Source organism: Kinneretia sp. DJ1R-11 (assembly GCF_025717595.1).
Lineage (GTDB): Bacteria > Pseudomonadota > Gammaproteobacteria > Burkholderiales > Burkholderiaceae_C > Paucibacter_A.
Window position 1 is genome coordinate 626,040 of the sequence record NZ_JAJIRR010000001.1, and the last position, 113,161, is coordinate 739,200.

Below are 113,161 nucleotides of genomic sequence, written 5' to 3' on the forward strand. Positions count from 1 at the left end.
AACCAGTCGGCCATGAATTCGTTGCGCCACATGGCCACGGCCCAGATGGCCATGGTGTAGACAAAGCCGATGGCGCAGCCGCGGATCAGCAGCTCATGGTTCCAGGGCTCATGCATCCACTGCTGAGGTTTGGACGCCATCATGAAACCGAATGCCGCGCCAAGCGGAACGGCGCTGAAGCCGTAGGCCCGATGCAGGCGCCTCTGGGTCGGGCGGCGCCACAGATCGGCACTGACCCACAGAGTCACCAGCCCCAGCAGCAGCGTGCCGCCAAAGACCAGGCGTGCGATGGCCAGGGGCAACTCCACGGCGGCAATCAGGGCGAGAGCCAGCACATTGACCACGGCCGCCACCTTGATGGTGGGCGAGATGCCCGGCAGACGATCCAGGCGCTGCCATTGCTCGGGGGTGAAGCTGTGACGCGGGCCCAAGAGAAAGACCAGGCGCCAATCCACTTCACGAAAGAATCCGCGCAGCTTCGCAAACGAGTTTTTCATGACGAGGCCCCCGTTTCCGAAGACCAAGGCAGCAGCAATTCGGCCACGCAGCCGCCCTGCTCGCTGTTGCGCAAGCTCAGCCGGGCAGCCTCGCCATAGGTCTGTGCCAAACGCAGGCGGGAATTGCTCAGGCCCACGCCGCGGCCGGCGCCGGCGGGTGGCAGCGGCTCGGACAGGCCCGGGCCGTCATCGATGACTTGCAGGCGCAAGACCTGCCCCGCTCCGGCCTCGCCCTCGCGCCGCGCTTCGATGCGCAGCAGTGCGGCGCCCAGCTTGGGCACCACGCCATGCTCGATGGCGTTCTCGACCAGGGTCAGCAGCAGGGCTGGCGGCAGCTGGACAGCGCGCAGCGCCTCGGGCACCTCGATCTCCACCTGCAGGCGTGCACCCAGCCGCGCCTGCATCACCGCCAGGTACTGGCGCACCGCCTCCAGCTCCTCACCCAGGCTGAGCTGGCGGCGGTTGAACAGCGGCAGGGTGGCGCGCAAATAAGCAGTTAGCGCATCCAACAAAGGTGCGGCGCGGGCATCGCCCTGGTGCACCCAGTGCTGCAGCGAAGCCAGCGAGTTGAAAAGGAAGTGGGGCTGAATTTGGGCTTGCGCCAGCTGGGCCTGGGCGGCCAGCGCCAGCTCGCGCTCGGCCAGTTCGCGCTGGCGCGCGCTGATCTGGTGGCGGCGGTACATGGACAAAAAACTGATGCCACCCAGCACCATCAAGCCCAGACCGAGAAACATCAGACGCAGCCATTCGCTCTCGCCGCCCTCGCTGCCATGCTTGATCAGCAGCGCGAACAGCACCATGGCGATGGCGCAGCCCAGGGAACTTCGGACGATGCGCTCGGAGCTGGGCCGCGCCCAGACCCAGCGCGCCAACCAGGCAAAGCCCGCGGCCGATGAGCCCAGCATCAGCAGCAGCAGGCCGCGCGCGGACGCGCTCTGCACCGGCCAGATCGACATCAAGGTCAGCAAGGTCGAGGTGAAACCCAGCGGCCACCACAGGGCCAGCCCACCCAGGGGCTGCAGGCCCAGCCGGCGCATGCCGGCCTCGTCGGGCAGGCGATCGCTGGCGCTCTCGCAAGGCATCAGGCGGCGCCGCGTGGCGCGCCAAAGCGAGGCCACGGCGGCCAGGCTCATGCCGACGCTCCCGAGGCAGGCCAAGGAATCTGCACCTGGGCCAAGGCGCCCGGCGCACGCGGCAGCAGGCGCAGGCTGGCTTGTTCTCCGTGCAGCTGGCGCAGGCGGTCGCGCGAATTGCTCAGACCCAGGCGTTCGACCGGCTCGGCGCTGCTCAGGCCCATGCCGTCGTCTTCCACCTCCAGCACCACCTGCTGATCCTGGCGCCAGGCGCGCACGACTACGCGGCCGCCGCGCAGGGCTGGCTCGATGCCATGCCCGATGGCGTTCTCCGCCAGGGTCAGCAGCAAGCCTGGCGGCACGGCCACAGCCTCCAGGCCCGGTTCGATTTCCAGCTCCCAGCGCAGGCGCTCGCCCAGGCGGGCCTGCATGACCTCCAAATAGCTGCGCACGATTTGCAGCTCCTCGGCCAGACTCAGGCTCTCGCGCTCGAACATGGGCAGGGTGGCGCGCAGGTACTGGGTGAAGGCGCGCAAGGTGCCGCCGGCGCGCGGGTCTTGGGTGTCCACCCAGTGCTGGACCGACGCCAAGGTGTTGAAGAGGAAGTGCGGCTGCATCTGCGCCGTGGCCAGGCGACGGGCCAGCTTGAGAGCATGGGCTTGCTCGTCGAGCTCACGCAGGCGGGCCTCGATCTGCTGCACGCGGATGACAGTCAGGAACAGAAAGGAGGTGTAGACGACGAGAAAGACCGACAGCCCGAACACGGCGAAGAACTTCACGACGCGGCCATACTGGGCGGCCTGCTCAGCAAGTAGGGGCCGGCCAAGCAACGCCACCACCAGTGCCACGGAAAAGGCCATGCCGTAGCTGATCAGGTTCAGCCTGCGCCGGCTCGGGTGGCGCCAGAGGCTGCGCGCCAGGCCGAGCACGCCCAGGGTCACGCCCATGGCCGCGATGCAGATCAACAAGACCCAATGGCGCGACATCTCCCGGTAATTGATGGCCAGCAGCACCAGCACATTGCTGAGCACGTAATAGTCGATCGAAACCGGCCAAGGCTGCTGGCCGGCGCGCGCCAGCTCGTCTTCGCTGAAGACACGGCGCGGGCCGGGCCAGACCCATTGGGTCCAGTCCAGCACCAAGTGGGTGGGATGATCGTGCGACATGGCCGGCAGTCTAGGCCAGCGCAAAGGGCGCGGGCGCGCTCAGGCGGCGAATGGCAGCATGTTGCGGCGAATGGCGGGCCACGCCTCGCGCCCGCTCAGCCGAGCAGCTCGCCACCCACGAAGACCTTCAACTCCCCGGGCTGGAAGGCCACCCAGGGCTCGTCGCGCGTCAGCGGCTGGGTGGCCACCATGGCCACGCGGTCCTGCGCGGTGGTGTCGGGCGCGAAATCGACGCTGAGGTCTTCGTCCTGCAGGTGAACGCGGCCGAAGGGGTGGCGGCGCAGCAGGTAGTGCAGGTGGGTGGAACCATGGGCCCAAAGCGCCTGGCCATTGGACAGCAGCATATTGAAAGTGCCGTAAGCATTCAGCTGGGGCATCAGTTCGGCCAGGGTCAGGCTCAGCTCGGCGATGCTGGGCACGGTGCAATGCGCTTTGGCCAGCTCCTGCATCAGCCAGCAAAAGGCCAGCTCGCTGTCGGTCTGGCCCACCGGCCGGAAGGCGGCATGCAGGCGCGGCTGGAAATCCTTGAGGTTGCCATTGTGGGCAAACACCCAGTAACGACCCCAGAGCTCGCGCACAAAAGGATGTGTGTTCTCCAGCGAGACCTGACCCTGGGTGGCCTTGCGGATGTGGGCAATGACGTTGTCGCTGCGGATCGGGTAGCGCTGAACCAGCTCGGCCAGGGGCGAGACCCGGGCGCTGTGGTGGTCGACGAAATGCCGCAGGCCGCGGCCCTCGAAAAAGGCGATGCCGAAGCCGTCCTTGTGCTCATCGGCGCGATTGGCCAGACCGGTGAAGCTGAACATCACATCGGTGGGCGTGTTGGCGTTCATGCCGAGGAGTTGACACATGGGGCGGGGGTGAATCGTGAATCGTGAATCGTGAGTGGTGAGGTGCTCGAAGAATTGGCGTATTGCGATTCACCATTCACGATTCACCATTCACCAAACTCACTCCAAAAACAGCCGCCTGAAGCCCTTCAGGCTGATCAGATTGCCCGGATTGCTGGTTTCATTCAAGACCCCGCTCATGCGCTGCACCAAGCGCGGGCTGCGCCGAGCGCGCCAGATCAGCAGATCGACCAGCCAGGGGTGAGCGTTGACACGGTTGGCGCGCTCGTACAAGTCGAACTTGGGCTTGAGCGCGCGCAGGCTTTCCTCGTAGGCGGCGCGCACCTGAGCGTCCTGCCAGTTGCGGCTGCGGCCCAGCAGCAAGGCATCGGCCGCCAGCATGCCAGTTTCCATGGCCTTGCCAATGCCTTCGCCGGTGAAGGAGTAGGTGCTGCCGGCGGCTTCACCGGTGACCAACAGTCCGGGGCGGCTCCAGCGCGCCCCGTTCAGGGTGCAACGCAGCGGCGCGCCCTTGAGATCGCCGACCAGCTGGCCTTCACGCATCAGCTCGGCCGCGGGTGGGTAATTGGCAACAAAGGCATCGAAGATGGCGCGCAGATTGAGCTCTTTCTTCTCGCCCTTGCCACCCACAGCCTTGTGACTGTCAGTGACGCCGACGCCGATATTGAAGCAACCATCGGGCGCCGGAAAGATCCAGCCATAACCCGGTCGCACCGATTCATGCCAGACCACGTCCATGGCCTTGATGCGGCCCACCAACGAGGGCGCACGCACATAACCCCGCAGGGCCACGCCACTGGGCGTGTGGCGCTCGCACAGGCCCGCGGCCGTCAGCGCCTTGGGCACGGCACCGGTGGCCAGAATCACCCAGTCGGCGTGAACCTCGTGCTGCTGATCAGCGATCTTGAGCCGCGCGCCACAGACCCGGCCTTGCGCATCCTCCAGCGGCGCTTCAAAACGAGCGGGGGACAGGAAACGCGCACCGGCATCCTGCGCCGCCTGGCACAGCATCTCGTCCAGCTCCCGGCGCGGCAGCACCGCCAGCGTGCCCGGCACCTCGATGCGCCCGCCCCGCGGGCCGACGCAGGCCACATGCTGGACCGGCTGCGCCCGCGCCATCACCTGCTCGAGCAGGCCCAGGCGGGCCAGGGCGGCGTGGCTGTCCGGGATCAGGCCATCACCGCAGATCTTGTCCCGGCCCTGAGGCTGCTGGTCGACCAGCAGCACGTCCAGTCCCGCTTGCGCCAGCACGCGCGCGCAAGCGCTGCCGGCTGGGCCGGCGCCGATGATGAGGACGCCGCAGCGCTCGGGTGGCGCCTCCACAAAACGGGGGGGAGGCTCGTCAGAGAACATCACGGGTACGGTCATGGTCTGGGGCTGGGGCTGGGGTTCGCATTCTATGCAGCACAGCTCTATCAAGTGGGCAGGCTGTAACGCAAAAGGCCCACAACCTTTCGATTGCGGGCCCGACCATACGGGATAGCGCCTTTGAACGCGCTACCTCGGTGCTGTCAACGATCAGAACTTCTTGTTGTACACCGCAGTGAACTGCATACGACGAGGCGCCGTTGTGCTGATGGTCCGGCCATAGTCCGGGCTGACCACTGACTTGTCAGCGCCGTTGTACACCTCAATCACGTTCTGCGTGACCTGCTGGTTGGTCACGTTAAAGATGTCCAAAGACAACTCAAGCCCCTTCAGCATTTCCGGCTTGTGTGTCACACGCAAGTCCAGACGCTGCGTCCAAGGCAAACGACCCACCGAGCCGCGAGGCGACACCTGACCTGCGCAGTAGTGATACGCAGAGCCATAGCCGACTGGATCGGTTTCTGTGGCGCCGTAGAGGCCCAAACAATTGACCGGGCGACCCGATTGGATAGAGGCGGAGCCGCCCACATCCCACTGAGGATTGATACTCACGAAGCCATTGGCGCGGATCATGTGGCGGCGGTCACCTGGCAGGTAGCCAGATGCGTATTCCATCAACTCATAGTGATCCCAAGCTTGTGTCGCAGCAATGTCGGTTTGCGCCACATCTGACAATGTTTGACCTTCCGTGTTGCCCTTGTTCTTGGCCCAGGTGTAAGTCACCTTACCGTACCAGCCGTTGCGGTAAGGATGCTCCAGCGTAAAGTCCAAAGCGGTATAGGTTCGCTTGGCCTTGTCCAGATTGAAGTCCTTTCCAGTCAAGGTGACTTCGGTATACGTCTTGCCAGCGTTCGGGCCGCCATTCTTGAAATCAACCAAGAACTTGTTGGTCAAACCGGGGTTGAAGCTGGCGCAACCAAAGCCATCCCATTCGCTGGTGTCGACCTTGTTGTCAGTCGCCCATTTTTCAAACGGTGCCGCATCGCAGGTATCGTCAATGGTGCTCTTCAACACGCGGTGTGTGAACTTGACACCGGCGCGATAGTCCTGGAACAGAGCCTTCTCGAAGCCCAAGGTCAGCTCATCTTGGAATGAGGGCTTCATGTCCAGCGCCGCCACAACTTTGGCGTCCTTGGCTTGACCGTACTCATTGTTGGCCGAGTAGGGCTTGGCGATGTTGACACGGCCGGTCGGCTGACCATTGGCATCGACGCCTGTGTAAATGAACATCTCACGCGTGAAGGTAGAGCGACTTGCACCGCGCACCGCGATTGCCGTAGGAATCTGGATTGAGTAACGACCAGCACTGCCGTAGACCTTGGTGGAAGAGTCACCCACGGGGTCCCAGACAGCCGCAAAGCGCGGGTTGTACTGGTTCTTCATTTCCAGGAAGGCTTCTTTGTCGCCGTTCAAGTTCTGGTATGTTTCGCGACGCAGACCAGCGGTCAAGGCCAGACCCTTGACCGGCTGATACTTGTCTTCGATGTACTGCGCAGTCTGATCAGAGTAGGCGCTTGTGGTCGTGGTGAAAATCGTTTCACGGCCGTAGAAGCCTTGCTTAGCCAAGGGGCCGTAGGCAGGATTTGCCAACCAGATCTTGTCGCTCGAGCCGCCCAAGGGCCTGAAATTGGGGTTAGCCGCATTGGCTTCGCTGGTCTTCAGGTAAGTGATCGTCGAACCGGCGGCGAGGATAGAGCCGGCATTGGTCGATGCGAGCTTGTTATTGTCCAGACCCGCACGGATTGTGTGCTTGCCCAGGCGATACTCCAAGTCCAAACGGAAGCTGGTGACCTTGTCCTTCGATCCGGGCGCGAGCAAGTTCGAACCGGTGATTGGGTTCTTGACTGGAATCAAAAGGCCTGCTGGTGTGGCGGTGGTCGCATTGGGGCTGAAATTCACACCCTTGATGGCCGGGTCATAGCCCAGGAAGTCGTTCAAATGCTCCGTGGAACTCTTGCCATACAAGGCGGTGACGGTCAGGTCCTCCGTCAACTCACCTGAGTAGCGAAGGATGGCCATGTCCGCACCGACAGCCGTCTGATTGGGCACGTTGGTGTACATCTCAGCCGACTTCTTGACTGAACCAATATCACCCGTAGCGTAGCTATAGCTGTAGTAGGACCGCTCGATTTCAGGCTTGTCTCGGATCAGCGTCAGGTCCAAACGCTGTTGGTCGGTGATGTTGAAGTCGAGCTTACCCAATGCGCGCAGGGTCGACTGCTTATCCTTACGCCAGCCCCCGGACTCCATCGAAGACGCGGATGCAGCTGTGGTTTGGTTGACTTGGTCTGAGCGGAGCTCACGCTTCTCGACAGCAGCGAACACAAAGAGCTTGTCCTTGATGATCGGGCCGCCAACATAGCCACCGTAGGTGTACTCGGTGCGTTCCGTGTCGGAACGACGAAGGCGCAGCTTCCCATCAGTAGCCGGATTCTTGCCTGTGTTGGCGTAGTAAAGATCAACCGGCTTGTCGCGGAAGCTGCTGGGCGTGACCGAGTACTGAGCCCCGGCTTCCCACTCATTGGTACCAGACTTGGTGATGACGTTCAAAACGCCACCAACCGAACGGCCGTACTCAGCGCCGAAGCCACCATTGAGAACTTGTGCTTCAGCAATCGCACCGAACGGCAGTTCGGCCGAGCCCAGTTGATTCAGCGGATTGGTCGCAGGGAACCCGTTGATGTAATACGCATTCTCCGACGGGCCGCCGCCGGCAATGCTGATACCGCCCGAATAACGCGAATCCGCTTCAGTTGTACCCGGGGCCAACAAAATGATGGCGTTCAGGTTGCGCGCCACCGGCAATGCAGCCAGTTGTTGCGCGCTGAAGGTCGATCCCACATCGGCAGAGGACGTGTCGATGACCTTGCGGGAACCGGTCACCGTCACGGTCTCCATACGGGTACCAAACTCAAGGGCTGTGCCTTGACCAATACGAACTTCCACACTGGAAAGAACGCTCACCACCTTACCGTCTTGCAAGAGACTTGCCTTGTAGACACCAGGGGGCAAATTGCCGGCCACGATACGACCATCAGCGCCTGGAGCGATCGTGCGCTTGAAGCCGGTGGCTGTGTTCTCCAGCAGCACAGACGCGCCTTGGGTCTGGGCGAGAACACCATACACCTGGCCGGTCGCGTTCGACTGGGCCTGAACTAGGCCGGTACCCAAGGCCATGCTGGCGGCGATGGCAATGAGGCTGAGGCGCCCCACTGAGCGGATTTGAGATTTCGACATGCTGATCCCTCTTTCAATCAATTGCTCGGAACAGTTAGGGCACTCGACTTTTGATCCAGTGCTGAAAGTCACGCTCTAAAGGGCGCTAGGGCGAATTCTGAGCGCGCCGAGAGTTCGCTCGCATTCGTGACTACCCCCGCTGCGCTGGAGCAACAAGGAAGGGTAAGCACCAAGCAAACTGACAATTAGTTTCAAAAAGTTCTGGCGGTGGGCAGCCTGTTCAAGGATGAATCCACATTCACTACACTGCCCGCCCATGAATCCCCAGGATCCGGCTCGCTTGCTGCATCAGTCCGTCCAGGCCCATCAACAAGGGCGCCTGGATATCGCCGAGGCCGGCTATCGCCAGGTCCTGCAGCAGCTGGCGAACCAGCCCGATGCCTGGCGCCTGCTGGGCCAGTTGCAGCTGGCACAAGCCCGCTGGGCCGAGGCAGCCACCAGCTTGAGCCAGTCCATCCGGGCACGCCCGCAACAGGCCGAGGCCTGGCATGCGCTCGGCGAAGCCCAAGAGGAGCTGCAGCAACTGGCCGAAGCCGAGGCCAGCTACCGACGAGCCGGCGAGTTACGCCCGGGTTGGCCCGAAGCCCATTACAACCAGGCCCGCTTGCTGCGCCTTCTCGAACAAACCGAGCCGGCACGCCAGGCCCTGAAGCGAAGCCTCGAACTGAACCCCAGCGCCGTGGCCGCCTGGCAGCTGCGCGCGCTGCTGGAACAGGACGCGGGGGAGCTGGTGACGGCACTGGACAGCCTGGGGCAGGCCTTGCACTTGGCGCCCGAGCGGGCCGCCTTGCACCACAACCGCGCCGTGCTGCTGCAGCGTTTGCATCGCCACGCCGAGGCCTTGCTGGCCCACGAGCGAGCGCTCGGTCTGGGCCTGCAAGTCGCCGATGCCCATTACAACCATGGCAACACCTTGCAGAGCTTGGGCCGCAGCACCGAGGCAGCCGCCGCCTATCGGCAGGCGCTGAAGCTGGACGGCCAGCATGGCCTGGCGCTCTACGACCTGGCGCGCCTGCGCTACAGCCAAGGTGAGCCGGACTTTCTGGCCGAGCTCGATGCGGCCGAAACCGCGGCGCCGCAGTCAGCGCTGGCTCCAGGGCTGAAAGCCCAGCTCCTGCTCAAGGCCGAACGCCCGAGCGAAGCCGCCGATGCCTACGCACAGGCCTGCCGCCTGGCGCCGCAGAGCTGCGCCTACTTTGACGGCCTCGGTCAAGCGCTCAGCCGCCTGGGTCGGCATGAGGAGGCCCTGCAGGCGCAGCAGCAAGCCCTGCAACTGAACCCGAGCGACGCCAACACGCGCAGCAATCTGGCGCGCAGCCTGCTTGCTGCAGGCCGCGCGGAGGAGGCGGCAGCCATGGCCGAACAAGCGCTGAGGCACCGGCCCGATGACCAGCTGGCGGTCGCCCTGCTTGGCCTGGCCTGGCGCCTCTTGGATGACCCACGCGAGGCCTGGCTCAATGACTACGAACGCCTGGTCCAGGTCTTCGATCTGCCGGCCCCGCCGGGCTGGGCCGGGATGACTGAATTCAACCAGGCCCTCGCCACCGAGCTGAACGCCTTGCACACCGACCGGGAAGCCCCTGTCGACCAGACCTTGCGCCATGGCACGCAGACGCACGACAACTTGCTCGACCAGGGCTGGCCGCGGGTGGCAGAACTCAAGTCCGTTCTGAGCTCAGCCATCCAGCGCTACATCGCCAACCTGCCCGAGGACAGCTCGCACCCGTTCTTGCAACAGCGCCGTGCTGATTGGCACTTCACCGACTCCTGGTCCTCACGCCTGCGCAGCAGCGGCTTTCACACCAACCATGTACATGTCCACGGCTGGATCAGCGCTTGCTACTACGTTGCCCTGCCCGAGGCGACGGTGGACACCGAGGCCCAAGCGGGCTGGATCAAATTCGGCCAGCCGGACCTGGATCTGAACCTGGCCCCACAGCGGCTGGAACAGCCCCGAGTGGGCCGGTTGGTGCTCTTCCCCTCATGTTTCTGGCATGGCACCACACCCTTTGTCGACGAACAGCCGCGGCTGACCATCGCCTTCGACATCAAGCCCGACTGAGGTTCACCACCTCACACAACCGCCTTGTCAACTGCAAGGTCTTGCGGTTTTTGTCTCAAAACGACAACGTCTAGACATGCGCCCGCCCCCTGCTTGCAGGGGCGTTTCATGGGGAAACCGCGCCGTATCGGGGGTGTGCATCGTCATACCCCCCCACTACTAGGGACAACCCCAGAAAGCGCCAGGGGTGCCCATCGTCACACTGCGCCTGCGGAATCTTCGCCCCCAGTCAGGCGGCTGCAAGCATCCGATGTTTATCCGCCTCACCGAGCTTTCAATCAAAACGCCCTCACGAAGGAGTTTTCATGTTCAAACGTAGTGCTATCAGCGCCGCCGCGCTGGTGACGATCGGCGCCATCACCGCCGGCCCCGCCTTTGCCCAAGAAGTCCAGGAAAAGCTGGAACGCGTGGAAGTCACGGGTTCGCGCCTGAAGACCATCGGCAACACGTCCAGCAGCCCCATCACCTCGGTGGGCAAGGAAGACATCAACACCACCCAGCCGGTGGCCGTTGAAGAACTGGTGCGCGGCCTGCCTTCGTCCTACCCGGCCATCGGCCCGGCCATGAACAACGGCTCCACCGGTATTGCTTCGATCGACCTGCGTGGTCTGGGATCGAACCGCACCCTGGTGCTGTTCAACGGCAAGCGCTTCGTGCCTGCCAATCTGGGCGGTGTGGTTGACACCAACAACGTGCCGGTCTCGCTGCTGGAACGCGTCGACCTGGTGACCGGTGGCGCCTCGGCCGTGTACGGTGCTGACGCCGTGTCCGGCGTGGTCAACTTCGTGACCAAGCGCAATTTCACCGGCATTGAAGCCACCACCCTGTACAGCATCTCTGAAAAGGGTGATGCCGGTCGTCGCAAGAACGACATCACCATGGGTGCCAACCTGGCCGACGGCCGTGGCAATGTGGCCTTGCATATCGGCACCACCAAGACCGACCCGCTGCGCTTGGCCGACCGCGACTATTCGCAGGTCGTGATCAGCTCGGCCACCGGCAACCCTGGTGGTTTCTCGGGCACGGCCGCGCCGGCTCAGTTCTCCGGCATGCCCGCACCGATCAACGGTGGCCGCGTGATCGACGCCACCACGGGCCTGCTGCGCGCCGTCGGCGGCACCGAGGATGCCTACAACACCAACCCGCCGAACTACTTCGAAACTCCGCTGACCCGGACGCAAGCGACGGCGCTGGGCCATTTCCGCATCAATGACAACGCGGAAGCCTATGCAGAACTGTTCCACACGCGCAGCAATGTGACGCTGAACCTGGCACCCTCGGGCACCTTTGGCGCTGCTTTCAATGTGCCGATCGGCAACCCCTTCATCACCGACAAGGTTCGCACCCAGCTGTGCGCGGCCTACGCCATTGCCGCAGCCGATTGCGTGGCAGGCGGCACGAAGGAAGTGCGCATGAATATCGCCCGCCGCTTCGTCGAAGCTGGCCCGCGTATTTACAGCTACGACAACACCACCACTCAGTACACCGTCGGCCTGCGCGGCGACATTCCGATGCTGGACAGTTGGAGCTACGACACGTACTACCAGTCGGGCCGTTCGGACCAGACCCAGCGCACCGGCAATGGCTTCTCGTCGACCAAGACCCAGCAAGCCCTGCGCGCCACCAACGCCAACGGCTGCACGGTCACCACCGGCGGCTGCGTGCCCTTGAACGTGTTCGGTGCCGCCGGCAGCATCACACCGGCCATGCTGGCCTTCATCTCAACCCCGACCTTCCAGACCACCCGCGTCGAGCAGCAGGTTACCTCGCTGGCCGCCAATGGTGAAGTCGCCTTCGCCAAGAGCCCCTGGGCGCGTGCGCCGCTGGGCTTGGCGCTCGGTATGGAGAAACGCACCGTGTTCGGCGCCAATGCCTCTGACGCCGTGGTGCAGACCCAGGGCGAACTGCTGGGCAGCGGCGCTCCGACCCCGGATCGCAGCGGCAAGCTGAACTTCACCGAAACCTATATGGAAGCGAACCTGCCCCTGCTGCAGAACCTGCCGCTGGTGCAATCGCTGAATCTGGGTGCCGGCTACCGCGAAACCAAGCTGTCTACGTCGACCGGCGAAAGCCAGAGCTACGGCAGCTGGAAGGGTGGCCTGGACTGGACCCCGATGAAGGGCCTGCGTTTCCGTGGTGAGCGCCAGCGCGCCACCCGCGCGCCCAATATCAACGAGCTCTACGCTCCGGTGACCACGGGTCTGGCCACCTTGGCCGTCGACCCTTGCCAGGGCAACAAGATCGCCGGTGCCGACGCAGGCAAGGCCGGCACCCTGACCAATCTGTGCCAACTGACCGGCGTGCCGGTGGCCCAGATCGGCAGTGTGGCGGCGCCTTCTTCCAGCCAGATCAACAACACCGGCGGCGGCAACCCCAGCCTGGGCCCGGAAAAAGCCAACACCACCACCTTGGGCGTGGTCTGGGAACCGGCTTTCGTCGACAACCTGTCTCTGAACCTGGACTACTGGCGCATCAAGATCAGCGACGGTGTTTCCAGCGCCACCGCCGGCCAAGTGATCAATGGCTGCTACGACGCCACCCTGAACCCCGGTCTGACCAACAATGTGTTCTGCCAGGCCATCCAGCGCGACCCGCTGAACGGCGGCCTGAATGGCACGGGCAGCAAGGGCGTGGTCACACAGTCCTCCAATCTGGGTGCCTATGACTTCTCCGGTGTGGACATCGGCGGCTCCTACCGCCTGAACCTGAAGAGCCTGGGTGCCCCCAAGATGGGCCGCATCGACTTCACGCTGCAACTGAGCCTGTTGAACAAGGCAGACTTCAAGTCCCTGCCTTCGGTGGCCACCCTGGAGCAAGCCGGCTACTACGGCACGGACGTGGGCACGCCTTACGCCAAGACCCGTTTCAGCCAGCGCGCCACCTGGACCTTCGGCGACTACTCGCTGGGCTACAACTGGCGCTATATCGGCGAGTCGGAAATCCAGCAGGACAAGGTTGCCGCCAACAAGGCTGAGTACACCAAGCTCAAGGCCGTCAGCTATATCGACCTGAACGGCTCCTGGCAAGCGATGAAGAACGTCAAGCTCTCGCTGACGGTCAACAATCTCTTCGACAAGCAGCCCCCGTTCACCGCCACCGGTGTGGGCCCTGGTTCCGCCAACTTCGGCAACACCTTCCCGGGCGTGTACGACGTGATCGGTCGTCGCTTCACCTTCAGCGCGCAAGCCGCGTTCTGATCCGGCGGGTCCGCCCCAGCGGGGCGGCGATCCATGCAAAAGGCGGGCCCTCGGGCCCGCCTTCTTTATGGGCGCGACACTCCTCTGCGAGCCTCAGACTTGGCCCGCCTTCACCTTCAAACGCCAGGCATGCAGCAGCGGCTCGGTATAGCCGCTCGGTTGCGCCAGGCCCTTGAACACCAGATCCAGGGCCGCACGGTAGGCCGCCGAACTCTCGAAATGGCCGGCCATGGGCTGGTAGGCAGGGTCGCCCGCGTTCTGGCCGTCCACCACCGCCGCCATGCGCTCAAACGTTTCATGCACCTGGGCGGCATGGGTCACGCCGTGATGCAACCAGTTGGCAATGTGCTGGCTGGAGATGCGCAAGGTGGCGCGGTCTTCCATCAGGCCGATGTTGTGGATGTCGGGCACCTTGGAGCAGCCCACGCCCTGATCAACCCAGCGCACCACATAACCCAGAATGCCCTGGGCGTTGTTGTCCAGCTCCTGCTGCACCTCGGCCGCACTCCAGTTCGCCTGCGCGACGACCGGGATCTGCAAGAGGCGGTCGAGGATGGCGCCGCGTTCGGCGTCGGCATCGATGGCCTCCAACTCCTTTTGCACTGCCTGCACATTCACCTGGTGGTAATGCAGGGCATGCAGGGTGGCGGCCGTCGGCGAGGGGACCCAGGCGGTGTTGGCGCCGGCCTTGGGGTGGGCGATTTTCTGTTCCAGCATGGCGGCCATCAGATCCGGCATGGCCCACATGCCCTTGCCGATCTGGGCCCGGCCGCGCAAGCCGCAGCTCAAGCCGGTCAGCACATTGCTGCGCTCATAGGCCTGGATCCAGGCGCTGGTCTTCATATCGCCCTTGCGGAACATGGGGCCAGCTTGCATGGCGGTGTGCATCTCGTCGCCGGTGCGGTCGAGGAAGCCGGTGTTGATGAAAGCCACGCGGCTGCCGGCCGCAGCAATGCAGGCCTTGAGGTTGACGCTGGTGCGGCGCTCCTCGTCCATGATGCCCAGCTTGACCGTGCTGTCCGGCAAGCCCAGCATCTGCTCGACGCGGGCGAACAGTTCAGCCGCAAAAGCGACCTCGGCGGGGCCATGCATCTTGGGCTTGACGATGTAGATGGAGCCGGCGCGCGAGTTGCGGATGGCCCGTCCGGCCTCGCCCTGCAAGTCATGCAGGGCGATGGCGGTCGTGATGACGGCATCCATGATGCCTTCGGGGATCTCTTGGCCCTCGCCGTAAAGAATGGCCGGGTTGCTCATCAAGTGGCCGACATTGCGCACGAACATCAGCGAACGGCCATGCAGGCTCAAGCTGCCCCCCTCAGGCGCCGTGTAGACCCGATCCGGGTTGAGGCGGCGAGTGATGGTCTTGCCGTTCTTGCTCAGCTCCTCGCTGAGCGTGCCTTGCAGAATGCCCAGCCAGTTGCCATAAGCCAGCACCTTGTCCTCGGCGTCGACCACGGCCACCGAATCTTCCAGGTCGAGGATGGTGGACAGGGCCGCTTCCAGCACCAGATCGCTGATGCCGGCCGCGTCGCTGGCGCCGATGGCGGTGCTGCGGTCGATCTGGAGGTCCAGATGCAGGCCGTTGTGGCGCAGCAGCACCGAACGCGGCGCCGCCGCTTCTCCCTGATATCCGACAAATTGCGCGGGGTCGACCAGGCCGGTGCTGGAACCGTCAATCAAGCCGACGAGCAGGCGGCCACCGTCAATCTGGTAGCTCTTGGCCTGGGTGTGCGAAGCACCGACCAAGGGCGCGGCCTGGTCCAGCAGCTGGCGCGCATAAGCAATCACCTGGGCGCCGCGCACCGGGTTGTAGGCGCCGGCGCGCTCGGCGCCGCCGCTTTCGGAAATCGCATCGGTGCCATAGAGCGCGTCATACAGCGAGCCCCAGCGCGCATTGGCGGCATTGAGGGCATAACGCGCATTGAGGATTGGGACGACCAGCTGAGGGCCGGCCTGCAGCGCCAGCTCCGCATCGACATGGGCGGTGCTCACCTGCACCGCGCCGGGTGCCGGCACCAGATAGCCGATCTGTTCCAGGAAGGTCCGGTAGGCCGGCATGTCCTGGATCGGCCCCGGATGGGCGCGGTGCCAGTCATCCAGCGCTGCCTGCAAGCGGTCGCGCTCGGCCAGCAAGGCCAGGTTCTTGGGGGCGAGGTCCCGGACGATGGCATCGAAGCCCACCCAGAAGCGTTCGCTGCTGATGCCAGTACCGGGCAAGACCCGGTCTTCGATGAAGCGAAACAACTCGGTCGCGACTTGAAGGCTGTGAACTGCCGTGCGTGCAGGGGTGTGGGGGGCGTTCATGAAAGAGCTCCTCGGCAAAACAGTGAATCGGGATGCTCTGCAATTTAGCGCCAAAGCGCGGCGCGATTCGAACCAAAAGAAGACTCAATCACCTGAGAAATCCGCAGGAATACTAGCGATATCAAAATGGAATCGACATAAAAAAACCCGAGCCAGGCTCGGGTTCTGAACGAAGTTCCAAAGCTGCCCGAAGGCAGCCTGGATCAGGCACAGCGTGCTGATTAGAACTTGTAGTCCATGGTGACCTTCACGGCACGCGGACGCAGCACAAAACCATCGCGCAGGTTGATCGGTGCCGGTTCATCGAACAGGTTCAGCACGTTCAAGCCCAGGTTCAGGTTCTTGAAGCCGCTGTAACGCACGCTCAGGTCGGTACGCAGATCACGCTCCTGGAAGCAAGGGTAGGTACCCGTGGGGTTCAGGCGCTTGCGGCAAGCGGCTTCGCTCCAGCTGGCTGCATCGGTCTCGTCGTTGTTGAGTGCACGAGCCGTGGTGTAGTTGAAGCGCAGACCCGCGCCCCAAGGACCATTGCTCCAAGCAGCGCTGAACACGGCGCGGACGCGCGGCTCATTGCGCAGGCCGACACGGTTCGGACGGTACTCGTTGGCTTCGATGTCCCATTCCTTGGCGGTCAGGGCATAGGTGGTGGTCAGACCCAGGTTCAGGTTGCCCAGTTCACCCAAGGCGATGCGGCCCTTGACATCCAGATCGATGCCCGAGCGCTCGGTCTTGCCGAAGTTCTCGTACTGCAGCAAAAGGGTGGTCAGGTCACCAGCAGTCCAGCTGACCTTGGCGGTCGGGTCCAGTTCATTGGCGCGAGCCGCGCGAGCCAGGTCGGTGCCGCTGACCGCAGCGCGAGCGATCAAGTTTTCATAACCGGCTTGGCCTTCACGGGCCAGGACGTAGTCAGGATCACGTGCGCTGATTTCATTGCGACGCTCGATCTTGTAGTAGTCCACAGCGATCGACAGATCCTTGACCGGATCGAACACGAAGCCGAAGGTCATGCTCTTGGACAACTCAGGCTTGATTTCGGGGTTGGCCGAAATCATGGCAGGGATGGACACCAGACAGCCCGAATTGAAAGCGGCGGTCGCGTCGGCCTTGTCATTGGCATTGCCGTTCTTCAGGATGTCGCGGATCTTGGTCGCCGTTTCGCAACGCTTGGGGTCCACCATGCTGTTGTAGAAACCGGTCAGACCGACCTTGCCCATGGCTTCCGGGATGTTGGGCGCGCGGAAACCGCCGGCCACGGTGCCACGCACCTTGAAGTTGTCAGCCACCAGATAGGTCAGACCCACCTTGGGGGAGACACGGCTGCCAGAACCCGAGGCCTTGTCGAAGCGAGCAGCGATATTGGCTTGCAGACCCTTGGCCAACGGGGCTTCCACTTCGGCAAACGCGGAGCCCAGCTTGCGGCTGCCTTCCACCCAGACCGAACCGTTGTTGATGATCTCGGCATTCAGCAGGTTCTGGCCCGACTTGACCAGCACGCTTTCCGAACGGTATTCCACACCGAACGCGCCCATGGCCATACCGGCCGGCAGCTTGTACAGCTCGCCGCTGACTTTGGCGTCGATGAAGTTCTGGTGGTTGCTGCCGTTCAGCTCGGTGGCGCGGAACATCTTGTTCAGCAGCTCTGCGCTGTTGCTGCCGCCGACCTTGTATTCACCGCTGCTGATGGCGTTGATGAAATCGGTGCGGTGCGCGCCAATGCCAGTCTTGGTGCCGTCAGCACCGACGCGGCCGATCGAGGTCTCCCAGTCCCAGCCTGCAATCAAGCCCTTCACGCCGACCAGCACACGGTACTGGCTGGCATCGCCGGGGGTTTCCCAGTTCATGCCGGGATCCATGAAGCGGTATTCCAGACCGGCCACATCACCGGTCGTGTTGGCCGGGTTGTTGGCCGCCAGCACGGGCTTGGGCACGATCTGGATCTTCTTGCCATTGCCGTCGAACCAGCGATAGGGGGTAGCCGGTGCGTTCATGGCGAACGGCAGGGCCAGGTATTCGGTCTTGGTCTTGGAGTAGCTGGCTTCCGCGAAGGCTTCCAGATCGTTGTTCAGAGCCATGCGGCCGCTGACGAAGGCGTTCACGCGCGACGCAGGGTCATAGGTCTGGTTCAGGCCATTGATGTCGGTCACGCAAGCGCCGGCGGCATTCTTGTTCGTGCATCCGGCCATCGGCACACGGGCATTGCCCGACGCTTGGGCGAAGGAACCACCGACCAGCTTGCCCTTGATCAGGTTGCCGGGGTAGGAGTTCAGACTCGGATCGCCAAACGCGGGATTGACGATTTCCTTGTGCCAAGGCGCGAAGGAGGGCAGCACGTCAGCGATGGAGTAACCCTCGCGCTTGTACACCTCGATATTGCCCAGGACATTGAACTTGTCCTTGCTCAGGTCACCGAAACCGGCCACCACCGACGCCGTGGCTTGCTTCTGCAGCTTGGGCTCCACACCGCTTTGGTAGGAAGCGCTGATGCCGACACCGTTGTACTCGTTGCGGGTGATGATGTTGATCACACCGGCCATGGCGTCAGAACCGTAGTTGGCGGAGGCGCCGTCCTTCAAGATTTCGATGCGCTCGATCACGTCAGCGGGGATGGCATCCACGTTGACAAAGTTTTCCTTGGCGCCATCGGCCAGGGCGTAGTACGCCACGCGGCGGCCGTTCAACAGCACCAGGGTCGCGCCCTTGCCCAGGCCACGCAGGGACACGCCCGATGCGCCAGCGGCGAAGCTGGTCGAATTGCCGTTGTCCACCAGCTCGGAGGTCGAGGTGGCGGTGATGGTGTCCAGCACCTGGCGCACGGTGTTGGCGCCGGTCTGCTTGATGTCGGTGCGGCTGTACACCTGCACTGGCGACGCAGTTTCAGCCGACACGCGCTTGATGTTGGAGCCCGTCACTTCGACGCGCTCCAGGCGCTCTGCGGGGGCTGCGGTTTGCGCCTGGGCGGACAGGGCCATCATGGCCAAGACGGCCGCGCTGACCGCGCTGAACTTGCTATTCCTCAACATGTCGTTTCCTATGCTTTATGGCTTTTGAAACAAAACGCCCGACGCGTGCTGGTAAGCATTGCCGTCGGGCGCAACAAAAGTACACATAGTCTAGGAACACCATCTCGGCCAAAAGTAAGGGTTCCCCGCAATATGTGTAACCCTAACAACGACTTGATCGACATATCGCCCACTTGTTTCACCATTTATTCATATATGACTTTTGGCACAGAGTGTCTTTTTAGAGGAAATAGCTGCCAAACTTCATCCATTCATGCTCTCAAAGGTTAGACCCTACGTCCATGGACCGCCTCAAGCAAATCGAATCCTTTGTTTCCGTGGCCAGCAAAGGCAGCTTGACCGCGGCGGCACAGCTGGAAGGGGTGGCGCCAGCGGTGATGGGGCGGCGCATCGACGCGCTCGAGGCCAGATTGGGCGTGAAACTGCTGCTGCGCACGACCCGGCGTATCAGCCTGACACATGAGGGCAGCGCCTTTCTGGAAGACTGCCAACGTCTGCTGACCGAGTTCAACAGTGCAGAAGCCAGCGTCAGCGCCGGCGGCGTCAAGGCCAGCGGGCATTTGCGCATCACCGCGCCGGCGGGCTTCGGCCGCCGCCATGTGGCGCCCTTGCTGCCCGAGTTCCTGGCCGGCCACCCTGAGGTCAGCGTCTCGCTCAATCTCAGCGACCGGGTGGTGGACATCGGCGCCGAGGGCTTCGACTGCGCGGTGCGGGTCGGCGACCTGCCTGATTCCAGCCTGATCAGCGTGCGCCTGGCCGACAACCGCCGCCTGTGCGTGGCCACGCCGGCCTACCTCAAGCGCGCCGGCATTCCCCAGCACCCTTCCGAACTCGCCCGGCATGCCTGCCTGACCCTGAGCTCGGACGCCAGCCAGACTCGCGGCTGGGCCTTTGTCATCGACGGCGACGTCCAGCATCTGCGCCCCAATGGCCGGCTCGACTGCAGCGATGGCCAGGTCTTGCACGACTGGTGCCTGGCCGGGCTGGGCCTGGCCTGGCGCAGCACCTGGGAGGTCGAGGGCGATATCGCGGCCGGGCGCCTGCTCAGCGTGCTCGACCCCTTTGCCGCGCCGCCCAACGGCATCTACGCCCTGTTCCCGCAGGCCAAACACCTGCCCTTGCGCGTGCGCCTGTGGGTGGACTTTCTCAAGCTGCGCTATGCCGACCCGGGCTTCTGGCGCGAGGCCGGCCACGGGATGGCGGGCTGAAACCTCATCCGGCTGGCAGCGCGGCTGTCAGCCAGCTGGCATCCGGGCGCCATTCAGCCATCCAGGCCGGCAAGTCTGAGGCTGGCATCGGCTTGGCAATGCCATAGCCCTGGGCCAAACGACAGCCGAGCTGAATCAGCACGGTGCCATGCGCCACGGTCTCCACGCCCTCGGCGATCACCTCGCAACCGAAAGCCCGGGCCATGCCGATCACGCCCTGCAGGATCGAGATGTCGACCGGGTTGTCCAACATATCGCGCACAAAACTCTGGTCGATCTTGAGCTGGGCCACCGGCAAGCGCTTGAGGTAAGTCAGCGAGGAATAGCCGGTACCAAAGTCGTCGAGGGCGAATCGCACACCCAGGGCCTTGCACTCGGCGATCAGGCGGGTGACGTGGGTGATGTCTTCGATGGCGCTGGTTTCCAGCACCTCCAGCTCCAGCAGCCCCGGCGCCAGCTCGGCGTGGCGGGCCAACAGGCGCTGCAGCCGCTCGACAAAATCGGCCTGCTGCAACTGCCGGGCACCGATGTTGACACTGACCGGCAAGACCTGACCCTCGCTTTGCCAGGCGGCAAGCTGCCGCAAAGCCTGGTCAATCACCCATTCACCGAGCTCGATCGCCAGCGCATGGTCCTCGATCACTGGCAGAAACACCGCCGGAGGCAGCAGGCCGCGCTGTGGGTGCTGCCAGCGGATCAAGGCCTCGGCGCCCACCACATGGCCGGCCACCATGTCCACCTTGGGCTGGAAGTACAGAACGAATTCGCCGGCCGCGAGCGCCTGCGCGATGCGCTGCACACTTTCGTGGTGGCCGCGCAAGCTGCGGTCATGCTGAGCATCAAAGAGATGCATGCGGTTCTTGCCGGCCAGCTTGGCCTGGTACATGGCCTGGTCGGCCTGGCGCAGCAGCTGGTCGGCGTCCATCTCTTCATCCTGAGGAAAGAAGGTCACGCCCAAGCTGGCTGATACCTGCAAGGTCTGCCCGGCAACGATCAGCGGCAGCGCACTGGCCGCCAGCAACTGCTGCAGCAAGGGCTGGGCCTCGGCCACGGTGGCCAAATCGCTCAGCACGGCCACGAACTCATCCCCCCCGAGGCGCGCCAAGGCGTCGCCTTCGCGCAAGGTCAGTTTCATGGCTTCGGCCACGGCGATCAGCAACTGATCGCCGACCTCGTGCCCATGGCTGTCATTCACCGCCTTGAAACCATCGAGATCAAGAAACACCACCGCCAGCAAGCACCCCTGAATCTGGGCCTGCGCCATGGAACGCTGCAGACGCTCGGCCAGCAGGAGGCGATTGGGCAACTGGGTCAAGGGGTCATAGTGAGTCAGGCGCTGCAACCTGACTTCCTGCTCCTGCAGATGGGTGATGTCGGAGAACAAGCCGACATAGTTCTGAATGACGCCGCCGGTGCCGCGCACCGCACTGATGGTCTGCGTCACTGCAAACAATTTGCCCGATTTGTGGCGGTTCCATATCTCCAGCTGCACGGAGCCATCGCGCTGCAGCTGCGACCACATATGGGCAAAGAAGTCCGGGCCATGGCGCCCGCTGCTCAGGAGGCGCGGATTGCGGCCCAGCACCTCGGCGGCTTCGTAGCCGGTGATGCGGGTGAAGGCCTGGTTGACGGCCACGATCTCGCCCTGGGCGGACGTGACCAAGATGCCCTCACCGGCATGGTCGAACATGCTGGCGGCCAGCACGCGGTCGGCTTCGTCCCGCTTGCGCTGGTCAATGTCCATCAAAGCCAGGCGCAGCTGCGGCTGGCCGCGCGCATCAAGCATGGCCACGGCCTGCAGCTGAATCCAGCGCATGGAGCCGTCCTCCAGACGCAAACGCAGCTCACAGCCTTGCTCGGACTCGGGGAGCCCGAGCTCGAGTCGGTAGCGGTGGTAGGTCTCCTGGTCGCCGTCGCAGATGAACTGCTCCAGCTTCTGCCCGCACAGGCTGGCACTGCTGCGCCCGAGCACATGGCCCAGACCTACATTGGCTTCACGGATCAAGCCATGCTCGTCCGTGCTGCACAAGCCCATGGGCGCCAGGTCATAGAGGTCGAAGTAACGGGCCCGCGCCTCGCTCAAGTCCTGCTGGGTGCGGCGCAACTCCTCGTTCTGCAGTTCCAGCTCAATCTGGTGAACCTGCAACTCATGCAAGACGGCCTCGGCACCTTGCAGCTGCAGGGCTCGGGCAGGTGAGTCAAGCACTGGAAGCGCCGCAGCCGCGGCGTGCACAGCGGCCTCGGCACGTTGCCGCAAAGCCGTTGAACCAAGTTCCGTGCCCGATGCGGGCTCAGGCCTTGCAGCTTGTCCGTTCATGAAGCAGACCCTGAAGGGCGATCACTGCGATGTCGCAGCATAGAGCCTACGGCCGCCTTCAGAGCAGACGCGGCAAAAAACTAAGGCAGCAGGCGGCCGAAGGCTCGCGGCTCAGCCCATGGCCCGGCCGCCACTCGTTCGTCTTACTTGCCGGCCGCGTCCGCCACGCACTTCTTGGTGAAGCTGTTCTTGGCCGCGCCGGCCAGCTTTTTCTCGGCCGCCTTAGCGGCGCAGGCCGCTTGCGCATCGCTGGGCGCTGCCGCTTCGGCCGCGCCACCGTCGGCATTGCACTTTTTCAGGAAACTGCTCTTGGCGGCACCGGCCAGCTTTTTCTCAGCCGCTGCGGCATCACAGGACGCATTGCCCGCGGCAGAAGCCGCAGCTGCAGGCATGTCGGCATTGCACTTCTTCAGAAAGCTGGTCTTGGCCGCGCCGGCCAACTTCTTCTCGCTGGCCTGGGCATCGCAAGACGCCATCGGCATCGCCGCTTGGGCCAGGCCAGCAAAGGTCATCAGGCCCAAGGCCAAGAGTTGAATCAGCTTCGTCTTCATATGAGGGAATCCTTCGAGGGCTAAGGGGAAAAGGCGAGCGACGCCGCCGCGCTTGATTCCAGCACGGACATGCGACAGGCTCAAGACGGGTTTACATGATGCGGCGCGGATGCGCCATGGACTCATGCGCGGCATGGAGGCGACGCACCAGCACCTGGATGAAGGCGCGGTCGAAGCGGTGCTGGCATTCCGGGCTCAAGAGGCCCAGGGATTCCGGCGTGAAGGAGATGGTGATGCAGACCTCGCTGACCCGCACGTCGGCGCTGTGGCGCCGAAGATCGGGGTTAGGCGCCAGATAGGCCATTTCGCCGACGGAGGTGCCCTGGCCGAGGCTGGCGACCTTGTTGCCGTCGCGGTACACATCGACCGCGCCCTGGGCCAGGATGTGAAAGGTATTGCCTTCCTGGCCCCGCTTGTAAAGCGCATGGTCGAGCGGAAAGCGCCGCCAGCGCGCGCGGTGCACCACTTCCCAGAGTTCCACATCGCCAAAATCGGCGAAGAACTCGAGTTCACGCAGCATATTGAAGCGCTCGGAATCCTTGACCTCGTAGAGGCGAGCCAGCGGCACCAGCTGCTTGGACACCAGCTCGGACAAGGCCTTGCCGAAGGCTTCCCAGTCGGCATAACGCTCCTGGGGATGCTTGGCCAGGGCCTTCAGGATGACCGCTTCCAGCTCCGGCGTCACGCCGCCACGCAAGCCCTGCAAGGGCGGCGGCGCCTGGTGGTAAATCTGGTGCATCAACGCCATCTGACTGGGCGCATCAAAGGGCGCGCGGCCGGCCACCAGGTGGTAAAGCACGGCACCGAGGGCGTAGATGTCGGCACGGCAATCGACATCGCCACCCTCGATCTGCTCGGGCGGCATATAGGCCAGGGAGCCGACCCGGTGCACCTGGGTCGAGTCGGAGCGCAAATTCAGGGCGCTGCCGAAATCGCTGACCTTCACATCGGTGACCTGGCCTTGGGCATCGAGCACGGCCAGCAGATTGGCCGGTTTGACATCGCGGTGGATCAGCCCCTGGCGGAACACATAGGACAGCGCCATGGCGCACTTGAAACCCAGCTCAACGATCTGGTCCAGGGGCAGCAGGCGGTCGCTGCGGCAGAAATGCTTGAGCGTGACGCCAGGCACGTACTCCATGACCAGGTAGGGCGAGTCTTCCTCAGGCACGGCGTCGAGGATCTGCACCACATTCGGGTGCTGCAGCCGCCCGGCCAGCGCCGCCTCAGCGGCATAGAAGCGCAGACCGAAGTCGCTGCCATGGCCTGCACGGCTGACCGCGGCCCAGGCGCGCATGCGTTTGATGGCCACTTCGTTGCGATGGAACTCGTCCACCGCGAGAAAGACATCGCTGGTGGCACCCTCGCCGAGCCGACGCAGCACCTTGTACTTGCCGATATGGGCAGGCAGATCGGCAGCGCTTTCGAAGGCGAGGTCTGAATCCAAAGACATGCCGAACATCATAAGTTGCCCCAGCCCGCCCCAATTGCAAGCAAATGCACGCACACAAGCCCCAAGCCCCACGATTCACGATTCACGATTCACCATTCACCCGTTCACCCGTTCACCTGTTCACCCCCTCACCCCTTGCCCCGCCCCCGCCCGTAGAATTCCCCCCATGATCCAAGCCAAGCAAGAATTGCTCGCCGCCCTGGCCGAAGCCATTCAAGAACTCAGCCCCGGCACCGACCTGGTTGCCGCCTTCGAATCCCCCAAGCAAGCCGCCCATGGCGACTTCGCTTGCACGGCCGCCATGCAGCTGGCGCGACCGCTGAAAAAGAACCCGCGCGAGCTCGCGCAGGCTTTGATCGAGGCCTTGCAGCGCCGCCCGGCCTTTGCCCGCTGGGTCACGGGCCTGGAGATTGCCGGCCCCGGCTTCATCAACATCCGCCTGAGTGCCGCCGCCAAGCAGGCCGTGGTCAGCGAAGTGCTGTCGGCCACCGCAGCCTTCGGCCAACAGCCAGCCACGGCACAGCATGTGATGGTCGAGTTCGTCTCGGCCAACCCGACCGGCCCGCTCCATGTCGGCCATGCCCGCCAGGCTGCGCTCGGCGATGCCTTGTGCAGCCTGTTCAAGACCCAGGGCGCGCAAGTCACGCGCGAGTTCTATTACAACGACGCGGGCGTGCAGATCGCCACCCTGGCGAACTCCACCCAATGCCGCCTGAAAGGACTCAAGCCCGGTGACACCGGCTGGCCGGAAAGCGCCTACAACGGCGACTACATCCAGGACATCGCCGACGCCTTCCTGGCCAAGCAAACCGTGGTGGCCGACGACCGCCAGTTCACGGCCTCGGGCGATATCGAAGACCTGGACAGCATCCGCCAGTTCGCCGTCGCCTACCTGCGCCACGAACAAGACTTGGACCTGCAGGCCTTCGGCCTCAAGTTCGACAGCTATTTCCTGGAATCCAGCCTCTACAGCAGCGGCCGGGTCGAGGACACCGTGGCCAAGCTGATCGCCAAGGGCAAGACCTTCGAGGAAGGCGGCGCGCTCTGGCTGCGCACGACCGACTACGGCGACGACAAAGACCGCGTGATGCGCAAGAGTGAAGGCGGCTACACCTACTTCGTACCCGATGTGGCCTATCACATCGACAAGTTCCAGCGCGGCTACAGCAAGTGCATCAATGTCCAGGGCAGCGACCACCACGGCACCATCGCCCGGGTGCGCGGCGGCCTGCAGGCGGCCGATGTCGGCATCCCGCAGGGCTTCCCCGATTACATCCTGCACAAGATGGTCACCGTGATGAAGGGCGGCGAGGAGGTCAAGATCTCCAAGCGCGCCGGCTCCTACGTGACCCTGCGTGACCTGATCGACTGGACCAGCCGCGACGCCGTGCGCTTCTTCCTGATCGGACGCAAAGCCGACACCGAATTCATCTTCGATGTCGACCTGGCCCTGAAGCAAAACGACGAGAACCCTGTGTTCTACGTCCAGTATGCGCACGCCCGCATCTGCTCGGTGATCCGCAACTGGGTGGCCCGCGGCGGTGACGAAAGCGCCCTAGCCCAGGCCGACCTCAGCCTGCTGACGGCGCCCACCGAAGCCGCCCTGATGCTCAAGCTGGCCGAGTACCCGGCCATGCTATCTGGCGCCGCAGCCGGCCTGGCCCCGCATGACGTGGCCTTCTACCTGCGCGACTTGGCGGCCAGCTATCACAGCTACTATGCGGCTGAGCGCGTGTTGGACCAGGCGCCCGAGCTGAGTGCGGCGCGGGTGGCCTTGCTGGCCGCCACGCGCCAGGTGTTGCGCAATGCCCTGGCCGTTCTGGGCGTCAGCGCACCCGAGGTGATGTCCCGCGAAGCAATTCCTGAAGCGACGGAGAAGGCATGAGCACGGCTCAATCTGGCAGCAGCAACAAAAACAAAAGCAAGCAACAACGTGGTGGCTTTGTCCTCGGCTTGATCGTCGGCTTGCTGCTGGGTCTGGCCGTGGCGCTGGGCGTGGCGCTCTACATCGCCAAGGTACCCATCCCCTTCATTGACAAGGTGCCGCAGCGCACGGCCGAGCAGGACGCGGCCGAAGCCCAGCGCAACAAGAACTGGGACCCCAACGCCCCTCTGGCCGGCAAGGCCGGCGTGAAGGCCAGCGGTGTGGTCAGCGGCGCGCCGGCTCCTGCCTCACCTGCGCAGGTCACCGCGCCCGCAGCTGCTACCGCCCCGGTCGCCACGGCACCGGCGGTGGCCCCTCCGGCGGCCAGCGCCTCGGCTGCCCCTGCCAAGACCGCAGAGAAAGCACCTGAGAAAGCCGCTGACAAAGCGGCCGACAAGAAGGCCGAAGCCAAGGCTGCCGCCGCCAGCGCCGCCGCGGCTGCCGCCGACCCCAACCTCTACTTCGTGCAGGCGGGCGCCTATGTGAAGAACGAGGACGCTGAGCAGCAGCGCGCGCGTCTGGCCTTGCTGGGCTTCAGCGCCAAGGTCATGGAGAAAGAACAATCGGGCCGCACCGTCTTCCGTGTGCGCATCGGCCCCATCGACAGCCGCGATGAAGCCGAAGGCCTGCAGCGCAAAATCGAAGCGGCCGGCATCGAAGCCAATCTGGTCGGCGTCAAACGCTGAGTTTTCGCCCCAATACTCGGGGCTGCGGCCCCTTTTTGTCCACCGAGATGAACGAGAAGAAGATGATGAAACGTCGCGAGTTTTCTGCCCTGTTGTCGACTCCTCTGGCTTTGGGCGGCCTGAGCCTGGCCCCGCAGCTGGCCTTGGCACAAACCGACCCCTTTGCCGGCAAGTTCCAGACCTTGGCCCAAGCCCTGCCCGTGGCCGTGCCGGGCAAGATCGAAGTGGTGGAGTTCTTCTGGTACGGCTGCCCGCATTGCTACGCCTTCGAGCCGGTGCTGGCACCCTGGATCAAGCAACTGCCGGCCGACGTCGCCTTCCGCCGCGTCCATGTCGGCTTCAACGCCATGATCAAGCTGCACCAACGCCTGTTCTACGCCCTGGAAGCCTTGGGCAAGGCCGCCGAGCTGCAGGACAAGATCTTCAGTGCCTTCCATGTTGAGCGCCTCGAGCTCAACGACGAGAAGAGCCTCACCGAGTTGGTGGTGCGCCTGGGCGTGGACGGTGCCAAGTTCAAAGACGCCTTCAACGCCTTCGGCGTGGTCACCAAGGCCGGCCAGGGCGCCAAGCTGTCCGAGGCCTACCGCATCGACGGCGTGCCGGCGCTGGGCATTGGGGGCCGCTACCTGACCTCGCCCTCGATTGCCGGCGTCCGCGGCGAAGCCGAGGTGTCCAACGGCCGCCGAGCACTGGCCGTGGCCGATCACCTGATCCAGCTGGCCCGCGCCGCCAAGGCCTGAGGCACGGGCGCCCGATCTCAACACCTGCCCCCTGCGAAGCGATGAAACCGATCTCCCGCCGTGATTTCTCCGTCTGCCTGGCCGCTACAGGCCTGCCGGCCCTGAGCCAGGCTCAAGGCGCTGCGCCGGTCGAAGGCAAGCAGTACCTGCGCCTGGCACAGCCCTTGGCAGCCACGCCGGGCAAGATCGAGGTGTATGAGTTCTTTCTCTACACCTGCCCGCATTGCTTTGCCTTCGACCCGCTGGTGTCGGCCTGGGTCAAGCAATTGCCGGCCGATGTCAGCTTCCGTCGGATCCATGTCGGCGTGGGCGCCATGCACAAGCTGCACCAGCGATTGATGGCGACGCTCGAAACCCTGGGCCGGCTGGCCGATCTGCACGAGGCGGTGTTCAAAGCCATCCATGTCCAACACCTGGACCTCAGCGATGAGAAGGCCATCATCAAATTCGCGGCCAGCCTGGGCCTGGATGAAGCCAAGTTCACTTCCGCTTTCAATGACAAGTTCAACACCCAGAGGCGCATCGATCAGGCTGCCAGTCTGGCCAAGTCTTACGGGGTTGAAACCGTTCCTGCAATCGGCATCGGCGGCCGCTATATGACCAGCCCCAGCCTGGCCGGCGGCCCCGGCAAGAATGCGGTGTCCGGTGGCCAAGCGGCCCTGGCCTTGACCAACCAGCTGATCCAACAGCTGCGCAGCGCTAAGTCCTGAAGCCTGCCCTCAAGCGAAGCGACTCTACGAGCCCGCCGCGGCGGGGCACGTACTAGAATGGCCTGCAAGTTTTGTGCCGCCATCCGTCGGCGTCCATGCCTCCGCCTGCCCGACCCTCCCTGCCCATGAAGCTGTACCCGCGCTCCCTCCTCCTGCCCGGCCTGCTGGCGGCCTTGGTCCTGGGCCTGGCCGCCGGCGCAGCCCAGGCCGAGAAGGCCGACCGCGGCAAGCCGCTCAATATTTCCTCCAAGAACGGCGGCAGCGTCGAGATCGCCAAGCAGCGCACCGAGTTCAACGGTGATGTGGTGCTGAGCAAGGGCAGCTTGGTGCTGCGCGCCGAGAAGCTCGATGTGCGAGAGACCGGCGACGGCTACCACCAGGTTTATGCCAATGGCCAGACCGGCAAACAGGTCAGCTTCCGCCAGGCGCGCGACATCCCGGGCGAGGCCATCGAAGGCCTGGCCGACCAGCTCGAATACGACACCCGCAGCGACACCGTGCGCTTCATCGGCAACGCCGTGGTGCGGCGCCTGCAAGGCACGACCGTGGCCGACGAGGTGACCGGCGCGGTCATCCTGTTCGACAACCGCAGCGAGGTGTTCACCTTGGAAGGCGGCCAGAGTTCGCCCCACCCGAGCGGCCGTGTGCGTGTGGTGATGATGCCGCGAGGCGCCGCCTCGGAACCCGCCGCCACGCCGGCCTCGGGCATCCAGCTCAAGCCGAGCACCAGCCTCAGCCCGCGCAAGACGCCATGAGTGCCGGCCCCCACAACGCGCCGGTGTCGGCGCTGGAATCCGGCGTGCGCAGCCGCCTCGAGGCGGAGGGCCTGGCCAAAAGCTATGGCGTGCGGCGCGTGGTCAAGAACGTGCACCTGGGCGTCAACAGCGGCGAGGTGGTCGGCCTGCTCGGCCCCAACGGCGCCGGCAAGACCACCAGCTTCTACATGATCGTTGGCCTGGTGCGCGCCGATGCCGGCGAGATCCGCATCGACGGCCAGTCGGTCGAGCACCTGCCCATCCACCAGCGCGCCCGCCTGGGGCTGAGCTATCTGCCGCAGGAAGCCTCGATCTTCCGCAAGCTGACGGTGGAACAAAACATCCGTGCCGTGCTGGAACTGCAGCGCGACGAGCAGGGCCGCGCGCTGAAAGAGCCGCGCATCAAGGAACTGCTGGAAGCCCTTCTGCACGACCTGAGCATCGAGAAGCTGCGCGACAGCCCGGCACCGGCGCTCTCGGGCGGTGAACGCCGCCGCGTCGAGATTGCCCGCGCCCTGGCCACCCAGCCGCGCTTCATCCTGTTGGACGAACCCTTTGCCGGCGTGGACCCGATCGCGGTGCTGGAGATCCAGCGCATCATCGGTTTCCTGAAGGCGCGCCAGATCGGCGTGCTGATCACCGACCACAATGTGCGCGAGACCCTGGGCATCTGCGACCGCGCCTACATCATCAGCGAGGGTTCGGTACTGGCCGAGGGCACGCCGGACGAGATCGTCGCCAACGCCGATGTGCGCAAGGTCTATCTCGGCGAACATTTCCGCATGTGATGTGATGGCGAGCCTCCTGACAGCGCCGGGCCTGCGGCCATGAAGCAATCGCTCCAGGTTCGCCTGAGTCAGCATCTGGCGCTGACGCCGCAGCTGCAGCAGTCCATCCGTCTGCTGCAGCTCTCGACCCTGGAGTTGAACCAGGAAGTCGAGCAGATGCTGGCGCAGAACCCGCTGCTCGAAACCGAGGACGACTTCTCCGTCGCCGCGCCCGAACTGCCCGAGCTGCGCCAGGCCAGTGCCGCCGAAGACAGCGGCGCCGAGCGCGAACTGGGCGGCGGCGCCGAGGCCGAGGCCACGCCCGAGCTCAAGGCCGAGGACTTCGGCAACAGCGAGCGAGAGGACTGGGAGAACGGCACCGAAGGTGACGATTTCGACGGCATCCGCGAGCTGCCCAGCAACAGCGGCAGCGGCTCGGGCAGCAACGACGAAGACGGCGAGCGCAGCGAGCAGGAGTCGGCCGAGATCTCCCTGCAAGAACATTTGCAGCAGCAGATGGCGGGCATGAGCTTGAGCGAGTCCGACCAGCTGGCCCTGCGCCTGCTGATCGATTCCCTAAACGAGGACGGCCTGCTGGAAGACAGCCTGGAGTCGATTGCCGAGGCCTTGATCCCCGACGCGGGCGAGGACAGCGCGGCCGAACGCGAGGACCTGCTCGACCACCTGCGCATCGCCCTGAAGTGGCTGCACCATATGGACCCTGCCGGCGTCGGCGCACGCGATCTGCCCGAGTGCCTGGAGCTGCAACTGCGCCAGCTGCCACGCAGCGCGCCGCAGGTGATCGCCATCATGATCTGCAAAAAGCATCTGGAGTTGCTGGCCAAGCGCGACAGCCGCCGCCTGATGCTGCTGACCGGCGCCGACGAGCCCTTGCTGCGCGAAGCCCAGGCCCTGATCGTGGCGCTCGAGCCCAAGCCGGGCCGGCGCTTTGCCCGCGGCCAGGCGCCGGCGGTGATTCCCGATGTGATCGTGCGCAAGGTCGGGCGCGAGCTGCGCGTCATCATTAACCCCGAGGTCGCGCCCAAGCTGCGCATCAACGAGCTCTATGCCAATGCCCTGCGCCAGACGCGCGGCGGCATCAGCAACAGTGCCCTGGGCGGCGCGCTGCAGGAGGCGCGCTGGTTCATCAAGAACATCCAGCAACGCTTCGACACCATCCTGCGCGTCTCCACCGCCATCGTCGAGCGCCAGAAGGGCTTCTTCAGCCACGGCGCCGTCGCCATGAAGCCGCTGGTGCTGCGCGAGATCGCCGACGAGCTCGGCCTGCACGAATCAACCATCTCGCGCGTGACCACGGCCAAGTACATGGCCACGCCTTTCGGCACCTACGAGCTCAAGTACTTCTTCGGCTCGGGTCTTTCCACCGAAGCCGGCGGCGAGGCCTCCAGCACCGCCGTGCGCGAGCTGATCAAGCAATTCATCGCCGCCGAGAACCCGGCCAAGCCCCTGTCCGACAGCGCCCTGGCCAATATGTTGGAAGAACAAGGCATCCAGGTCGCCCGCCGCACCGTCGCCAAGTACCGCGAAGGCATGCATATTGGGACGACGACAATGCGGCGCGTGGTTTGAGGGGGAGTGAACAAGTGAAGGGGTGAGCAGCACCCCACGATTCACGATTCACGATTCACGATTCACCCATTCACCTGTTCACCGGCCCCCAGCCCCAAACGTGCACACGCACGCGAATTTCGAGTGATTCCCAGGCCGCGGTATGCCATCATGCCGCCGACTTGGCCCGTTACTTGAAAGGACTGTCGTGAACGCTACTTCTGCCTCCCAACGCCGCTGGCACAGCATCTCCTCCTCCGCCCTGATGATGACGGCCGGTCTGGCCCTGAGCGTTGCCGCGCAAGCGCAGGCCGTCAGCTCGATCAGCCCCCCCGCTTACAGCCGCATCGTCGCCTTCGGCGACAGCCTCTCGGACAAGGGTAATTTCTATCAAGCCACAGGCGGCACCGTGCCGCAGCCCGGCAACTACTACCAGGGCCGCTTCTCCAACGGGCCGGTCGCCATCGAGCATCTGGCCCAAGGCCTGGGCGTGACCCTGCAGGACTACGCCTGGGGCGGCGCCCAAACCGGCTTGCTCAACGGCGCCGCCGTGGCCGCCGGCGCACCGGCCGCCCTGCAGAACACCGGCATGCTGTCCCAGGTCGGGGCCTTCCAGGCCGGCTTGGGTGGTGGCGCGGCCGACAGCCAGGCCCTGTACTTCCTCTGGGGTGGCGCCAATGACTTCCAGTACCAGGGCTATTCTCAGGCGACCGCACAGACGGCCATCCAGAACCTCAGCAACGCCGTTCAGACGCTGTACGGCCTGGGCGCACGCCACTTCCTGATGCCAGGCCTGCCCGACCTGGGCCAGACCCCGGGCGGCCTCAGCTCCGGTGCCGCCGGTCAGCTGCACCTGCTCTCGCTCGGCTTCAACCAGGGTTTGAACGGCGCGCTGACACAGCTGCGCGCCCTGCCTGGCATCGACATCCGCTATTTCGACACCCTGGGCGCGCAGCAAAACCTGATCGACAACGCCGCCCAGTACGGTCTCAGCAATGTCACCGAGGCTTGCTTCACCGGCTATGTCGGCCAGCCCAATGGCAGCACCTGCAGCAACCCTGACGGTTATATGTTCTGGGACCGCGTCCATCCAACCGCAGTCACCCACAGCGTGCTCGGCCAAGGCATGCTGGCCGCCGTTCCGGAGCCGGAAACCTGGCTGCTGATGGGCCTGGGCCTGGGCCTGGTGGCCGTGCTGGGCTTGAGCCGCCGTCGCCGCGCCTGAGTCCGGCCGAGGCGGCCATTCCTGGGACAATCGGAGGATGGCCGCCAAAGAATCCCCCAAAGACCTGCACCACCTCTTCGTCTCCTGCCCCTCGGGCGTGGAGCGCCTGCTCGACGAAGAGGTGCGGGCCATCCTGCCCAAGACGCATATCGAGGTGCTGCGCGGCGGCATCGCGCTGAAGAGCGATCTTGAAGGCGTGATGAAGCTCAACCTCGAGTGCCGGCTGGCCCAGCGCGTGCTGATCGAGCTGATCTCAGGCGGCTACCGCCACGAAGACGACATCTACGCCCTGGCTCGCCGCATCGATTGGTGCGACTGGATCACGCCGGCCGAGACGATTCGCGTCGACACCGTGGCCCAGCGCTCGCCCCTGCGCAGCCTCAACTTCGCCACCTTGCGCGTGAAGGACGCGATCTGCGATGTACTGCGCGACGCCACCGGCGAGCGGCCCAGCGTCGACACCCGCTTCCCCGACCTGCCGGTGATGCTGCACCTCAGCGAAACCGACGCCACGCTCTACATCGACACCTCGGGCGAACCGCTCTTCAAGCGCGGCTGGCGCGAGGACAAAGGTGACGCCCCGCTGAAGGAAACCCTGGCCGCCGCCATGCTGGCCGCCGCAGGCTGGAAGGGCACGCCCGAGACCGGCGGCGCCCTGCACGACCCCTGCTGCGGCTCGGGCACCATCGCCGTCGAGGCCGCGCAGATCGCCTGCGGCATGGCCGCCGGCATGCAGCGCCGCTTTGCCTTCGAGCGCCAGCTGCCCTTCGTGCCCCTGCGTGGCCGCTGGCAGGCCATCAAGCAGGCCGCCAAGGACCGCGAGCATGCGCCCGCCGTGCCCATCTTCTGCAGCGATGTGGCCTTCCGCATGGTCGACTTCGCACGCCGCAATGCCGAGCGCGCCGGCGTGGCCCAGTACATCCAGTTCAACGGCGGTGATGCCCTCGAACGCCCGGCGCCCGAGCTGCCCGAGGGCATGCCCGGCACCATCTTGATGAACCCGCCCTACGGCGAGCGCATCGAGGTGCGCGGCAAGGCGGGCAATGTGCAGATGAGCCGCGATGCCGGCGGCTCCGAAGCGCGCGACGCCGGCGACGACTTCTTCCCCCGCCTGGCCGCGCATTGGAAGCGCGCCTACACCCTGAACGCCGCCGGCTGGACCGCCTGGCTGCTCTGCCCGGACATGAAGCTGCCCAGCAAAATGCGCCTGAAGGAATCGCGCAAGTTCCCGATGTGGAACGGCCCGATCGAGTGCCGCTTGTTCCGCTTCGACCTGGTCAAGGGCTCGGCGCGCAAGCCGCGCGGTGGCGAAGAGCAGGACTCGGCGCAAGTCGACTGATCGCGGCCTTGCGGACGCTAGGCTCGCGGCCTCGCCACCCCGCCCTTCACCTTCCATGCTCCATCTCAGGACCGGCCTTTTGCAAGTCGCCAGCGCCTTGAGCCGCTTCGGGGGCCTGCGTCAAGGCGTTGTCGCCCTGCTGCTGGGCAGCGCCCTCATGGACGGACAGGCCTGCAGCTGCAACATCAACAACAATGACGAACAAGCGTTCCTCCATGCCAGCCTGGTGTTCCGTGCCCGCCTGCTCAGCAGCCGCGAACTGAGCACAGCCGAGCAGCAGACCAGCGCCGGCTGGGCCCGCGACCGCACTCTGCGAGGCCGCTACCTGATGGTCGAATCCTTCAAGGGGCCGGCCACAGAACGCGTCATCGAGGTGGATTCGCCGGCTGGCGGCAGCGCGGCCTGCGGTTTCGACGACGCGCCCGGCAGCGAAAGGCTGATGGTCGCCCTGGGACAGTCCGGCAGTGGCTATTGGAGCGATCTGTGCGTCATGCGGCCGAGCCCGGAATTGCTGCAGGCGCACCGGGCCCAACGCAACGATTTCCAAGCGCGCATCCAGGCCCAGCCTGACGATAGAGCCCTGCATCTGGCCTATGGCAAGTTCCTGCTGCAAGCGCAGTCCTTGGAGCCGGCACGACAGGTGTTCGAGAACTTGCTTCAGCGCTGGCCAGCCGAGCTCGAAGCCCGGCTGGGCCTGGCGCAAGCCCGATTGGCCCTGGGCCAGCAGGGCCAAGCTCTGGCGGACTTCGAGGCCGTGCTGGCCGAGCAGGCCGACAACGCCGCGGCCCGGCGTGGCCGCCGTGAGGTCCTGATGCGCCTGGGCCGCCATGCCGAGCTGGCCCGAGAGGCGGGGCTGGATCTCCAGGGCTACCGGGCCGAACCGGGCGAGGCCGGCAATTTCTCCGGCAAGGACCTGCGTGGAGCCCGCTTCCAATCGGCGCGCTTGCGCGGTTTCAATTTCAGCGCTGCCGATCTGCGCGACAGCGATTTTCGCGGCGCCGAACTCGACAACTGCAGCTTTGTCGGCGCCAAGCTCGAGGGCGCCCGCTTCGATGCTGCGGCGGCTCCGAGCGAGCGCTTCCCGCCAGCGGGCAGCGTGACCACGATGTCAGGCGTCGACTTCAGCCACAGCGAGCTGCGACAGCTGAATCTGTCAGGCCTGCGCCTGAACCAAGCCCGTTTCACGCAGGCAAAGCTTCAAGCGGTGAATCTGCACCAAGCTCAGCTCAGTAACAGCAACTGGCAAGACAGTCAGGTCGACGCGGTCGACCTGAGCGGCGCGCAGCTCGATGGCGCTGATCTGCGCGGCGCCCGCTTCAGCCACAGCGATTTGCGCGGCGCCACCTTCGCCGGTTTCAGCAGCGACTTCTTCGCCATGGCCGATTTGCGGGGCACCGACCTGTCGACGGCGCGGCTGGACGAGATCCGCTGGCTGCCGACCCTGATCGATTGCAAGACCCGCTTCCCCGCCGGGCTCGATCTGCAAGCCCTGCCCTTGCTGCCAATGTGGCAGGGCTGCGAGGGCACGGCGCCGCTGACCGGCCTCAGCGATGGCTTCCCCTATGCGCCCCGGCAGCGCCACAGCTATCCGGCCTATGCCAGCCGTCCCGGCATCAATTTCCGCCACTTCGCCGGCCGAGGCATGCCGATGCAGGGCCGCAAGCTGGCCGGCTACAACGTCTCGGACAGCGACTTCAGCGACAGCGATTTCTCGCACGCCGACCTGCGCGATCTGGCAATCGACCACAGCAACTTCGAGGGCAGCGACTTCCGCCAGGCGAATCTGCAACAGGCGCGCTTCTGGAAGGTCAGCTTGCGCGGCAGCGACTGGCGCGGAGCCGATCTGCGCGGCGCACTCTTGCTGGACCTGGACTTGCGCGCAAGCCGGCTCGAAGGCGCGCGCTTCGAGGGCGCTTGCTACAACGCCAACACCCTGTGGCCGGACGGTTTCCAGATTCGCCGCAGCGGGCTGAAACGCTGCGAGACCGAGCCATGAGGGGCGGGCGATTCCTGGGCCGTTTGCTCTTGCTCGGGCTCGCCGGTTTGGCGCCGCTGATCGCGACGGCCTGCGAGTGCCCAGTGCCGCCGCTGGACCCGAAGGAAGAGCTGGCGTCGGCCGACCTGATCTTCGAAGGGCGGCCGATCAGCAGCCGTGTGCAGTTCAATGGCATGGGCTCCGAACGCGTGCGCACCCGCTGGCTCGTGCTGCGCGTGATCCAGGGCCCGGCCTTGCGCTCGGTGGAGATCGACTCGCCCACCGGAGGCAGCGCCAGCTGCGGCATCGAGTTGCGCCTCGGACAGACCCAGCAGCTCACCGCCCGAGGTTCGCTGCAAAAAGGCTTTTTCACCGACCTGTGCACCCAGAGCCTGGGAAGCCGAGCTTTGAGCTCATCGCCCTGAACTCAGCGTCGCACGGAGCGGCCGATCAGGCCGGCTGAAGCCGCGGCTGGCGAGCCAGCCAGAGCAAGGCCAGGGCAGTCAGCGCCAAAGGCACCAGGGAGGCCCAGTTCATCCAGGCCCAGCCCCCCGTCATCACCAGAGCGCCGCTGGAAAACGAGGTCAGGGTCATGACGCTGTAAATGCAGAAGTCCATGGCCCCTTGGGTCTGGGTCTTTTCCTCGGGCCGGTAGGCCTCGGTGAACAGGGTCGTGCCACCGATGAAGAGGAAGTTCCAGCCCACGCCCAGGGTCAGCAGCGCGCCCAGAAAATGCATCAGATCCAGACCGGACAGTGCAAACAAGATGCAGGCCAGGTTGAGCAGCACACCGACCGCCATCACCGGCAGCGCTCCAAAGCGCTTGATCAGGGCACCGGTGAAGAAACTGGGCACGAACATGCCCAGCACATGCCATTCCAGCACCAGGGCGGTCTTGTCGAAAGGCAGCCCGCATTGCGCCATGGCGATGGGTGTGGCGGCCATCAACAGGTTCATCACCCCATAACCGAGCGCACAAGCGGCCACGGCCACCACAAACACCGGCTGGCGTGCCAGCTCGCGCAGGCTGCGCCCCTGCGGCGCGCCCGGCGCCGGCACCGGCAAGGCGGGGAAGCGGATCAGACTCAGCACCACCAGGGCCAGCAGGCCCACGGCCACCAGAACCAGATAGGCACCGGCAAAAGGCTGGTCGAGCAGCTGCTTGCTGGCATTGGCCAGATTGGGGCCCGTCACCGCGCCCAGGATGCCACCGGCCAGCACCCAGGAGATGGCCTTCTCCTTGTGCGAGGGCGGCACCAGTTCCGTGGCAGCGAATCGGTACAGCGAGGCCGTGGCGTTGTAATAGCCGGCCACCACCGTCGCCACCAGCACCCAGGCAAAGGCCTGATGCGCCACGGCCCAGGCAGCCAGCGCGCAACTCAGAATGCCAACGACCTGGCCGGCCTGAAAAGCGCGCTTGCGGCCCCAGGCGCGTTGATTGCGGGCCACGAGTGGCGCGAACAGGGCGCCGCCTGCCACATAGGCACAGACCGGCAAGGTGGCCATCCAGGCTTGCGGCGCCAGGGCCAGCCCGACCAGGCCGTTGATGGCGATGAAGGTGACGTTGTTGGTCAGGAACAAGCCCTGGCACAAGGTCAGCAAGAGCAACTGGAGATTCATGGCGCGCCCAGGAAACAAGCTCGCCAGCATAGGCTCTGGCGGCCCTGACTCGCGGCGAGCAGGAACGCGATTCGCACCTGGGCTCTGCCCGGGCTCAGCCGATTTGCAAGGCCAGCCAGCCCAGCACCGCCAGCGGCGCCGTGTCGGCGCGCAGGATGCGCGGGCCCAATTGCACAGCCACAAAGCCCTGGGCACGGGCGGCATCTTCCTCGGCCGGGCTGAGGCCGCCTTCCGGGCCGCTGAGCACCAGGGTGTGGCTGGCCTCGGCTTGCGCTGCCGCCAGGGCTTGCAGGGGCTGGGCGGCCGTGGGGCTGAGCAGCCAACGGCGCTGCGTGGCCGGCTGTGGGCCTAGGCTGGCCAACCATGAAGCCAGGGACTGCACCGCGCCTATCTCAGGGATGCGGGTGCGGCCGCATTGCTCGGCGGCGGCGATGGCCACACCGCGCCAATGCGCCTGCTTTTTCTCGGCGCGCTCGCCGCTCAGGCGCAGCACCGAGCGCTCGCTCATCAAGGGCTGCACGGCACTGCCGCCCAGCTCGGTGGCTTTCTCGACGACGCCGTCCATGCGGTCATTGGCCGGCATGGCCAGGGCCAGGGTGATGTGCTGGCGCAGTTCGCGCTGCACCAGTTGGCGGGCCTGCAGATGCACACGCACCTCGCTGCGGCCCATGGCCAGCACTTCCGCCTGCCACTCGGCACCGCTGCCGTCGAACAGGGTCAGCGGGCTGCCCGGTTGCAGGCGCAGCACCTGCACATGGCGGGCCGCGCTGGGCGGCAGGCTGAGCTCGCTGGGCTCACCGGACGAAGGGCCCAGAGGCTGGTCGACATAGAAACGCGGCGGCATGGCAGGAAAAAAGACGAAAGAGAAGCCGCCAGTGTGCCAGCCTTCCGGTCTGCGCTTTCAGTCCAGGCGCCCGGCCGCCGCCAGTGCGAACACACGCGCACAGCGCATCCACACCAGGGCCAGTACCAACAACTGGCCCAAGGCCAAGGCCAGCAATTGGCTGCCCGGGCCCACCGGCGCCAGTTGCGCACGCAAGAGCCCGATCAGTACCGCCACCAGCAGGCCCAGGGCTGTGATCAGCAGATAGCCCAGCAAGCGGCGCGGCTGGCGCCAGAGATCGCGCGTGGCCAGGCGCCAGGCTTTGAGCACCGAGCGGCGCTGCGGCTCCAGAGCCAGACGGGCCCGTGCGGCATCCAGGCTGGCATGAGCGAGCAGGAACAGCAGGCCGGTGAACAGCAGCACCGCACGGCTCCAACGGTCGGCCTCCGTCTCCAGCTGCATCAGCGCAGTCTTTTCGCCCAGCCAGTGCATCAAGCCACCACCCATGGCCGCCACGGCACCGAGCAGGCACAGCGCCCAGAGCCAGAGCCGGCTCATGCGGCCGTACTCGCGCAGCCCGCCCAGCAGCAAGGCTTGGAAGCCCAGCGGCAGGGGTGCGCGCACCACAGCGATCAGGCTGCCGCTGAGCCAGGGCAGCAGCAAGGCCAGCAGCAGCACGCTGCTGAACAGGGCCGAAGCGGCAAAGCCGTTCTGGCCCAGGCCCATCAACGCCTCAGCCAAAACCGGCAACTCGAAGCGCTCCACCAGCACTCGCGCGGCCAGCGATTGATCCAGCTGGGCCGCCAGGGCGCGCCAGAGTGGCAGCAGGGCGAGCAACCAGGGCAAGGCCAAGGCCAGCAGCCACAGCAACAACAAACGCCACTGCGAGGCCAGGCGGGCGCCGCTGCGCAACTGGCCGCGCAGATCGGAAACGGGGGGCAAAAGGGCCGGCATATTCATAGCGTGGCCACCAGGGCGAGAAGGGTTTGCAAAAGGCTGCCGGCATCGCTGGCGATGCGGCGGGCGGCCCGGCCGTCGCTCTTGATCGTGCGACTGTTGTCGAGCTGATTCAGGTCCAGGTAGTGCTGGCGCTCGGGGTCCAACTCGGCGGACACGGCCTTGGCCGACTTGACCCAGCTGAAGCGAGCCCAGGACTGCTGGTCGTCCCAGCGCACCGTCTCCACGCTGCCATCGGCAAAGCGCACGCGCAGGGTCTGCGGCACGGCCACACCGCGCCGGCGCAGCACCACGGTCGTGCGGTAGGGAAAGGGCCCGGGCTCGGCCAAGGTCTCGCCCGTCTGCGGGTCCTTCTTTTTCGCGGCCTGGGCAGGCGCTGGATGGTCCTTCTTCCACTGTGCGCGCAACGTGTCGACCTGCTTTGCGCGGGCATCTTTGTCCAGCTCGCTGCGCCGGCCATCCGGCCCGAGCTGCAAGCCCAGCAGAGGCAGCTCCTCCACGCTCTTGAAGCTCTCGACCCGGTCATCGACCGAGCGGCTGGCGTAGATGTGCTGCTCGAACAGGCGCTGCACCAGGGCCGGCTCGCCGCTGACCTCGGCCAGCACCTCGCGCAGGTCGGCTGTGCTCGGGTGGCGGAACTTCCAACGCTGGTAGTAGGTCTTGAAAGCCAGCTCAAGTTTTTCGCGGCCGATCTGCGCCTCCAGGTCACGCAGGACGGTGGCGGTGCGCGAGTAGACGCTGCCGTAGCTGCCGCTGGAATGGCGGTGCCAGCTGTTCTGGCCCAGGCCGTCCGGCGGATCCTTCAAGCCGGCGCCCAGGCGTTCGGCCTCAAACACATCGACCGTCGTACCCACGCCCAGGCGCTTGAGCGCGGCCGTGGTGACTGGGGCGCGCTGGCCGCGGGCGTGGATCATGCGCTGATCCCAGAACTCGTTCAGGCCCTCATCGAGAAAGGGCTCCTCGAATTCATTGGAAGCCAGGATGCCGTAGAAGTAACCATGGCCGAATTCATGGATGGTGACGAACTCCTGGCCGAAATGGGACAAGGTGCCGGGGGTCTGGTCGGCATAGCTGTCGGCCGTAAAGAAGGTCGGGTATTCCATACCGCCTGCTTCCTTGGCATTGAAGGGCGGCACCACGGCCGTGACCGTGCGATAGGGGTAAGGGCCCAAGGTCTTGGAGAACCAGGCCAGCGCGTCCAGCGTGGCCTTGAGCACCACCGGCGCGTTGTGGGCGTACTCGGGCGGGTACAGCACCTGGACCTGCACCTTGGGGCTGCCTTCGCCCTCGTAGATCGCCTTCAGCGGCGGGGCAAAGCGCTTGTCGGCTGTCCAGGCGAAGTCATGCACATCGCCCTGCACGAAGTGGTGGACGACACGCCCGCCCTGCTTCTTCGGCTCGCCCTGCAGCTCGCCGGTGGCGCCCACCGTGTAGCCCTCGGGCACGTCAATGCGTACGTCATAACTTCCAAAGTCGGCGTAAAACTCGCTGTGCAGATGGAACTCATGCGCGTTCCAGCGCGGCGCCGCGGCGCCCCGCTCGCCTGGCAGCTCCAGCACCGCGATCTTGGGGAACCACTGGCCCACCAGATGGAAGCTGCCGAAGTAGCCGGTGCGAGCCAGCACGCGCGGCAATTGGTCGAAGAAATCGATGTCCAGCGTGGTGCGACCACCGGGCGCCACCGCCTGCGGCAGATCCAGGCGCACCACGGTGCGGTCGGTGGCCGGTCCGCCATCGGGCTGCACAAAATGCCAGGGCACGGCCACACCAGCCTGCTGCACCTTCTTCAGCTCGATGAAGCCCCAGTCGCCCTTCTTGACCGGCACTTCGCTGCGGAAGGAGAACCCGAGCCGGCGCTGCTCACTCATGAAGGTGCTGCCCTCGCCCTCGAATGCGTTCAAGTACAGATGCAGATAGACGGAGCGCACGGGCACGGCGCTGCGGTTGCGCCAGCTCAGGCGCTGTTTGCCCTCGATGGTGTGGGCCTCGGGGTCGAGCTTGGCCTCGATCTGGTAGTCCACCACGCGGTCGGACAGGGTGGTCTCCTGGCCGCTGCGCGCACCTCCCCAGGCCTGCGGGCTGCTGGGCTGGCGCACGGCAGACGCGTCGGGCGCAGCCAGGGCGATGCCGTCCAGCGAAGGGGGCACGGCGTTAGCGACCACCGACGGTGCAGCGGCCTTGCTCGCGGCATCGCCCTTCTGGCAAGCGCTCAAGGCCATCAATGGCCCCAAGACTGCGGCCCACAAGGCAAGCGAGATGCCGGATCGGCGCAGAAGACGTGCAAGCATGAGGACGCTCGGAAGTGACGGACGCGCGATGGTAGGCGTGCTCAGGCACGCCGCCAGCCCGAGGAATCACCGAGCAAGCAGCGTTGCAGCGTGCCAGTCGGGGACAGCTCAGCAATCGACGCGAGCAAACACCACCCGTTCGCCAGGAGGCCGCTACAAGCCCATCGACTGGCGGACCTTGCGCGCCACAGCCTCGCCCTGGGCCTGCCGCACTTCCTCAACAAAGCGCAAGGCCAGTTGCGTCAGGGCTTGGAGGTCGCCGCAGCGCTCCACATCCAGCACCCAACGGTAGCCCTTGATCAGGCCCAGGTGCTCGCGCGCGGCAGCAGTGAGATAAGCGTACAGAGATTGGTAGTCCAAGCTGGGTACGACAGCGGGCAGCGGCGCCGCTGGCGTGGCAGCCGCTCCTGCGGCCGACGAAACGCGTGCCGAGGGCGCAATCAAGCCCTGGTCGACCAAAAAGTCGATGTCTGCCGCCGTGATTCCCTGTACCAGGCCCAGCCATTGCTGGGCGCTCTTGCTGTCATCGATGACCAGCAGGAGATTGCGAAGGCTGCGCGACAAAGGCAGGGCGCGAGCCTTGATCTCGGCGCGGCCTTGCTCGGTCTTCACATAGGCCTGTTCAAGCATCACGAATCTCCCCAGACAGCCCTGACTCTAGGGGAGTTGCAAGCCGCCGGAGTAGAAACCCCTGTGACAACAAGCTCAGTTCTTGTCGCGTAGTTCACGCCGAAGGATCTTACCGACCGGGGTCTTGGGCAGCTCGTTGCGGAACTCGATGATCTTGGGGCGCTTGTAGCCGGTCAGATTGGCTTCGCAGTAAGCCCGGACATCGGCTTCGCTGACTTCCTTGCTGGCACCGGGCTTGCGCACGATGGCCACCTTGACCGCCTCGCCCGCTTTCGCATCGGCGATGCCGACCGCCGCACATTCCAGCACGCCGTCCATCATGGTGATCACGTCTTCCACCTCGTTGGGGTAGACGTTGAAGCCGCTGACCAGAATCATGTCCTTCTTGCGGTCGACGACGCGGAAATAACCTTGTTCGTCCACGGTGCCGATATCGCCGGTGCGGAAGAAGCCGTCGGCGGTCATGACCTGGGCCGTTTCATCGGGGCGCTGCCAGTAGCCGGCCATGACTTGCGGGCCACGGATGGCGATCTCGCCGGTAGCGCCGGGCGCCGCCAGCTGGCCGGCGTCGTCGAGCAGACACAGCTCGGTGCTGGGCAGGGGCAGGCCGATGGAGCCGGTGTAGCGGGTGTGGTTGGTCGGGTTGCAGCTGGCCACCGGCGAGGTTTCGCTCAAGCCATAGCCTTCACAGATGGAGCAGCCGGTCTTTTCCAGCCAGAGCTTGGCTGTGGCCTGCTGCACCGCCATGCCGCCGCCCACCGAGATGACCAGATGACTCCAGTCCACCGTGTTGAAGTCCTTGTGGTTGGCCATGGCCATGAACAAGGTGTTGACGGCCGGGAAGCAGTGGAAGCGGTGCTTGGCCAGCTCCTTGAACATAGCGGGCAGGTCACGCGGATTGGGGATCAGCACATTGCAGCCGCCCATATGCATGGCCAGCATCATGTTCGTGGTGAAACCGAAGATGTGATACAGCGGCAGGGCGGCAATGCCGACCACCTGCTCGCCGGCCGGCACCTTGCTGAGCGCCGGCATGTACCAGGCCTCGGCTTGCATCACATTGGCGACCAGATTGCGATGCAAGAGCACGGCACCCTTGGACACGCCCGTGGTGCCACCCGTGTACTGCAGGACCGCGATGTCGTTGGGGCCGACCTTGGGCACCTTGTAGCTCAGGCTGCGTCCGCGCGCGACCGCGTCGCTGAAGTCCACAGCGCCGGGCAGCTCGAAGGCCGGCACCATCTTCTTCACGCGGCGCACCACGTAATTGACGATCAGGCTCTTGGGGAAGCCCAACATCTCGCCCATGGACGCAAGAATCACATGCTGGGTCGGCACCTGCTTGATCACATGCTGCAGTGTGGCGGCGAAATTCTCCAGGATGACGATGGCCTTGGCGCCAGCATCCTTGAGTTGATGCTCGAGCTCGCGCGGCGTGTAAAGCGGGTTGACGTTCACCACCACATAGCCGGCCCGCAGGATGGCGGCCACTGCCACCGGGTACTGCAGCACATTGGGCATCATGACGGCGACGCGGTCGCCCTTTTCCAAGCCCAGGCTCTGCAGATAAGCGGCCAGGGCGCGCGAAACCTCATCGATCTGGGCGAACTTGAGCGTGCGCCCCATCATGGTGTAGGCCGGCAGCTCTGGGTACTTGCGGAAGGCCGAATCCATCAGGTCCACCAGGGACGGGTACTGCTCGGCATGGATCTCGGCAGGAACTCCCTCAGGGTAGCTCTTGAGCCAGGTCTTCTCCATTGTCTTTGTCTCCATTCGATGCCCGGATTCTGACCGATGGAGCAGCGCCGACTCATCAGGGGATTCGATACAAGACTCTAAGGTGGATGCCGAGCAATGAGCTTTCCCGTGCGCCCATCCTGCGTTCCTAGGCAAGAGCAGGTGCATCCCGGTACCGGCTCGCACTCGAAGATCGCCTGCAAGGAAAGGAATCCCCATGCGCCTGCTCACCTTCTCGGCCACTCTGCTGGCCTGCGCCACCATCTGCCAGCCTGCCCGGGCGGAACTGATCCCGCGCGGCGGCGGGCTCATTTACGACAGCAGTCTCAACATCACATGGCTGGCCAATGCCCTACCGGGCCTGGGTAGTTGGCAGGACGGCGCCGACGGCCAGGCCTGGGGTGATATGAGCTGGGAGCTGGCGCTTGATTTCGCCGCCGGTTACACCCTGAGCGACGAAGTTCGCGGCACGCTCTGGAGCGACTGGCGCCTGCCCAAAGCGCAGCTGGGCTGCTCGGGCTACCGCTGCAGCCAGGGCGAGCTGGGCCATCTCTTCTATGAAGACTTTCGCGCCACGCCGGGCTGGAGCTGGACCTCCCCCTTTGCGCCCGGCATACGCCTGGACCAAGTGGCCCTGTTCAGCAATCTGCAAAACGCGCCTTACTGGACCCAGGACGCCGTCACGCCCGACCCGGTCCACAACCTGGCCTGGGCCTTCATGTCAGACGGGCGGCAGTACGCCAACACACGGATCAGCCCCAGCTATGTGCTGCTGGTCCGTGACGGCGATGTGGCCGCAGTTCCGGAACCCCAGCCGGCCCTGCTGCTGCTGGCCGGCTTGGCATTGCTGGCCGCGTTCAAGAACCGGCGGCGCTCGCAGGCCTGAGCCCCGGGCGAGGGCCAGCCCTCCTGCTCACTCGATCGCCTTGACCATGTCCTCCACCGCCTTCTTGGCGTCGCCAAACACCATCATGGTCTTGTCCATATAGAAGAGCTCGTTGTCCAGGCCGGCGTAACCGGCCGCCATGGAGCGCTTGTTGACGATGATGGTCTTGGCCTTGTAGGCCTCGAGGATGGGCATGCCGTAAATCGGGCTGCCCTTGGTCAGCGCGGCCGGGTTCACCACATCGTTGGCGCCCAGCACGATGGCGACATCGACCTGGCCGAACTCGCCGTTGATGTCCTCCATCTCGAAGACTTGGTCGTAAGGCACTTCGGCCTCGGCCAGCAGCACATTCATATGGCCGGGCATGCGGCCGGCCACCGGGTGGATGGCGTACTTGACCGTGATGCCCTTGTGCGTGAGCTTCTCGGCCAGCTCCTTGACCGCATGCTGGGCGCGCGCCACCGCCAAACCATAGCCGGGCACGATCACCACCGTCTCGGCATTGCCAAGAATGAAGGCGGCATCATCGGCGCTGCCGCTCTTGACCGAGCGCTGCACGGCGGCCCCGGCCGCTGCGCTGGAGGTGTCGCCACCAAACCCACCCAGGATCACGTTGAAGAAGCTGCGGTTCATGGCCTTGCACATGATGTAGCTCAGGATGGCCCCCGAGCTGCCCACCAGCGAACCGGCAATGATCAGCATGCTGTTGTTCAGGCTGAAGCCGATGCCGGCCGCCGCCCAGCCCGAGTAGCTGTTCAGCATGGACACCACCACCGGCATGTCGGCGCCGCCGATCGGGATGATCAGCAGCACGCCCAGCGCAAAGCCCAGGGCCAGGATCAGGCCGAAGTCCAGCCAGCTCTGCGAATGCCAGAAGCCGAAGCAGAAGAACAGCGCCGCCAGGCCCAGGGCCAGGTTCAGCTTGTGCTGACCGGGGAAGGACACCGGCGCGCCCTGGAAGAGGCGGAACTTGTACTTGCCTGAGAGCTTGCCGAAAGCGATCACCGAACCACTGAAGGTGATGGCGCCGATGAAGGCGCCCAGCGCCAGCTCGATGCGGTTGCCGCCCGGGATCGGATCGCCCTTGGCCGTGATGGCAAAGGCCCAGGGCTCCAGCACGGCGGTCGCGGCGATAAAGACCGCGGCCAGGCCGATCATGCTGTGCATGAAGGCGACCAGCTCGGGCATCTTGGTCATCTCGACCTTCTGCGCCATGTAAGCGCCGATGCCGCCGCCGACCACCAAGCCGGCCAGCACATAGGCCAGCCCCAGGCTTTGGCCACCGGCCAGCTTGAGGATCAGGGCCACCGTGGTCAGGGCGGCAATGGCCATGCCGACCATGCCGAAAAGGTTGCCGCGGATCGAGCTGGTCGGGTGCGAGAGCCCCTTGAGCGCCTGGATGAAGCAGACGCTGGCGATCAGATAGAGCAGGGTGACGAGGTTCAGGCTCATGACCGGCCCTCCGCGGCCTGGGTGTTCTTGTCCGTGGGCTTGGGCGCCTTCTTCTTGAACATCTCCAGCATCCGGCGCGTAACCAGGAAGCCGCCGAAAACATTGACCGCCGCCAAGGCCACGGCCAGGGTGCCCATGAGCTTGCCGAGATCGGTTTCGGTCAAGGCCGCCGCCAGCATGGCGCCGACGATGACGATGGCCGAGATGGCATTGGTGACCGCCATCAGCGGCGTGTGCAAGGCCGGCGTGACCGTCCAGACCACGTGGTAGCCGACGTAGATGGCCAGCACGAAGATGATCAGATTGGTGAGGGTGGGACTGACGAGTTCCATGGCAATCTCGGGTTAGGGCCTATTCACACTACGGATACTTGTGCGAGAGGGGCAGAAAGGGCCCCAAGCTAGGCGGACGACGAAGCCCAGGCTAGCCGCCTGGGCGAGGAGTTCAACGACGAATGGGGCCCTTTCTGCCCCTCTCCCGAAGGGTTGCCGCACAAATCACCGTGCACGTTGTTGCAAAGCCTCGCCGGGGGGTGACCCCGGCTTCGTTTTGCGCCTAGCGCACGGTGATTTGTGAGGCAACGCATCAGGTATCCGTAGTGTGAGTAGGCCCTAGCTGCGCTTGACCTCGCCGCCCTGGCTGACCAGGCAGGCGGCGACGATGTCGTCATCGAGGGGCACGCTGAGCGTGCCGTCCTTGGCGAGGACGAGCTTGAGGAAGTCCAGCACATTGCGGGCATAGAGGGCGGAGGCATCGGCCGCCACCAGGGCCGGCAGATTGGTCTCGCCGACCAGGGTGACGCCATGCTTGACGACCGTGCGTCCGGCTTCGGTCAGCGGGCAGTTGCCGCCGATGCCATCGGCGCCACGGCCGGCAGCCAGGTCGACGATGACCGAGCCCGGCTTCATGCTGCGCACCATGTCTTCGCTGATCAGCTGCGGCGCGGCCCGGCCCGGGATCAGGGCGGTGCTGATCACCACATCGGCCTGCGCCACGCGTTTGGCCACCTCGGCACGCTGTCGGTCCAGCCAGCTCGGTGGCATGGGGCGGGCATAACCGCCAACGCCCTCGGCCGCTTCACGCTCCTCTTGGGTTTCGTAGGGCACGTCGATGAACTTGGCGCCGAGCGACTCGACCTGCTCCTTGACGGCCGGCCGCACATCCGAGGCCTCGATCACCGCGCCCAGGCGCTTGGCCGTGGCAATCGCCTGCAGGCCGGCCACGCCGACGCCGAGGATGACGACGCGCGCCGCCTTGACCGTGCCGGCCGCCGTCATCAGCATGGGGAAGAAGCGCTGGTAGCGTTCGGCCGCCATCATCACGGCCTTGTAGCCGGCGATATTGGCTTGGCTGGAAAGCACGTCCATGCTCTGAGCGCGCGAGGTGCGAGGTGCGGCTTCCAGGGCAAAACTGGTCAGGCCGGCGGCGGCCAGGGCCTGCAGGCCGGCGCGGTCAAAGGGATCGAGCATGCCTACGAGCGTGGCGCCCGACTTCATCAGGCCCAGCTCCTCGGCCTCGGGCCGGCGCACCTTGAGCACCAGATCGGCACCCAGGGCAGCGGCTTGCTCGACGATGTCAGCGCCGGCCGCAAGGTAGGCCTCGTCGGTGATGCTGGCGGCGAGGCCGGCCTCGCGCTCGACTTGCACGCTATGGCCTTGCGCCTTCAACTTCTTGACCGTCTCCGGGGTGGCAGCCACCCGCGTCTCTCCGGCCGCGCGCTCGCGCGGAACACCTATCTGCATGAGTCCCTCCTCGGGTCAAACCATGTGACTGTTCAGCTTGCGTCGAGCTTACACAATCAAGGTGACACTCCACCCCCGTAGACACCCCTGTAAGACCGGAGCAAACGACAGATGACAAATCACGAACGCTGGAAGCCTTCGGTCACGGTAGCGGCCGTGGTTGAACGAGACGGCCGCTACCTGCTGGTCGAGGAGGAAACGCCAGAGGGTCTGATGCTGAACAACCCGGCCGGCCACCTTGACCCAGGCGAGACGCCGCTACAGGCGGTGGTGCGCGAGGCGCTGGAAGAAACGGCGCGCGCGTTCACCCCCGAGTTCTTCCTCGGCTGCTATCTGGCGCGCTTCCAGCGGCCGGCCCGCCAAGAGGATGTCACCTACCTGCGTCTGGCTTTCGGCGGCATGGTCGGAGAAGAAATCGCGGGCCGAGTGCTGGACCAGGGCATCGTGCGCACACTCTGGCTCAGTCTGGATGAGCTGCGCACCACCGCCGTTCGCCATCGCAGCCCCCTGGTGCTTCGCTGCTGCGAGGACCATGCCGCGGGCCAGCGCCTGCCGCTGGACGCGGTGTTCAGCGATGCCTCGCTGCTGGAGCCTCAGCTCAAGTCTTGAGGGCGTCGACTCAGACTGGAGTTCTCAGAGCTGCGTCAGCGTCTCGATGACAGGCAGCTCGCTGACCCACACCGCCAGCTGCAGCTGCAAGCCCACATACATGGCGTCCAGCATAGCGAATTTGCGCTTGACCTCGGTGCGCTTGCGCGCAGGCACTTCCTCCAGCACCGGCTGCGGCGCTTCGTCGCAGCGCAGCTCGAAATTGCCGCAGTCGCTGGGCCGCGCGCCAATCTCGGACCAAAGCGCGTCGTAGTTGGAGCTGATCTTGCGGCGGCGCCAGGGGTTGAGGGCCACACGTTCGCGGTTGCTGATCAGGATCAGGCGCTCGCAACCGAGCGAAGCGCCGATCTGACGCACCGCCTGCACCAGCACCACGCCGGGCCGGCAGCCATAGAAGTCCTTGGTGGCTCGCCGCACCAGCTCGCGCGAACCTTCGCTGCGCCCACCCTGCAGACGGCCGATGGCCACACAGGGCCTGCCCTGGCGGCGCATGAAGACGAAGGAGGCGCTGAACACCATCTCGCCATCGAGCATGAGGCGCAGGCAGAGATCCCCTTCGCGGTGACCTTCGTGGACGGCCGAGAGCTCAACCTGGAAGGTGGCGCCCGATTTGCCCTGCAGCTGGCAGAGCACCAGGTTCTCGCGCGCCGCCCGCGCCAGCACCGGCTCCAATCCCTGCTCAAGCAGGAAACCGTAGTGGTCCATCAGCAGCTCCACCCGGCGAGCGCAACCGAGGCGGCGCGAGAAGTAGGGGCGGTAGATCTTGCTCAGCAACTTGGGGTGCTCGCGCACCGCCCCCATCAGCACCGGATGGGCACTGACAAAGTTCATCCAGCGCCGGGTCTGGGTCGGGTGCAGCAGGGCGCCCAGGTAGATCTTGAAGCGATCTTTGGCGCTGATGCGTTCGCAGTGAGGGGTGATTCGAAAGGGATTCAGATTCATGGCCGGCGCTCGCGGGGCGCAAAACGCCGCCGATTCAAGGAAAAACAGGGGACCAACAGGACAGCGCCGATTGTAAAGATCTGTTAATGACGACTTGCCCCGCATTTGCGGGTGTTAAGCACCGCCCCAAGGCGGTGCGAAAGCTGCCACCCGGGCGGGTAGCGCGCCCCTTGCGGGACAATCACGGCCATGAACTCCAAGCAACGCATCGTCGTCGGCCTGTCCGGCGGCGTCGATTCCGCCGTCACCGCCTACCTGCTGAAGAAAGCCGGCCACGAAGTCGTGGGCATCTTCATGAAGAACTGGGAGGACGATGACGACAGTGAGTACTGCTCGTCCAATATCGACTTCGTCGACGCGGCCGCCGTGGCTGATGTGATCGGCATCGAGATCGAGCATGTCAACTTCGCCGCCGACTACAAAGACCGCGTCTTCGCCGCCTTTCTGCGCGAATACCAGGCCGGCCGCACGCCCAACCCCGATGTGCTGTGCAATGCCGAGATCAAGTTCAAGGCCTTCCTCGACCACGCCATGCGCCTGGGCGCCGAGAAGATCGCCACCGGCCATTACGCTCGCGTGCGGCAGCGCGAGGGCCGGACGGAACTGCTCAAGGGCGTAGACAACAGCAAGGACCAGAGCTATTTCCTGCACCGCCTGAACCAGGCCCAGCTGGCCAAGACCCTGTTCCCGGTCGGCGAGTTGCACAAGACCGAGGTGCGCCGCATCGCCGAAGAGATCGGCCTGCCGAACGCCAAGAAGAAGGATTCGACCGGCATCTGCTTCATCGGCGAGCGGCCCTTCCGTGAATTCCTGAACCGCTACCTGGCGCACCAGCCCGGCCCGATCAAAGACGAGCGCGGCCGCAAACTGGGCGAGCATGTCGGCCTGTCCTTCTACACCCTGGGCCAACGCCAGGGCCTGGGCATCGGCGGCGTCAAGGAAAAGGGCGCACCGCGCGGCGGCGGCGAACACGAGCCCTGGTTTGTCGCCCGCAAGGACATGGAAAAGAACACTCTGTATGTGGTGCAGGGCCACGAGCACCCCTGGCTGCTGAGCCAGGCCCTGGTCGCCGACGACCTGTCCTGGACCGACACCCAGCCCGCCTTTGGCGGCTTTGGCGCCAAGACGCGCTACCGCCAGGCCGATGCCGCCTGCGCCTTCCACCCCGACACGCCGGCGCTCGGCCGCTGCCGCGTGGACTTTGCCCAGCCTCAATGGGCCGTCACGCCGGGCCAGAGTCTGGTGCTCTACGACGGCGAGGTCTGCCTGGGGGGCGGCGTGATAGCCGAAGCCATCGCACAGCGCTGATCCCCCCGAGATCGGGGCTGTCTGCATGACCAAACACACATGCCAGAAGCGACCCCGCTGTGGCACCCTGTCGCACAGGCGCCTCGCTGAACAAAGTCTCCCTTGCTGAACCTGCTGAATTCCCCACCGCTGCGCCTGCTCGACCGACAGCTGGACCGCGTGCTGGCCCGTGTGGCGCAGCCCAATGTGGTGTTGCGCGTGGCCGCCCTGTCGATCTGCCTGCTGGAGCTGGCGGCCGCCATCGCCGGCCTGCTGGGCTACCGCACCGACGCGTACGACGGCGCGGTGCCCGCCCTCTACCTGCGCTGGGGCGGCAACAGCAACGACCCCATCCTGCTGATCACCTGTTTCAGCCTGGTGCTGCTGTTCGCCTGGGGCTATTGGCGCCTCGCCCGCGAGGGCCGCGCCGACCAGCCGCCGCCGCGCGCCCTGCTGCGCCTGGTGATGATCGACCTGCTGGCCATCGCCGTCACGCCGGGCCTGCCTTTTCTTGTCACGGCCCTGGCCGCCGTGCTGCTGCGCGCGCGCACGGCTTTTCTTTTCGCCCTGACCCAAATCGCCATCAACCTGGCCATGAACTGGCTGCTGCCCCTGGCCGAGGTGGTGACACCGGGCAGCAGCGGCGTGCCCAACTGGCTGGACAATATGGGCCTGCTGATGGCCATGGTGGCCTTGCATGGCATGGCCTTCGGCCTGGGCCGCATGGCCGCCGCCGAATCCGAGAAGCGCCGCTGGTTGCAAGCCATGCTGGCCGAACGCCTGAGCGCCGAGCAGCTGCAAGCCGAGCAACTGCGCTACAACGAGCGCACCCTGATGGCGCGCGAACTGCACGATGTGGTCGGCCACCATCTGACCGCCTTGAACCTGCAGCTGCAGCTGAGCAGTGCCCTGCTGCAGCGCGCCGATGGCGAAGGCGCCGCCTTGGCCGTCGACAAGGCGCGGCAGAGCGCGGCCAACTTGCTGGCCGATGTGCGCCAGGCCGTCAGCCAGCAGCGCAGCTCGCAGCGCATCGACCTCAGCACCGCCTTGCAAGCCCTGGTCGACGGCATTGCCAGCACCCAGATCGAGCTGAGCATTGCCCCCAGCGCCCGCGACCTCAGCCCGCGGGTGGCCCATGCCCTGCTGCGCTGTGTGCAGGAGGCGGTGACCAACAGCGTTCGCCATGCCCGCGCCTCGCGGGTGAGCATCGAAGTGGCCATCGAGGATCACGATATGAGCCTGGGCATGGACTGCTTGCCACAAGGCGAAGTCCGCGTCAGCATTGACGACAACGGCCTGGGTGCCAGCCACCTGAAACCAGGCAATGGCCTGCAAGGCATGGCCGAACGCATGAGCGAGCTGGGCGGACGCATGGATGTGCGGCGCAGCCAGCCCGGATTCCGAATTGAACTGCGGTGCCCAAGGACAGCATGAACACCAACAGCAACAACCTCCCCCACCTCAAGCCCGCCAGCGCCGCAGACGCCTCGGCCAAAGGCAGCATCCGCCTGCTGCTGGTGGAAGACCAGCAGCTGGTGCGCGATGGCCTCAAGGGCCTGCTGGCCCTGCACGAGGACATCCAGATCGTCGGCGAGGCCAGCGACGGCGCCGACGCGCTGGAGCAGATCACCCGCCTGGGCGGCGAGCCGCCGGACCTGATCCTCTCCGACATGCGCATGCCTCGCCTGGACGGCCTGGGCCTGATCCGCGCCCTGGCGGCCCGCGCGCTGAGCATTCCGGTGGTGCTGCTGACCACCTTTGACGACGCCGCCGTGTTCGACGAGGCCGTGCGCGCCGGCGCCCGCGGCTTCCTGCTCAAGGCCATCAGCACCGACACCCTGGTGCAAGCCCTGCGCGATGTGGCCGAAGGCGGCACCGCCCTGCGCCCCTCGCTGACCACCCGCATGGAGCGCCCGGCCAGCACGGCCGAACGTGCCTTCCTGGCCACCGAACAGCCCGACCCGCTGTCACCCAAGGAGCTGCAGGTGCTGCGCCTGGTGGCCAGCGGCCGCAGCAACACCGAGATCGCCGCCCTGCTGGGCAACAGCGAGGGCGTGATCAAAAATCACTGCTCGGCCATATTCTCCAAGATGGGTGTGCGTGACCGCACCCAGGCGGTGTTGCGCGCGATTGACTTGGGTTGGATCTGAACCACCGACCAGTCCCCGCTTTGGCTTGAGCGTTTTCGTCGCGAGCGGCTGTCAGGCTAGGCGGACGGAGCACAGGAACCGGAACGTACTTCCTGTACGTGAGGATTCCGAGCACCGGACCAACGACGCATGGCGGCCGCGCAGTAGAAAACGCTCAAGCCTTCAGGGGTCGACCGGGCGGCCCAGGTGCAGCACCCAATAACGGTCATAACGCCCCGGGCCGACGACACAGGCCAGGCCCACATCGACGAATTCTGCCTGCATCAGGTTCTCGCAATGCTGGGCGCTCAGGGTCCAGGTGGCGAGCACCTCGTCCAGACTTTCCTGACCCGCCGCCAGGTTTTCGCCGGCACGGCGCATGACATAGCCGCTCTGGCGAAAGCGCTCGCGCAAGCTGCTGCCCTTGAGGCCGACATGGCTGAGCTGGTCGCCTTGCGCCAGTTCGGCGGCAAAAGCCAGGGCCGAGGCCTCCAGGCGAGCCTCCCAACGCAAGGGCGGCGCGGCGGGCAAAAGCTTGCGACCGCAGGCCTGGGCTTGGGTCCGAAAGGCGTTCAGGCGCAGCAGTTCGGCATGGATGTCTGCCGGGCTGGGGCAGGACTTGGCCGCGCCGGCCTCGGCCACCTGGGCACCGGCCAGTCCGAGCACACCGAGGCCACCGAGCTGCAACAGCAGGACGGCGCGGCAGAGCTGACGGGACAGTCGGCGATCAGAAAGCGAAGTCAAATACATGGGCGAACGCATCCTACCCAATGGCGGGCCGTCACCGGGCGACTAAGCTACGAGAAAGTCCTTGGAGCACCTATGCCCGTGTCTACTTCTTGGTCTGCCGCTCTGCTCGGCCTGAGTCTGCCCCTGGTCCTGCTGGCCGGGGCCTGCAGCAGCGCCCCCAACAAGGCGCCAGCGCTCTCTGCGGCGCCGCTCAGCCAGCGTTTGCTGCAAGAGCTGGAAGTGGAGATCGGCGACGCCCGCTGCAACAGCGATGCGCAGTGCCACAGCCTTGCGGTCGGCGCGAAACCCTGTGGCGGCCCCGAGGGCTACCGCGCCTGGTCCAGCCAGGGCAGTGAAGGCGCCAAGCTCAAGACAATCGCCGAGCGCCAGGCCGCTGCTCGCCGGGCCGAGAACGAGGCCAGCGGCCTGATGTCCAACTGCGCCGTCGAGCCTGAGCCCGCTGCCAGTTGTCAGGCCGGCCGCTGCAGCCTGCGGCCGCGCACGGCCGGCACAGTCAACAAGTCCGCGGTCTGAGTGAGACACCGACACATTCAATCAAGGTGAGCCGGAGGTCTGACTGTCAGACAAGGGGGCGCTGGCCGAGGGTGAGGATGCGGTGGCACCTTCCGGTCGCCCCTGGAACACCCAGTCGCTGGCCTTGGCCAGGGGCTGCCCATCGGGCCGGCTCTGGCGCAGCAAAGGGCGCTCGGAACGGCTGTGCACCGCACTGAACGCCTGGGGCTGGCTGGGCTCGGGCACCAGCACCCAATCGGCCTGGCCGGTGAAGGGGTCGACGTAGGCGCGACGCAGGTGATGGCGGGCCTTGCCGGCGCGCTCATCGACGAGCAGATCCTTCAGGCTGCGCGGGTACTGCGGCTGGGCACCGCCCCCCACCTTGGCATAGCTCTGGATGGCCCGGGCCAGCTCTTCGCCGCGAAACTCCAGCTCGCGCTCCCGCTCGCGCTGCGCGGCCGTGCTCCAGCTCTGCCCCAGCGCCGCCAAGGCCGCCGCCGTCAGCGCGACGAAGAACAGCAGGCCGAGGTAGGTGAAGCCGCTGGGGGCAGAGGGGGCGCGGGGCATGGGGGGGTGAATCGTGAATCGTGAATCGTGAGTTGTGGTGGAGAGGGGGATTCACGATTCGCCATTCACGAATCACCAACCGCCAGCCCCCCCTTCACCAATCCGCAAACAGCCGCCCGTCACTGGCGCGACCGGCGGCACCGCTGCGGACATCGTAGACCTGGCCATTGGCCTGCATATCGCCGGGCGGAGGCAAACTGACCCAGGTATCGCGGCTGCCGTTGAGCGGGTCTTCCGGGATCTCGCGGATATAGCGCGCCGTGGCGAGCTCTTCCAGAGAATCGGGATAACGACCTTTGTCAGCGGCAAACTGGTCGATGGCGTCGCGCATGACATTCAGCGAGCTACGCAATGCAGTCTCGCGCGACTTCTGCAAGCTGTTGAAGTAACGCGGGGCGGCGATCGAAGCCAAAAGGGCCACGATGGCCATGACCACGATCAACTCGATCAAGGTGAAGCCTTGGCGGGCGAGCTGGCGTGAGGAAGACGGGGTTTTCATATCGGCGCCTCACCAGTCGCGCAAGCGCGTGCCATCGAGCGCACGACGCTCGGAGCGGGAATAGACATCGAACACATCCCTGCCCGAACGCGGCTCGTCGGGCGGGCTGTCGGCCGCGCGCAAGCCCCAGGTGTCGGCGGCCGGCAGGGCCGGGTCGGCAAAGGGGTCGCGCGGCAGGCGACGCAGAAAATAGAGCTTGCGGCCATCGGGCGTTTTGATGTCCACCACGCCCGCGGCCAACAGCTGCAAATTGGGCGGGTAGCCGCTGTCCTCGGGGCTGGTCTGGATCTGCCCGGCCTCGACCGCCTTTTTGTAGGCATCGAGCGCTCCGCGCAGCTGGCGCAAGCCGCTGCGCAGCTCGTGCTCACGGGCGCGCTGCACCGACATCTCGAGCAGCGGCCGTGCCGACGTGGCCAGCATGGCCAATATGGCCAGCACCACCAGCATCTCGATCAGCGTGAAGCCGCCTCGCCTTTTCATCGCCATGCGCTCGAACTTGCAGCTGCCGCGCGCTCAGCGCGCCGCCTCCACATTGACCAGGCCCGAACCTTCCAGGCGCACGCCGGCGCTCTCGCCATTGGGGCTGGTGGCTTGGACGCTGCCCAGATCGATGCTGGTGGACTTGCCGATGGCGGCCGGCAAAGCCCGCAACACCAGCACTTTCTCGCCGCGCGCCGGCAGGTCCACGGCGATGCGGCCGTTGCCAGTGGTGCCCTGCAGGGCCTGCAGGAGGCTGGCGTCGAACTCGACTTCACCACGGACATTGAAACCCGAATCATTGCGCAGGGTCACCGACACCGTGCCGCCCGGTGTGACCTGCGGCGTCACCTCCAGGCGCACGGTGGCTTCGCTGGGCGCAGGCGCGGCCGCCGGTGCCGCCGGCGCCGCATCTCTGGGCGCCGCCAGGGCGGGCTGGGCAAAGCCGCCACCTGCACTGCTGCTGGGGCCGACACCGACCTTGGCATTCGGCTTGAGCAGGCCACTGAATGCGCCCGGCGATGCATCAGTGCCGCTGGCGGTGCGCGTCAGGCTGGCCTCGGGCAATGACAGATTGCGAACGATGCGCGGCGTGATCAGCAAGACCACCTCGGTCTTGGCCCGGGTGTCGCTGCGCACACCAAACAGGCTGCCCAGCAGCGGGATGCCCGACAGCCCCGGAATGCCGCTGGCCGTGCGCCGGTCTTCGTCATTGATCAGACCGGCCAGCACCTGGGTCTCGCCATCGTTCAGGCGCAGGGTGGTCGAGGTGGTGCGCTGGCCGATCTCGTAGGCCGTGGTGCCACCCGGGCCGGTGACTTGGCGGATCAGATTGCTGACTTCCAGGCCCACCTTGATCACCACGTCGTTGTCCAGCTGAATGGTCGGTTCGACATCGAGCTTGAGGCCAATGTCCAGATAGGACACCGACGCCGCCACCGAGGTCTGGCCGGTGAAGTTGGTGGTGGTGGTGAAGACCGGCAGCTTCTGCCCGATGTGGACCTTGGCCTTCTCGCGGTTGCGCACGCGGATCTTGGGGTTGGCCAGCAGATTGACATTGCCGCTGCTGCCGCGCAATGTGGCGACAACGCCGGGGTTGGCGACAAAGCCGCGGAACTCGTCGCGCTGGCCCAAGGGCACCTGGCCGGTGGCCAAGCCGCCGCCTACCGCTGGCAGACCGAAGCTGAGCTGGTCGGGCCATTTGAGGCCCAGATCGTCGACCCGGTCGGTGGCCAGCTCCATCACCTCGACATCGAGCATGACCTCGGGCTCGGGCAAGTCGACCGAGGCGATCAGGCGCTCGACCAGACGCAGCACCTCGGGGGTGTCGCGCACCACCATCAGGTTCAGGCGCTCGTCCACATGGATGTCCCGCACCTTGGCAATGGTGCGCACCATGGCCTGCACCTGCTTGACGTCGGCGTTAGCCAGGTAGAGGGTTCGGGTGATCAGCTCCTGGTGCTCTCGCTGCTTGGCACTGGTGTTGGGGAAGATCAGCACCGAGCTGTCATTGAGCAGCTTGCGGTCCAGCTGCTGGGTGCTCAGCACCACGCGCATGGCCTCATCCAGCGTGACATTGCGCAGGAAGATGGTGATGCGGGTGTCGGAGCGCACGTCCTTGTCGAACACGAAATTGATGTTGGAGCTGCGCGCCAAGGCCTCGAAGACCTGGCGCAGCGGTGCGTCACGGAACTCCAGCGTCACCGGTTTCTGGAAGGCCGGGCCCAGCTCATTGCTGCCTTGCTGCTCCAGCGGCCGCGCCTGCGCCACCTGGCTGAGCAACTGGCGAGCGCCCGGATGCTGGGGCGACTCGGCCAGGATATCGCGCGCCAAGGCTTCCACCCGTTCCAGGCGGCCTTCGCGCAAAAGGCTGCGCGCGGTCAAGAGCGTGGCTTCCTGTTTCTGGCCGCGCTGCAGCTCGGTCTCGAAATAGGCCAGACGCGGATGCTTGGGGTCGACCTCGCGCAGGCTTTGCATGGCGACCTGGGCCTCAGCCCAGCGGCTGCTGGCGCGAGCGCCTTCGATCTGCATCAGCAAGCGGTTGCTGAGCTGGCTGCGCAGACGGAGCTGAGCAGCACGCAAGGCATGGTCTTGCGGCTCCTTCTGAACAGCGGCATCCAGCACGGCATAGGCCTGCGTCAGCTGGTTGGCACGACTCAAATCATCAGCCTGACGCAGCGCCGGGTGGGAGCAGCCCGCCAGCAAGAGCAGCACGGCCAGGGACATGGCCGCGTGCTGGGGCGTGGTGCCGCGCATGAACAGGGAGGGGGCTTGCAGCTTCATGGGGTTGCGGCTCGAAAGTTGACGCTCTGGGTGAGCTTGGCGGGCAGCCAGGTCAGGTCGAGCCCGCGTTCATGGATCTGGTCGACTCGCCACTGGCCGTCGATCACCTCGCCGGGCTTGACGGCCAAGGTCTTGCTGGCACTGGACAAGAGGGCGACGCTGCCGCTGCCCTCGACCAAACGGCCGATCAGCTGATAGGGAAAGGGCGGCGCCACCGGCGCGGCGGGTGGCGGCGGTGGAGACGGTGGCGGTGCGGGCGGCGGTGGCGGTGGCGCGGGCGGCGCCCAGGCGGCGAACTGCCCGGCGCTGGACGGCGCCCAAGCGCCACGTTCCGCGGGCGCCCAGTCGGTCGGCGCGGCGCTGGCAGCCGCAGTCGCAGCAGCAGTAGTAGTTGCAAGGCGAGCGGCACCGCCGGTCGGCGCGCCTGGCGCCGGGCTGCGCCGTGTGGCGGCCACCGGCTGGGCCAGATCGGCATCCTCGCGCTCGCTCTGGGCCACCCACAGGGCCGCGGCAACGCTCACGGCCAGGCCCGCTGCCAAAACGATCTGACGCGGACCCACGGTGTTTGCTTTGGGCTCGCTCATCGCGTTTCGCTCCCGGCGGCCGACTCGGCTCGACCATGCAAGGACCATTGCAGCTCCGCCTCCAGCTCGGCGGCCTGCGGCGAAGCGCGGCGCAGCTTGAGGCCATCGAGGCTCAAGCCGGGGTCGTGGCGCAGGGCGGCCTCGATGTACTGGCGCAACGGCTCATAGCCGCCACTCAGCGGCATGGTCACGCGCAAACGCTCCAGGCCGGTGGCAGCGTCAACGCTCAGGCGGTGCTCGCTGCGGCTGCTCTGCAGGCCCAGGCGCAAGCCCATTTCCAGCAGATCGGCCAAGCGCTGCTGGCGGGCGCTGGCTGGCGGCAGGGCCTGCCACCACTGGGCCGCCGTCGCGGGCGCGGTCTCGCTGCTGGCAGGTCCGGCGGCGCGCTGCAAACGCAGCTGGGCGCGCAGGCGGTCCGCCTGGGCGGCGTTCGCCGCAGCTTCGCGCTCCCAGCCCTGCCCCAGCCAGGCCAGAGCGGCGGCCAGCAGCAGACCCAGCAAGGCGAGCACGCCGGGCAGGCCCAGGCTGCGCAGGAATCGTTGAACAGCAAGTGCCTTCATGGCCGGGCCTCCGCCATCGCTCCGCCCGGCGGGCGCAAAAGCTCCGGCTGCAGCTTGGCGTTCAGCTCGAAACGCTGGCCGCTCAAACCCTGCTCGGCGTTTTGCAACCGGCTCAAGATGACGCTTCGAAAGCCGCCTTGCGCGGCCAGTCGGTCGACCAGCTGCAAGGGCGCCAACTTGTCAGCGGCCAGGCCTTCCAGCCGCAGCTCCTGCCTGGCGCTGTTCAAGTCCAGGGCCAACCAGGCCAGCGGCGCCGGCTGCATGGCCGCACCGGCCTGCTCAACCTGCACCAGCAGCGATTCCCAGGGCTGGCGCAACAAAGCCTGCACCTCGGCGGCCGCCCGCAGCCGCTCGGCCTCGAGCTTGCGGGCGCTGTCCCTTCCACCGGCCTGAGCGGCCAGCGCAGGCAAGGTGGCCGGTGCACGCGCGGGCGCCGGCTTGGCGCGCAAGCGCGCCTGCAAGTCCGCCAGCTGCTGCTGGCCCTGCGCGCGCTCCTGCTGGGCTTCCCAGGCGGTCCAGCCGGCCGTGGCCAGCACCAGCAGGCTGGTGGCCGCCAGAGGCCAGGCCAAGGGCGAACGCAAGCGAGGCGCGCCCAAGAAGTCGGGCCGAGGTAGACCGGGCATGGGCTTGGCCGATACGGGCTCCAGCGCTGCGAGATCGGGCTCGGGCGCATCGAGGCGGCCGTGCACATGGATGGCAGGGCCCAGCTTCACGGACGCAACCGCCACCTGCAAACCATAGCCGGCCACACGCACCTGTGCCGCGGCCAGACCCGGCTGCAGCGCCAGCTGTTCCTGCAGCAGCTCGGCCAGGGTTTCAACACTGGCCTCCTGCAGGCGCAGCTGACGCAAGCCGCTGAGGCGCCCCGCCGTGAGGCTGAGCCAGGTCACGACCGCGCCCTCCAGCCAGACCAGGGCGGCCTGCTCGGCAGCCGCCCACTCGGGCTCCTCCCCAACCAGGCGCTGCAGGGCGGCGGCCCAGGCCGGCTGCACCTGCAGCAGGCGCACCTCATGCTCGGCGGCCACTTCGCGCCAGCCTTGGGCGGCCGGGCCATGCAAGGCCAGGGCGCCACATTGCTCGACCCGACCCGGTTCAGCCGCGAGGCGCCAGCTGGCCAGCGACCAGGCTTTGGCCGCGGCCCCGAAGTACTGACCGAACTGCTGGCGTGCGTAGGCCAAAAGCTGGGCCTCGTCGGCCAGGGGCAAGCCCGGCTGGCAGACCAGCTCGTGCAACAAACGGCTGGACAGCAGCAGGCGCACGGCGCTGCCGTTCTGCTTGCGACACCAGTCGGCCCAGGCTTCGGCCTTGCCGCCGGGACGCGCGAGCAAGCCCTCGGGCGTCAGGAACAGGGTCTGGGGTCGCGCCAGGCGGGCGCGCAAACGCCGCCGCATGCGGCTCAGAAAGGAGGGCGGCGCGCTATTCATCCAGGGTCACTCGTTCCAGCTCGTCAAAGGTGGTCTCGCCGCGGCAGACCGCTTGCAAGGCGACGGCCCGCAGCGGCTTCATGCCGCGGGCGCGCGCGGCTTCCTTGATTTGCGACATGGGCGAGCGCGCGGCGATCAGGTCGCGCAGGCTGTCGTCAAGCTTGAGCAGCTCGGCCACGGCACGGCGGCCGCGATAGCCGGTGCCGCGGCAATGGCCACAGCCCTCGCCCTTCATGAAGCTGTGCTCACCCGCCTGCAATCCATAACGCGCCAGCGTGGCGGCATCGGGCTCGAAGGGGCGCGCGCAATGCTTGCAGGTCAGGCGCACGAGGCGCTGGGCCAGCACGGCATTCAGAGCCGAGACCACGTTGTAGAGGTCCAGGCCCATGTGCATGAAGCGGCCGATCACGTCAAAAGCGTTGTTGGCATGCACGGTCGAAAACACCAGGTGGCCGGTCAACGCCGCCTGGACCGCGATCTGCGCGGTTTCGGCGTCACGGATTTCACCGACCATGACCCGGTCCGGGTCGTGGCGCAGGATGGAGCGCAGGCCACGCGAGAAGGTCAGCCCCTTTTTCTCATTGACCGGGATCTGCACCACGCCGGGCAGCTGGTACTCAACCGGGTCTTCGATGGTGATGATCTTGTCGTCGCCGGTGTGGATCTCGGCCAAGGTGGCGTAAAGCGTGGTGGTCTTGCCGCTGCCCGTCGGGCCGGTGACCAGCAACATGCCGTGCGGCTGGCGCGCCTGGTGGCGGATGGCGGCGCGCTCCTCGGCATCGAAGCCGAGCGAATTGAGCGTCAGGTTTCCGCCGGTCTGCTCGATGCGGGCCCGGTCGAGCACGCGCACCACGGCGTCCTCGCCGAAGACGCTGGGCATGATGGACAGGCGGAAGTCCACCTCCCGGCCTTGCACCTTGAGCTTGAAGCGGCCGTCCTGCGGCAGGCGGCGCTCGCCGATGTCCAGCTCGGACATGACCTTGAGACGCGACACCAGCTGCTCGGCCGTGGCCGCGCCGTCCACCGTGCGCACCATGGACATGACGCCGTCGACGCGGAAGCGAATCACCGCGCCGCGCGCCGTGCATTCGATGTGCACGTCGCTGGCACCGTCCTGCAGCGCGTCATAGAGCGTGGCATTGAGCAAACGAACCACGGGACTGGCCTGCTCGGACATCAGCAGAGCGCTGAGCTCCTCGGTGCCGCCGCTGGCCTCGCCGTCGATGACCGACTCCTCGACATCGCTGAGGGCCCGGAAATCGGCCTCACCGGCACCGAGCCAATGGCTGATGGCGGCGGGCTCGCACTGCAGCCAGCGTACCGGCGCTTGCAAACGCGCCTCAACGCTTTGCAGCAGCAGCTCATCGGCCGCCCGCTCGCCCAGCAGCATCTTGCGGCCACCGGCGCCCACGGCCAGCACGGCACGCCAGCGCTGCGCCTGGGCTTGCGGCCAATGCTCGAAATCGAGCGCCCAAGGGCCATGCTCGGCAGGCAGTACCGCGGCCAGGGAATAAGAAGAGGCCTCAACGGTCATTGAACTTGTTCCACCAGTTGGAAGATGGGCATGTACATCAAGACGATGATGCCGCCGATGAGCACGCCCATCACCAGCATCAGGGCCGGGTTGATGGCCCGGGTCAGCAGCTCGGTCAGGCGCACGGCTTCTTCGTCATGAAAGGCAGCGGCGCGTTCCAGCATGGAGGCCACCTCACCGCTGCGTTCGCCGACGCGCACCATGCGGCGCGCCACGGGCGTGGCCAGGTCCTGGGATTCGAGCGCTTCCGACAGGCGCTCGCCGCGCTCGATTTGCTCGGCGGCAGCGGCCACGGCGGGCCGCCAGGGCAAGGCCACCACATCCTCGACGATGCGCAAGCTGGCCAACACCGGCACGCCCGAGGCCAGCAGCATGGACAGGCTGCGGTAGAGCCGAGCCAGAGCCAGTACGCGCAAGCGCGGACCCAAGCCCGGCAGGGTCCAGAGCGAAGCCTGCAGACGCTCGCGCAAGCCCGGGTGGCGCCACAGGCTCGCGGCACCCAGCGCCAACAAACCGAGCCCCCCGAGCACCCACATCGGATGCGCGCCGGCGGTCTGGCCGAAACGCATCAGCACCATGGAGGCCCAGGGCAGGTCATTGCCCAGACCGTCGAGGATGCCGGCAAAGCGCGGCAGTACGAAGAGCAGCAGGAACAGGATCACCGCGCTGCCGACCGCCAGCAGCATGACCGGGTAGACGCAAGCGGCGATCAGGCGCGAGCGCAGGTTATCCACCCAGGCCAGGTATTTGGCATGCTGGGCCAGAGCGGTGCTGAGCTGACCGGTGCGCTCGTTGGCGGCGACGATGGCGCAGATCAGTTCGTCAAATGCCTGCGGCTGCTGGCGCAAGGCCACCGACAGCGGCTGCCCCTGCTCGACCTGGCTGACCACGGCGTCGAGCGCTTGGCGCACCGAGGCCTGGGCTTCTTTCTCGCGCAAGGTGTTCAGCGCTTCCAGCAAGGCGATGCCGGCATCGAGCAGCACGGCCAGCTCCTGGCTGAACAGCTGCAGCGGGAAGGCGCGCGTCGAGCGCCGCCCGGCACGGATGCCGGTGCCGGTTTCGCCCAACTCTTGTACATCCAGCACATGCTGCGGCGCCACGCCCAAGGCGCCGGCGACCGCATGGGCATCCAGCGCGTCGACGCGCACCGTCCTCACCCCCTCGGGGTGAAAGACGCGGACCTGGTAGCTGGGCATGGGGAGGTGGAATCAGTGGCGGGCAGTCCAAGGGCGACGGGCACAGGCCGCGGCGCCGCTGGGATTCACCAGCTGGTGAGGTCAGCGTCTTCGCCTTCGCCGCCCGGACGGCCGTCGCGGCCGAAGGAAAACAGGTCGTACTCGCCATGCTCACCGGGCGAGCGGTACTGGTAATCGCTGCGCCAGGGGTCTTGGGGCAGGGCTTTGCTCAGATAGGGGCCGGCCCAGCGCGGTTCGTCGGCCGGCTTGGTCACCAGCACGGCCAGGCCTTGCTCGGTGCTCGGGTAGCGGCCGACATCGAGCCGGTACTGGTCCAGGGCTTTTTGCAGACCGTCGATCTGGGCGCGCGCCGCCTTGACCTCGGATTTGCCGATCTGGCCGAAGAACTTCGGCCCCACATAGCCGGCCAGCAAACCGATGATGACCATCACCACCAGCAGCTCCAGCAGAGTGAAGCCACGGCCGGAACGGCGGGCTTGGCGCTTGGATTGGATGCACAACATCTTGTCAAAAACCCTCAAAAACTTCGACCCAGCGGCCCCGTCCGGCGGACCGGTTGCTACCCACTCACTCAGCGCACCGCGGCGCTGAGGCCTGAACTGTGACAGCCGCGACCCGGACCAGCCATTGGGACTTGACCCCCCATGCTCCATAAGGGCCAGCCTGGACGCGCGGCAATGCCACGCACTGTACCGGCTCAATGTGAAGGATAAAGGTCGGCCCAGGCGCGAGGCAGAGCGCCGAGGCGCCTCGCCGATTTATCGCGCAAATTGCCTGCATTTTGGCGAAAAGATGCGCATCACCCTGTTTATGCACAAGCCGCATAGTTGCATGTGCACTCGGCTTTGAGACCAGGCCGGCGCCGTACCGACTTCGCGTTACCGTTCGCCCCGTCCAAAAAGTTACGGAGCATTACCGAATGTCCAACCTGTCTTTCGTGGCGCCTACGCGCAACAGCCCCTGGGGCACCTATCTGTCTCAGATCGACGCTGTGGAACCCTATCTGGGCCACCTGGCCCGTTGGGTGGAGACTCTGCGGCGGCCCAAGCGCGCCTTGATCGTGGATGTGCCGATCGAGCTCGACAACGGCACCATCGCCCACTACGAGGGCTATCGCGTCCAGCACAGCCTGACCCGCGGCCCGGGCAAGGGCGGCGTGCGCTACCACCCCGATGTGACGCTGGAAGAAGTGATGGCCCTGTCGGCCTGGATGACGATCAAGAACGCAGCCGTCAACCTGCCCTACGGCGGCGCCAAGGGCGGCATCCGCCTCGACCCCAAGGTTCTGTCCAAGAAAGAACTCGAGCGAGTTACGCGTCGTTACACCAGCGAGATCGGCATCATCATCGGCCCGCAGCAGGACATCCCTGCGCCTGACGTGAACACCAACGGCCAGATCATGGCCTGGATGATGGACACCTACTCGATGAACGTCGGCGCCACCGCCACCGGTGTGGTCACCGGCAAGCCCATCGCCCTGGGTGGTTCGCTGGGCCGCGTGCAAGCCACCGGCCGCGGCGTCTTCGTGATCGGCCGTGAAGCCATGCGCCGCCTCAATATCGACATGGAAGGCGCCCGCGTTGCCGTGCAAGGCTTCGGCAATGTCGGCTCGATCGCCGCCAAGCTGTTCGCCGCCAGCGGCGCGCGCATCGTGGCCGTGCAAGACCACACCGGCACCATCCTGAACGAGCGCGGCTTCGACATGCAGAACCTGCTCGACCACGTGGCCCAGACGGGCGGCGTGGCCGGCTTCTCAGGCGGCGACCGCATCGCTAACGAGGACTTCTGGAAGGTCAAGAGCGATGTCCTGATCCCGGCCGCCTTGGAAGGCCAGATCAACAAGGAACGCGCCGAAGGCCTGCAAACCCGCCTGGTGCTGGAAGGCGCCAACGGCCCGACCACCCCGGACGGCGACGCCGTGCTGGCCGATCGCGGCATCGTCGTGGTACCGGACGTGATCGCCAACTCGGGCGGCGTGACCGTGTCCTACTTCGAATGGGTCCAGGACTTCTCCAGCTTCTTCTGGACCGAGGATGAGATCAATGTCCGCCTGGACAAGATCATCACCGGCGCCTTCAAGCACATCTGGGATGTCTCCGAGCAGCACCGCGTCTCGCTGCGCACCGCCGCCTTCGTGGTGGCCTGCACGCGAGTCCTCGAAGCGCGTGAAGAGCGCGGCCTGTATCCGTAAAGTCGGGCGAGGGAGGGCCTCTACCGCCCTCCCGGCACTCATGGGAAGCGCTGGCCACAGGCAAAACCAAGGGCTCTCACGAGCCCTTTTTTCATGACCGTGGTGGATCCAGGCTCACGCGCTGCGTCGGTCGCGCCCAGCTGGCCGGCAGATCGCGCAGCACCGTGCCGGCATCGAGCGAGCGAATCGGCACGCTGAGGTCGGCGGGGATGCGTTGCTGGGCTTGCAGCGCCATGTAGCGCAGGGCGCTGACCCGCAGGAAGGAGGCGAAATTGCCCACCGCGCCGCGGGCCTGGACCAGCTCGTCGTAGAGCTTTTCGATCAGCTGGGTGACGTTCATGCCGTCACGCGCGCCAATTTCCTCCAGCACCTCCCAGTGCAAGTTTTCCAGCCGGATGCTGGTGACCACGCCATGCAGGCGGACCGAGCGGGTGCGTGACTCATACGACTGCGGGTCGGCGCTGATGAAAACCTGGCACATGCTGTCTCCCAAAGGCTGGTGCACGATCTTCTCAGAGCCGGATCTCTGTGCCCAGCACCACCAGGAACTGCGCAATCCAGGCCGGATGTGCCGGCCAGGCCGGAGCGGTGACCAGCTTGCCGTCGGTGACGGCCTGGTCCACGGGGATGTTGGCATAGCTGGCGCCGGCCAGCTCCACCTCGGCCGCGCAGGCCGGGTAGGCCGACACCTGCTTGCCGCGAATGACGCCGGCCGCGGCCAGCAGCTGGGCGCCGTGGCAGATGGCAGCGATCGGCTTGTCGGCGCGGGCGAAAGCCTGCACCAGGGGCACCACGCCGGCCACGGTACGCAGGTACTCGGGCGCACGGCCGCCGGGGATGACCAGGCCGTCGAAGTCCTCGGCCCGCACCTCGGCAAAGCTGGCGTTGAGCGTGAAGCGGTGGCCGGGCTTCTCGGAATAGGTCTGCGCGCCCTCGAAATCGTGGATGGCGGTCAGCACGAAATCGCCTGCTTGCTTGCCGGGGCAGACCGCGTCCACCCGGTGGCCCACGGCCTGCAGGGCCTGGAAGGGCACCATGATTTCGTAGTCTTCCACATAGTCACCGGCCAGCAGCAGCAGCTTCTTGGCATTGCTCATGTTTGTCTCCTCGGGTGGGCGTGGCGCTCGCGGCTGCGGCGCCTGCCTGATTGTGGAAAGGCGCAACCCCGGGCGGGTAACAGCCGGGTATGACGCCGCTACACTGCCCGGCTATGAGTACAGTCCCGCCCTTCGACCCCGATCTGGCCCTGCAAAGAGGCCGGCAGGCCCTGCAGATTGAAGCTGCCGGCATCCAGGCCATGGTGCCGCGCCTGGGTGAATCGTTTGTGCGGGCGGTGCAGGTGGTGCTGGCCTGCCAGGGCCGCGTCGCGGTGATGGGCATGGGCAAGAGCGGCCATGTCGGCCGCAAGATTGCCGCCACCCTGGCCTCCACCGGCACGCCGGCCCTGTTTGTGCACCCGGCCGAGGCCAGCCATGGCGACCTCGGCATGGTCACCGCCAAGGACGTGGTGCTGGCCCTGTCCAACTCGGGTGAGAGCGACGAGCTCAACGCCGTGCTGCCCGTGCTCAAGCGCCTGGGCGTGACCATCATCGCCATGACCGGCCGCGCTGAATCCAGCCTGGCGCGCCATGCCACCATCGTGCTCGACAGCTTTGTGGCCGAAGAGGCCTGCCCGCTGAATCTGGCCCCCACAGCCAGCACCACGGCTCAGATCGCCCTCGGCGACGCCCTGGCCGTGGCCCTGCTCGATGCACGCGGATTCAAGCCGGAAGACTTCGCCCGCTCCCACCCGGGCGGCGCGCTGGGCCGCAAGCTGCTGACCCATGTGCGCGACCTGATGCGCAGCGGCGCGGATCTGCCGCGCGTGGCGCCCGACACCCCCTTCACCGACATGATGCGCGAGATGTCGGCCAAGGCCCTGGGCGTGGCCATCGTCGTCGACGCGAGCGACCGGGTGCAAGGCATCTTCACCGACGGCGATCTGCGCCGCCTGGTGGAAAAGGGTCAGGACTTGCGCAGCCTCACGGCCGCGGCCGTCGCCTCCAAGAAACCGCGCACCGTCAGCGCTGAAGCCTTGGCCGTGGACGCGGCCGACCTGATGGAAGAAGCACGCATCACCGTGGTGCTGGTGGTGGCGGCCGACGGCACGCTACAAGGAGCCATCACCATCAACGACCTGATGCGGGCCAAGGTGATCTGATGGGCACGACCCCGCTGCAAGCCGCGCTGCGTTTTCCGCCCGAGCTGCTGCTCAAGGCCCAGGGGCGCGCCCTCGGGCTGAAGGCCGCCATCTTCGATGTCGACGGCGTGCTGACCGACGGCCGCATCTACATCGGCGAACAGGGCGAGACCTTCAAGGCCTTCTCCACCCTGGACGGCCATGGCCTCAAGCTGCTCGCCCAGGGCGGCATCACCCCCATCGTCATCACCGGCCGCGATTCGCCGGCCGTGCGCCGCCGCGTCGCGGATCTGGGCTTGCAACACGCCGTCTACGGCGCCAAGGACAAGTACGCCGTGGCTCAGCCTCTGCTGGACCAGCTGGGATTGCACTGGGATGAGGTGGCGGCCATGGGCGACGACTGGCCCGACTTGCCCCTGCTGACCCGCGTCGGCTTTGCCTGCGCGCCGGCGCAAGCGCATGCCGAGGTCAAGGCCGTGGCCCACTACATCACCGCCGCTGCCGGCGGCCATGGCGCCGCACGCGAGTGCTGCGACCTGATGCTGCAAGCCAATGGCCGCTACCAGCAACTGCTGAACGGCCATCTCGACACCCTGGACGGAGGCCATCCCTGATGGCCACGCTGGCACCGGCGCCGAGCGGCCGGGCCCGCCCGGCCCAGAGCTGGCTGTGGCGGCTGCAGCAGCTGGTCGCCAACTACCTGCCTCTGCTGCTGATGGCCATGCTGGCCAGCGGCACCTGGTGGCTGGTCAAGCACACGCCCGTGCCCGAGGAGGCCACCCAGGCCCCACCGCCGCGCCACGAGCCTGACTACCAGATGCGCAACTTCGAGCTGCAGCGCATGGGGGGCGACGGACGCCTGCGCGCCCGCATCGAGGGCGCAGCCCTGCGCCACTACCCGGACACCGACACGCTCGAGATCGACCAGATCCATCTGCGCAGCTACTCGGCCGATGGCAGCTGGGTCCTGGCCAGCGCCCGCCGCGCCGTGGCCAATGCCGATGCCAGCGAGATCCAGCTGTACGGCGATGTGGAAGTGAAACGTTATGAAGCCCAGCAAGCCGACTCGCCGCAAGCGGCGGCCAAGCTAGACATCCGTGGGGAGTTTCTACAAGCCTTCGTCAACCGCGAGCAGCTGCGCAGCCACCTGCCCGTGCAGCTGCGCCATGGCGGCACCACGGTGCAGGCTCTGGGTTTCGAGTACGACCACCTGAACGGCCGCCTCAGCTTCCAGGGCCGCACCACGGCCAACCTGGCAGCCAAGGGCGGCAGTCAAGCCAAGGCCAAACCATGAGCCGTCTCGTCTACATCACTGGCGCCTCCAGCGGCATAGGCCAGGCCCTGGCCCTGCAGTACGCGCGCGCCGGCTGGCGTCTGGCCCTGGTGGCACGCCGCACCACCGAGTTGCAGAACTGGGCGCAGGCGCAGGGCCTGAGACCGGAGAACTGCGCCATCTACGGCGCCGATGTCTGCGACATCGCGGCCATCACCGGCGCCGGCCGGGCCTGCATCGCCGCCCAGGGACTGCCCGATGTGGTGATCGCCAATGCGGGCATCAGCATTGGCATCGACAGCGCCCAGTACGAAGACCTGGCCGTGATGCAGCGTGTCTACGCCACCAACAACCTCGGCCTGGCAGCCACCTTCCAGCCCTTCATTGAGGCAATGCACGTGCGCGGCAGCGGCGCGCTTGTGGGCATTGCCAGTGTGGCCGGCATTCGCGGCCTGCCCGGCCATGCGGCCTACTGTTCCAGCAAGGCCGCGGTCATCAGCTACTGCGAAAGCCTGCGCGGTGAATGCCGGCCCTTCGGCGTCAAGGTGGTGACCATCGCCCCTGGCTATATCGACACGCCGCTGACGCGCGAGAACCGCTACAGCATGCCTTTTTTGATGCAGCCCGAGGCCTTCGCTGCGCGCGCTTTCGCCGCCATCGAAGCTGGCGCGGCCTTCCGTGTCATTCCCTGGCAGATGGGCTGGGTAGCTCGCTTGCTGCGCCTGCTGCCTAACAGCCTGTTTGACCGGCTGCTGGCGGGCAGGCCAAGAAAGCACCGCCAAGGCAGCTGAAAGTCAACTCCCCGCGGCGAGGGGGTAGTTGTGCGCCCGGGACAGGGTGGTAGAACTGACAGGTCAGATGGACACGCCAGACTCATAAACTGCGCCGGGGTCTTGGCGCGCCCCTGCTGAGCGCGGATCGACAGCGATGCCGACCAGCCAAGCCGCTGTGACCTTGAAACCTGGCCACCGATGAGATCAATTTTCCTGAGCCTGGCTTTGTGCGCGGGCTGCTGCTCTGCCTGGGCCGCCAACCCCCAAGCCCTGCGTCTGAACCACGATGCCGACGCCCTGCGTGTCGATGGCAAGCTCGACGAAGCAGCTTGGTTGCGCGCGCCGTTGTTCGACCAGTTTGTCCAGTACCAGCCCGAAGACAAAAAGCCTGCTGCCTGGCGCACCACGGTGCAGATTCTGATCACCCACGATGCTCTGATTTTCGGTATCCGGGCCTATGACCCGGCACCCGAGCTGATCCGGGCGCCCCTCAAGCGGCGTGACACGGTCGCCCGGGACCAGGACTTTGTCTCGGTCGTGCTGGACCCTGTTGGCCACCGGCGTTCGGCCCAGTTCGCCCGCGTCAGCGCCGCCGGCGTGGTCGGAGACGGCATGTTCACAGCCGAAGATGACGGCGAGGACTTCGCGCCCGACTTTGAAGTCGAGGCTGCCGCCCAGCGCTTGAGCGATGGCTACAGCGTCGAACTGCGCTGGCCCCTTGCAGCCCTGCGCTACCCCTACAGCGAAGGCCTGCCCTGGCGTCTGATGGTGGTGCGAAACATTCCGCGCCAGGAAGCCAACACCCTCAATGTCAGCGCGCCCCTGACCAAGGAAGCGCTGAGTTTCATTGCTGAGTTGCAGCCGATCGAGGGCCTTGGCGATATGGTCGAACAGGTGCGCGAGCGCAGCTTCCTCAGCGTGCGACCGGAGCTCACGCTGCGCCGGCGTGAAGACTCGGAACCCGGTCATCCGAGCACAAGCAAGCGCGAGTCCAACTTTGGCGCGGAGCTCAAGTGGCGGCCGCGCGCCGACTGGGTGATCGACGCCGTGCTCAACCCGGACTTCTCACAGGTGGAGCTGGACGCGCCGCAGCTCTCAGGCAACACCCGCTTCGCCTTGAGCCTGCCGGAGAAGCGGCCCTTCTTCCTGGAAAGCACCGACGTCGTGGGCCAGACCAAGGCCGACGATCAAGGGCAGAACCGCAGCCTGGCGGCCTTTTATTCACGCGCCATCACCGACCCGGACTGGGGTGTGCGCAGCACTTGGCGCGGCGCCTCGGCCGATGCCACGGCCCTGAGCCTGCACGACGCCGGAGGGGGTCAGGTCTTGCGCCCCCATGCCTACGGCACCGACAGTTTTGCCCAGCCGCGCGATTCGCAAGCGAGCTTTGCGCGTGGCCGCATGCAGGTGTCCGGCCTCAATCTGGGCCTGCTGGCTTCAGATCGCAACTACGGCCAGGGCCAGTACAACCGCGTCGCCGGTTCCGACTTTTCCTGGTCGGCCAGTGATGTCGATCGGGTGCGCGGCCATCTGCTGCTGTCCAGCACCCGGACCCGCCTGGACCCGGACGCAGCGGGCCTGAACCCCGAAACCGAGCAGGGTCACCACCTCTGGCTGGGCTGGCGCCGCCGCACCGAGCAATGGAACACCGAGTTCAATGTGGAAGACGTCGGGCCACGCTTTGCCAACGACAACGGCTTTGTCAGCCAGGCCGGCTACCGGCGTGGCAGCCTGCACCTGATCCGCCGGCTCAGCCAGGACAGCCTGGCCCCGCTCGGTGAATGGTCGCGCTTCCCAACCTATGAGTTGGAACTGGACTTCAAACTGGCACAAGCCAGCACGGTCAAGGACGAACTCCACGGCGTGCCAGGCGGCGAGTTGATCGAGCGGCGCGTGCAGCCGGGCTTCTGGATCGCCACCGCGCGCAACACCGGCATCTGGGGTCATCTGGGCCTGGACCAGCTGCGCGCCAAGACCGGCGGCCGCCTGCATGAGCCACGCACCCTGACCCTCGGTTTTGAGTCCAACCCCCACCCCATCCTGGCCTTCGTCAGCGCTGAACTGGAATGGGGGCGCCGCCTCGACGTGGAGGCCGACCGCCTGGGCCGCGGTGCCAACTTCTGGCTGCTGGCCAAGCTGCGCGTGCCCATGCCGACCGGCCTGGGGCTGGAAGTCGAGCAGCAATGGAGCGAGGGGTTTGTGAACGGGGCCAACAGCGGCCGCAGCTTCACGGACAAATACCGCCAGACCCTGGCCGTCCTGCACTGGAGCGCACGCGACTCGCTGCGCCTGATCGCGCAATCGACGCATTTCCAACGTCAGGGCGAAGTCGGTCTGGAGGCCAGCGCCTTCAGCGGCCGCCACACCTCACTGATGTACCAGCACCGGGTCGGCCTGGCGCGCGTCTTCAGCCTCGGAATGACCCGCTTTGACGACAGCCCAGGCCGCAAGCGCAGCACCGAGATCTTCGCCAAGGCTCAGGTGGCCTGGCAGCCCTGATCACGGACCCCGAAGCAGGCGCCACGAGGCGCTTGCCTCGGAGCCGAACGTCTTGCGACACGGAAACAAAAAAAGCAGCCGAAGCTGCTTTTTTGTTGCATCCAGTTCAGGCCGCCCGCAAGAGCCACCTGATCAGGGATTTCAGTAACCGCCGGAACGGCCACCGCCGCCGTAGCCGCCGCCACCGCCGGAACGGCCACCGCCGCCGCCGCCGAAGCCGCCGCCACCGGAACGGCCACCGCCGCCGCCACCGTAGCCGCCACCACCGCCGCCGCCGCCGTAACCGCCGCCGCCGCCGAAGCCGCCGCCGCCCGAACGGCCACCGCCGCCGAAGCCGCCGCCACCCGAACGGCCACCGCCGCCGAAGCCGCCCGGACGCTCTTCACGAGGACGAGCCTCGTTCACCACGATGGCGCGGCCATCGAGGTCTTGACCGTTCATGCCGTTGATGGCCGTTTGCGCTTCGGCATCCGAACCCATTTCCACAAAGCCGAAGCCCTTGGAACGACCTGTGTCACGATCCATCATGACCTTTGCGGAGGTCACCGAACCAAATTGCGAGAACGCTTCGTGCAAAGACTCATCACGCACGCTATAGGCAAGATTGCCGACGTAAAGCTTGTTTCCCATGGGGAAGCCCTTTCAATACCAAGAAACCATGTGGACTTTCAACCCATCGTGAACCATTCAAGCGAAGGTGCGGCGTCCATACACAGGTAAACGATTATGGGCGATGGGTCCAGCCGCAAGCACTTGAGCGGGGGGAAGTGTTGTTTTTCGGCCGATAGAAAAAACCCTCGGGTTTTACCGTGCGATTTACGGACTTCTGCCGCTGAATCAAGCCCAGGGGCCGCATGAAATGCGCTGGCTATGATGACCGCCATGTCCCAAACACTTTCCTTGCACGCACTCAACCGCGTGCTAGCCAGCATCGACGCGCCGCGCAACGGCCGCGCCCTCTACGCTCTGCTCTCGGCCTTCTGCCTGGCAGGCCTGATGCTGGCCTCGGCCGAGTCGGCACTGGCCAAGGCGAACACGGTGATCGGCGTGATCTGGGCGGTCGGCGGATTGTTGACAGCCTTTGTCGGCGTGAATACCACCGGCTTGCTGCTCATGGACCAGGCTCGCGGCCGCGAAGTGCGCGAGGTGGCCGATGCGTTTTACGACGCCTTGCGCAGCGCACCTCGGGTGCTGCTGACCTTGCTGCTGGTGCTGAGCACCCTGGGCCTCGCTGCGGCCGCTCTGATCGCCTTGCTCTACAGCGCTCGCTTGCCAGCCGTCGGCCCGGCCTTGTTTGCCCTGCTGGTGCCGATCAGCGTGACGGGGCTGGGCGTGATGGCTTTCAGCGGAATGGTCCTGATCGGCCCCTTGACTGGCCCCTCCATCTGGTCCGGCAAGACCCCCCTGCAAACCGCCCGCATGCTGGCCCGACAGTTGCGCCAAGGCCCCTTAGAGGCCGGTGCACTGATGATGGCCGTGTTCCTGATGACCGCCCTGGTCAGCGCGGCGGTCAGCTTCGTGGTGATCAGCGGCGGGCGGGCGCTGGCGCTCCTGATGGTCTGGCTGATTGGCATCGATGTGCCGGCCCAGCAGCTGATTGCCGGCCTGTTCGGCTACGGCCTGCGCTCCCTGGGCGCCAACGGTGCGCCGGTCGCCACCACCCCGCTGGCGATCGCGGCGCAAACCGGCGGCGGCGTGGTCTTCGCGGTCGCCCTGGTGCTGCCCACCTTGGTCTACCTGCGCGGCTGCTGCGCCGTCTATCTCGCCCTGCAGGACACGCCCGGCGACGACGCGGCCCTGTGATGCGAAACGCCGAGCCTCGCATCGCCAGCCTGGTCCCCAGCATCACCGAGCTGCTGCTGGCCCTGGGTCTGGGCCCCTGGATGGTGGCGCGCACCGGCTTCTGCATTCATCCCGCAGCGGATGTGGCCGCCATTCCCAAGGTCGGCGGCACCAAGGATGTCAATCTGGACAAGCTGCGCCGCTTGGCACCCAGCCATGTGATCGTCAACCCCGACGAAAACCGTCGCGAAACCGCCGAGGCTCTGCAAGCCTTTGTTCCAGAACTGATCGTGGCCCACCCGCAAGGGCCCGAGGACAACCTGGTCCTGCTGGACCAGATGCTGCAGCACTTCGGTCATCTGCCCGGCGTGCAAGCAAGGGCCGAGCCCCTGCGCAGCGACTTGCAGGCCAGCCTTGAGCGCTGCCGCCAACAAGCCTGGCCCGGCGAACGCGTGCTCTACCTGATCTGGCGCGAACCCTGGATGACGGTGGCGCGCGACACCTACATCGCCCGCATGCTGGCCGAAGTCGGCTGGCAGACCTGGCCCGAGCAGTTGGGCGGCGACACCGGCGCCGCCCGCTACCCGCAGCTGCGCGGCGATGAGCCCTGGCTGCAGCAGATCGACCGTGTGCTGCTGAGCTCGGAGCCCTACAGCTTTGACACCAGCCACCTGCCGCTGGCGCAAGCCCTGTGTCCACAGGCGCGGGTACAGCTGGTCGATGGCGAATTGCTGAGCTGGTACGGCCCACGCGCCAGCCAGGGTCTGGACCTGCTGCGCCGCCTGGCCGCCGAGCGCGCTCAGGGCGTCCAGACCGGCAGGACGACAAAGACCGGGTAATTCGGGAGCTCAGCGCACCCTGGGCTGGCGCCAGCCGGCCCACAATCGCCGCCATGGACATCTACAAGCCCCTCGTTGCCCTGCTCGCCATCGTCAACCCGATCGGCGTGATCCCCTTCTTCATCCACTTCACCAGCGGCTTCAACCGCGAGCAGCGCCAGCACACCATCCGCGTCAGCAGCTTCAGCGCCTTTCTGGTCATCGGCATCAGTGCGCTGTTCGGCCTCAAGGTGATCGAATTCTTCGGCATCTCGCTGGCCTCCTTCCAGGTCGGCGGCGGCACCTTGCTGCTGATCAGCTCCATCCAGATGCTGAACGCGCAGCCGGCCGAGTCGCGCAAGGAAGACCTCAGCGAAGGCTCCAGCAAGCTCAGTGCCGGCGCCAGCATCGCCGTCGTGCCCCTGACCATCCCCCTGCTGACCGGCCCGGCCACCATCTCCACCATGGTGATCTACGCCGAAAAGACCCGCCACTGGTGGGAGCTGGCCATCCTGGTCGGCTACGGCGTGGTGGTAGGCCTGGTGACCTTCGGCGTGTTCTCGACCGCCGGCCGCATCGCCCGCGTGCTGGGCCAAACCGGCATCAACATCATGACCCGGCTGATGGGTCTGATCCTGGCCGCGCTGGCGGTGGAGCTGCTGGCCGACGGCCTGATCAAGCTCTTCCCGGTCTTGGCCTCGCATCTGGCGCGCTGAAACCCACAGCGCGCCCACCATGTTCGACTACATCATCGTCGGCGCCGGCACGGCCGGCTGCCTGCTGGCCAAGCGGCTCTCGGCCGACCCGAGCAAGCGCGTGCTGCTGCTGGAAGCCGGCGGCAAGGACGACTACCACTGGATCCACATTCCGGTCGGCTATCTGCACTGCATCGGCAACCCGCGCACCGATTGGCTCTACCAAACCGAGGCGGAAGCCGGCCTCAAGGGCCGCGCCCTGCGCTACCCGCGCGGCAAGGTGCTGGGCGGCTGCTCCAGCATCAACGGCATGATCTATATGCGCGGACAGGCGCGCGACTACGAGGCCTGGGCGGCAGCCACCGGCGACCCGGACTGGCGCTGGCAAGCCTGCCTGCCCGATTTCATCAAGCACGAAGACCACTGGCGCCTGGACGGCAAGGCCAGCAGCGCCAGCACTGCCTTCAAGGCCGCGCATGGGCATGGTGGCGAATGGCGGGTCGAACGCCAGCGCCTGCGCTGGGACATCCTCGATGCCTTTGCGGCGGCGGCGGTACAGACGGGCATCCCGGCCAGCGAGGATTTCAACGCCGGCAGCAATGAAGGCGTCGGCTATTTCGAAGTCAACCAGCGCAGCGGCCTGCGCTGGAACACGGCCAAGGCTTTTTTACGGCCGACCTGCTACGCCAGGCCCAACTTCGAACTCTGGACCCTGGCCAGCGTGCAGCGCCTGAGCCTGGATCGCGAAGACGGTGCCCTGCGCTGCACCGGCGCCGAAGTGCGCACGCCGCGCGGCCTGGAAACTGTCATGCTGAACCCCGGCGGCGAGCTGATCCTGGCGGCCGGCGCCATCGGCTCACCGCAGCTGCTGCAGCTCTCGGGCCTGGGGCCGGCGGCCTTGCTTCAAAGCTTGGGCATTGCCGTGCAGCAAGACCTGCCTGGAGTCGGCGCCAATCTGCAAGACCATTTGCAGATCCGCAGCATTTACAAAGTCGAGGGCACGCGCACCCTCAACACCTTGACGCAAAGCTGGTGGGGCAAGGCCAAGATCGGCCTGGAGTACGCGCTCAAGCGCAGCGGGCCCATGAGCATGGCGCCCTCGCAGCTGGGCGCGTTTGCGCGCAGTGGCCTGGACCCGGATGGGCCGGATCTGGAATACCACGTGCAGCCGCTGTCGCTGGACGCCTTCGGCCAGCCCCTGCACGCCTTCAATGCCTTCACCGCCAGCGTCTGCCAGCTGAACCCGACGAGCCGCGGCACGGTGCAGATCCGTTCGCCCGACGCGAGTGAGGCGCCGCGCATCCAGCCCAACTACCTCGCCACCGAGCACGACCGCCAAGTGGCCGCGGCCGCCCTGCGCCTGACGCGCCAGATCGTGGCCCAGCCGGCCCTGGCCGGCTACCGGCCCGAAGAGATCAAGCCCGGCCCGCAGCTGCAGAGCGAGGACGATCTGGCGCGGGCTGCGGGCGAGATCGGCACCACCATCTTCCACCCGGTGGGCACCTGCAAGATGGGCCGCGCCGAGGACGCGCAAGCCGTGGTGGACAGCCATCTGCGCCTGCGTGGCGTGGCCGGGCTGCGCGTTGTCGATGCCAGCGTCATGCCCAGCATCACCCACGGCAACACCGCCTCACCGACGCTGATGCTGGCCGAAAAGGCCGCGGCCTGGATCCTGGCCGGGGCCTGAAGCCGCGGCTTCAGTTCTTGGCGCTGAAACGCTGCTCCAGATAGGCCAGCAGAGTGCGGATGGTCTGCGCCTCGCCGCCCACCGGTCGGCCGGCGCGGGCCACATCGTTCCAGGCGAACAGGTCGATGTGCAGCCAGTCTTGGTGCTCGGGCACAAAGTACTCGAGGAAGAGCGCCGCGTTGATGGCGCCGCCCAGGGCATTGCGGCCGGTGTTGACGATGTCGCCGATGCTGCTGGCGATGCCCTCTTTGTAGGGCGCCCACAGCGGCATGTGCCACATCGGATCTTCCAGCTTCAGGCCCAGGTCGACCAGGTCGCGCGCGGTGTCGAAATGTTTGCTGAACAGGGCCGGCAGCTGGGCGCCCAGGGCCACGCGAGCGGCGCCGGTGAGGGTGGCCAGGTCGATGATCAACTCGGGCTTGTGCTCGGAGGCATAGGCCAGCGCATCGCTGAGCACCACACGACCTTCGGCATCGGTGTTGCCGATCTCGATGTGCAGGCCCTGGCGGGTCTTGATGACATCGCCGGGGCGGTAAGCATTGCCCGAGATCGAGTTCTCAACCGCCGGGATCAGCAGCTGCAGGCGCACCGGCAGCTTGAAGGCCATGACGAGAGCGGCCAGGCCCAGGGCATTGGCAGCACCGCCCATGTCCTTCTTCATCTGGCGCATGCCGTCGGCGCCCTTGATGTCCAGGCCGCCAGTGTCGAAGCAGACGCCCTTGCCGACGATGCTCAGCAATGGCGCTTTGGGGTTGCCCCAGTTCAGCTCGATCAGGCGCGGCGCGCGCGTGCTGGCGCGGCCAACGGCATGGATGGCCGGGAAGTTCTGCTTCAGCAGCGCGTCACCGACGATCTGCTTGAACTTGGCGCCGTGCTGCTTGGCGATCAGCTGGGCGGCTTGCGCCAACTCTTCCGGGCCCATGTGCTCGGCCGGGGTATTGACCAGATCACGGGTGGCCGCGATGGCGGTGGCCAGGGCAATGCCGCGCTGGGCGCTGGCGTCATTGGCCAGGTAGAGCGCAGCCGGCGCACGGCGGCGCGGCTTGTAGAGGTCAAACTGGTACGCCCCCAGCTCCCAAGACAGGGCAGCCTGTTCGGGCAGCAGCTGCAGGCCATGCTCGGACAGCACATAGTCACCCTCGGGCAGGGCTTGCGGCAGGGCCGACAGCGCAAAGGGATGGGCGGCATGCTCGACGCCGGCGAACACCTGACCCAGCTTGCCATCGGCGCCTGGCACCAGGGCGTAGCTGTCGGCCGCGCCCTTGAAGCCCAGGGTGGCCAGCCAGTGGCGTGTCGGCACCGGAAGCTCGGTCACCAGGGCCTGGAAGGCGGCGCGATCGACCACGGTAATGGCAACGGCGCCGCTGGGCGCCTTGGCTTTCAGGTGAACAGTCATGATGCGAAGTGAGCCTTGTGGGCGGCTGATCAAAAGCGGCGATTGTCCGCTTTTGGCGCAGGCCCGGCTGCCGCCGGCTTCAGCAGCTGCTTTGCAAGCGCATCAGCAAGGCCTGGGCGGCGGGCTGAGCGGCCGCAGTCGGCAGCTCGGCGGCAGTGGCCAACAGGCGCTGGGCCGTGCTGAGATGGGGCGTGACCGGGCCGACAAAGCGCAGCTGTGCGCCCTGGCCGATCAGCAGGGTGGGGAAGGTTTCGACATCCAGGTCACCGACCAGTTCCTCGTCGTCCTCGATGTCCACCCAGATGAAACGGTGCTGCGGAAACTGTTCGCGCAAGCTGGCCACCACCTCGTGATAGCCGTCGCAGGTGCGGCACCAGGCCGCACACAGGCACGCCACCAGCAAAGACTCGGGCGATGGAGCAGCGGACGAAATGGAGGAGGCGGGCGACATGGGGTCGAAGCTTAGCGATAAAGCCGCCGCCGCCCTGAAGCCAGGCGCGAGACGTTGCTAACTGGCGACGAGGTGTCGCGGATAAATTTCTGCCTGCGGCTGTCAACCGAGGGTTTTCCGCCGGCGTTGTGCCTGCAAGCGACAGCCAAGGCAGATCTCCTGCAAGCCGTCGCTACCGTCGTAGCAGCAGCCGCAAGGCCTCTGAATCGCCATGAAAACTCAGCAGCACCCCGAACAACAACCGCGTCGCATGCCCTGCCCCGACTGGGCATCGCTGGACAACAAGGGCCGCAAGCACGAGGCTTTTGAATCCGGCAACTTCGCCTGTGATCGCCGCAGCTTGGCCCGCGCCCTGCGCTTCGACCGTAAACGGTGATCCGCTCCAGCGGGTTTTGCGCAGGTTCGCAAAACCCGCTTTCGTTCAGCCCAGCGGCGCCAACAAGAGCGCCAAATCCTCGGCGCTGAACTTGGCTGCATCGGCCCCGTCTTCGCCCAGCACGCCCTGCGCCAGGGCCAGTTTGCGGGCCTGCAGCTCCAGCATCCGCTCCTCGATGCTGCCGCCCACCACCAGTTTGTAGACAAACACCGGCTTGTCCTGGCCGATGCGGTGCGCCCGCGCACTGGCCTGAGCCTCCACCGCCGGGTTCCACCAGGGGTCGACATGGATGACCGTGTCAGCCGCCGTCAGGTTCAATCCCACCCCGCCCGCCTTGAGGCTGACCAGCAGCAGCGGTATCTCCTCGGCCTGGAAGCGCCGCACGATTTCGCCGCGCTGGCCGATCGGCGTGTCGCCGCTGAGCGTCAGGCTGGGCAGCTCCAGCTGCTGTAGCAGCGCTTCGATCAAGCCCAGCATCTCGGTGAACTGGGAGAACACCAGCACCCGCCGCCCCTCGGCCAGCAGCTCGGGCAGCATCTGTTGCAGCAGCTCCAGCTTGGCCCGGCCCATGTCCAGCGCCAGATCCACACCCTTGACCAAGGCTGGGTCGCAGCAGACCTGACGCAGCTTGAGCAAGGCATCGAGCACCGAGATCTGCGCGCCGGCAAAACCGCGCCGGGCCAGCACGCGTCGCACCTGGGTGTCGGCCGCCACGCGCACGCTCTCGTAAAGATCGCGCTGGGCGCCGTAGAGCTGCACCCGCCGCGTCACCTCGGTCAGCGGCGGCAGCTCGGCCGCCACCTGGTCCTTGCGGCGGCGCAGGATGAAAGGCCGCACGCGCTGGGCCAGCAGCTGGGCACGCAGGGTTTCGCCGTTTTCCTCGATGGGCTTGCGCCACAAGCGGGCAAAGCTCCCTGCATCGCCCAGGAATCCGGGCATCAGGAAATCGAACTGCGCCCAGAGCTCGCCCAGATGGTTCTCCAGCGGCGTGCCGGTCAGGCAGAGGCGGTGGCGCGCGTTCAGGCGGCGCACGGCTTGCGCCGCCCGGCTGGCCGCGTTCTTGACAGTCTGCGCCTCATCCAGGATCACGAGATGCCAAGGCTGTGCCGCCAAGGCCGCGATATCGCGCCAGAGCAGGGGGTAGGTGGACAGCACCAGGTCGAACTCGCCCAGGCGGGCAAAGTCGCGCGCGCGCTCCGGCCCTTGCAGCAGCAGCACTCGCAGGCCTGGCGCCACCCGGCGCGCCTCGGCCAGCCAGTTGAACAACAGGGAGCTGGGCAGCACAGCCAGGGCTGGCCGATCGAGGCGGCCTGCTTCTTTTTCGAGCAGCAGATGGGCCAATGCCTGGGCGGTTTTTCCCAGGCCCATGTCATCGGCCAGGATGCCGGCCAGGCCTTGCTCGCGCAGGTATTGCAGCCAGGCCAGGCCGCTGCGCTGATAAGGCCGCAGGGTCAGCGCCAGGCCGTGCGGCGGCGCCACCGGCTGCGGGCTGCCCGCCTGCTGCAAGCGCTGGGCCAGGCGGCGCAGATCGGCGTCGCCCTGGAACTGCCAGCCGCTGCGCGAGTCAAGCGCCAGCAGGCGGCCGGCGTCCCAGTCGCTGAGCGGGATCGGCCCTTCGGCCCGCTTGGGGTCGCTGAGCAGGTCCACCATGGCGCCGATGATGGGCTTGAGGATAGAGCCCGGGGCTTCGATGCGACGGCCGCCCGGCGCGTGCAGCAGGATCAAGGCCGCGTCATCGATACAAGCAATGGCCTCGGCATCGAACCAGCGCGCATCACGGCGCAGCAGGTCGGCAATCATGGGCGCCAGGTCCAGGGTTTCGCCATCCACCTCGACACCAAGGCTGAGCAGCCAGGAGCCCTCGCGGCCCGGCAGACCCAGCTTCTCGATCTTGAGCTGCCAGGCTTCGGCCGGCGCCGGCCGGTGGGCAAAGCCGGGGCGAACATCGACCTTCCAGCCCGCCGCCTGCAGCGCCGGCACCCGCTCCAGCCAGAAGATGGAGAAGAACTCTTCCTGGCTGAGCGTCCACAAAGCCTCGAGGCCCTGCGAGGCGCTGGGGTGGCGCCATTGCAGCTGCTCGGGCGCGAGCGGGATCAGACCGCAGGCCCAGAGCTGATCGCGCGCCTCGGCCTCACTCAACAGATCGCGAGCCAGGCGGCGCGGGCCACTGGGGGTGTCCACCAGCTGCTGGGCCGGCGGGCGGCTGTTCAAGATCGAGCGGGGCGCCTCGGTCTGCCAGCGGCAGCCATCGTCGAAGCGGTAGACCCAGTGCAACTGGGCGACGCTGACATGATCACCACGCGGCCCCAGCCGGCCGCCGGGAGCCAGGCCCAGCAGGCCATCACCACGGCCCAGAGTCATCAAGCACAGCTCTGGCTGGAAATTGGCCGCTTCGCTACGCGTGTCCGGTTCGATAGGCGCTGGGGGCGGCTCGACTGCGGATACTGGACTCGGTTCCTCCTCACGCAGGAGCAAGTCCATCAGCCGGGCCGCATCGGCCTCGGGCAACGTCGGCAGGCGCTTGAGCTCCTCACGGCTGGCTTTGCGGCGCAGCGCCTGCACCCATTGCTGCAGCAGTGCTTCGCGCTGGGGCGCGTCGGCCTCGATCTGCAGCTTGAGCAACACGGCCGCGGCATGTTCGCAAAAGCGGCGCGTGCGGCAGCTGCACAGGGCGCTGTAGTGCGGCTGGCCGGCCGCGTCGGCCACACCTTGCAAGTCGAGCTCGAAAACCTGCTCGCGCGCACCCCTCAGCCGGGCGCTCGCGCCCTGCTCATCAGCGCGGAGCTCCAGGATCTGGCCCTGCAGCTGACGGGCACGCTGCAGACGGCCGCGCTCGAACAGGCGGGTCAGGGTGTCGGCCGTGGGAGGCCAGATGCGCGTGGCGGAAGTCTCCAACATGGCGCGCATTGTCAGGGTGAGGCGGAGCCATAGCGCCTGACGAAGGTTCAGGCACCGGCTTTGCTGGCAGACTGTGCAGCATGAAGTCTCCGCTCCCTGGCTGCCTAGGCAAGCGCCGCCCGCGCCTCCTTTGGCCGCTTCTCCTGCTCAGCCCGGTGCTGCTCTTGCTGATCGCCGCCGCCCTGGCGCTGCAAAGCCAGGCGCTGGTCACCCCCGATGGCAGCGGCTTGAGCCCCGAACAGATCCAGAGCACCAAAGACTTTCTGCGCCGCAATGACCCGCGTCGCCAGGAGGCCGGCCCGCAACGCCTGCTGCGCATTGACGAGGGGCAGCTCAATCTGATGCTGATGCAACTGGCCCAGCGCTACGGCCGAGGCCGCGGTGCGGCGCAAATTCAGCTGCTAGCCGGCAGCGCCCGCTTGCAGGCCAGCTTCCCCCTGCCCCTGCTCGGTGCCTGGCTCAATCTCGAAGCCCAGCTGGGCCAAACCGCTGCCCTGCCGCGGGTCGAACGGCTGCGCCTGGGCCATTTACCGCTGCCGGCTTGGCTGGCCAATCCGGCACTGCGTCGCCTGATCGCCAGTCTGGCCCTGCCGACTCAAGCCCAGGTGGCCGGAGAGCTGGTCGAGACTCTGGCCTTTTTGCCCCAAGAATTGCAGCTCGGTTACCACTGGCAGGCCGACAGCATGGACCATGTGCTAGGCGCACTTTGGACACCGGCCGAGCGTGAACGGGCCCAGGCCTACAGCCGGCGCTTGGCCGAGCTCAGCGCAAACCTGGCGCCGGGCAGCTCGGTTTCGCTGGCCCTGCTGATGCCACCGATGTTCGAGCTGGTTCGCGCACGCAGCGAAGGCGCCGACGCCGACCCGGTGGCCGAGAACCGCAGCGCCTTGCTGACCCTGGCGCTGTTTTCCACCGGCCAGCACTGGAGCAAGCTGCTGCCCAGCGCACGCAGCTGGCCACAGCCACTGCCACGCAGGGTCACCTTGGCCGGCCGCGAAGACTTTCCACAGCATTTTCTGGTCTCGGCCGTGTTGGCCCTGGAGGGCAGCGGGCCCTTGGCGGACGCCATCGGCGTCTACAAGGAAGTGGCCGACTCACGAGGAGGCAGTGGCTTCAGCTTCAATGACATTGCCGCTGATCGGGCTGGCACGCGCTTCGGCCTGCTGGCCAAGGACGCACCGCGCAGCCTGCAGACCCTGATCCGCGCCGGCCTTCATGAGCTGGACTTCATGCCCGGCGTGGCCGACTTGCCCGAGTTCCTGAGCGCCGAGGCCTTCCAGCAGCGCTATGGCGGGCTGGACGCAGCGCCCTATCGCCAGATGATGGCCGAGATCGAGGCCCGCATCGACGCCCTACCCCTGCTGCAACAAGCGGCCACACACAAGCTGTGACGGGCATGCCGGCGAACTCTGCGTCGGACCCAGAAAAACGTGACAAATTCAACGCTTGCGCCTGCTGCGCAGGCCAGACTCCCCCGAACTGCGGGTGCAGCGCCCCTGGGCCGGAACGGGCGGGACACCCAGAATCGACGGCACACCCCTTTTCTTCAGCAGCAGCACGGAGCCAACGCATCGCCATGGGCAGCGACATCAGAACCGCAAGACGCATCTGGTCCTTTGTGTCCGGCGCCTTGCTCTATGTCAGCGCCCTGGGCCTGGCACATACCCTGGCCAGCCAATATTGGCCCATGAGCTGGCAGAACCTGCTGGGTGGAAGTGGCAGCTGGACCGCCCAGCTGGGGCAGGCCCTGCTGATCGCCCTGCTGCTCTACGGCTTCGCCTGGTTTTGGGCCATGTTCACCGTCCGTCCGCAGCGCGGTCACAGCCGACACCCGACCACGGCCTGGTGCCTGGGCGGCATGGGCCTGGCCTGGCTGCTGGCCTTGCTGGTCGGCGTGTTCGAGGTCAGCAGCCGGGCCGGCGGCTACCAGCCCTCGTTGACCGGCTTGTTGCTCTCCTCCACCGTGCCGCCACTCTGGGGCTCGCTCAACGGCGTGGCAGTGCTGCTGGCCATCGTCTCGGCTGGCCGTTGGTCGGCCCGGCAGCGCCGGCAACGCAAGGCGCGGCAGTCCCAGCTGAACTCGCAACTGAGCTCGGAGATGGATTCGGATCTGGAGTCCACCCTGGATTCGCGCTTGGAGCGCGGGCTGGAAACAGCGCGCCAAGGCCACGCGGCCTGAATATGCTCGGCGCGAGAAGCCAACAAGGCTTGCGCCTGTGTTCTGATCTCGGCTGACATGCCGTCCGAGTTCTCCGCTTCTCCAACGTCTCCCATCGCTAGGCGGGCGCCATGCCGGCGCTGCGAACTGCCGGCCAGCGCCTGCCTTTGTCGCTGGACCCAGTCCATCGACAACGCGGTGGATCTGCTGCTGCTGCAGCATCCCCAAGAACAACACCAAGCCAAGGGTTCAGCGCGCCTGTTGCGCCTGAGCATCGCCCACTGTCGGCTCTGGGTGGGCGAGCAGTTCGAGGCGAGCGCTTTGCTAGCCGCGCTCACGGCGGGCGGGCGGCGCGCCCTGCTGCTCTACCCTCCGACACCGGGCCAAACCAGCCCGGTGTTTGACGCCAGTGCAGACGATGCCAGGCCGCTGCGCTTGGTCGTGATCGACGCCACCTGGCGTAAAAGTCGCAAGATGCTGCTGCTCAACCCGGCACTGCAAGCCCTGCCCCGGCTGGCCGTGCGGCAGCCACCACCCTCGCGCTATGCCGCGCACCGCAAGGCCGAGCGGGCCGAGCAGCGCTCGACCCTGGAGGCGGCCGTTCTGGCCTTGCAAAGCCTGGAGGCGAATCCTGAGCGCTACGAGCCGCTGCTCCAGGCCTTCAGCGGCTGGCTGGACGAGCGGCAGGATCGTGTGCCAGCCGCGGCTTCAGTGCGCCTGGCTTAGAGCTCGGGCAATTCGGTGCCGCGCCACCGTGGTCTTGGGCACCTTGATGCTGAACCAGCTGCGCACATCCTGTTCGAGGCCGATGCCGTGCATGTAGTTGTAGATGGCTTTCTTGAGCGCCTGGCCCAGCACATCGTGGTCCACGCCCGTGGGGTCGACAAAGCCGACATCATTCTTGGCGAAGGGGCTGGGCGGCAGGGGCAGCAGCTGAACGCCGAACTCTTCAGGCTTCTGACCCACGGGCGAGTGCACGGTGCAGGCAAAGCGGTGGAAGAAGCCACTCTGGATGCAGCCGTTTTCGAACAGCTGGCGCACGTACTCGAGTGCATCGACCGTGTCCTGCACGGTCTGGGTCGGGAAGCCGTACATCAGGTAGGCATGGACCAGGATGCCGGCGTCGGTGAAGGCCTTGGTGACGCGCGCGACCTGGTCGACCGAGACGCCTTTTTTCATCAACTGAAGCAAACGGTCCGAGGCGACCTCGAGCCCGCCGGAGATGGCGATGCAGCCGCTGTCGGCCAATTGCTGGCAAAGCTCGGGGCTGAAGGACTTCTCGAAGCGGATATTGCCCCACCAGGAGATGCCCAGCTGACGTGCCTGCAACTCTGCAGCGAGCGCTTTCAAGGCCTTGGGCGGCGCGGCCTCGTCGACGAAGTGGAAGCCGGTCTGGCCGGTCTCGGCGACGATGGACTCGATGCGGTCCACCAGGGTCTCGGCCGAGGCACCTTCGTAGCGCGAGATGTAGTCGAGGCTGACATCGCAGAAGCTGCACTTCTTCCAGTAGCAGCCATGGGCCACGGTCAGCTTGTTCCAGCGCCCATCCGACCAGAGCCGGTTCATGGGGTTGAGCATGTCCAGCAGGGACAGGTAGCGATCCAGGGGCAAGCCGTCCCAGGTCGGCGTGCCCACCTCGGCAAATGCGATGTCGGGCTCGACGAAGTTGATGTAGCGGACCTGGCCGTCTTCGCGCACAAAGGTGCGCACCAGGCGCTGGCGCGAGCGCTGGCCTTGCAGATGCTCCAGCAGCGCCAGCAAGGGGCGCTCGCCGGCGTCCAGGGTCAAGTAGTCGAAATAGTTGAACACCCGCGGCTCGCTGAGCTCGCGCAGCTCGGTGTTGACGAAGCCGCCACCCAAAGCCAGCACCACGCCGGGATGCTCAGCCTTGATCGCCTGGGCGATGCGGAAGGCGGCGTAGACCGCGCCCGGGAAAGGCACCGAGATCAACACCAGTTGCGGCTGGTGCTTGGCCACTGAGGCCAGCGCCAGTTCGCGCAGGCTTTGGTCGACCAGGTTCAAGGGCGCAGCCAGGGCCTCGGCCAACGGCTCGAAGGTCGGCTGGCTGGTGGCCAGGGACTCGGCATAGCGGACGAACTCGAAGCGCGGGTCCACAGCATCGCGCAAGACATCGGCCAGGTCATTCAGATAGAGCGTGGCCAAGTGGCGGGCCCGGTCTTGCAGGCCCAGGGCACCAAAGGCCCAGGCCAGCGGGTCGCCGCCGTCTTCATCCACATAGGCATCTAGCGAGTCGAAACGAGGCCCTTCGGGCAAGAAGGCGCGGCTGTTGATGCGGTGGGCCAGGGTCGGATCGCGCCCTTGCAGAAAGGCGATGGTCGCTGTGATGGTCGAGAGATAACGGTCAAAGTAGACGTCAAAACCTTGAACCATGGGCGTGCGCTGTTCGGGCGCCAGGGCCTGGATGCGCTCCCGCAGCGCGCGCAAGCCTTCGCGCGAGAAGAGCTTGAGCATCAGAGCCAAGGCAAGGTCTTCTTGCACCGCGTCGACACCACGCGAGCGCAGGAAGCCAGTCAGATAGGCCGTGGACGGATACGGCGTGTTGAGCTGGGTCATCGGCGGGATGACCGATAACACGCGAAAAGCGCTGGACAGAGTGGGCGTCGAAGGCGTCAGGGTCATGGGGGCGGGGCCGGCAGGGTATGCCATTTTGCCAGCCGCCCTCATTCCATGTGCGCGGCAAGCCCCAAGCCGTCAGGGGCTGATGGCCAGCGTGCACTGCTGGCTGCTTTGCGTCGGGCAAGGGCCGCGCCAACGTAGGGCGGTGGCGCTTGCTGGAGGTAGGGGCGCGCTCAGGTTCTGGATTTCGGCCTTGGTCGGCTTGAAACTGGCCAGGGTGATCCAGTTGCCCGCCGCGCCAATTTGGTAGTCGAGGGTGTAGATCGCGGCTGGACGCAAGGCCCGACTGCTGATCAGATACTGGCCGCCTTCGAGCTTGAAACTGGGCGCATCGGCAAACGGCCGGGCCAGGGGCTCGCCAACAAACAGGCCCTGCCCCGGCGACTGCAGTGACTTCCAATAGGCTTCGATCAGGCTCGCGCCTCGGTAGTACTGATCGATCAGCACCGAGGCCTTGGGAAACTTCTGGTTGAAATTGCAGGGCTCTTCAACGGTGCCGAAGCTACCAGTCAGGCCGGCATCCAGCCAATTGAGCACTGTCGTCTGGCCGCGCGCATCGGGCAGTTGGGCCGCATATGAGGTCAGCGAATCGCCGACCGCGCCCGGCAGGTAGCTATTGCTGGCCAAACCCGGTGTGATCGGCAGACCAGTGAAGTAGAAAAGCAGCCCGGACTGGTTCTCTACCGTGTCCTTGGATCCGCCGGCTGAATTGTCCTGGTAGATCAGCTTGAGCCGCCCGGCCCAGGAATCTGGCAGAACCCGAAAGTCAACCGCACGAGTATTGCGGAAGCCATCGCTCGTGTTCAGCAGGTATCCGTCACCCAGCGGCTGACTGCCATCGGCCTTGATCCCTCGATCGATCAAGACCTTGGCCGCGGCCAGACTGCGAGCGCCGAGCATCATGGCCGGTCGGATCTGGTGGTCTGTCCAAGGGCGCCAGGACTCAGAGTCGTACAAAGGCGAAGCCTGGGTGTTGACGCAAGCAGCGTTGGGCACACAGTACTTCGCGTCATAGCCGAAAGCCAGGGCGCTGGTGATGCCCATGGCACAACCGCCGACCACGCGAGAAGGAGCAGTCCAGGTCAATAGCTGGGCCTGGATTCCGGCCGGCAACTTGGCATCGATCTCGGCTTTCAGTGTGGCGAAATCAGTTGCCGAGATGGCATCGGCCTTGGTCGGCAACTTGACCCGGATCAGATTTGTCGCCGGCACATTGCGCGCACTCAGGTAATAGGCCGCAATGGCCTCGCCGAGTACATCGCCCTCGGCCACCAGCACGGCCAAATCGGACGCAGCCAGACCAGGGCGAGGCAAGCTAAGCCCGTAGGTGCTGGTGGCACTCGGGACTGGCGTGGGCGGAGGGCTGTCCGTGCTGCCGCCCCCGCCCCCGCCACATCCGGTAAGGCTCATGGGCAGTGACACGATGAAGGCCGCCATCAAAGTTGGGTGGACCGTACAGAAATCCCATGGTCGGCCTGCACGGCTCAAAAACCACCGAGTCAAACTCATGACAAACGCAGAAATCACCATGGCTCGGATGGTTTCACAAGCGAGGCTCGCCAAAGGTCAAGAATTGCAAGTGGCTTACCCTGAGTGGATGGCTGGCTCACCACCGCCCGAGCTGTGCATAAATGAGACATATGGCTGCAAGCCGGATCTGTCAGCACCCCCGGTTTGCGGAGGATACAGCCCCAGGTCGGGGCATCGGGTTCTTCTTGATTTGTCGAATTTCTTGGAGTTAAGAAAAAGTGTGTGCACGCAAACTTCCCTAAGTTGGTGCGGCTCGCCCGTAAAAACCCCAAGTGCGTGCACGGCCCGCACTGCCTACATTTGCCTCACTCGATGCACAAGCTGTGCGAACGGCAGGTGCTAGGCGGGGCTGAGGAGACAAACTCAAGTTGTAGTGCAAGAACGACGCATAAAGTGACACAGTCACAATGGACGGGCACCTGAACTGGTTTCAGGTGCCCGTTTTACTTGCGCATCCACTTTGCTTGCCACGCTGACCCCGCTCTCCACTTCCTCGCTCCACGCCACCCATGGATTTGCTGACTGTCGCCCTTGCCTCCCTGCTGGCTGGATTCATCGACGCCGTTGTGGGTGGAGGTGGCTTGGTGCTGGTACCTGCGCTGTTCAGCGTCTACCCTCAGACGGCGCCCGCGACCTTGTTCGGCACCAACAAAGGCGCCTCGATCTGGGGCACGGCCTGGGCCACACTCCAGTACGCCAAGAAGGTGCAACTGAACTGGAGCGCCCTGTTGCCGGCCGCCGGCATGGCCATGTTGGGCGGCTTCGGTGGCGCCTGGGCCGTCACCCAGGTTGACCCCGGCTTTTTACGCCGCGCCCTGCCCCTGGTTTTGCTGGCCGTGCTGGCCTACACCTTGATGCGCAAGGATTTGGGCCGCCACCATGCGCCGCGCTACCAGGGCCGGCGTGAAACCCTGATGGCGGGTGCCATCGCCTTGCTGATCGGCCTCTACGACGGCTTCTTCGGTCCGGGCACTGGCAGCTTCTTCGTCTTCCTATTCGTACGCCTCCTGGGCTACGACTTCCTCCATGCCTCGGCCACGGCCAAGCTGATGAACACCGCCACCAATGCAGCGGCTCTGCTTCTGTTCGGCAGCACCGGCCACATTTGGTGGCAAGTCGCCGCGGTAATGGCCGTGGCCAATGTCGTCGGCAGCTTGTTCGGTACCCGCATGGCCCTGGCACGCGGGGCTGGTTTCGTGCGCAGCATGTTCATCGCCGTGGTCTCGGCCCTGATCCTGAAAACCGCTTGGGACGCCTTCTTTCGCTGAGCTTTTTGTAACCAGCCTCTGCGCCAGTCCCGCTACCATTGCGGCAACCAGGGGAAGGAAAGCACACCATGCCAGTTGATCCAAATTTGCGCACGCTAGACATCGAGATCCCGACTCAGCCCGAGGTGCTGGTCAAGCTTTCGCTGCTGATGGCGGCCGAGGACATTGATCTGCCGGCCATGTCCGCCCTCGTCGAGACCGATATGGCACTCGCCGCGGCCGTCTTGAAGGCCGTCAATTCATCGCTCTACGGCTTGCGTGGCCGGGTGCAAACGGTCCATCAGGCGCTGACCTATTTGGGCATGCGCGAGGTTTCGGCCATCACGTTTGAAATGGGCCTGCGCGCTGCATTTCCGCCCGCCACAGAGCTCGAACCGGTCTGGAAGCGTGCCTCCGAGCGCGGCGTGATGATGGGGCGCATCGGCCAGATGCTGGGCGTGGACCCATGGGCGGCGCATTCGGCAGGATTGTTCGAGGAATGCGGCAAGGCCGTGCTTTACCGGCACGCATCCGCACACTACCCGGCCATGCTGCGCGCTGCTGGTTCCGACGCCGAACTGGTGCAGTTGGAACACACAGCATTCGGCGTCAGCCACGACGCACTGGGCGCGGCCTTGTGCGAAAGCTGGGGCCTGGCGCCAGCCGCCGTGGCCAGCGTGCGTCACCATGTGGAGGTGCAAAGCACCTTGAAAATGCCCGAAGCCTTGCAGCGCCGTGGCGTCAGTGCCATTTCTACCATCGCCTCGATCTTGCTGAGCGAGCCCGAGCGCCTGGAAGAAGTGGCGCATGAGATTGCACCTCAAGCCTCACTCGACGAGGCCCTGGTGCTGCGGGCCGCCCGTCGGGTAGTCGAACAACTGCAGCAAGCCAGCGAGCACGAGCGCTGAGGCGCAACTTTTCCGCTCAAGCGCGTTCGGCCAGACTGCTCGATGAGGCCAGGCTGAGGCGATCTCGCCCGGCATGCTTGGCGATATAGAGCGCCTCATCCGCCGCCTGCATCAGGGACTGAGGGCTCAAGTAGGGGTGGGCCGGCGAATAGGCCGCAAGGCCAATGCTGACCGTCAAACCTGGCCCCTCATCCGCACTGCTGCCATGAGGCAGTCGCAAAGCGCGCAACTCCTCGCGCAACTGCTCCATCAGTTCCTGGGTGACATCCAGGCCGAAGCCCGGCAGCAAGGCCACAAATTCCTCGCCGCCCAGCCTTGCCACAAAGTCAGTGTCGCGCTTGAATCGCTCGCTGAGCAGCTGGGCGAAACGCTGCAGCGCCTGGTCGCCAACCGCGGCGCCATGGAGCTCGTTGTAGCGCTTGAAGTGATCAAGGTCGAGCACAGCCAAAGCGAGCTGGCCGCGCTGCCGCTGCGCGCGCTTGAACTCGCGCCGCAAGGCCTCGTCAAATTCCCTGCGATTGGCCAGGCCGGTCAGCGAATCACTGCGACTGAGGCTGCCCAGCTCGCGGTTCTTCTGCTCCAGGCTGAGCGCCGCAGCCTGCAACTGCGCGGCCTGGCTCTGCACCTGTTGCTGCAACTGCTGGACCTGCTGCTGTTCATCCTGCCAACGCAGCCACACGCCATGGTGCGCACGCATCAGAGAGCGGGCGACCCGAGACAGCTCCGAACTCTGTACGCCCGGCGCCGATGACAAAAGGTCCAGTGGACTCTGACTGCTGTCCAACGCATCGGCCCGGTCTGCCAGGCGGCGCAGGGGCCGCAACATCATGCGGTCCAACACCACGATCACACTCAAGCTGAGAAGAAGCACCAGGACCAGATCGCGCAGCAGGATGGCGGGCCAGGCATCGCGCCAGAACGCGTGCTGCATGGCCTGCTCCTGCGCCAGCACCTGGAGCAGAGCACCACCCGACGCCGGCGGACCCAGTTCGAAATCGATTTGTCGAACATCAGCCTGCGCACGCGCTGCCGGGTCTCCACTGGCCAGGGCCAGGCCTGAACCCGTCTTCAACTCGAGCGCCAGAATGCCGGGCCGGGACTGCAACTTCTTGAGCAACTGCCGGGTGCTGTCACTGCCCGACGGGTCCGCACTCAGGCTGCCTGCCAGCGCCTCACCATAAGTCTGCGGCAAAGCCAGAAGCTCGGCCTCAAAGGCCTCGCCACGCAGTCGCGACTGGTGCTGCAGAAGCACGGCATCGGTGCCGACCACCAACAGCGCGGAGATCAGCACAATCATCCACGCGGTACGCTGACGCAAGGAAGAGGACGGCGGCTCTAGCAAAGGTTCGGCTGCGGAGGAGCTTGAAGAAGTCACAGCGGCCTTTCGATGAGGGTTGGACACCAAAGAACGCCTGCGCAACCGCCTGTTCAAAGACCCCCTTGTCTCGCCATCTTTATGCTCAATGGTGCGGCCGGCTGCAGGCAAGGCTCACACAGGCACGGCCATGCTCGCCCTGCTGCTTGCTGCAGCAATTGTGCACGGCAGCAAGCAAGCAAGGGCACCTGCGAGAGCAGGGTAAACCCAGTTCTGGTGTATTCACTGAGGCCGCGAACGCGGCCTGGCTCCGAGGGAACCTCAGCCCTGCACGAACTGCATCTGTGTCCCGGCCAACTCGATCACATCGCCGCTCTTCAAGGCCACGGATTCGCCGGTCAAGGGCGCGCCGTTGACTGTGGGCCGTGCGGCGCCCTCGACGTGGGCAAACACATAGCCGCTGGGGCGCTTGGTGATGGAGGCCACCTGCACACCGGGCTTGCCAACGGTGGTAACGACCTTGGTCAGGCTGACTTCCCGCCCGGCAGCCGCACCAGTCAGGACCCGGATGGTGGCCGGACCCGCCGCGGCCGCCGAGGGCAGCGAGCCGAAAGAGGAAGGCAGACCGAAACCGCTGGGCGTGCCAGAGCCCGGCTTGAGAATCATGGTCTTCTCGTAGTCGCCGCTGTCCTCCAGCAGGAACTTGATCTTGTATTTGCCGATCTCGACGATGTCGTTATTGGCCAGCAACTGCTTCTTGATTGCCTTGCCGTTGATATATGTGCCGTTCGTGGAGTTGAGGTCTTCGATGAAAACATCCGCGCCGACCATCTGCAGCACGGCGTGTTCACCGCTGACCGCCAGATTGTCAATCACGATATCGTTGTAGGGCCGGCGCCCGAGCGTGGTCTTGTCCTTCGTGATCTGCACGTCCTTGATCACCACGCCGTCGAGCGACACCACCAGCTTGCCCATGCTTTGACCTCGATCCTGTTGTCTTATTGCTTGTGTTGGCGGCAACTCTCAGTGCGCCGCAGGAGTTTTGACTGCTCTCAACGATGCCTGAGCCAGCAGCCGGTCACGACAGGCCTCACGGCCGAAAACCAGCCCATCAGCGCTTGCCAAACGGCCACCAAGCCCGACCTTCCGACCGCACACGGCCTTCGGCGCGAACCAGCACCAGCGCGATATTATCCCGGCCGCCCATGTCATTGGCCCCATCTATCAGGGCTTGTGCCGCTTCCGATAGCGAAGGGTGGTTTATCAACAACTGGCGCAAGGCGTCATCGTCCAACATGTCGGATAGCCCGTCCGAGCAGAACAGGTAAAGATCGCCAGGCTGAAGCTCGTGCTGATGCAGCTCCAGCATGACCGCGTCCTCCACGCCAACCGCCCGGGTGACCAGATTCTTGTTGCTGGAGAACACGGCCTCTTCGGGTGTCAAAAGGCCGGCATCCAGCTGCTCCTGGAGCAAAGAATGGTCGCGACTGATTTGCGTCAGTTGTCCGCCGCGCAGTCGATAGGCGCGCGAGTCGCCAACATGGCCCAGCAACAAACCCTCGGGCCGGAATACCCCAAGCACCAGGGTCGTGCCCATCCCGGCATAACGCGGGTTGGTGTTGGCGGCGTTGAAGATGGCGCGGTTGGCGTTGTCCACGCAGATGTCCATGGCCCGCCGGACGTCGCTGGCGCTGGCACTGGCGCCGGACTCCTTCAACCAGCGACCCAACTCGGCGCGAATGAAGCCGGTCAGCATCTGACTGGCAACTTCACCGGCGTTATAGCCGCCCATGCCATCGGCCAGCACGGCCAAGCCCACGGACTCATCCAGGGCGACCGAGTCCTCGTTGTTGTCGCGTGCGCGGCCGACATCGGTAGCGCTGAAGAACTCCAGGGTCATGGCTTTGTGTCTGGTTGCGATGCGGGGGGATTTTGCACTGCTTCCGCCGTATTCAAGCGGACTGTTTGTGCAAAAGGGTCCGCGTGCTCCGGCGGCGCCGCGGGCGCAGCGGCCGGACTCTTGCCGGCCGGCGCCTGGGCCGGGCCGCGCGCGGGCCCGGCAGGCCATTGCGCAATCACCGCCTCCAGGTCCTGGGCCATCTGCGCGCCGCTGGCGTAGCGCAGTTCGGGCCGCTTCTCGAGCGCCAAAGCCAGCACCAAGGCCAGGGACTCGGGCAGCTCGGGGCGATAGCTGCGCACATCGGCCGGAGGCTCATTGGCGATCTGGTACATCAGCTTGGCCATGGAGTCAGACTGGTGCGGCAGATGGCCAGTCAGAAGTTGATAGACCATGGCGCCCAGCGAATAGAGATCGCTGCGACCGTCGACCTTGAGGCCAGCCAATTGTTCGGGCGACATGAAGGACGGTGTACCCAGAACCAAACCGGTCCGGGTGCGGCTGCCATCGGCAATGCGGGCGATGCCGAAATCCATGAGCTTCAGAACTCCGCGCTCCCGATCCAGCATGACATTGGCCGGCTTGATGTCGCGATGAACCACGCCCTGGCCATGGGCATAGTCCAACGCGCGTGCGAGGCGCCGCGCAATCTGCAGCACCTCGGGGACAGGCAGCAGCTGAGCCTTCCGGGTGTGGTGGCTCAGATCACGGCCCTGGACATACTCCATGGCAATCCAGGCGTCGGGGCCAGCTTCCCCAGCCTCCAGCACTTGCAGGATGTCGGGGTGTTGCAGGTGCCCGGCCGCACGTGCTTCACGCATGAAACGCTGTTGCACATCGACCAGGTCTTCTGCCGCAAACTCACGCTGCAAAGCCAGACGCTTGATGGCAACCAAGCGTCCCGTGGCACGCTCGCGCGCCAGATGCACCACCGCCATCGCCCCGCGGCCCAGTTCGCCCTGCAATTCATAAGCCTGCAAACCCGGGCCGGCTGGCATCGAAGACTGATACGCCTCGGGCACGGTCGAGGGCTCCCCCTCCACCGACTCGGGCTTGCCCAGCCATCGCTTCCAGAAACCCGCCATGCCTCGCCCGCCTCTCCAAGAATGCGCCGAAGCGCGCCTAGCCTGTCAATCGCTGCGGATGCGGCGGCGCGCGATCCACTTGCCGCTCAACAGAACCAGCAGGGCACCGGCCACGCCTGCACCGTAATGCAGAGCAGGCATTACGGCCACATTGCCCGGCTTGTCGCCTTCGACCGTCGGCACCCAGCTGGCCAAGGCCGGATCACCGACCATCATGGTGCCGGCAATCCAGCCGAGCAGCATGGCGCCCACAGTGATCACGACCGGGAACCGGTCCATTAGCTTGATCACCAACTGGCTACCCCAGACGATGATGGGAATTGAGACCAGCAGGCCAAAGATGACCAGAGGCATTTGATGGTCGCCGCCACTGCTCTGTGCCGCGCCAGCGATGGCGATGACATTGTCCAGGCTCATCACGAAGTCAGCCACGATCACGGTCTTGACCGCCGCCCAGAGCTTGTCGCTGGCCTGGATATTGCCGTGCTCGTCTTCATCTTCGGGCACCAGCAGCTTGATGCCAATCCAGAGCAACAGGGCTGCGCCGACAATTTTCAGGAAGGGGACCTGCAACAGCGTCAGTGCGAAGAAGATCAACACGACCCGCAGCACGATGGCGCCGGCCGTACCCCAGATGATGCCCTTGGTGCGCTGAGCATCAGGCAGCTTGCGGCAAGCCAGGGCGATCACCACCGCGTTGTCGCCACCCAGCAGGATGTCGATCATGATGATCTGGCCGACAGCCAACCAAAATTCGGGACTCGTCAAAGTGTCCATTGAGATATCTAAAGTTGCTGCCCGCAGGATGGAAATGCCGGTTCAGGCATGTGCCGCCCCACTATAGCGAAGGCATGGTTCAAAGCATGCACCCATGAAAAAAGGGGCTGATGCCCCTTTTCTCATGTCGATGCACGGCGTGCGTGCAGTCTGCCGCCAGCCGAGCCGGGCTTCGATGCGTGAAATTACGCATTCGCCCGGCGGCCGGCATGTCGCTCAGTTCAGAGCAAGGCCTTCAGCAGCTTGGCCATCTCGGACGGGTTGCGCGTGATCGTGAAGCCGCACTCTTCCATGATGGCCAGCTTGGCGTCGGCCGTGTCAGCGCCGCCTGCGATCAGCGCACCGGCATGGCCCATGCGCTTGCCCGGAGGGGCGGTCACGCCGGCGATGAAGCCAACCACCGGCTTCTTCATGTTCAGCTTGCACCAGCGAGCGGCTTCGGCTTCGTCAGGGCCGCCGATTTCACCGATCATGATGACGGCGTCGGTGTCCGGATCGTCGTTGAAGGCTTGCATCACGTCGATGTGCTTCAGGCCGTTGATCGGGTCGCCACCGATACCGACGGCGCTGGACTGACCCAGGCCGATTTCGGTCAGCTGAGCCACGGCTTCATAGGTCAGCGTGCCCGAGCGCGAGACCACGCCGATGCGGCCCTTGCGGTGGATGTGGCCGGGCATGATGCCGATCTTGATTTCTTCGGGCGTGATCAGACCGGGGCAGTTGGGGCCCAGCAGCAAGGTCTTCTTGCCACCGGCCGCTTCCTTGGCCTTCATCTTGTTGCGGATTTCCAGCATGTCACGGACGGGGATGCCTTCCGTGATGCAAATCGCCAGATCCAGGTCGGCTTCCACAGCTTCCCAGATGGCGGCCGCAGCACCGGCGGGCGGCACATAGATCACCGACACGGTGGCGCCGGTTTGCGAAGCGGCTTCCTTGACGGTGGCGTAGATTGGGATGTCCGAGAACTTCTCGCCGGCCTTCTTGGGGTTCACGCCCGCCACGAAGGCGTTCTTGCCATTGGCATAGGCTTGGCAGCCCAGGGTGTGGAACTGGCCGGTCTTGCCGGTGATGCCCTGGGTGATGACCTTGGTGTCTTTGTTGATGTAAATCGACATGATTTTTTTCCTTGCGTGGGCTTAGGCAGACTCAGGCAACAGCGGCGACGATCTTGGTCGCGGCTTCGGCCATGGTGTCGGCGGCAATGATGGGCAGGCCGGATTCGGCCAGCATCTTCTTGCCCAGCTCTTCGTTGGTACCCTTCATGCGCACGACCAAAGGCACGGAGAGGTTCACGGCCTTGCAGGCCGTGATCACGCCTTCGGCGATGGTGTCGCACTTCATGATGCCGCCGAAGATATTGACCAGGATGCCCTTCACTTCAGGGTTCTTCAGCATGATCTTGAAGGCTTCGGTGACCTTCTCGGCGGTGGCGCCACCGCCCACGTCCAGGAAGTTGGCCGGCTCGCCGCCGAACAGCTTGATGGTGTCCATGGTCGACATGGCCAGGCCGGCGCCGTTCACCAGGCAGCCGATATTGCCGTCCAGGCTGATGTAAGCCAGGTCGAACTTGGAGGCTTCCACTTCGGCCGGATCTTCTTCGTCCAGATCGCGGTAAGCGACGATCTCAGGGTGACGGAACAACGCGTTCGAATCGAAGTTGAACTTGGCGTCCAGGGCGATCAGATTGCCCTTGGAATCGCAGTTCAGCGGGTTGATTTCCACCAACGAAGCGTCGGTGTCCATGTAGCACTTGTAGAGCTTGGCGAAGATGTCGACGGCTTGGTCGACCGACGCCCCGGTGAGGCCGATGGCAGCGGCGATCTTCTTGCTTTGTTCGGCGGTCAGGCCCACCAGCGGGTCGATCATCTCGGTGATGATCTTCTCGGGTGTCGAGTGAGCGACCTCTTCGATGTCCATGCCGCCTTCGCTGGAAGCGATGAAAGCGACCTTCTGGGTGCCGCGGTCGGTGACCAGGGACACATAGAGTTCGTTCTTGATGTCAGCGCCGTCTTCAATGTAGAGGCGACGAACCTTCTGGCCCACCGGGCCAGTCTGGTGCGTGACCAGCTGCATACCCAGGATCTGCTCGGCGAGTGCCTTCACATCTTCCAGCGAACGGCCGAGCTTGACGCCGCCGCCCTTGCCACGGCCACCGGCGTGGATCTGGGCCTTGACCACCCAAACCGGGCCGCCCAGCTTTTGTGCAGCTTCGACGGCTTCTTGCACCGTGAATGCGGGAATGCCGCGCGGCACCGGCACGCCGAACTGGCGCAGGATTTCCTTGCCCTGGTACTCGTGAATCTTCATAGGGGTCTCGCTTGTGAGGAAAGTCAGGAAGAGGAGGCGGGCATCGCGACGACGGCGGCTGGCCTTGCGGCTACGTCGGCGCTGCGATACCAGCGAGGGTAATGGTTTCGGACCACATCGCCATCGCGACGCAGCGCATGGCAGCGATCCAGCTGAAACGGAGGCTGACCGTCGGCACTGCCTTCGCGCACGTCGAGAACCAAGCCGGCAAAGGCCTGTATCACAGCCGTGGGAAGGATCTGACACAGCTCGGTCAGGTGGGTGCAGCCCTTGACGCCGGACAAGCGCTCCTTGACGCCGAGCCGAAATCCTTTCATCAGATTCAGGCCGACCAGGCGAGCGTAGGCATCACCATGCTGATCACACACACCGGCATAGGGGGACCAGCTGGTGGTGGAGCGGGCCGCATGAATTTGCAGGTCGGCATCCACGGTCAAGACCAGCTGCATGGCATGAATCGGATCGCCAGCCAAGCGCAAACCGCTGGCCAAAGGCAGATCGCGCGTCTTGACGTCCGTCAAACCCGCCTCGACCTCATAGAGGCCGTCATCGCGTGCATAGATCTGCACATCGATGGCGCGGCGGTGCAGCAAACGGCGCTCGGAAGTGGGAAATGGGAGGGGCATGGGTGGCAAAACGGCTTCGCAAACCCGCAGCGGACGGCATCAAACCACACCCCGCCGGGCATTTGCGCAGGGCGAGAATGTAGCATGTCGCACTGCACAAAGGCTTTCATGAAGCTGTCGGCACCACAGCCGGAGGCGTGGTGACACGTCAGCAAAGCCCACAAGTTTGAGCTGGGTCAAGCGACTTGGCACCCACTATCTCGATACGAGTGATTCAGTCGTCCGCCTCGACCGGGCCGCGCAAAACACGCCGGACCGACTCGCCGCCAAAGCCGCGGCCGATCAGAAATCGGGCGTGCTTGGCTCGCGTGGCGGCATCCTCGGGCCAATGCCCGCCGAACTTTCGCTGCCAGACGGCTCGCGCGCGCTCAATCTCGCTGTCCTTGAGCGAGGCCAGCTGGTCGCCGCTGAGCTGCAAACCATGCTGGGCGAGCTCCAACTTGATGCGTTGGCTGCCGAAACGGGCCGCACGGGCATGAACGCGGGCGTCGACAAAACGCTGTTCGCTCAGATACCCGCGCTCCTGCAGGAACAGCAGCAGGGCATCGACTTCAGCTCCGAGGTCGGCATCACCGCCATCCTCGTCGAGGTCTTCGTCGGGGCTTTGGCCCTGACCCAGCGTATCGCCCCCTGTTTCTGAGCAGGGCTCAGGCACGAACCAAACAGCCAGGCATGCAGCAGGCTCAGCTGCGGCGGCTGCCTGGCGCTGCTGAGCCGCGCGCAGCTCGCGCGCAATGCGCAGCAGCTTTCGCCGCAGCTCCGCCCGGCTGTGCTCCCGCTGGGCCAGCAGCGCAATGGCGCGAGCCTTGAGGGACAGGGGCTTGCCGGCTTTCATGCAAAGGAAGGGAGTGCCGTGAAAGTACAGGCGACCAACAGGGAATGACAGGCTGCAGGGAGCCCGTGATGCAAGAGCCCGAGCGGCGCATGGCACCGGGCTCTTGCCGCGCCCTCTTACTCAGCCGCGCCGCCGGCCTTGTTCATCGGCGCGACGCCGAGCGACTCGCGGATGCGGTTCTCGATTTCGCGGCTGACGTCGGGGTTCTCGCGCAGAAATTCGCGCGCGTTGTCCTTGCCCTGGCCGATCTTCTCGCCCTGGTAGGCATACCAAGAGCCGGACTTCTCGACCACCTTGGCGACCACACCCATGTCGATGATTTCGCCCTCACGGCTGATGCCTTCACCGTAGAGGATGTCGAACTCGGCCGTCTTGAACGGCGGTGAGACCTTGTTCTTGACGACCTTGACCTTAGTTTCACTGCCGATGACGTCATCGCCCTTCTTGATCGAGCCGATGCGGCGGATGTCCAGGCGCACCGAGGCGTAGAACTTGAGCGCATTGCCGCCGGTCGTGGTTTCGGGGCTGCCGAACATCACGCCGATCTTCATGCGGATCTGGTTGATGAAGATGACCATGCAGTTGGTCTTCTTGATGGTGGCGGTCAGCTTGCGCAAGGCCTGGCTCATCAGGCGGGCTTGCAGGCCGGGCAGGGAGTCGCCCATTTCGCCTTCCAGCTCAGCCTTGGGGGTCAGTGCAGCGACCGAGTCGATCACGATCAGGTCCACGGAACCGGAGCGCACCAGGGCGTCAACGATTTCCAAGGCCTGTTCGCCGGTATCGGGCTGGCTGATCAGCAGCTCTTGCAGATTCACGCCCAGCTTTTGTGCGTACTGGATGTCCAGGGCATGCTCGGCGTCGATGAAGGCACAGGTACCGGCCAGCTTTTGCATTTCGGCGATGACCTGCAGGGTCAGCGTGGTCTTGCCCGAAGACTCCGGGCCGTAGATTTCGACCACGCGGCCGCGCGGCAGGCCGCCGACGCCCAAAGCGATGTCCAGACCCAGCGAACCGGTGGAAACCACCTGGATGTCCTCGATCACCTCGCCCTCGCCCAGGCGCATGATGGAGCCCTTGCCAAACTGCTTCTCGATCTGGCTGAGAGCGGCCTGCAGAGCCTTGGCTTTTTCGGTGTTGAGCGCTTTGACGGGGGCATCCATGATTTGTTCTCCTGAAAAGGTCTGGGCGGATTATGGCGCAATCTGTATGTTTGTACAGTAGTTTGTCGACCAAGCTGCAACAAGTCAGGCGCTGCAAGCGCTGTCCATAGAATGGATGACCCTGGCCATACCCAAGAGCGAACGGAGACAAACGCATGCGCATCCTGATAGCCGAAGATGACCAAGTTCTGGCCGATGCCTTGTTGCGCTCCCTGCGCGCCTCAGGCTATGCGGTGGACCAGGTCGGCAGCGGCACCGAAGCCGATGCTGCCCTTGCTTCGCACGAATTCGACCTGGTGATCTTGGACCTGGGCCTGCCGCGGCTGCATGGCCTGGAGGTGCTGCGCAAGCTGCGCGCTCGCGGCTCGTCCATGCCAGTGCTGATCCTGACGGCAGCCGACAGCGTCGAGCAGCGCGTCAAAGGTCTGGACCTGGGCGCCGACGACTACATGGCCAAGCCCTTCTCGCTTCAGGAGCTGGAAGCTCGGGTGCGCGCCCTGACCCGACGCGGCCTGGGCACCGCGTCCAGCGTTATCAAGCATGGGCCGCTGAGCTTCGATGCGACCGGCCGGGTCGCCTATATCAACGAGCAGATGATTGAACTGTCCGCGCGCGAGTTGAGCTTGCTGGAAGTCCTGCTGCAACGCGCCGGCCGACTCGTCAGCAAGGACCAGTTGGTCGAACGCCTCTGTGAGTGGGGCGAAGAGGTCAGCAACAACGCGATCGAGGTCTACATCCACCGCCTGCGCAAGAAGATCGAGCAGGGCCCGATTCGCATTGCTACCGTGCGCGGCCTGGGCTACTGCCTGGAGAAGATCCAGCCCGGCGCCTGATGCCCCTCGCCAACGACTGGAGCCACGGCCATGGCGGCTGAAACCGGCCAACGCTCGCTGTTCGGTGAGATCCTGGACTGGATGCTCGCGCCGCTGCTGCTGATCTGGCCGATCAGCGTGGCCCTGACCTGGCTGGTGGCACAAGGCATTGCCAGCCGGCCCTATGACCGTGAGCTCGGCGAAATGGCCCGCACCCTGGGCCTGCAAGTGGCCTCGGCCGCGCCGCTGGCCGAGGGGCGCAGTGCGCGCTCGCGCTATGCCCTGGCGCCCGAAGCGGCCGCCCTGCTGCGCGCCGACGAGACCGACACGGTCTATTACCAGGTGCTGGGCCTGCGCGGCGAGCTGCTCAACGGCGACGCCAAGCTGCCCGTGCCGCCCGAGGACGATGTCATCGTGCCCTGGGAGCTGCATTTCCGCGACGAAGACATGGGCAGCGAGCGCGTGCGCGTGGCCTACCTTTGGGTCGCGCCCGAGGGCATGGCCGGGAGCACCCAGACTATGCTGGTGCAGGTGGCCGAAACCCTGGGCAAGCGCTCGCGCCTGACCAACGAAATCATCAAAGGCGTGATCCTGCCGCAGTTCGTGATCCTGCCTCTGGCGGTGCTGCTGGTCTGGCTGGCCTTGGCGCGCGGCATCGCGCCGCTCAACGAGCTGCAGCGGCGCATCCGCTCGCGCGAGAGCTCGGACCTCAGCCCCATCGACGAGCGGCGCATCCCCGATGAAGTCGCGCCACTGGTCCGGGCCATCAACGACCTGCTGGCGCGCCTGGACCAGTCCATCAGCAGCCAGAAGCATTTCCTGGCCGACGCCGCACACCAGCTCAAGACCCCACTGGCCGGTCTGCGAACCCAGGCCGAATTCGCCCAACGAGAAATCGACGAAGGGCGCAGCGAGCCGGCCGAGCTGAAGCGCTCCTTGCAGCAAATTGCCCTTTCCAGCCAGCGCGCTGCACACATGGTCAACCAGCTGCTGGCCATGGCCCGCGCCGAGGACCAGGAACATGCGGCGCAGCGCAGCGAGGTCAACCTCGCCGAGTTGGCCACCGAAACCGTGCGCGACTTCGTGCCACGCGCCCTGGACAAGCGCATCGACCTGGGCTACGAAGGCCCCGAGCCCGATGGCTGCAGCCTGAGTCTGCTAGGCCATGGCCTGCTGATCCGGGAACTGATCCGCAATTTGGTCGACAACGCCCTGCTCTACACGCCGCCGGGCGGCACGGTCACTGTGCGCATCGTCGAGGACCCCTTCGGCCAGGTCTGTGTGCTGCAGGTCGAGGACTCAGGACCAGGCATTCCCGAGAGCGAGCGAGACAAGGTCTTCCAGCCCTTCTATCGGGCGCTGGGAACCAATGTCGATGGCTCCGGCCTGGGCTTGGCCATCGTGCGCGAGATCGCGCAACAACATGAGGCCGAGCTGACACTGGACGACACACGACCCCGCCGCCCCGGGCAGCAGCCAGAGGCCGATGGCCAGGGGCCGGGTGCGCGCTTCACGGTGCGTTTCCACTCCCGGCCCATGGCGCCAGCTCAGGACTGATTGAAGCGCCGCGATTTGGAGATTGACATCAGCAGACCAAGGCCGAAGCCCAAGGTCACCATGGCGGTGCCGCCGTAGCTGATGAAGGGCAAGGGCACGCCCACCACGGGCAGGATGCCGCTGACCATGCCCATATTGACGAAGACATAGGTGAAGAAGCTCAGCGTGATGGCGCCTGCCATCAAACGTGAAAACAGGGTGGGCGCGTCCGATGCAATCATCAAGCCGCGCATGATCAGCGCGGTGAAACCAAGCAGCAAGCCGAGCGCGCCGAACAAGCCGAACTCCTCGCCATAAGCGGCAAAGATGAAGTCGGTGGTGCGCTCGGGAATGAACTCCAGATGGGTCTGCGTGCCCTTCATGAAGCCCTTGCCGGTCAGGCCGCCCGAGCCGATGGCGATCTCGCCCTGGATGATGTGGAAGCCCTTGCCGAGCGGGTCTTTGGTCGGGTCCAGCAAGGTGCAGACCCGGTTCTTCTGATACTCGCGCAGCACCGGCCAGGTCACATCGGGCTGGCAAATCGCCTCCTCGCTCATCACCAAGGCGGTGATGGCCGCCCCAGCCAGTACAAAGGCCGGGATGATCAGCCGCCAGGACAGGCCGGCGAAGAAGATCACATACAAGCCGGTGCTCAGCACCAGGATGGACGTACCCAGATCCGGCTGCTTGGCCACCAATCCCACCGGGATCGCCAGCAGCACAAAAGCCGCCACAAAGTCCGGCAGACGCAGCTGCCCCTCACGCTTCTGGAACCACCAGGCCAGCATCAATGGCACGGCAATCTTGAGGATCTCCGAGGGCTGGATCTGAGTCACACCGATGCTGAGCCAGCGCGTCGCCCCCTTCTTGGTGATGCCGAACAAGGCCGTGGCCAGCAGCAAGGTCACCCCCACCACATAGAGCGGCATGGCCAGAGCCATCATGCGCTGCGGCGGCACCTGGGCGACCAGGAAGATGATGGCGATGGCCAGCACGGTGTTGCGGCCATGATCAACAAATCGCGTGCCGTGGTCGTAACCGGCCGAATACATGCACACCATGCCCAGACCCATCAGCCAGGCGATGGCCAGCAGAAGAGGCAGGTCGAAGCCGCTGAACCAGGGCCGCAGGCGCTGCCACCAGTTCGGACCATTGAAGGCGTTGGCGCTCATGGGCGGGCTCCTGAGGCGGCAGGCTTGAGCGCGCCGGGCTTGGCAGCGCTGGCCGCCAAGAGTGCGGCTGGCATGGAAGCGGGCGCCAAGGCAGCCGAGGCAGCCGGCAAACTGCCCGAAGCGGCCACCGCCGCCGCAGCCGGCGCCTGACCCGGCAAGGGCACCTGCTCGATGCGACGTGGCTGCCCCACCGGCGCGGTGGTCTTGCCCAGCTGGGTCAGGGCGATGTCATCCTCGCTGGGGTACTGACCCATCAGCATGAAATCGAACACCCGGCGCGCAATCGGCGCAGCCGAGGTTGAGCCAAAGCCGGCGTTCTCGACGATCACGGCCAAAGCGATGGTGGGCGCTTCCAGTGGCGCGAAGGCGATGTAGAGCGAATGGTCGCGCTTGCGCTCATCGGCCTTGATGTCCTTGTAGCGCTCGCCGGCGCGCAGGCCGATGGCTTGCGCCGTGCCCGTCTTGCCGCCACTTCGATAGCCGGCGCCGTTGAAGGCTGCGCGCGAGGTGCCTTCGATAGTCACCCCGTACATGGCATTGCGGATCACATCGACCTGCTCAGGCTTGAGAGACAAGGGCGGCAGTGCGTCGCTGGCAACGCGCCGCTGCTCATGGCGCACCACATCTTCGATTTCGCGCACCAAGCGCGGCTTGAAGCGCTGGCCGCCGGTCGACAAGGTGGACACGGCGGTGGCGATCTGCAACATGGTGAAGTTGTTGTAGCCCTGGCCGATGCCCAAGGAGATGGTCTCGCCGGCAAACCACTTCTGGTTCGCCGGGTTGCGGGCAAAGTAGCGGCGCTTCCAGGCTTGCGAGGGCAGCACCCCAGTGACCTCACCCTGCACATCGATCTCGGTCTTGCGGCCGAAGCCGAAGGGTTCGAGTTCGTCATGGATCAAGTCCACGCCCATCTCGTTGGCGAGGCTGTAGAAGTAGACATTGGACGAGCTGACGATGGCCAGGCGCATGTCCTTGGGCCCGGGCCGGTCGGTTTCCGGGCTGCCGAAGGTGCGGCCACCAAAGCTGTAGGTCAGGTTGTCCATGACGATGGTGCCGGGCGCACGTTTGCCGCTGTTGAGCGCGGCCATGGCCATGAAGGGCTTGAAGGTCGAGCCGGGCGGGTAAGTGCCGCGTAGCGCGCGGTTCAGCAGCGGTTTGTCCAGGTCTTCGTTGAGATCGCGCCAGCTGTCGGCGTCAATGCCGTCTACGAAAAGATTGGGGTCAAAGGTGGGCTTGGAAACAAAAGCCAGCACCTCGCCATTGCGCGGGTCGATGGCCACCAGGGCACCGCGCCGGTCCTTGTAGAGCTCTTCCACCAGGGCCTGCAGGCGGATGTCGATGGACAGCATCAGCGTGTTGCCCGGGGTCGGCGGCCGGTGGGCCAGGCGGCGCACGGCACGGCCACCCGCGCTGGTTTCGACCTGTTCGAAGCCGGTGATGCCATGCAGCTCGCGCTCATAGCTCTGCTCCAGGCCCAGCTTGCCGATGTACTCCGTGCCACGGTAGTTGGCGATGTCCTCGTCCTCCCACTCGTCCATGGCTTTTTTCTCAGCCTGGTTGATGCGGCCGATGTAGCCGATCAAGTGGGCGCCGACCTCGCCCAGGGGGTAGCTGCGGAACAGCCGCGCCTTGATCTCGACGCCGGGGAAGCGGAAGCGCTGGGCGGTGAAGCGAGCCACCTCGGCCTCGCTCAACTTGGTGCGGATCGGCAAGGACTCGAAGTTCTTGTTCTCGCTCATCAGCCGCTTGAAGCGGCGGCGATCGCGCGGCGCCACCTCGAGCAGTTGGGACAGGCTGTCGATGGTGGCCTCGAGATCGGGCACCTTGGAGGGCGTGATCTCCAGCGTGTAGGCCGAGTAATTGCTGGCCAGCACAACGCCGTTGCGGTCCTTGATCAGGCCGCGGTTGGGGACGATGGGCACCACAGTGATGCGGTTGGACTCGGCACGGTCCGACAGACTTTCATGCTGGATCACCTGCAAAAAAATCAGACGTGCCAGCAGCAGGCCGAAGCAGAACAGCACGAAGGCCGCCGCAGCCAAAAGGCGCAAGCGAAAGCGGCCGAGCTCCTGCTTGACATTCTTGAGCACCGTCATGGCAAGCCCACCCGGTCAGACCGCAGGCCGTGCTTCACAGCGGCCGGTGCGCATCGCGGTCCGGCGCACGGCGCTGCGGCGCCAGCAGCAACACGCTCGCCAGCGGCCACAACAGGGTTTCAAACAGCGGCGCCAGCAAGAGCGTCCAGCCCGGCCACATACCCCCGACCGCCAGGCGCACCAGCAGAGATACAGCATGGGCGAGCACAAACAGCGGCAGCACCTGCAAGGCCTGAGCGCCAAGGCTGAAGCCGGTCAGGCGGCGGTGCAGGGTGATGGCGCCGAAGCTGAGCAGGCTGTAGGCCAGGGCATGCTGGCCCAGCAAAGCACCATGGTGAATATCAATTAGCAGGCCCAGCACAAAGGCCCAGACCACACCGACCCGGCGCGGTTGGTGCACCCCCCAGAACACCAGCACCACCGACAGGAAGTCGGGCATGGCGGGGAAACGGCCGATCGGCACCATATCAGCCAGCAAGGCCAGGAACAGGCTGAGGGCGATGAAGGCCGGATTGACCGGCAGCAGCAACTGGCCGGCGCCGCGCGGCATGATCATGGTTGGCCTCCGCTGCTCTTGGCGTCTGCCTTGGCCTCAGCCTTGGCTTCTGCCGCCGCGGCCTTGCGCTGGGCCTTGAGGCTGGCGGCCGAAGCGGCCTCTGCGGCCAGCACGGCTGCCGCTTCGGCCTTGGCCTTGGCATGCTGTTCCTGGGGCTGCAGCACCAGCACATGGCGCACGCTGTCGAGCTGGGCGACCGGCTGCAAGCGCACGCTGGCAAAGCTGGTGTCGCCGCGACGCTCCACCGATGTGACCTTGGCCACCGGCAGGCCCGAGGGGTAGACCCCGTCCAGGCCCGAGGTAGACATCAGGTCGCCCGGCTTGATGTCGGCATTGGCGGCCAAGAAACGCAGCTCCATGCCATTGCCGTCGCTGCTACCGAAGGCAGCATTGCGCGCCTGCGTGCGGGTGTTGAGCACGGGAATGGCGGCGTCTTTGTCACTCAGCAGGGTGACCTCGGCCGACAAGGTGTAGACCCGGGTCACTTGACCCAACACGCCGGCGTCGTTGATGACCGGCGAACCGGCCTGTACGCCGTGGCGGCTGCCGCGGTCGATGACCACGCGGCGCGAATAGGGGTCGGCCGCTTCATACAGCACTTCCGCCGACAACGAGGCCACCTCCAGTGCCGGGCGCAACTCAAGCAGCGCCCGCAGACGCTGGTTCTCCGCCTGCAACTGGGCTGCACGTGCCAGACGTTCGGCCTGCTCCACCAGTTGCTGACGCGCCAGCGCTTCCGCCGCCATGGCCCGCTCGGTGCCACGACGGTAGTCGCCGAAGCTCTCCCAGGCATCGACCGGAGTCAGCAGCAGGCGCTGGAAAGGATGCAAGACCAAAGCCAGGGCAGCTCGGGCCGGCTCGACCACATGAAAGCGCGCATCGGCCACCATCAGGAACAGCGCCAGCGCCGCGCACAGCACCAGCCGCGCCTGGGCGGACGCGCCCTGGCGAAAGAAAGGTGGCGGGTTGCGATCTGGGGGGCCGAGGGGCATGGCGCTCTTGAGGATCAAACTGACCGCTAACGCCCGCTCTCAGCAGCCGTAGCGAGCGGGCATCAGGCGAGGCGGACGGAGCGGAGCAACCGGAACGTACTGCTTGTACGTGAGGATTGCGAGCACCGCCCAACGACGCATGATGCTCGCGCAGTAGGCAAAAACAATCACTCGGAGGTGAAGATGGAGCCGAGGCGCTCCATGCGCTCCAAAGCCATCCCGCAACCCCGCACCACACAAGTCAGCGGATCCTCGGCGACCAGCACCGGCAAGCCGGTTTCCTCGGCCAGCAGGCGGTCCAGATCGCGCAGCAGGGCGCCGCCGCCGGTCAGCATCATGCCGCGCTCGGCGATGTCGGCGCCCAGCTCGGGCGGGGTCTGTTCCAGCGCGTTCTTCACGGCGGAGACGATCTGGTTCAGCGGGTCGGTCAGGGCTTCCAGGATCTCGTTGGACGAAATCGTGAAGCTGCGCGGCACGCCTTCGGCCAGATTGCGGCCCTTGACTTCCATTTCCTTGACCTCGGAGCCCGGGAAGGCGCTGCCGATGTTCTTCTTGATTGCCTCGGCCGTAGGCTCGCCGATCAACATGCCGTAGTTGCGGCGGATGTAGTTGATGATGGCTTCGTCGAACTTGTCGCCGCCGACGCGCACGCTGCCCTTGTAGACCATGCCGCCCAGGGAGATCACGCCCACTTCGGTGGTGCCGCCGCCGATGTCCACAACCATGGAGCCGGATGCTTCGCTTACCGGCAGGCCGGCGCCGATGGCGGCCGCCATCGGTTCTTCAATCAGGTAGACCTCGGAGGCACCGGCGCCCAGGGCCGATTCACGGATGGCGCGGCGCTCGACCTGGGTAGAACCGCAGGGCACGCAGATGATGATGCGCGGGCTGGGGCGCAGCATCTTGGAGTCGTGCACCATCTTGATGAACTGCTTGAGCATCTGCTCGGTGACGGTGAAGTCGGCGATCACGCCGTCCTTCATCGGGCGGATCGCCTCGATATTGCCCGGCACCTTGCCCAGCATGGCCTTGGCCTCGCGGCCCACGGCCTGGATGGTCTTCTTGCCGTGCGGGCCACCTTCATGGCGGATCGAGACGACCGAGGGTTCGTCCAGGACGATGCCCTTGCCGCGCACATAAATCAGCGTGTTGGCGGTGCCCAGATCGATGGCGAGGTCGGAGGAAAAATAGCGGCGCAGGGAAGCGAACATGATGTGTCTGGAGCGCAAACCACCTACATCTGAGCCTGTGGGCTGGAGATCGTGGGCAGCTCGCGGGTTGGTCGGGAGGTCTGAATGGGGTCGGGCTGTTCGGTGTTCGCCATATGCAACGAGGCTGCGTGAGCCCTTGCGGCGACGCAGCCCCGTGACATTGGAGATAAGCGGAGATAATACCCGATCACCCCCTAGTTACCGGCTGGGACGGGCCGTTTGTTGCGCTCTTTACAGCTCGCCACGGCCTTTGTTTCCGCCATCTCCGGACCCGGTTTCCCCATGGCCTTGACACCACAAGACGTAAGCCGCATCGCCCATCTGGCGCGCCTGGAGCTGCAGGAGGCCGAAAGCGCCGCCCTGCTGCCCCAGCTGAATGACTTCTTCTCCATCGTCGAGCAGATGAGCGCGGTGGACACCGCCGGCGTCGAGCCGCTGTACACCCCGCTGTCGGCCATCCAGGAGGTGCATCTGCGCCTGCGCGAGGACGCCGTCACCGAAAGCAACCAGCGCGAACTCAACCAGCGCAGCGCCCCGGCCGTGGAAGACGGCCTGTTCCTGGTTCCCAAGGTCATCGAATGAGCATCTCGAACAACACCCCCCTGCACGATCTGGGCGTGGCCGAGCTGGGCCAGGGCCTGCGCGACAAGCAGTTCTCCAGCGTCGAGCTGACCGAGCACCTGCTGCAACGTGTCCAGTCCAGCGACGCGAAGCTGGGCGCCTTCCTCCATGTGGACGCCGACCACGCCCTGGCCCGTGCCCGTGCGGCAGACGCCCGCCTGGCCGCCGGTGAAGGCGACCAAGCCGGCGACGCCCTGATCGGCGTGCCGCTGGCGCACAAGGACATCTTCGTCACCGCCGACATGCCGACCACGGCCGGCTCCAAGATCCTGGCCGGCTACCGCAGCCCTTTCGACGCCACCGTGGTGGCACGCCTGAACGCGGCCGGCACAGTCTCGCTGGGCAAGCTCAACTGCGACGAGTTCGCCATGGGCTCGGCCAATGAAAACTCGGCCTACCAGCCGGTGGCCAACCCCTGGGACGCCAGCCGCGTGCCGGGCGGCTCTTCGGGCGGCTCGGCCGCTGCGGTGGCCGCGCGCCTGCTGCCGGCCTCCACCGGTACCGACACCGGCGGCTCGATCCGCCAGCCGGCCAGCTTCACTGGCATCACCGGCATCAAGCCGACCTACGGCATCTGCAGCCGCTACGGCATGATCGCCTTTGCCTCCAGCCTGGATCAGGCCGGCCCCATGGCCCGCTCGGCCGAGGACTGCGCCCTGCTGCTCTCGGCCATGAGTGGCTTTGACGAGCGCGACGCCACCAGCGTGCAGCAAGCCCCGCAAGACTTCCACGCCCAGATGCTGATCGCTCGCGAGGGCGCCTCGGCAGCCCAGCCGCTCAAGGGCCTGCGCATCGGTCTGCCGCGCGAGTTCTTCCCAGCCGCCCTGTCGGCCGATGTCAACAGCGCCGTGCGCGCCGGCCTGGCCGAGCTGGAAAAGCTCGGCGCCACCCTGGTAGATGTGAGCCTGCCGCGCACTGAGCTGGCGATTCCGGTGTACTACATCATTGCTCCGGCCGAGGCCAGCTCCAACCTGAGCCGGTTTGACGGCGTCAAGTTCGGCCATCGCGCAGCCAAGTACGACGATCTGCTCGATATGTACAAGAAGACCCGTGCCGAAGGCTTCGGGGCCGAGGTCAAGCGCCGCATCATGATCGGCAGCTACGTGCTGTCTCACGGTTACTACGACGCCTACTACCTGCAGGCGCAAAAGCTGCGCCGCATGATTGCCGACGATTTCCAGCAGGCCTTCAAGCAGTGCGACCTGATCGCCGGCCCGGTGGCGCCCACCGTGGCCTGGAAGCATGGCGAGGGCAAGGACGACCCGGTCAAGGCCTACCTCGCCGACATCTTCACCCTGCCCGGCTCGCTGGCCGGCCTGCCCGGCATGAGCGTGCCCGTGGGCCTGGGCGAAGGCGGCATGCCGGTTGGCTTGCAGCTGCTGGGCAACTACTTCAAGGAAGGCCAGCTGCTGCACACCGCACACGCGCTGCAGCAAGCCACCGACTGGCACCGTGCCGCTCCCGCAGGAATCTAAGCACATGGCATCTAGCAAATTGATCCGTGGCTACGAGGTCGTGATCGGCCTGGAAAACCACGTCCAACTGTCCACCGTTTCCAAGATCTTCAGCGGCTCCTCCACCGCCTTCGGCGCCGAGCCCAACACGCAGGCTTCGGCCGTGGACCTGGCCCTGCCGGGCACCCTGCCGGTGCTGAACCGCGGCGCCGTCGAGCGGGCCATCCGCTTCGGCCTGGCCGTGGGTGCCAAGGTGGCGCCGCTGTCCATCTTCGCGCGCAAGAACTACTTCTACCCCGACCTGCCCAAGGGCTACCAGATCAGCCAGTTCGAGATCCCGGTGGTGCAAGGCGGCCGGGTCGAGTTCTTCGTCGGCGACGAGAAAAATGTCGTCAACCTGACCCGCGCCCACCTCGAGGAAGACGCAGGCAAGAGCCTGCACGAGGACTACCACGGCCAGAGCGGCATCGACCTGAACCGCGCCGGCACGCCGCTGCTGGAGATCGTCTCCGAGCCCGAGATGCGCTCCGGCGCCGAGGCCTGCGAGTACGCCAAGACCCTGCATGCGCTGGTGATGTGGTTGGGCATTTGCGACGGCAATATGCAGGAAGGCTCCTTCCGCTGCGACGTCAACGTCTCGGTGCGCAAGCCCGGCGAGCCCTTCGGCACGCGACGCGAGATCAAGAACCTGAACAGCTTCCGCAATCTGATCCAGGCAGTCGACTACGAGGTCAACTGGCAGATCGACGAGATCGAGGACGGCCGCAAGATCCAACAGGCGACTGTGCTTTTCAACCCGGACACCGGCGAGACGCGCAGCATGCGCAGCAAGGAAGACTCGGCCGATTACCGCTACTTCCCCGACCCCGACCTGCCGCCCCTGGTGATAGCCGCCGACTGGATCGAACGCGTCAAGGGCGAGATGCCTGAGCTGCCGCGAGTGATGGCGGCCCGCTTCGAGCAGGCCGATGGTCTGACCGCCTACGACGCCGCCCTCATGACCCAGAGCCTGGCCACTGCACGCTTCTACGAAGCGGCCAAGGCCGTTTGTGGCGCGCCCAAGCTGGTGGCGAACTGGCTGCAAGGCGAAGTCTCACGCCGCCTCAACAGCGAAGAGCGCAGCATCGAAGCCAGCCCGGTCAGCCCCGAGCTGCTGGGTCAGCTGATCCAGCGCATCCAAGACGGGACGATCTCGAACAATGCGGCCAAGCAGGTGTTCGAGGCGCTGTGGTCGGGCGAGGGTTCCGAAGTCGACGCGGTGATCGAAGCCAAGGGCCTGAAGCAGGTCAGCGACACCGGCGCCATCGAAGCCATCCTCGACGAGGTGCTGGCGGCCAATCCGAAATCGGTGGAAGAGTTCCGCGCCGGCAAGGACAAGGCCTTCAACGCCCTGGTCGGCCAGGCCATGAAAGCCACCAAGGGCAAGGCCAACCCGGCCCTGGTGAACGAGCTGCTGAAGAAGAAACTGGCCGGCTGAGCTCCCGGCTCCAGGTTCACACTCCGACAGAAGCGGCGCCTCGGCGCCGCTTTTTTCTTGGGCTCAACAGTCGTGCGTTTGCCCCGCGCAAGGAAAAGGGCCGCAGCGCTCAGCGTGGGCTGGAAGCCGCCGACTCCGCGCTGCTGCTCATCGCGCCCAGGCTGCCGGGCGCGGAGCCAGTCCAGAGGCGTTTGAGGCGAGCCAGCTCTTCGTCGTAGCGGGCATTGATACGCACCATTTCAGCGCGCGAGTTGCCGATCAACTGCTGCTGG

97 protein-coding genes and 1 other RNA gene (2 of these 98 only partly in view) are annotated in these 113,161 nt (G+C 65.6%); 41 read left to right on the forward strand and 57 right to left on the reverse strand.

The window, feature by feature from the left end:
* The 6 genes from LNV23_RS02620 to LNV23_RS02645 all read right to left on the reverse strand — a co-directional run.
* Positions 1-497, reverse strand: partial view of a sensor histidine kinase gene (locus LNV23_RS02620; protein ID WP_263561521.1) — the 5' portion only. Its footprint begins 664 nt before the window's first position; 497 of the gene's 1,161 nt are visible here — the first part of the coding sequence; the start codon lies at positions 495-497; its stop codon lies off the left edge, out of view.
* Entirely contained in the window at positions 494-1,630 is a 1,137-nt protein-coding gene (locus LNV23_RS02625) for a sensor histidine kinase (protein WP_263561522.1), read from the reverse strand. The genes LNV23_RS02620 and LNV23_RS02625 overlap by 4 nt, the downstream gene beginning before the upstream one ends.
* Positions 1,627-2,736, reverse strand: coding sequence for a sensor histidine kinase (locus LNV23_RS02630; protein ID WP_263561523.1), 1,110 nt, complete (start codon positions 2,734-2,736; stop codon positions 1,627-1,629). Before LNV23_RS02630 ends, LNV23_RS02625 begins: the two co-directional genes overlap by 4 nt.
* Positions 2,737-2,831: 95 nt before the next feature.
* Entirely contained in the window at positions 2,832-3,587 is a 756-nt protein-coding gene (locus tag LNV23_RS02635; protein WP_263561524.1) for a class II glutamine amidotransferase, read from the reverse strand.
* Positions 3,588-3,686: 99 nt separating this feature from the next.
* Positions 3,687-4,955, reverse strand: a complete 1,269-nt coding sequence (locus LNV23_RS02640) for an NAD(P)/FAD-dependent oxidoreductase (RefSeq protein WP_263561525.1) — start codon at positions 4,953-4,955, stop codon at positions 3,687-3,689.
* Positions 4,956-5,105: 150 nt separating this feature from the next.
* Complete coding sequence (locus LNV23_RS02645) at positions 5,106-8,192, reverse strand: TonB-dependent receptor (RefSeq protein WP_263561526.1); 3,087 nt, start codon at positions 8,190-8,192, stop codon at positions 5,106-5,108.
* Between the two features lie 256 nt (positions 8,193-8,448).
* On the opposite strand from LNV23_RS02645, the gene LNV23_RS02650 reads away from it, so the two are divergent.
* Entirely contained in the window at positions 8,449-10,254 is a 1,806-nt protein-coding gene (locus LNV23_RS02650; protein ID WP_263561527.1) for a tetratricopeptide repeat protein, read from the forward strand.
* Positions 10,255-10,559: 305 nt separating this feature from the next.
* The gene (locus tag LNV23_RS02655) at positions 10,560-13,451 is read left to right on the forward strand and encodes a TonB-dependent receptor domain-containing protein (protein ID WP_263561528.1); all 2,892 of its coding nucleotides are present in this window, start codon (positions 10,560-10,562) and stop codon (positions 13,449-13,451) included.
* Between the two features lie 93 nt (positions 13,452-13,544).
* On the opposite strand, the gene LNV23_RS02660 is transcribed toward LNV23_RS02655, so the two are convergent.
* Together LNV23_RS02660 and LNV23_RS02665 are read right to left on the reverse strand one after the other, a co-directional pair.
* Entirely contained in the window at positions 13,545-15,755 is a 2,211-nt protein-coding gene (locus tag LNV23_RS02660) for a malate synthase G (RefSeq protein WP_263561529.1), read from the reverse strand.
* A 221-nt stretch (positions 15,756-15,976) separates the two neighbouring features.
* Positions 15,977-18,775, reverse strand: a complete 2,799-nt coding sequence (locus tag LNV23_RS02665) for a TonB-dependent receptor plug domain-containing protein (RefSeq protein ID WP_263561530.1) — start codon at positions 18,773-18,775, stop codon at positions 15,977-15,979.
* Positions 18,776-19,056: 281 nt separating this feature from the next.
* On the opposite strand from LNV23_RS02665, the gene LNV23_RS02670 reads away from it, so the two are divergent.
* Entirely contained in the window at positions 19,057-19,983 is a 927-nt protein-coding gene (locus tag LNV23_RS02670) for a LysR family transcriptional regulator (RefSeq protein ID WP_263561531.1), read from the forward strand.
* Between the two features lie 4 nt (positions 19,984-19,987).
* On the opposite strand, the gene LNV23_RS02675 is transcribed toward LNV23_RS02670, so the two are convergent.
* The 3 genes from LNV23_RS02675 to LNV23_RS02685 all read right to left on the reverse strand — a co-directional run bounded on the left by LNV23_RS02675 (position 19,988) and on the right by LNV23_RS02685 (position 24,304).
* Positions 19,988-22,189, reverse strand: coding sequence for a sensor domain-containing protein (locus LNV23_RS02675; protein WP_263561532.1), 2,202 nt, complete (start codon positions 22,187-22,189; stop codon positions 19,988-19,990).
* A gap of 254 nt (positions 22,190-22,443) precedes the next feature.
* Complete coding sequence (locus tag LNV23_RS02680; RefSeq protein WP_263561533.1) at positions 22,444-22,851, reverse strand: PsiF family protein; 408 nt, start codon at positions 22,849-22,851, stop codon at positions 22,444-22,446.
* Positions 22,852-22,942: 91 nt separating this feature from the next.
* A complete protein-coding gene (locus LNV23_RS02685; protein ID WP_263516288.1) occupies positions 22,943-24,304 on the reverse strand; it encodes a serine/threonine-protein kinase in 1,362 nt (453 codons plus the stop codon).
* A 166-nt stretch (positions 24,305-24,470) separates the two neighbouring features.
* Here LNV23_RS02685 and argS point away from each other — a divergent pair, with 166 nt between their 5' ends.
* The 11 genes from argS to LNV23_RS02740 all read left to right on the forward strand — a co-directional run bounded on the left by argS (position 24,471) and on the right by LNV23_RS02740 (position 36,419).
* Entirely contained in the window at positions 24,471-26,189 is a 1,719-nt protein-coding gene (gene argS, locus LNV23_RS02690; RefSeq protein WP_263561534.1) for an arginine--tRNA ligase, read from the forward strand.
* The gene (locus LNV23_RS02695; protein ID WP_263561535.1) at positions 26,186-26,914 is read left to right on the forward strand and encodes an SPOR domain-containing protein; all 729 of its coding nucleotides are present in this window, start codon (positions 26,186-26,188) and stop codon (positions 26,912-26,914) included. The genes argS and LNV23_RS02695 overlap by 4 nt, the downstream gene beginning before the upstream one ends.
* A gap of 47 nt (positions 26,915-26,961) precedes the next feature.
* Positions 26,962-27,654: a thiol:disulfide interchange protein DsbA/DsbL gene (locus tag LNV23_RS02700; RefSeq protein WP_263561536.1), complete on the forward strand. Its 693-nt coding sequence runs from the start codon at positions 26,962-26,964 to the stop codon at positions 27,652-27,654.
* A gap of 41 nt (positions 27,655-27,695) precedes the next feature.
* The gene (locus LNV23_RS02705; RefSeq protein WP_263561537.1) at positions 27,696-28,364 is read left to right on the forward strand and encodes a thiol:disulfide interchange protein DsbA/DsbL; all 669 of its coding nucleotides are present in this window, start codon (positions 27,696-27,698) and stop codon (positions 28,362-28,364) included.
* A 125-nt stretch (positions 28,365-28,489) separates the two neighbouring features.
* On the forward strand, positions 28,490-29,119 hold the full coding sequence (gene lptA / locus LNV23_RS02710; RefSeq protein WP_263561538.1) for a lipopolysaccharide transport periplasmic protein LptA: 630 nt from the start codon (positions 28,490-28,492) through the stop codon (positions 29,117-29,119).
* Entirely contained in the window at positions 29,116-29,907 is a 792-nt protein-coding gene (gene lptB, locus LNV23_RS02715; protein ID WP_263516282.1) for an LPS export ABC transporter ATP-binding protein, read from the forward strand. Before lptA ends, lptB begins: the two co-directional genes overlap by 4 nt.
* 39 nt (positions 29,908-29,946) lie before the next feature.
* On the forward strand, positions 29,947-31,476 hold the full coding sequence (locus LNV23_RS02720; RefSeq protein ID WP_263561539.1) for an RNA polymerase factor sigma-54: 1,530 nt from the start codon (positions 29,947-29,949) through the stop codon (positions 31,474-31,476).
* A 187-nt stretch (positions 31,477-31,663) separates the two neighbouring features.
* The gene (locus LNV23_RS02725) at positions 31,664-32,680 is read left to right on the forward strand and encodes an SGNH/GDSL hydrolase family protein (protein ID WP_263561540.1); all 1,017 of its coding nucleotides are present in this window, start codon (positions 31,664-31,666) and stop codon (positions 32,678-32,680) included.
* Positions 32,681-32,717: 37 nt separating this feature from the next.
* Positions 32,718-34,019: a THUMP domain-containing class I SAM-dependent RNA methyltransferase gene (locus tag LNV23_RS02730; protein WP_263561541.1), complete on the forward strand. Its 1,302-nt coding sequence runs from the start codon at positions 32,718-32,720 to the stop codon at positions 34,017-34,019.
* A 55-nt stretch (positions 34,020-34,074) separates the two neighbouring features.
* Positions 34,075-36,015, forward strand: a complete 1,941-nt coding sequence (locus tag LNV23_RS02735; protein ID WP_263561542.1) for a pentapeptide repeat-containing protein — start codon at positions 34,075-34,077, stop codon at positions 36,013-36,015.
* Positions 36,012-36,419, forward strand: a complete 408-nt coding sequence (locus tag LNV23_RS02740; protein ID WP_263516277.1) for a hypothetical protein — start codon at positions 36,012-36,014, stop codon at positions 36,417-36,419. Before LNV23_RS02735 ends, LNV23_RS02740 begins: the two co-directional genes overlap by 4 nt.
* Before the next feature lie 25 nt (positions 36,420-36,444).
* On the opposite strand, the gene LNV23_RS02745 is transcribed toward LNV23_RS02740, so the two are convergent.
* From LNV23_RS02745 to LNV23_RS02770, 6 genes are all read right to left on the reverse strand, one after another.
* Positions 36,445-37,614 (reverse strand): MFS transporter, encoded by a 1,170-nt coding sequence (locus tag LNV23_RS02745; protein ID WP_263561543.1) that lies wholly within the window; start codon positions 37,612-37,614, stop codon positions 36,445-36,447.
* A 94-nt stretch (positions 37,615-37,708) separates the two neighbouring features.
* Positions 37,709-38,458: a 16S rRNA (uracil(1498)-N(3))-methyltransferase gene (locus tag LNV23_RS02750; RefSeq protein ID WP_263561544.1), complete on the reverse strand. Its 750-nt coding sequence runs from the start codon at positions 38,456-38,458 to the stop codon at positions 37,709-37,711.
* Positions 38,459-38,515: 57 nt separating this feature from the next.
* A complete protein-coding gene (locus LNV23_RS02755; RefSeq protein WP_263561545.1) occupies positions 38,516-39,379 on the reverse strand; it encodes a hypothetical protein in 864 nt (287 codons plus the stop codon).
* A 14-nt stretch (positions 39,380-39,393) separates the two neighbouring features.
* A complete protein-coding gene (locus LNV23_RS02760) occupies positions 39,394-41,682 on the reverse strand; it encodes a M1 family metallopeptidase (protein ID WP_263561546.1) in 2,289 nt (762 codons plus the stop codon).
* A 153-nt stretch (positions 41,683-41,835) separates the two neighbouring features.
* Positions 41,836-42,312 carry a hypothetical protein gene (locus LNV23_RS02765; protein WP_263561547.1) on the reverse strand — a complete coding sequence of 159 codons (477 nt, stop codon included), beginning with the start codon at positions 42,310-42,312 and terminating at the stop codon, positions 41,836-41,838.
* Between the two features lie 75 nt (positions 42,313-42,387).
* Complete coding sequence (locus tag LNV23_RS02770; RefSeq protein WP_263561548.1) at positions 42,388-44,070, reverse strand: long-chain-fatty-acid--CoA ligase; 1,683 nt, start codon at positions 44,068-44,070, stop codon at positions 42,388-42,390.
* A gap of 196 nt (positions 44,071-44,266) precedes the next feature.
* On the opposite strand from LNV23_RS02770, the gene LNV23_RS02775 reads away from it, so the two are divergent.
* On the forward strand, positions 44,267-44,935 hold the full coding sequence (locus tag LNV23_RS02775; RefSeq protein ID WP_263561549.1) for a PEP-CTERM sorting domain-containing protein: 669 nt from the start codon (positions 44,267-44,269) through the stop codon (positions 44,933-44,935).
* 27 nt (positions 44,936-44,962) lie between these two features.
* On the opposite strand, the gene LNV23_RS02780 is transcribed toward LNV23_RS02775, so the two are convergent.
* The 3 genes from LNV23_RS02780 to LNV23_RS02790 form a co-directional block, all read right to left on the reverse strand.
* Positions 44,963-46,387, reverse strand: a complete 1,425-nt coding sequence (locus LNV23_RS02780; protein WP_263561550.1) for an NAD(P)(+) transhydrogenase (Re/Si-specific) subunit beta — start codon at positions 46,385-46,387, stop codon at positions 44,963-44,965.
* On the reverse strand, positions 46,384-46,719 hold the full coding sequence (locus LNV23_RS02785) for an NAD(P) transhydrogenase subunit alpha part 2 (protein ID WP_263561551.1): 336 nt from the start codon (positions 46,717-46,719) through the stop codon (positions 46,384-46,386). The genes LNV23_RS02780 and LNV23_RS02785 overlap by 4 nt, the downstream gene beginning before the upstream one ends.
* Before the next feature lie 279 nt (positions 46,720-46,998).
* Positions 46,999-48,129: a Re/Si-specific NAD(P)(+) transhydrogenase subunit alpha gene (locus LNV23_RS02790; RefSeq protein WP_263561552.1), complete on the reverse strand. Its 1,131-nt coding sequence runs from the start codon at positions 48,127-48,129 to the stop codon at positions 46,999-47,001.
* A 111-nt stretch (positions 48,130-48,240) separates the two neighbouring features.
* Here LNV23_RS02790 and LNV23_RS02795 point away from each other — a divergent pair, with 111 nt between their 5' ends.
* The gene (locus tag LNV23_RS02795) at positions 48,241-48,738 is read left to right on the forward strand and encodes an NUDIX hydrolase (RefSeq protein ID WP_263561553.1); all 498 of its coding nucleotides are present in this window, start codon (positions 48,241-48,243) and stop codon (positions 48,736-48,738) included.
* Positions 48,739-48,762: 24 nt separating this feature from the next.
* Here the strand turns inward: LNV23_RS02795 and LNV23_RS02800 are convergent, their stop codons facing one another.
* Positions 48,763-49,680, reverse strand: coding sequence for a DUF535 family protein (locus LNV23_RS02800; protein WP_263561554.1), 918 nt, complete (start codon positions 49,678-49,680; stop codon positions 48,763-48,765).
* A 189-nt stretch (positions 49,681-49,869) separates the two neighbouring features.
* Here LNV23_RS02800 and mnmA point away from each other — a divergent pair, with 189 nt between their 5' ends.
* The 3 genes from mnmA (at position 49,870) to LNV23_RS02815 (ending at position 53,117) form a co-directional block, all read left to right on the forward strand.
* On the forward strand, positions 49,870-50,988 hold the full coding sequence (mnmA, locus tag LNV23_RS02805) for a tRNA 2-thiouridine(34) synthase MnmA (protein ID WP_263561555.1): 1,119 nt from the start codon (positions 49,870-49,872) through the stop codon (positions 50,986-50,988).
* 102 nt (positions 50,989-51,090) lie between these two features.
* Positions 51,091-52,401, forward strand: a complete 1,311-nt coding sequence (locus LNV23_RS02810; protein ID WP_263516262.1) for a sensor histidine kinase — start codon at positions 51,091-51,093, stop codon at positions 52,399-52,401.
* Positions 52,398-53,117, forward strand: a complete 720-nt coding sequence (locus LNV23_RS02815; protein WP_263561556.1) for a response regulator — start codon at positions 52,398-52,400, stop codon at positions 53,115-53,117. The genes LNV23_RS02810 and LNV23_RS02815 overlap by 4 nt, the downstream gene beginning before the upstream one ends.
* Positions 53,118-53,279: 162 nt before the next feature.
* Here the strand turns inward: LNV23_RS02815 and LNV23_RS02820 are convergent, their stop codons facing one another.
* Positions 53,280-53,846 (reverse strand): CAP domain-containing protein, encoded by a 567-nt coding sequence (locus LNV23_RS02820; protein ID WP_263561557.1) that lies wholly within the window; start codon positions 53,844-53,846, stop codon positions 53,280-53,282.
* A gap of 78 nt (positions 53,847-53,924) precedes the next feature.
* Between LNV23_RS02820 and LNV23_RS02825 the strand changes: the two genes are divergently transcribed.
* Positions 53,925-54,359, forward strand: coding sequence for a hypothetical protein (locus LNV23_RS02825; protein ID WP_263561558.1), 435 nt, complete (start codon positions 53,925-53,927; stop codon positions 54,357-54,359).
* A gap of 21 nt (positions 54,360-54,380) precedes the next feature.
* Here the strand turns inward: LNV23_RS02825 and LNV23_RS02830 are convergent, their stop codons facing one another.
* From LNV23_RS02830 to gspG, 10 genes are all read right to left on the reverse strand, one after another.
* On the reverse strand, positions 54,381-54,905 hold the full coding sequence (locus LNV23_RS02830) for a type II secretion system protein (protein ID WP_263561559.1): 525 nt from the start codon (positions 54,903-54,905) through the stop codon (positions 54,381-54,383).
* Between the two features lie 94 nt (positions 54,906-54,999).
* Positions 55,000-55,404, reverse strand: a complete 405-nt coding sequence (locus LNV23_RS02835; RefSeq protein WP_263561560.1) for a type II secretion system protein — start codon at positions 55,402-55,404, stop codon at positions 55,000-55,002.
* A gap of 9 nt (positions 55,405-55,413) precedes the next feature.
* A complete protein-coding gene (locus LNV23_RS02840) occupies positions 55,414-55,890 on the reverse strand; it encodes a type II secretion system protein (protein ID WP_318023202.1) in 477 nt (158 codons plus the stop codon).
* 27 nt (positions 55,891-55,917) lie between these two features.
* Entirely contained in the window at positions 55,918-58,164 is a 2,247-nt protein-coding gene (locus tag LNV23_RS02845; RefSeq protein WP_263561561.1) for a secretin GspD/PilQ domain-containing protein, read from the reverse strand.
* Entirely contained in the window at positions 58,161-58,748 is a 588-nt protein-coding gene (locus LNV23_RS02850; protein WP_263561562.1) for a hypothetical protein, read from the reverse strand. The genes LNV23_RS02845 and LNV23_RS02850 overlap by 4 nt, the downstream gene beginning before the upstream one ends.
* Positions 58,745-59,308, reverse strand: a complete 564-nt coding sequence (locus tag LNV23_RS02855; RefSeq protein WP_263561563.1) for a hypothetical protein — start codon at positions 59,306-59,308, stop codon at positions 58,745-58,747. Before LNV23_RS02855 ends, LNV23_RS02850 begins: the two co-directional genes overlap by 4 nt.
* On the reverse strand, positions 59,305-60,732 hold the full coding sequence (locus LNV23_RS02860; protein WP_263561564.1) for an ATP-binding protein: 1,428 nt from the start codon (positions 60,730-60,732) through the stop codon (positions 59,305-59,307). The genes LNV23_RS02855 and LNV23_RS02860 overlap by 4 nt, the downstream gene beginning before the upstream one ends.
* The gene (locus LNV23_RS02865) at positions 60,725-62,266 is read right to left on the reverse strand and encodes a GspE/PulE family protein (protein WP_263561565.1); all 1,542 of its coding nucleotides are present in this window, start codon (positions 62,264-62,266) and stop codon (positions 60,725-60,727) included. Before LNV23_RS02865 ends, LNV23_RS02860 begins: the two co-directional genes overlap by 8 nt.
* Complete coding sequence (locus LNV23_RS02870) at positions 62,263-63,462, reverse strand: type II secretion system F family protein (protein ID WP_263561566.1); 1,200 nt, start codon at positions 63,460-63,462, stop codon at positions 62,263-62,265. Before LNV23_RS02870 ends, LNV23_RS02865 begins: the two co-directional genes overlap by 4 nt.
* Positions 63,463-63,527: 65 nt before the next feature.
* On the reverse strand, positions 63,528-63,965 hold the full coding sequence (gene gspG / locus LNV23_RS02875; protein WP_318013825.1) for a type II secretion system major pseudopilin GspG: 438 nt from the start codon (positions 63,963-63,965) through the stop codon (positions 63,528-63,530).
* Between the two features lie 416 nt (positions 63,966-64,381).
* Here gspG and LNV23_RS02880 point away from each other — a divergent pair, with 416 nt between their 5' ends.
* Positions 64,382-65,653 (forward strand): Glu/Leu/Phe/Val family dehydrogenase, encoded by a 1,272-nt coding sequence (locus LNV23_RS02880; RefSeq protein ID WP_263516250.1) that lies wholly within the window; start codon positions 64,382-64,384, stop codon positions 65,651-65,653.
* 91 nt (positions 65,654-65,744) lie between these two features.
* Here LNV23_RS02880 and LNV23_RS02885 read toward each other — a convergent pair whose 3' ends face one another.
* On the reverse strand, positions 65,745-66,134 hold the full coding sequence (locus tag LNV23_RS02885) for a ribbon-helix-helix domain-containing protein (protein ID WP_263561567.1): 390 nt from the start codon (positions 66,132-66,134) through the stop codon (positions 65,745-65,747).
* A 31-nt stretch (positions 66,135-66,165) separates the two neighbouring features.
* A complete protein-coding gene (locus LNV23_RS02890) occupies positions 66,166-66,750 on the reverse strand; it encodes a DJ-1/PfpI family protein (RefSeq protein ID WP_263561568.1) in 585 nt (194 codons plus the stop codon).
* 113 nt (positions 66,751-66,863) lie between these two features.
* On the opposite strand from LNV23_RS02890, the gene LNV23_RS02895 reads away from it, so the two are divergent.
* The 5 genes from LNV23_RS02895 to LNV23_RS02915 all read left to right on the forward strand — a co-directional run bounded on the left by LNV23_RS02895 (position 66,864) and on the right by LNV23_RS02915 (position 72,377).
* Positions 66,864-67,853, forward strand: coding sequence for a KpsF/GutQ family sugar-phosphate isomerase (locus LNV23_RS02895; protein ID WP_263561569.1), 990 nt, complete (start codon positions 66,864-66,866; stop codon positions 67,851-67,853).
* A complete protein-coding gene (locus LNV23_RS02900; protein WP_263561570.1) occupies positions 67,853-68,446 on the forward strand; it encodes a KdsC family phosphatase in 594 nt (197 codons plus the stop codon). The genes LNV23_RS02895 and LNV23_RS02900 overlap by 1 nt, the downstream gene beginning before the upstream one ends.
* The gene (lptC, locus tag LNV23_RS02905; RefSeq protein WP_263561571.1) at positions 68,446-69,126 is read left to right on the forward strand and encodes an LPS export ABC transporter periplasmic protein LptC; all 681 of its coding nucleotides are present in this window, start codon (positions 68,446-68,448) and stop codon (positions 69,124-69,126) included. Before LNV23_RS02900 ends, lptC begins: the two co-directional genes overlap by 1 nt.
* The gene (locus tag LNV23_RS02910) at positions 69,123-69,896 is read left to right on the forward strand and encodes an SDR family oxidoreductase (RefSeq protein ID WP_263561572.1); all 774 of its coding nucleotides are present in this window, start codon (positions 69,123-69,125) and stop codon (positions 69,894-69,896) included. The genes lptC and LNV23_RS02910 overlap by 4 nt, the downstream gene beginning before the upstream one ends.
* A gap of 180 nt (positions 69,897-70,076) precedes the next feature.
* Positions 70,077-72,377, forward strand: a complete 2,301-nt coding sequence (locus LNV23_RS02915; protein ID WP_263561573.1) for a carbohydrate binding family 9 domain-containing protein — start codon at positions 70,077-70,079, stop codon at positions 72,375-72,377.
* 141 nt (positions 72,378-72,518) lie between these two features.
* Here LNV23_RS02915 and rbp read toward each other — a convergent pair whose 3' ends face one another.
* On the reverse strand, positions 72,519-73,007 hold the full coding sequence (rbp, locus tag LNV23_RS02920; RefSeq protein ID WP_263561574.1) for an RNA-binding regulator: 489 nt from the start codon (positions 73,005-73,007) through the stop codon (positions 72,519-72,521).
* A gap of 252 nt (positions 73,008-73,259) precedes the next feature.
* Between rbp and LNV23_RS02925 the strand changes: the two genes are divergently transcribed.
* From LNV23_RS02925 to LNV23_RS02940, 4 genes are read left to right on the forward strand one after another with little or no spacing between them, the layout of a single operon-like run.
* Complete coding sequence (locus LNV23_RS02925; protein ID WP_263561575.1) at positions 73,260-74,180, forward strand: hypothetical protein; 921 nt, start codon at positions 73,260-73,262, stop codon at positions 74,178-74,180.
* Positions 74,180-74,998: a helical backbone metal receptor gene (locus LNV23_RS02930; RefSeq protein WP_263561576.1), complete on the forward strand. Its 819-nt coding sequence runs from the start codon at positions 74,180-74,182 to the stop codon at positions 74,996-74,998. Before LNV23_RS02925 ends, LNV23_RS02930 begins: the two co-directional genes overlap by 1 nt.
* A 53-nt stretch (positions 74,999-75,051) precedes the next feature.
* Positions 75,052-75,693, forward strand: a complete 642-nt coding sequence (locus LNV23_RS02935; RefSeq protein ID WP_263561577.1) for a MarC family protein — start codon at positions 75,052-75,054, stop codon at positions 75,691-75,693.
* Between the two features lie 19 nt (positions 75,694-75,712).
* Complete coding sequence (locus tag LNV23_RS02940) at positions 75,713-77,359, forward strand: GMC family oxidoreductase (protein ID WP_263561578.1); 1,647 nt, start codon at positions 75,713-75,715, stop codon at positions 77,357-77,359.
* 10 nt (positions 77,360-77,369) lie between these two features.
* Here LNV23_RS02940 and LNV23_RS02945 read toward each other — a convergent pair whose 3' ends face one another.
* Positions 77,370-78,755, reverse strand: coding sequence for a leucyl aminopeptidase family protein (locus LNV23_RS02945; RefSeq protein ID WP_263561579.1), 1,386 nt, complete (start codon positions 78,753-78,755; stop codon positions 77,370-77,372).
* 79 nt (positions 78,756-78,834) lie between these two features.
* Positions 78,835-79,206 carry a thioredoxin family protein gene (locus LNV23_RS02950; RefSeq protein WP_263561580.1) on the reverse strand — a complete coding sequence of 124 codons (372 nt, stop codon included), beginning with the start codon at positions 79,204-79,206 and terminating at the stop codon, positions 78,835-78,837.
* A 211-nt stretch (positions 79,207-79,417) separates the two neighbouring features.
* Here LNV23_RS02950 and LNV23_RS02955 point away from each other — a divergent pair, with 211 nt between their 5' ends.
* On the forward strand, positions 79,418-79,582 hold the full coding sequence (locus LNV23_RS02955) for a hypothetical protein (protein ID WP_165794623.1): 165 nt from the start codon (positions 79,418-79,420) through the stop codon (positions 79,580-79,582).
* A 45-nt stretch (positions 79,583-79,627) separates the two neighbouring features.
* Here the strand turns inward: LNV23_RS02955 and LNV23_RS02960 are convergent, their stop codons facing one another.
* Entirely contained in the window at positions 79,628-82,480 is a 2,853-nt protein-coding gene (locus LNV23_RS02960) for a DEAD/DEAH box helicase (protein WP_263561581.1), read from the reverse strand.
* 80 nt (positions 82,481-82,560) lie between these two features.
* On the opposite strand from LNV23_RS02960, the gene LNV23_RS02965 reads away from it, so the two are divergent.
* From LNV23_RS02965 to LNV23_RS02975, 3 genes are all read left to right on the forward strand, one after another.
* Positions 82,561-83,871 carry a hypothetical protein gene (locus tag LNV23_RS02965; RefSeq protein WP_263561582.1) on the forward strand — a complete coding sequence of 437 codons (1,311 nt, stop codon included), beginning with the start codon at positions 82,561-82,563 and terminating at the stop codon, positions 83,869-83,871.
* Positions 83,872-84,056: 185 nt separating this feature from the next.
* Complete coding sequence (locus tag LNV23_RS02970) at positions 84,057-84,659, forward strand: hypothetical protein (protein ID WP_263561583.1); 603 nt, start codon at positions 84,057-84,059, stop codon at positions 84,657-84,659.
* A gap of 57 nt (positions 84,660-84,716) precedes the next feature.
* Positions 84,717-85,364, forward strand: a complete 648-nt coding sequence (locus LNV23_RS02975) for a tRNA-uridine aminocarboxypropyltransferase (RefSeq protein ID WP_263561584.1) — start codon at positions 84,717-84,719, stop codon at positions 85,362-85,364.
* Here LNV23_RS02975 and LNV23_RS02980 read toward each other — a convergent pair.
* Together LNV23_RS02980 and LNV23_RS02985 are read right to left on the reverse strand one after the other, a co-directional pair.
* Entirely contained in the window at positions 85,347-87,278 is a 1,932-nt protein-coding gene (locus tag LNV23_RS02980; RefSeq protein WP_263561585.1) for a B12-binding domain-containing radical SAM protein, read from the reverse strand. The two genes, LNV23_RS02975 and LNV23_RS02980, sit on opposite strands and share 18 nt — an antisense overlap.
* 72 nt (positions 87,279-87,350) lie before the next feature.
* Positions 87,351-88,589, reverse strand: coding sequence for a TIGR03790 family protein (locus tag LNV23_RS02985; protein ID WP_263561586.1), 1,239 nt, complete (start codon positions 88,587-88,589; stop codon positions 87,351-87,353).
* 725 nt (positions 88,590-89,314) lie between these two features.
* Here LNV23_RS02985 and LNV23_RS02990 point away from each other — a divergent pair.
* Positions 89,315-90,073, forward strand: a complete 759-nt coding sequence (locus tag LNV23_RS02990) for a sulfite exporter TauE/SafE family protein (protein WP_263561587.1) — start codon at positions 89,315-89,317, stop codon at positions 90,071-90,073.
* 68 nt (positions 90,074-90,141) lie between these two features.
* Positions 90,142-90,960, forward strand: coding sequence for an HDOD domain-containing protein (locus LNV23_RS02995; RefSeq protein ID WP_263561588.1), 819 nt, complete (start codon positions 90,142-90,144; stop codon positions 90,958-90,960).
* A 16-nt stretch (positions 90,961-90,976) separates the two neighbouring features.
* Here LNV23_RS02995 and LNV23_RS03000 read toward each other — a convergent pair whose 3' ends face one another.
* From LNV23_RS03000 to recA, 10 genes are all read right to left on the reverse strand, one after another.
* Positions 90,977-92,257: a GGDEF domain-containing protein gene (locus LNV23_RS03000; RefSeq protein ID WP_263561589.1), complete on the reverse strand. Its 1,281-nt coding sequence runs from the start codon at positions 92,255-92,257 to the stop codon at positions 90,977-90,979.
* A 339-nt stretch (positions 92,258-92,596) separates the two neighbouring features.
* The gene (locus LNV23_RS03005; RefSeq protein WP_263561590.1) at positions 92,597-93,250 is read right to left on the reverse strand and encodes an FHA domain-containing protein; all 654 of its coding nucleotides are present in this window, start codon (positions 93,248-93,250) and stop codon (positions 92,597-92,599) included.
* A 136-nt stretch (positions 93,251-93,386) separates the two neighbouring features.
* The gene (locus LNV23_RS03010) at positions 93,387-94,175 is read right to left on the reverse strand and encodes a Stp1/IreP family PP2C-type Ser/Thr phosphatase (protein ID WP_263516226.1); all 789 of its coding nucleotides are present in this window, start codon (positions 94,173-94,175) and stop codon (positions 93,387-93,389) included.
* A complete protein-coding gene (locus tag LNV23_RS03015) occupies positions 94,172-95,257 on the reverse strand; it encodes a serine/threonine-protein kinase (protein WP_263561591.1) in 1,086 nt (361 codons plus the stop codon). The genes LNV23_RS03010 and LNV23_RS03015 overlap by 4 nt, the downstream gene beginning before the upstream one ends.
* 45 nt (positions 95,258-95,302) lie before the next feature.
* On the reverse strand, positions 95,303-96,034 hold the full coding sequence (locus tag LNV23_RS03020; protein WP_263561592.1) for a TerC family protein: 732 nt from the start codon (positions 96,032-96,034) through the stop codon (positions 95,303-95,305).
* A 221-nt stretch (positions 96,035-96,255) separates the two neighbouring features.
* Positions 96,256-97,149 (reverse strand): succinate--CoA ligase subunit alpha, encoded by an 894-nt coding sequence (sucD, locus tag LNV23_RS03025; protein ID WP_263516223.1) that lies wholly within the window; start codon positions 97,147-97,149, stop codon positions 96,256-96,258.
* A gap of 31 nt (positions 97,150-97,180) precedes the next feature.
* On the reverse strand, positions 97,181-98,341 hold the full coding sequence (gene sucC / locus LNV23_RS03030) for an ADP-forming succinate--CoA ligase subunit beta (protein ID WP_263516222.1): 1,161 nt from the start codon (positions 98,339-98,341) through the stop codon (positions 97,181-97,183).
* Positions 98,342-98,364: 23 nt separating this feature from the next.
* Entirely contained in the window at positions 98,365-98,967 is a 603-nt protein-coding gene (locus tag LNV23_RS03035; RefSeq protein WP_263561593.1) for a DUF2889 domain-containing protein, read from the reverse strand.
* A gap of 214 nt (positions 98,968-99,181) precedes the next feature.
* Positions 99,182-99,802: a regulatory protein RecX gene (locus tag LNV23_RS03040; RefSeq protein WP_263561594.1), complete on the reverse strand. Its 621-nt coding sequence runs from the start codon at positions 99,800-99,802 to the stop codon at positions 99,182-99,184.
* A gap of 116 nt (positions 99,803-99,918) precedes the next feature.
* The gene (recA, locus tag LNV23_RS03045) at positions 99,919-100,962 is read right to left on the reverse strand and encodes a recombinase RecA (RefSeq protein ID WP_263516220.1); all 1,044 of its coding nucleotides are present in this window, start codon (positions 100,960-100,962) and stop codon (positions 99,919-99,921) included.
* 155 nt (positions 100,963-101,117) lie between these two features.
* Between recA and LNV23_RS03050 the strand changes: the two genes are divergently transcribed.
* Positions 101,118-101,795 carry a response regulator transcription factor gene (locus LNV23_RS03050; protein WP_263516219.1) on the forward strand — a complete coding sequence of 226 codons (678 nt, stop codon included), beginning with the start codon at positions 101,118-101,120 and terminating at the stop codon, positions 101,793-101,795.
* 30 nt (positions 101,796-101,825) lie between these two features.
* Entirely contained in the window at positions 101,826-103,331 is a 1,506-nt protein-coding gene (locus LNV23_RS03055; RefSeq protein WP_263561595.1) for a sensor histidine kinase, read from the forward strand.
* Here the strand turns inward: LNV23_RS03055 and rodA are convergent.
* The 6 genes from rodA to LNV23_RS03085 form a co-directional block, all read right to left on the reverse strand.
* Positions 103,322-104,482, reverse strand: a complete 1,161-nt coding sequence (rodA, locus tag LNV23_RS03060; RefSeq protein ID WP_263561596.1) for a rod shape-determining protein RodA — start codon at positions 104,480-104,482, stop codon at positions 103,322-103,324. The two genes, LNV23_RS03055 and rodA, sit on opposite strands and share 10 nt — an antisense overlap.
* Positions 104,479-106,578, reverse strand: a complete 2,100-nt coding sequence (gene mrdA, locus LNV23_RS03065; RefSeq protein ID WP_263561597.1) for a penicillin-binding protein 2 — start codon at positions 106,576-106,578, stop codon at positions 104,479-104,481. The genes rodA and mrdA overlap by 4 nt, the downstream gene beginning before the upstream one ends.
* Positions 106,579-106,612: 34 nt before the next feature.
* A complete protein-coding gene (gene mreD, locus LNV23_RS03070; protein ID WP_263561598.1) occupies positions 106,613-107,134 on the reverse strand; it encodes a rod shape-determining protein MreD in 522 nt (173 codons plus the stop codon).
* Positions 107,131-108,126, reverse strand: a complete 996-nt coding sequence (gene mreC, locus LNV23_RS03075) for a rod shape-determining protein MreC (RefSeq protein ID WP_263561599.1) — start codon at positions 108,124-108,126, stop codon at positions 107,131-107,133. Before mreC ends, mreD begins: the two co-directional genes overlap by 4 nt.
* Positions 108,127-108,150: 24 nt before the next feature.
* A non-coding RNA gene (locus LNV23_RS03080) (sX9 sRNA) lies at positions 108,151-108,237 on the reverse strand.
* A gap of 56 nt (positions 108,238-108,293) precedes the next feature.
* Entirely contained in the window at positions 108,294-109,337 is a 1,044-nt protein-coding gene (locus tag LNV23_RS03085; protein WP_102768596.1) for a rod shape-determining protein, read from the reverse strand.
* A gap of 282 nt (positions 109,338-109,619) precedes the next feature.
* Here LNV23_RS03085 and gatC point away from each other — a divergent pair, with 282 nt between their 5' ends.
* Genes gatC through gatB form a run of 3 tightly spaced genes read left to right on the forward strand, consistent with a single transcriptional unit; the run spans position 109,620 to position 112,889 of the window.
* Positions 109,620-109,919, forward strand: a complete 300-nt coding sequence (gene gatC, locus LNV23_RS03090) for an Asp-tRNA(Asn)/Glu-tRNA(Gln) amidotransferase subunit GatC (protein ID WP_102768597.1) — start codon at positions 109,620-109,622, stop codon at positions 109,917-109,919.
* On the forward strand, positions 109,916-111,433 hold the full coding sequence (gatA, locus tag LNV23_RS03095) for an Asp-tRNA(Asn)/Glu-tRNA(Gln) amidotransferase subunit GatA (RefSeq protein ID WP_263561600.1): 1,518 nt from the start codon (positions 109,916-109,918) through the stop codon (positions 111,431-111,433). The genes gatC and gatA overlap by 4 nt, the downstream gene beginning before the upstream one ends.
* Positions 111,434-111,437: 4 nt before the next feature.
* Positions 111,438-112,889, forward strand: coding sequence for an Asp-tRNA(Asn)/Glu-tRNA(Gln) amidotransferase subunit GatB (gene gatB, locus LNV23_RS03100; RefSeq protein ID WP_263561601.1), 1,452 nt, complete (start codon positions 111,438-111,440; stop codon positions 112,887-112,889).
* Positions 112,890-112,998: 109 nt separating this feature from the next.
* Here gatB and LNV23_RS03105 read toward each other — a convergent pair whose 3' ends face one another.
* On the reverse strand, positions 112,999-113,161 hold the final stretch of the coding sequence (locus LNV23_RS03105) for a hypothetical protein (RefSeq protein WP_263561602.1). 554 nt of this gene lie beyond the right edge of the window; only the last 163 of its 717 coding nucleotides appear in the window; its start codon lies off the right edge, out of view — the gene reads right to left on this strand; its stop codon occupies positions 112,999-113,001.

What these genes read in the sequence shown, in the direction of transcription:
- LNV23_RS02625 (WP_263561522.1), bottom strand. Translation starts at nt 1,630, where the DNA reads ATGAGCCTGGCCGCCGTGGCCTCGCTTTGGCGCGCCACGCGGCGCCGC.
- LNV23_RS02630 (WP_263561523.1), bottom strand. Translation starts at nt 2,736, where the DNA reads ATGTCGCACGATCATCCCACCCACTTGGTGCTGGACTGGACCCAATGG.
- LNV23_RS02635 (WP_263561524.1), bottom strand. Translation starts at nt 3,587, where the DNA reads ATGTGTCAACTCCTCGGCATGAACGCCAACACGCCCACCGATGTGATG.
- LNV23_RS02640 (WP_263561525.1), bottom strand. Translation starts at nt 4,955, where the DNA reads ATGACCGTACCCGTGATGTTCTCTGACGAGCCTCCCCCCCGTTTTGTG.
- LNV23_RS02645 (WP_263561526.1), bottom strand. Translation starts at nt 8,192, where the DNA reads ATGTCGAAATCTCAAATCCGCTCAGTGGGGCGCCTCAGCCTCATTGCC.
- LNV23_RS02650 (WP_263561527.1), top strand. Translation starts at nt 8,449, where the DNA reads ATGAATCCCCAGGATCCGGCTCGCTTGCTGCATCAGTCCGTCCAGGCC.
- LNV23_RS02655 (WP_263561528.1), top strand. Translation starts at nt 10,560, where the DNA reads ATGTTCAAACGTAGTGCTATCAGCGCCGCCGCGCTGGTGACGATCGGC.
- LNV23_RS02660 (WP_263561529.1), bottom strand. Translation starts at nt 15,755, where the DNA reads ATGAACGCCCCCCACACCCCTGCACGCACGGCAGTTCACAGCCTTCAA.
- LNV23_RS02665 (WP_263561530.1), bottom strand. Translation starts at nt 18,775, where the DNA reads ATGTTGAGGAATAGCAAGTTCAGCGCGGTCAGCGCGGCCGTCTTGGCC.
- LNV23_RS02670 (WP_263561531.1), top strand. Translation starts at nt 19,057, where the DNA reads ATGGACCGCCTCAAGCAAATCGAATCCTTTGTTTCCGTGGCCAGCAAA.
- LNV23_RS02680 (WP_263561533.1), bottom strand. Translation starts at nt 22,851, where the DNA reads ATGAAGACGAAGCTGATTCAACTCTTGGCCTTGGGCCTGATGACCTTT.
- LNV23_RS02685 (WP_263516288.1), bottom strand. Translation starts at nt 24,304, where the DNA reads ATGTCTTTGGATTCAGACCTCGCCTTCGAAAGCGCTGCCGATCTGCCT.
- argS (WP_263561534.1), top strand. Translation starts at nt 24,471, where the DNA reads ATGATCCAAGCCAAGCAAGAATTGCTCGCCGCCCTGGCCGAAGCCATT.
- LNV23_RS02695 (WP_263561535.1), top strand. Translation starts at nt 26,186, where the DNA reads ATGAGCACGGCTCAATCTGGCAGCAGCAACAAAAACAAAAGCAAGCAA.
- LNV23_RS02700 (WP_263561536.1), top strand. Translation starts at nt 26,962, where the DNA reads ATGAACGAGAAGAAGATGATGAAACGTCGCGAGTTTTCTGCCCTGTTG.
- LNV23_RS02705 (WP_263561537.1), top strand. Translation starts at nt 27,696, where the DNA reads ATGAAACCGATCTCCCGCCGTGATTTCTCCGTCTGCCTGGCCGCTACA.
- lptA (WP_263561538.1), top strand. Translation starts at nt 28,490, where the DNA reads ATGAAGCTGTACCCGCGCTCCCTCCTCCTGCCCGGCCTGCTGGCGGCC.
- lptB (WP_263516282.1), top strand. Translation starts at nt 29,116, where the DNA reads ATGAGTGCCGGCCCCCACAACGCGCCGGTGTCGGCGCTGGAATCCGGC.
- LNV23_RS02720 (WP_263561539.1), top strand. Translation starts at nt 29,947, where the DNA reads ATGAAGCAATCGCTCCAGGTTCGCCTGAGTCAGCATCTGGCGCTGACG.
- LNV23_RS02730 (WP_263561541.1), top strand. Translation starts at nt 32,718, where the DNA reads ATGGCCGCCAAAGAATCCCCCAAAGACCTGCACCACCTCTTCGTCTCC.
- LNV23_RS02735 (WP_263561542.1), top strand. Translation starts at nt 34,075, where the DNA reads ATGCTCCATCTCAGGACCGGCCTTTTGCAAGTCGCCAGCGCCTTGAGC.
- LNV23_RS02740 (WP_263516277.1), top strand. Translation starts at nt 36,012, where the DNA reads ATGAGGGGCGGGCGATTCCTGGGCCGTTTGCTCTTGCTCGGGCTCGCC.
- LNV23_RS02745 (WP_263561543.1), bottom strand. Translation starts at nt 37,614, where the DNA reads ATGAATCTCCAGTTGCTCTTGCTGACCTTGTGCCAGGGCTTGTTCCTG.
- LNV23_RS02750 (WP_263561544.1), bottom strand. Translation starts at nt 38,458, where the DNA reads ATGCCGCCGCGTTTCTATGTCGACCAGCCTCTGGGCCCTTCGTCCGGT.
- LNV23_RS02760 (WP_263561546.1), bottom strand. Translation starts at nt 41,682, where the DNA reads ATGCTTGCACGTCTTCTGCGCCGATCCGGCATCTCGCTTGCCTTGTGG.
- LNV23_RS02765 (WP_263561547.1), bottom strand. Translation starts at nt 42,312, where the DNA reads ATGCTTGAACAGGCCTATGTGAAGACCGAGCAAGGCCGCGCCGAGATC.
- LNV23_RS02770 (WP_263561548.1), bottom strand. Translation starts at nt 44,070, where the DNA reads ATGGAGAAGACCTGGCTCAAGAGCTACCCTGAGGGAGTTCCTGCCGAG.
- LNV23_RS02775 (WP_263561549.1), top strand. Translation starts at nt 44,267, where the DNA reads ATGCGCCTGCTCACCTTCTCGGCCACTCTGCTGGCCTGCGCCACCATC.
- LNV23_RS02780 (WP_263561550.1), bottom strand. Translation starts at nt 46,387, where the DNA reads ATGAGCCTGAACCTCGTCACCCTGCTCTATCTGATCGCCAGCGTCTGC.
- LNV23_RS02785 (WP_263561551.1), bottom strand. Translation starts at nt 46,719, where the DNA reads ATGGAACTCGTCAGTCCCACCCTCACCAATCTGATCATCTTCGTGCTG.
- LNV23_RS02790 (WP_263561552.1), bottom strand. Translation starts at nt 48,129, where the DNA reads ATGCAGATAGGTGTTCCGCGCGAGCGCGCGGCCGGAGAGACGCGGGTG.
- LNV23_RS02795 (WP_263561553.1), top strand. Translation starts at nt 48,241, where the DNA reads ATGACAAATCACGAACGCTGGAAGCCTTCGGTCACGGTAGCGGCCGTG.
- LNV23_RS02800 (WP_263561554.1), bottom strand. Translation starts at nt 49,680, where the DNA reads ATGAATCTGAATCCCTTTCGAATCACCCCTCACTGCGAACGCATCAGC.
- mnmA (WP_263561555.1), top strand. Translation starts at nt 49,870, where the DNA reads ATGAACTCCAAGCAACGCATCGTCGTCGGCCTGTCCGGCGGCGTCGAT.
- LNV23_RS02815 (WP_263561556.1), top strand. Translation starts at nt 52,398, where the DNA reads ATGAACACCAACAGCAACAACCTCCCCCACCTCAAGCCCGCCAGCGCC.
- LNV23_RS02820 (WP_263561557.1), bottom strand. Translation starts at nt 53,846, where the DNA reads ATGTATTTGACTTCGCTTTCTGATCGCCGACTGTCCCGTCAGCTCTGC.
- LNV23_RS02830 (WP_263561559.1), bottom strand. Translation starts at nt 54,905, where the DNA reads ATGCCCCGCGCCCCCTCTGCCCCCAGCGGCTTCACCTACCTCGGCCTG.
- LNV23_RS02835 (WP_263561560.1), bottom strand. Translation starts at nt 55,404, where the DNA reads ATGAAAACCCCGTCTTCCTCACGCCAGCTCGCCCGCCAAGGCTTCACC.
- LNV23_RS02840 (WP_318023202.1), bottom strand. Translation starts at nt 55,890, where the DNA reads ATGGCGATGAAAAGGCGAGGCGGCTTCACGCTGATCGAGATGCTGGTG.
- LNV23_RS02845 (WP_263561561.1), bottom strand. Translation starts at nt 58,164, where the DNA reads ATGAAGCTGCAAGCCCCCTCCCTGTTCATGCGCGGCACCACGCCCCAG.
- LNV23_RS02850 (WP_263561562.1), bottom strand. Translation starts at nt 58,748, where the DNA reads ATGAGCGAGCCCAAAGCAAACACCGTGGGTCCGCGTCAGATCGTTTTG.
- LNV23_RS02855 (WP_263561563.1), bottom strand. Translation starts at nt 59,308, where the DNA reads ATGAAGGCACTTGCTGTTCAACGATTCCTGCGCAGCCTGGGCCTGCCC.
- LNV23_RS02860 (WP_263561564.1), bottom strand. Translation starts at nt 60,732, where the DNA reads ATGAATAGCGCGCCGCCCTCCTTTCTGAGCCGCATGCGGCGGCGTTTG.
- LNV23_RS02865 (WP_263561565.1), bottom strand. Translation starts at nt 62,266, where the DNA reads ATGACCGTTGAGGCCTCTTCTTATTCCCTGGCCGCGGTACTGCCTGCC.
- LNV23_RS02870 (WP_263561566.1), bottom strand. Translation starts at nt 63,462, where the DNA reads ATGCCCAGCTACCAGGTCCGCGTCTTTCACCCCGAGGGGGTGAGGACG.
- gspG (WP_318013825.1), bottom strand. Translation starts at nt 63,965, where the DNA reads ATGTTGTGCATCCAATCCAAGCGCCAAGCCCGCCGTTCCGGCCGTGGC.
- LNV23_RS02880 (WP_263516250.1), top strand. Translation starts at nt 64,382, where the DNA reads ATGTCCAACCTGTCTTTCGTGGCGCCTACGCGCAACAGCCCCTGGGGC.
- LNV23_RS02885 (WP_263561567.1), bottom strand. Translation starts at nt 66,134, where the DNA reads ATGTGCCAGGTTTTCATCAGCGCCGACCCGCAGTCGTATGAGTCACGC.
- LNV23_RS02890 (WP_263561568.1), bottom strand. Translation starts at nt 66,750, where the DNA reads ATGAGCAATGCCAAGAAGCTGCTGCTGCTGGCCGGTGACTATGTGGAA.
- LNV23_RS02895 (WP_263561569.1), top strand. Translation starts at nt 66,864, where the DNA reads ATGAGTACAGTCCCGCCCTTCGACCCCGATCTGGCCCTGCAAAGAGGC.
- LNV23_RS02900 (WP_263561570.1), top strand. Translation starts at nt 67,853, where the DNA reads ATGGGCACGACCCCGCTGCAAGCCGCGCTGCGTTTTCCGCCCGAGCTG.
- lptC (WP_263561571.1), top strand. Translation starts at nt 68,446, where the DNA reads ATGGCCACGCTGGCACCGGCGCCGAGCGGCCGGGCCCGCCCGGCCCAG.
- LNV23_RS02910 (WP_263561572.1), top strand. Translation starts at nt 69,123, where the DNA reads ATGAGCCGTCTCGTCTACATCACTGGCGCCTCCAGCGGCATAGGCCAG.
- LNV23_RS02915 (WP_263561573.1), top strand. Translation starts at nt 70,077, where the DNA reads ATGAGATCAATTTTCCTGAGCCTGGCTTTGTGCGCGGGCTGCTGCTCT.
- rbp (WP_263561574.1), bottom strand. Translation starts at nt 73,007, where the DNA reads ATGGGAAACAAGCTTTACGTCGGCAATCTTGCCTATAGCGTGCGTGAT.
- LNV23_RS02925 (WP_263561575.1), top strand. Translation starts at nt 73,260, where the DNA reads ATGTCCCAAACACTTTCCTTGCACGCACTCAACCGCGTGCTAGCCAGC.
- LNV23_RS02930 (WP_263561576.1), top strand. Translation starts at nt 74,180, where the DNA reads ATGCGAAACGCCGAGCCTCGCATCGCCAGCCTGGTCCCCAGCATCACC.
- LNV23_RS02935 (WP_263561577.1), top strand. Translation starts at nt 75,052, where the DNA reads ATGGACATCTACAAGCCCCTCGTTGCCCTGCTCGCCATCGTCAACCCG.
- LNV23_RS02940 (WP_263561578.1), top strand. Translation starts at nt 75,713, where the DNA reads ATGTTCGACTACATCATCGTCGGCGCCGGCACGGCCGGCTGCCTGCTG.
- LNV23_RS02945 (WP_263561579.1), bottom strand. Translation starts at nt 78,755, where the DNA reads ATGACTGTTCACCTGAAAGCCAAGGCGCCCAGCGGCGCCGTTGCCATT.
- LNV23_RS02950 (WP_263561580.1), bottom strand. Translation starts at nt 79,206, where the DNA reads ATGTCGCCCGCCTCCTCCATTTCGTCCGCTGCTCCATCGCCCGAGTCT.
- LNV23_RS02955 (WP_165794623.1), top strand. Translation starts at nt 79,418, where the DNA reads ATGAAAACTCAGCAGCACCCCGAACAACAACCGCGTCGCATGCCCTGC.
- LNV23_RS02960 (WP_263561581.1), bottom strand. Translation starts at nt 82,480, where the DNA reads ATGTTGGAGACTTCCGCCACGCGCATCTGGCCTCCCACGGCCGACACC.
- LNV23_RS02965 (WP_263561582.1), top strand. Translation starts at nt 82,561, where the DNA reads ATGAAGTCTCCGCTCCCTGGCTGCCTAGGCAAGCGCCGCCCGCGCCTC.
- LNV23_RS02970 (WP_263561583.1), top strand. Translation starts at nt 84,057, where the DNA reads ATGGGCAGCGACATCAGAACCGCAAGACGCATCTGGTCCTTTGTGTCC.
- LNV23_RS02975 (WP_263561584.1), top strand. Translation starts at nt 84,717, where the DNA reads ATGCCGTCCGAGTTCTCCGCTTCTCCAACGTCTCCCATCGCTAGGCGG.
- LNV23_RS02980 (WP_263561585.1), bottom strand. Translation starts at nt 87,278, where the DNA reads ATGACCCTGACGCCTTCGACGCCCACTCTGTCCAGCGCTTTTCGCGTG.
- LNV23_RS02990 (WP_263561587.1), top strand. Translation starts at nt 89,315, where the DNA reads ATGGATTTGCTGACTGTCGCCCTTGCCTCCCTGCTGGCTGGATTCATC.
- LNV23_RS02995 (WP_263561588.1), top strand. Translation starts at nt 90,142, where the DNA reads ATGCCAGTTGATCCAAATTTGCGCACGCTAGACATCGAGATCCCGACT.
- LNV23_RS03000 (WP_263561589.1), bottom strand. Translation starts at nt 92,257, where the DNA reads ATGATTGTGCTGATCTCCGCGCTGTTGGTGGTCGGCACCGATGCCGTG.
- LNV23_RS03005 (WP_263561590.1), bottom strand. Translation starts at nt 93,250, where the DNA reads ATGGGCAAGCTGGTGGTGTCGCTCGACGGCGTGGTGATCAAGGACGTG.
- LNV23_RS03010 (WP_263516226.1), bottom strand. Translation starts at nt 94,175, where the DNA reads ATGACCCTGGAGTTCTTCAGCGCTACCGATGTCGGCCGCGCACGCGAC.
- LNV23_RS03015 (WP_263561591.1), bottom strand. Translation starts at nt 95,257, where the DNA reads ATGGCGGGTTTCTGGAAGCGATGGCTGGGCAAGCCCGAGTCGGTGGAG.
- LNV23_RS03020 (WP_263561592.1), bottom strand. Translation starts at nt 96,034, where the DNA reads ATGGACACTTTGACGAGTCCCGAATTTTGGTTGGCTGTCGGCCAGATC.
- sucD (WP_263516223.1), bottom strand. Translation starts at nt 97,149, where the DNA reads ATGTCGATTTACATCAACAAAGACACCAAGGTCATCACCCAGGGCATC.
- sucC (WP_263516222.1), bottom strand. Translation starts at nt 98,341, where the DNA reads ATGAAGATTCACGAGTACCAGGGCAAGGAAATCCTGCGCCAGTTCGGC.
- LNV23_RS03035 (WP_263561593.1), bottom strand. Translation starts at nt 98,967, where the DNA reads ATGCCCCTCCCATTTCCCACTTCCGAGCGCCGTTTGCTGCACCGCCGC.
- LNV23_RS03040 (WP_263561594.1), bottom strand. Translation starts at nt 99,802, where the DNA reads ATGAAAGCCGGCAAGCCCCTGTCCCTCAAGGCTCGCGCCATTGCGCTG.
- recA (WP_263516220.1), bottom strand. Translation starts at nt 100,962, where the DNA reads ATGGATGCCCCCGTCAAAGCGCTCAACACCGAAAAAGCCAAGGCTCTG.
- LNV23_RS03050 (WP_263516219.1), top strand. Translation starts at nt 101,118, where the DNA reads ATGCGCATCCTGATAGCCGAAGATGACCAAGTTCTGGCCGATGCCTTG.
- LNV23_RS03055 (WP_263561595.1), top strand. Translation starts at nt 101,826, where the DNA reads ATGGCGGCTGAAACCGGCCAACGCTCGCTGTTCGGTGAGATCCTGGAC.
- rodA (WP_263561596.1), bottom strand. Translation starts at nt 104,482, where the DNA reads ATGAGCGCCAACGCCTTCAATGGTCCGAACTGGTGGCAGCGCCTGCGG.
- mrdA (WP_263561597.1), bottom strand. Translation starts at nt 106,578, where the DNA reads ATGACGGTGCTCAAGAATGTCAAGCAGGAGCTCGGCCGCTTTCGCTTG.
- mreD (WP_263561598.1), bottom strand. Translation starts at nt 107,134, where the DNA reads ATGATCATGCCGCGCGGCGCCGGCCAGTTGCTGCTGCCGGTCAATCCG.
- mreC (WP_263561599.1), bottom strand. Translation starts at nt 108,126, where the DNA reads ATGCCCCTCGGCCCCCCAGATCGCAACCCGCCACCTTTCTTTCGCCAG.
- LNV23_RS03085 (WP_102768596.1), bottom strand. Translation starts at nt 109,337, where the DNA reads ATGTTCGCTTCCCTGCGCCGCTATTTTTCCTCCGACCTCGCCATCGAT.
- gatC (WP_102768597.1), top strand. Translation starts at nt 109,620, where the DNA reads ATGGCCTTGACACCACAAGACGTAAGCCGCATCGCCCATCTGGCGCGC.
- gatA (WP_263561600.1), top strand. Translation starts at nt 109,916, where the DNA reads ATGAGCATCTCGAACAACACCCCCCTGCACGATCTGGGCGTGGCCGAG.
- gatB (WP_263561601.1), top strand. Translation starts at nt 111,438, where the DNA reads ATGGCATCTAGCAAATTGATCCGTGGCTACGAGGTCGTGATCGGCCTG.